This is a genomic window from Gaetbulibacter sp. M235 (assembly GCF_043876835.1).
GTDB lineage: Bacteria > Bacteroidota > Bacteroidia > Flavobacteriales > Flavobacteriaceae > Yeosuana.
In genome coordinates this window covers 57,672-173,014 of record NZ_JBAWJZ010000002.1, presented here as the reverse complement: position 1 = coordinate 173,014, position 115,343 = coordinate 57,672, and the positions used below count along the sequence as shown (strand labels likewise).

118 protein-coding genes, 1 tRNA gene and 1 pseudogene (1 of these 120 only partly in view) are annotated in these 115,343 nt (G+C 31.1%); 62 read left to right on the top strand and 58 right to left on the bottom strand.

The genetic code is table 11. The annotated features are described in order from the left end of the window. Positions 1-252: 252 nt before the first annotated feature. From V8G69_RS03460 to V8G69_RS03400, 13 genes and pseudogenes are all read right to left on the bottom strand, one after another. The gene (locus V8G69_RS03460) at positions 253-645 is read right to left on the bottom strand and encodes a hypothetical protein (protein ID WP_394880413.1); all 393 of its coding nucleotides are present in this window, start codon (positions 643-645) and stop codon (positions 253-255) included. A gap of 59 nt (positions 646-704) precedes the next feature. Beyond that, positions 705-1,043 carry a hypothetical protein gene (locus tag V8G69_RS03455; RefSeq protein ID WP_394880412.1) on the bottom strand — a complete coding sequence of 113 codons (339 nt, stop codon included), beginning with the start codon at positions 1,041-1,043 and terminating at the stop codon, positions 705-707. A 65-nt stretch (positions 1,044-1,108) separates the two neighbouring features. Next, a complete protein-coding gene (locus V8G69_RS03450) occupies positions 1,109-1,426 on the bottom strand; it encodes a putative peptidoglycan-binding domain-containing protein (protein WP_394880776.1) in 318 nt (105 codons plus the stop codon). 27 nt (positions 1,427-1,453) lie between these two features. Further along, positions 1,454-1,723: pseudogene (locus V8G69_RS03445) on the bottom strand (glycosyl hydrolase 108 family protein); the annotation flags it as partial. Between the two features lie 621 nt (positions 1,724-2,344). Next, positions 2,345-2,806: a hypothetical protein gene (locus V8G69_RS03440; protein WP_394880411.1), complete on the bottom strand. Its 462-nt coding sequence runs from the start codon at positions 2,804-2,806 to the stop codon at positions 2,345-2,347. Between the two features lie 71 nt (positions 2,807-2,877). Continuing rightward, positions 2,878-3,405 carry an Hsp20/alpha crystallin family protein gene (locus V8G69_RS03435; protein WP_394880410.1) on the bottom strand — a complete coding sequence of 176 codons (528 nt, stop codon included), beginning with the start codon at positions 3,403-3,405 and terminating at the stop codon, positions 2,878-2,880. A 122-nt stretch (positions 3,406-3,527) separates the two neighbouring features. Then, on the bottom strand, positions 3,528-3,944 hold the full coding sequence (locus tag V8G69_RS03430) for a hypothetical protein (protein WP_394880409.1): 417 nt from the start codon (positions 3,942-3,944) through the stop codon (positions 3,528-3,530). A gap of 52 nt (positions 3,945-3,996) precedes the next feature. Continuing rightward, entirely contained in the window at positions 3,997-4,419 is a 423-nt protein-coding gene (locus tag V8G69_RS03425) for a hypothetical protein (RefSeq protein ID WP_394880408.1), read from the bottom strand. 68 nt (positions 4,420-4,487) lie between these two features. Continuing rightward, a complete protein-coding gene (locus tag V8G69_RS03420; protein WP_394880407.1) occupies positions 4,488-5,342 on the bottom strand; it encodes a universal stress protein in 855 nt (284 codons plus the stop codon). A 64-nt stretch (positions 5,343-5,406) separates the two neighbouring features. Then, positions 5,407-6,237 (bottom strand): universal stress protein, encoded by an 831-nt coding sequence (locus V8G69_RS03415; protein ID WP_394880406.1) that lies wholly within the window; start codon positions 6,235-6,237, stop codon positions 5,407-5,409. After that, entirely contained in the window at positions 6,237-7,091 is an 855-nt protein-coding gene (locus V8G69_RS03410; RefSeq protein WP_394880405.1) for a universal stress protein, read from the bottom strand. The genes V8G69_RS03415 and V8G69_RS03410 overlap by 1 nt, the downstream gene beginning before the upstream one ends. Before the next feature lie 15 nt (positions 7,092-7,106). Then, positions 7,107-7,961, bottom strand: coding sequence for a universal stress protein (locus tag V8G69_RS03405; protein WP_394880404.1), 855 nt, complete (start codon positions 7,959-7,961; stop codon positions 7,107-7,109). A 70-nt stretch (positions 7,962-8,031) separates the two neighbouring features. Continuing rightward, complete coding sequence (locus V8G69_RS03400; protein WP_394880403.1) at positions 8,032-9,753, bottom strand: adenosylcobalamin-dependent ribonucleoside-diphosphate reductase; 1,722 nt, start codon at positions 9,751-9,753, stop codon at positions 8,032-8,034. Positions 9,754-9,869: 116 nt separating this feature from the next. On the opposite strand from V8G69_RS03400, the gene V8G69_RS03395 reads away from it, so the two are divergent. The 3 genes from V8G69_RS03395 to V8G69_RS03385 are packed head-to-tail and all read left to right on the top strand — an operon-like array spanning position 9,870 to position 11,631. Further along, positions 9,870-10,316, top strand: a complete 447-nt coding sequence (locus tag V8G69_RS03395) for a DUF2267 domain-containing protein (protein WP_394880402.1) — start codon at positions 9,870-9,872, stop codon at positions 10,314-10,316. Between the two features lie 9 nt (positions 10,317-10,325). Then, on the top strand, positions 10,326-10,991 hold the full coding sequence (locus V8G69_RS03390) for a dienelactone hydrolase family protein (protein ID WP_394880401.1): 666 nt from the start codon (positions 10,326-10,328) through the stop codon (positions 10,989-10,991). After that, positions 10,981-11,631: a phosphoribosyltransferase gene (locus V8G69_RS03385; protein WP_394880400.1), complete on the top strand. Its 651-nt coding sequence runs from the start codon at positions 10,981-10,983 to the stop codon at positions 11,629-11,631. Before V8G69_RS03390 ends, V8G69_RS03385 begins: the two co-directional genes overlap by 11 nt. A 775-nt stretch (positions 11,632-12,406) precedes the next feature. On the opposite strand, the gene V8G69_RS03380 is transcribed toward V8G69_RS03385, so the two are convergent. The 4 genes from V8G69_RS03380 to V8G69_RS03365 all read right to left on the bottom strand — a co-directional run bounded on the left by V8G69_RS03380 (position 12,407) and on the right by V8G69_RS03365 (position 16,701). Continuing rightward, the gene (locus V8G69_RS03380) at positions 12,407-12,793 is read right to left on the bottom strand and encodes a hypothetical protein (RefSeq protein WP_394880399.1); all 387 of its coding nucleotides are present in this window, start codon (positions 12,791-12,793) and stop codon (positions 12,407-12,409) included. 12 nt (positions 12,794-12,805) lie between these two features. After that, positions 12,806-13,648 carry a universal stress protein gene (locus tag V8G69_RS03375; RefSeq protein ID WP_394880398.1) on the bottom strand — a complete coding sequence of 281 codons (843 nt, stop codon included), beginning with the start codon at positions 13,646-13,648 and terminating at the stop codon, positions 12,806-12,808. Between the two features lie 120 nt (positions 13,649-13,768). Beyond that, on the bottom strand, positions 13,769-14,824 hold the full coding sequence (locus V8G69_RS03370) for a response regulator (RefSeq protein WP_394880397.1): 1,056 nt from the start codon (positions 14,822-14,824) through the stop codon (positions 13,769-13,771). Then, positions 14,821-16,701 (bottom strand): PAS domain S-box protein, encoded by a 1,881-nt coding sequence (locus V8G69_RS03365; RefSeq protein ID WP_394880396.1) that lies wholly within the window; start codon positions 16,699-16,701, stop codon positions 14,821-14,823. The genes V8G69_RS03370 and V8G69_RS03365 overlap by 4 nt, the downstream gene beginning before the upstream one ends. A 155-nt stretch (positions 16,702-16,856) precedes the next feature. On the opposite strand from V8G69_RS03365, the gene V8G69_RS03360 reads away from it, so the two are divergent. From V8G69_RS03360 to V8G69_RS03345, 4 genes are all read left to right on the top strand, one after another. After that, positions 16,857-17,267, top strand: a complete 411-nt coding sequence (locus tag V8G69_RS03360; RefSeq protein ID WP_394880395.1) for a hypothetical protein — start codon at positions 16,857-16,859, stop codon at positions 17,265-17,267. Between the two features lie 2 nt (positions 17,268-17,269). Beyond that, positions 17,270-17,569 (top strand): thioredoxin, encoded by a 300-nt coding sequence (gene trxA, locus V8G69_RS03355; RefSeq protein WP_394880394.1) that lies wholly within the window; start codon positions 17,270-17,272, stop codon positions 17,567-17,569. Positions 17,570-17,650: 81 nt separating this feature from the next. Beyond that, a complete protein-coding gene (locus tag V8G69_RS03350; protein WP_394880393.1) occupies positions 17,651-18,280 on the top strand; it encodes a WG repeat-containing protein in 630 nt (209 codons plus the stop codon). Next, complete coding sequence (locus V8G69_RS03345; RefSeq protein WP_394880392.1) at positions 18,277-19,362, top strand: M50 family metallopeptidase; 1,086 nt, start codon at positions 18,277-18,279, stop codon at positions 19,360-19,362. Before V8G69_RS03350 ends, V8G69_RS03345 begins: the two co-directional genes overlap by 4 nt. Before the next feature lie 259 nt (positions 19,363-19,621). Here V8G69_RS03345 and V8G69_RS03340 read toward each other — a convergent pair whose 3' ends face one another. Beyond that, positions 19,622-19,687: a prepilin-type N-terminal cleavage/methylation domain-containing protein gene (locus V8G69_RS03340; RefSeq protein ID WP_394880775.1), complete on the bottom strand. Its 66-nt coding sequence runs from the start codon at positions 19,685-19,687 to the stop codon at positions 19,622-19,624. 344 nt (positions 19,688-20,031) lie between these two features. On the opposite strand from V8G69_RS03340, the gene V8G69_RS03335 reads away from it, so the two are divergent. From V8G69_RS03335 to V8G69_RS03310, 6 genes are all read left to right on the top strand, one after another. Next, on the top strand, positions 20,032-20,694 hold the full coding sequence (locus tag V8G69_RS03335; RefSeq protein ID WP_394880391.1) for a DUF6799 domain-containing protein: 663 nt from the start codon (positions 20,032-20,034) through the stop codon (positions 20,692-20,694). Positions 20,695-20,760: 66 nt separating this feature from the next. Continuing rightward, the gene (locus V8G69_RS03330; RefSeq protein ID WP_394880390.1) at positions 20,761-21,708 is read left to right on the top strand and encodes a hypothetical protein; all 948 of its coding nucleotides are present in this window, start codon (positions 20,761-20,763) and stop codon (positions 21,706-21,708) included. Positions 21,709-21,798: 90 nt separating this feature from the next. Continuing rightward, a complete protein-coding gene (locus V8G69_RS03325; protein ID WP_394880388.1) occupies positions 21,799-22,392 on the top strand; it encodes a CDP-alcohol phosphatidyltransferase family protein in 594 nt (197 codons plus the stop codon). Between the two features lie 11 nt (positions 22,393-22,403). Next, positions 22,404-23,618, top strand: a complete 1,215-nt coding sequence (locus tag V8G69_RS03320; protein WP_394880386.1) for a metallophosphoesterase — start codon at positions 22,404-22,406, stop codon at positions 23,616-23,618. Between the two features lie 122 nt (positions 23,619-23,740). After that, positions 23,741-23,938 carry a T9SS type A sorting domain-containing protein gene (locus V8G69_RS03315; protein ID WP_394880774.1) on the top strand — a complete coding sequence of 66 codons (198 nt, stop codon included), beginning with the start codon at positions 23,741-23,743 and terminating at the stop codon, positions 23,936-23,938. Between the two features lie 230 nt (positions 23,939-24,168). After that, positions 24,169-24,837 (top strand): BON domain-containing protein, encoded by a 669-nt coding sequence (locus tag V8G69_RS03310; RefSeq protein ID WP_394880384.1) that lies wholly within the window; start codon positions 24,169-24,171, stop codon positions 24,835-24,837. Positions 24,838-24,892: 55 nt separating this feature from the next. On the opposite strand, the gene V8G69_RS03305 is transcribed toward V8G69_RS03310, so the two are convergent. Genes V8G69_RS03305 through V8G69_RS03295 form a run of 3 tightly spaced genes read right to left on the bottom strand, consistent with a single transcriptional unit; the run spans position 24,893 to position 27,458 of the window. Then, positions 24,893-25,885, bottom strand: a complete 993-nt coding sequence (locus V8G69_RS03305) for an MlaD family protein (protein WP_394880382.1) — start codon at positions 25,883-25,885, stop codon at positions 24,893-24,895. 11 nt (positions 25,886-25,896) lie between these two features. Further along, positions 25,897-26,679, bottom strand: coding sequence for an ABC transporter ATP-binding protein (locus tag V8G69_RS03300; RefSeq protein ID WP_394880380.1), 783 nt, complete (start codon positions 26,677-26,679; stop codon positions 25,897-25,899). Continuing rightward, a complete protein-coding gene (locus V8G69_RS03295) occupies positions 26,676-27,458 on the bottom strand; it encodes an MlaE family ABC transporter permease (protein ID WP_394880378.1) in 783 nt (260 codons plus the stop codon). The genes V8G69_RS03300 and V8G69_RS03295 overlap by 4 nt, the downstream gene beginning before the upstream one ends. 115 nt (positions 27,459-27,573) lie before the next feature. On the opposite strand from V8G69_RS03295, the gene V8G69_RS03290 reads away from it, so the two are divergent. Beyond that, on the top strand, positions 27,574-28,176 hold the full coding sequence (locus V8G69_RS03290; RefSeq protein ID WP_394880376.1) for a hypothetical protein: 603 nt from the start codon (positions 27,574-27,576) through the stop codon (positions 28,174-28,176). Between the two features lie 68 nt (positions 28,177-28,244). Here the strand turns inward: V8G69_RS03290 and V8G69_RS03285 are convergent, their stop codons facing one another. Together V8G69_RS03285 and V8G69_RS03280 are read right to left on the bottom strand one after the other, a co-directional pair. Beyond that, entirely contained in the window at positions 28,245-29,948 is a 1,704-nt protein-coding gene (locus V8G69_RS03285) for an ABC1 kinase family protein (protein ID WP_394880374.1), read from the bottom strand. Between the two features lie 3 nt (positions 29,949-29,951). Further along, entirely contained in the window at positions 29,952-30,320 is a 369-nt protein-coding gene (locus V8G69_RS03280) for a hypothetical protein (RefSeq protein WP_394880372.1), read from the bottom strand. Positions 30,321-30,447: 127 nt separating this feature from the next. Here V8G69_RS03280 and V8G69_RS03275 point away from each other — a divergent pair, with 127 nt between their 5' ends. From V8G69_RS03275 to V8G69_RS03250, 6 genes are all read left to right on the top strand, one after another. Beyond that, positions 30,448-30,855, top strand: coding sequence for an HPP family protein (locus tag V8G69_RS03275; protein ID WP_394880370.1), 408 nt, complete (start codon positions 30,448-30,450; stop codon positions 30,853-30,855). 154 nt (positions 30,856-31,009) lie between these two features. Then, on the top strand, positions 31,010-31,789 hold the full coding sequence (locus tag V8G69_RS03270) for a patatin-like phospholipase family protein (RefSeq protein WP_394880368.1): 780 nt from the start codon (positions 31,010-31,012) through the stop codon (positions 31,787-31,789). Between the two features lie 59 nt (positions 31,790-31,848). Continuing rightward, complete coding sequence (locus V8G69_RS03265) at positions 31,849-32,118, top strand: cation transporter (RefSeq protein WP_394880366.1); 270 nt, start codon at positions 31,849-31,851, stop codon at positions 32,116-32,118. 5 nt (positions 32,119-32,123) lie between these two features. Beyond that, positions 32,124-32,843, top strand: coding sequence for a peroxiredoxin (locus V8G69_RS03260; protein WP_394880364.1), 720 nt, complete (start codon positions 32,124-32,126; stop codon positions 32,841-32,843). A gap of 17 nt (positions 32,844-32,860) precedes the next feature. Then, entirely contained in the window at positions 32,861-33,802 is a 942-nt protein-coding gene (locus V8G69_RS03255; RefSeq protein ID WP_394880362.1) for a L,D-transpeptidase, read from the top strand. 103 nt (positions 33,803-33,905) lie between these two features. Further along, a complete protein-coding gene (locus tag V8G69_RS03250) occupies positions 33,906-34,082 on the top strand; it encodes a helix-turn-helix domain-containing protein (RefSeq protein ID WP_394880360.1) in 177 nt (58 codons plus the stop codon). Between the two features lie 150 nt (positions 34,083-34,232). Here V8G69_RS03250 and V8G69_RS03245 read toward each other — a convergent pair whose 3' ends face one another. From V8G69_RS03245 to V8G69_RS03230, 4 genes are all read right to left on the bottom strand, one after another. Beyond that, on the bottom strand, positions 34,233-34,472 hold the full coding sequence (locus V8G69_RS03245) for a tyrosine-type recombinase/integrase (protein WP_394880358.1): 240 nt from the start codon (positions 34,470-34,472) through the stop codon (positions 34,233-34,235). 193 nt (positions 34,473-34,665) lie between these two features. Continuing rightward, positions 34,666-35,193, bottom strand: coding sequence for a site-specific integrase (locus V8G69_RS03240; RefSeq protein WP_394880356.1), 528 nt, complete (start codon positions 35,191-35,193; stop codon positions 34,666-34,668). 161 nt (positions 35,194-35,354) lie between these two features. After that, positions 35,355-35,492, bottom strand: coding sequence for a hypothetical protein (locus V8G69_RS03235; protein WP_394880354.1), 138 nt, complete (start codon positions 35,490-35,492; stop codon positions 35,355-35,357). Positions 35,493-35,742: 250 nt separating this feature from the next. Then, a tRNA-Pro gene (locus V8G69_RS03230) sits at positions 35,743-35,817 on the bottom strand. A 178-nt stretch (positions 35,818-35,995) separates the two neighbouring features. Between V8G69_RS03230 and udk the strand changes: the two genes are divergently transcribed. The 5 genes from udk to scpA are packed head-to-tail and all read left to right on the top strand — an operon-like array spanning position 35,996 to position 41,058. After that, complete coding sequence (gene udk, locus V8G69_RS03225; protein ID WP_394880353.1) at positions 35,996-36,601, top strand: uridine kinase; 606 nt, start codon at positions 35,996-35,998, stop codon at positions 36,599-36,601. Next, positions 36,602-36,931, top strand: a complete 330-nt coding sequence (locus V8G69_RS03220) for a septum formation initiator family protein (RefSeq protein WP_394880351.1) — start codon at positions 36,602-36,604, stop codon at positions 36,929-36,931. Then, a complete protein-coding gene (locus V8G69_RS03215) occupies positions 36,924-38,297 on the top strand; it encodes a methylmalonyl-CoA mutase subunit beta (protein WP_394880349.1) in 1,374 nt (457 codons plus the stop codon). Before V8G69_RS03220 ends, V8G69_RS03215 begins: the two co-directional genes overlap by 8 nt. Before the next feature lies 1 nt (position 38,298). After that, complete coding sequence (locus tag V8G69_RS03210) at positions 38,299-38,919, top strand: hypothetical protein (RefSeq protein WP_394880347.1); 621 nt, start codon at positions 38,299-38,301, stop codon at positions 38,917-38,919. 15 nt (positions 38,920-38,934) lie between these two features. Further along, a complete protein-coding gene (scpA, locus tag V8G69_RS03205) occupies positions 38,935-41,058 on the top strand; it encodes a methylmalonyl-CoA mutase (protein ID WP_394880345.1) in 2,124 nt (707 codons plus the stop codon). A 64-nt stretch (positions 41,059-41,122) separates the two neighbouring features. Here the strand turns inward: scpA and V8G69_RS03200 are convergent, their stop codons facing one another. Further along, positions 41,123-43,891 (bottom strand): M16 family metallopeptidase, encoded by a 2,769-nt coding sequence (locus V8G69_RS03200; protein WP_394880344.1) that lies wholly within the window; start codon positions 43,889-43,891, stop codon positions 41,123-41,125. Positions 43,892-44,113: 222 nt separating this feature from the next. On the opposite strand from V8G69_RS03200, the gene V8G69_RS03195 reads away from it, so the two are divergent. From V8G69_RS03195 to V8G69_RS03165, 7 genes are read left to right on the top strand one after another with little or no spacing between them, the layout of a single operon-like run. Continuing rightward, positions 44,114-44,878, top strand: a complete 765-nt coding sequence (locus V8G69_RS03195; RefSeq protein ID WP_394880342.1) for a ParA family protein — start codon at positions 44,114-44,116, stop codon at positions 44,876-44,878. 3 nt (positions 44,879-44,881) lie between these two features. Then, positions 44,882-45,793 carry a ParB/RepB/Spo0J family partition protein gene (locus V8G69_RS03190; RefSeq protein ID WP_394880340.1) on the top strand — a complete coding sequence of 304 codons (912 nt, stop codon included), beginning with the start codon at positions 44,882-44,884 and terminating at the stop codon, positions 45,791-45,793. Beyond that, complete coding sequence (locus tag V8G69_RS03185; RefSeq protein WP_394880338.1) at positions 45,783-46,361, top strand: DUF5683 domain-containing protein; 579 nt, start codon at positions 45,783-45,785, stop codon at positions 46,359-46,361. Before V8G69_RS03190 ends, V8G69_RS03185 begins: the two co-directional genes overlap by 11 nt. An 11-nt stretch (positions 46,362-46,372) precedes the next feature. Next, positions 46,373-47,077 (top strand): 4-hydroxy-tetrahydrodipicolinate reductase, encoded by a 705-nt coding sequence (gene dapB / locus V8G69_RS03180; protein ID WP_394880337.1) that lies wholly within the window; start codon positions 46,373-46,375, stop codon positions 47,075-47,077. 60 nt (positions 47,078-47,137) lie between these two features. Further along, positions 47,138-48,688, top strand: a complete 1,551-nt coding sequence (lepB, locus tag V8G69_RS03175) for a signal peptidase I (RefSeq protein ID WP_394880335.1) — start codon at positions 47,138-47,140, stop codon at positions 48,686-48,688. Between the two features lie 43 nt (positions 48,689-48,731). Next, entirely contained in the window at positions 48,732-49,352 is a 621-nt protein-coding gene (locus V8G69_RS03170; protein WP_394880333.1) for a WbqC family protein, read from the top strand. Further along, entirely contained in the window at positions 49,352-49,660 is a 309-nt protein-coding gene (locus V8G69_RS03165) for a DUF6122 family protein (protein WP_394880331.1), read from the top strand. Before V8G69_RS03170 ends, V8G69_RS03165 begins: the two co-directional genes overlap by 1 nt. A gap of 7 nt (positions 49,661-49,667) precedes the next feature. Here the strand turns inward: V8G69_RS03165 and V8G69_RS03160 are convergent, their stop codons facing one another. From V8G69_RS03160 to V8G69_RS03125, 8 genes are all read right to left on the bottom strand, one after another. Beyond that, positions 49,668-50,693 carry an endonuclease/exonuclease/phosphatase family protein gene (locus V8G69_RS03160; RefSeq protein ID WP_394880329.1) on the bottom strand — a complete coding sequence of 342 codons (1,026 nt, stop codon included), beginning with the start codon at positions 50,691-50,693 and terminating at the stop codon, positions 49,668-49,670. 5 nt (positions 50,694-50,698) lie between these two features. Continuing rightward, on the bottom strand, positions 50,699-51,571 hold the full coding sequence (locus V8G69_RS03155; protein WP_394880328.1) for a rhomboid family intramembrane serine protease: 873 nt from the start codon (positions 51,569-51,571) through the stop codon (positions 50,699-50,701). Further along, positions 51,571-52,320 carry a rhomboid family intramembrane serine protease gene (locus tag V8G69_RS03150; RefSeq protein ID WP_394880326.1) on the bottom strand — a complete coding sequence of 250 codons (750 nt, stop codon included), beginning with the start codon at positions 52,318-52,320 and terminating at the stop codon, positions 51,571-51,573. Before V8G69_RS03150 ends, V8G69_RS03155 begins: the two co-directional genes overlap by 1 nt. Positions 52,321-52,322: 2 nt before the next feature. Next, entirely contained in the window at positions 52,323-54,173 is a 1,851-nt protein-coding gene (gene mutL, locus V8G69_RS03145; RefSeq protein ID WP_394880325.1) for a DNA mismatch repair endonuclease MutL, read from the bottom strand. Next, entirely contained in the window at positions 54,174-54,464 is a 291-nt protein-coding gene (locus V8G69_RS03140; RefSeq protein ID WP_394880323.1) for a riboflavin synthase subunit beta, read from the bottom strand. A 16-nt stretch (positions 54,465-54,480) separates the two neighbouring features. After that, entirely contained in the window at positions 54,481-54,717 is a 237-nt protein-coding gene (locus V8G69_RS03135; protein ID WP_394880321.1) for a hypothetical protein, read from the bottom strand. Between the two features lie 129 nt (positions 54,718-54,846). Further along, positions 54,847-55,332: a 6,7-dimethyl-8-ribityllumazine synthase gene (gene ribH / locus V8G69_RS03130; RefSeq protein WP_394880319.1), complete on the bottom strand. Its 486-nt coding sequence runs from the start codon at positions 55,330-55,332 to the stop codon at positions 54,847-54,849. Positions 55,333-55,334: 2 nt separating this feature from the next. Then, entirely contained in the window at positions 55,335-56,108 is a 774-nt protein-coding gene (locus tag V8G69_RS03125; protein WP_394880317.1) for a YfgM family protein, read from the bottom strand. A gap of 134 nt (positions 56,109-56,242) precedes the next feature. Between V8G69_RS03125 and recF the strand changes: the two genes are divergently transcribed. The 4 genes from recF (at position 56,243) to V8G69_RS03105 (ending at position 58,317) form a co-directional block, all read left to right on the top strand. After that, a complete protein-coding gene (gene recF / locus V8G69_RS03120) occupies positions 56,243-57,322 on the top strand; it encodes a DNA replication/repair protein RecF (protein WP_394880315.1) in 1,080 nt (359 codons plus the stop codon). 4 nt (positions 57,323-57,326) lie between these two features. Beyond that, a complete protein-coding gene (locus tag V8G69_RS03115) occupies positions 57,327-57,743 on the top strand; it encodes a hypothetical protein (RefSeq protein ID WP_394880313.1) in 417 nt (138 codons plus the stop codon). Continuing rightward, a complete protein-coding gene (locus V8G69_RS03110) occupies positions 57,743-58,039 on the top strand; it encodes a DUF721 domain-containing protein (protein ID WP_394880312.1) in 297 nt (98 codons plus the stop codon). Before V8G69_RS03115 ends, V8G69_RS03110 begins: the two co-directional genes overlap by 1 nt. A gap of 86 nt (positions 58,040-58,125) precedes the next feature. Further along, positions 58,126-58,317: a cold-shock protein gene (locus tag V8G69_RS03105; RefSeq protein ID WP_394880311.1), complete on the top strand. Its 192-nt coding sequence runs from the start codon at positions 58,126-58,128 to the stop codon at positions 58,315-58,317. A gap of 131 nt (positions 58,318-58,448) precedes the next feature. On the opposite strand, the gene V8G69_RS03100 is transcribed toward V8G69_RS03105, so the two are convergent. Next, the gene (locus tag V8G69_RS03100) at positions 58,449-58,868 is read right to left on the bottom strand and encodes a nucleoside-diphosphate kinase (protein ID WP_394880309.1); all 420 of its coding nucleotides are present in this window, start codon (positions 58,866-58,868) and stop codon (positions 58,449-58,451) included. A gap of 178 nt (positions 58,869-59,046) precedes the next feature. Here V8G69_RS03100 and V8G69_RS03095 point away from each other — a divergent pair, with 178 nt between their 5' ends. From V8G69_RS03095 to V8G69_RS03075, 5 genes are all read left to right on the top strand, one after another. Further along, a complete protein-coding gene (locus tag V8G69_RS03095) occupies positions 59,047-60,066 on the top strand; it encodes a bifunctional oligoribonuclease/PAP phosphatase NrnA (RefSeq protein ID WP_394880307.1) in 1,020 nt (339 codons plus the stop codon). Then, positions 60,059-60,595, top strand: a complete 537-nt coding sequence (gene gldI / locus V8G69_RS03090) for a gliding motility-associated peptidyl-prolyl isomerase GldI (RefSeq protein ID WP_394880305.1) — start codon at positions 60,059-60,061, stop codon at positions 60,593-60,595. The genes V8G69_RS03095 and gldI overlap by 8 nt, the downstream gene beginning before the upstream one ends. 12 nt (positions 60,596-60,607) lie before the next feature. Next, positions 60,608-61,738, top strand: a complete 1,131-nt coding sequence (locus V8G69_RS03085) for a peptidylprolyl isomerase (protein WP_394880304.1) — start codon at positions 60,608-60,610, stop codon at positions 61,736-61,738. A gap of 119 nt (positions 61,739-61,857) precedes the next feature. Then, the gene (gene lgt, locus V8G69_RS03080) at positions 61,858-62,787 is read left to right on the top strand and encodes a prolipoprotein diacylglyceryl transferase (protein ID WP_394880303.1); all 930 of its coding nucleotides are present in this window, start codon (positions 61,858-61,860) and stop codon (positions 62,785-62,787) included. A 1-nt stretch (position 62,788) separates the two neighbouring features. After that, on the top strand, positions 62,789-63,286 hold the full coding sequence (locus V8G69_RS03075) for a DUF192 domain-containing protein (RefSeq protein WP_394880302.1): 498 nt from the start codon (positions 62,789-62,791) through the stop codon (positions 63,284-63,286). Positions 63,287-63,288: 2 nt separating this feature from the next. On the opposite strand, the gene V8G69_RS03070 is transcribed toward V8G69_RS03075, so the two are convergent. The 9 genes from V8G69_RS03070 to V8G69_RS03030 form a co-directional block, all read right to left on the bottom strand. Then, positions 63,289-63,744 (bottom strand): GNAT family N-acetyltransferase, encoded by a 456-nt coding sequence (locus V8G69_RS03070; RefSeq protein WP_394880301.1) that lies wholly within the window; start codon positions 63,742-63,744, stop codon positions 63,289-63,291. Between the two features lie 13 nt (positions 63,745-63,757). Beyond that, a complete protein-coding gene (locus tag V8G69_RS03065; protein WP_394880299.1) occupies positions 63,758-65,053 on the bottom strand; it encodes a phosphoribosylamine--glycine ligase in 1,296 nt (431 codons plus the stop codon). A gap of 172 nt (positions 65,054-65,225) precedes the next feature. Continuing rightward, positions 65,226-68,207: a protein translocase subunit SecDF gene (gene secDF / locus V8G69_RS03060; RefSeq protein ID WP_394880298.1), complete on the bottom strand. Its 2,982-nt coding sequence runs from the start codon at positions 68,205-68,207 to the stop codon at positions 65,226-65,228. A gap of 163 nt (positions 68,208-68,370) precedes the next feature. Then, on the bottom strand, positions 68,371-69,000 hold the full coding sequence (locus tag V8G69_RS03055; RefSeq protein ID WP_394880297.1) for a hypothetical protein: 630 nt from the start codon (positions 68,998-69,000) through the stop codon (positions 68,371-68,373). Positions 69,001-69,070: 70 nt separating this feature from the next. After that, complete coding sequence (mdh, locus tag V8G69_RS03050) at positions 69,071-69,997, bottom strand: malate dehydrogenase (RefSeq protein WP_394880295.1); 927 nt, start codon at positions 69,995-69,997, stop codon at positions 69,071-69,073. Between the two features lie 123 nt (positions 69,998-70,120). Beyond that, on the bottom strand, positions 70,121-71,137 hold the full coding sequence (locus V8G69_RS03045; RefSeq protein ID WP_394880293.1) for a DUF6588 family protein: 1,017 nt from the start codon (positions 71,135-71,137) through the stop codon (positions 70,121-70,123). A gap of 101 nt (positions 71,138-71,238) precedes the next feature. Further along, a complete protein-coding gene (locus tag V8G69_RS03040) occupies positions 71,239-73,830 on the bottom strand; it encodes a carboxypeptidase-like regulatory domain-containing protein (protein WP_394880292.1) in 2,592 nt (863 codons plus the stop codon). Continuing rightward, a complete protein-coding gene (locus V8G69_RS03035) occupies positions 73,811-74,725 on the bottom strand; it encodes a FecR family protein (protein ID WP_394880290.1) in 915 nt (304 codons plus the stop codon). The genes V8G69_RS03040 and V8G69_RS03035 overlap by 20 nt, the downstream gene beginning before the upstream one ends. 58 nt (positions 74,726-74,783) lie before the next feature. Next, positions 74,784-75,305 (bottom strand): RNA polymerase sigma factor, encoded by a 522-nt coding sequence (locus V8G69_RS03030; protein ID WP_394880289.1) that lies wholly within the window; start codon positions 75,303-75,305, stop codon positions 74,784-74,786. Positions 75,306-75,504: 199 nt separating this feature from the next. On the opposite strand from V8G69_RS03030, the gene V8G69_RS03025 reads away from it, so the two are divergent. The 4 genes from V8G69_RS03025 to V8G69_RS03010 all read left to right on the top strand — a co-directional run bounded on the left by V8G69_RS03025 (position 75,505) and on the right by V8G69_RS03010 (position 78,686). Next, complete coding sequence (locus V8G69_RS03025) at positions 75,505-76,557, top strand: hypothetical protein (RefSeq protein ID WP_394880288.1); 1,053 nt, start codon at positions 75,505-75,507, stop codon at positions 76,555-76,557. A gap of 105 nt (positions 76,558-76,662) precedes the next feature. Further along, positions 76,663-77,433 carry a membrane metalloprotease gene (locus tag V8G69_RS03020; RefSeq protein ID WP_394880287.1) on the top strand — a complete coding sequence of 257 codons (771 nt, stop codon included), beginning with the start codon at positions 76,663-76,665 and terminating at the stop codon, positions 77,431-77,433. Positions 77,434-77,490: 57 nt separating this feature from the next. Further along, positions 77,491-78,057, top strand: coding sequence for a porin family protein (locus V8G69_RS03015; RefSeq protein WP_394880285.1), 567 nt, complete (start codon positions 77,491-77,493; stop codon positions 78,055-78,057). 173 nt (positions 78,058-78,230) lie between these two features. Beyond that, on the top strand, positions 78,231-78,686 hold the full coding sequence (locus V8G69_RS03010; protein ID WP_394880283.1) for a hypothetical protein: 456 nt from the start codon (positions 78,231-78,233) through the stop codon (positions 78,684-78,686). Between the two features lie 71 nt (positions 78,687-78,757). On the opposite strand, the gene gyrB is transcribed toward V8G69_RS03010, so the two are convergent. Together gyrB and asnB are read right to left on the bottom strand one after the other, a co-directional pair. Then, positions 78,758-80,707, bottom strand: a complete 1,950-nt coding sequence (gyrB, locus tag V8G69_RS03005; RefSeq protein WP_394880282.1) for a DNA topoisomerase (ATP-hydrolyzing) subunit B — start codon at positions 80,705-80,707, stop codon at positions 78,758-78,760. A 367-nt stretch (positions 80,708-81,074) separates the two neighbouring features. Beyond that, a complete protein-coding gene (gene asnB / locus V8G69_RS03000) occupies positions 81,075-82,748 on the bottom strand; it encodes an asparagine synthase B (RefSeq protein WP_394880280.1) in 1,674 nt (557 codons plus the stop codon). A gap of 170 nt (positions 82,749-82,918) precedes the next feature. Between asnB and V8G69_RS02995 the strand changes: the two genes are divergently transcribed. Continuing rightward, on the top strand, positions 82,919-84,190 hold the full coding sequence (locus tag V8G69_RS02995) for a YCF48-related protein (protein WP_394880279.1): 1,272 nt from the start codon (positions 82,919-82,921) through the stop codon (positions 84,188-84,190). A 55-nt stretch (positions 84,191-84,245) separates the two neighbouring features. On the opposite strand, the gene V8G69_RS02990 is transcribed toward V8G69_RS02995, so the two are convergent. Beyond that, entirely contained in the window at positions 84,246-84,875 is a 630-nt protein-coding gene (locus V8G69_RS02990) for a 7-carboxy-7-deazaguanine synthase QueE (RefSeq protein ID WP_394880277.1), read from the bottom strand. A gap of 104 nt (positions 84,876-84,979) precedes the next feature. Between V8G69_RS02990 and V8G69_RS02985 the strand changes: the two genes are divergently transcribed. Genes V8G69_RS02985 through V8G69_RS02955 form a run of 7 tightly spaced genes read left to right on the top strand, consistent with a single transcriptional unit; the run spans position 84,980 to position 90,530 of the window. After that, positions 84,980-86,527 (top strand): helicase HerA-like domain-containing protein, encoded by a 1,548-nt coding sequence (locus V8G69_RS02985; RefSeq protein WP_394880275.1) that lies wholly within the window; start codon positions 84,980-84,982, stop codon positions 86,525-86,527. A gap of 39 nt (positions 86,528-86,566) precedes the next feature. Then, positions 86,567-87,130, top strand: coding sequence for a hypothetical protein (locus V8G69_RS02980; protein WP_394880274.1), 564 nt, complete (start codon positions 86,567-86,569; stop codon positions 87,128-87,130). Between the two features lie 10 nt (positions 87,131-87,140). After that, a complete protein-coding gene (locus V8G69_RS02975) occupies positions 87,141-88,115 on the top strand; it encodes a YitT family protein (protein ID WP_394880273.1) in 975 nt (324 codons plus the stop codon). Positions 88,116-88,123: 8 nt separating this feature from the next. Further along, the gene (locus tag V8G69_RS02970) at positions 88,124-88,486 is read left to right on the top strand and encodes a cupin domain-containing protein (protein WP_394880272.1); all 363 of its coding nucleotides are present in this window, start codon (positions 88,124-88,126) and stop codon (positions 88,484-88,486) included. Further along, positions 88,486-89,313, top strand: a complete 828-nt coding sequence (locus tag V8G69_RS02965; RefSeq protein WP_394880271.1) for an alpha/beta hydrolase — start codon at positions 88,486-88,488, stop codon at positions 89,311-89,313. Before V8G69_RS02970 ends, V8G69_RS02965 begins: the two co-directional genes overlap by 1 nt. A 21-nt stretch (positions 89,314-89,334) precedes the next feature. Further along, positions 89,335-90,102 carry a 23S rRNA pseudouridine(2604) synthase RluF gene (rluF, locus tag V8G69_RS02960; RefSeq protein ID WP_394880270.1) on the top strand — a complete coding sequence of 256 codons (768 nt, stop codon included), beginning with the start codon at positions 89,335-89,337 and terminating at the stop codon, positions 90,100-90,102. Positions 90,103-90,107: 5 nt separating this feature from the next. Next, on the top strand, positions 90,108-90,530 hold the full coding sequence (locus tag V8G69_RS02955; protein ID WP_394880269.1) for a VOC family protein: 423 nt from the start codon (positions 90,108-90,110) through the stop codon (positions 90,528-90,530). Between the two features lie 8 nt (positions 90,531-90,538). Here the strand turns inward: V8G69_RS02955 and V8G69_RS02950 are convergent, their stop codons facing one another. The 3 genes from V8G69_RS02950 to V8G69_RS02940 form a co-directional block, all read right to left on the bottom strand. After that, positions 90,539-91,420 carry a bifunctional 5,10-methylenetetrahydrofolate dehydrogenase/5,10-methenyltetrahydrofolate cyclohydrolase gene (locus V8G69_RS02950; protein WP_394880268.1) on the bottom strand — a complete coding sequence of 294 codons (882 nt, stop codon included), beginning with the start codon at positions 91,418-91,420 and terminating at the stop codon, positions 90,539-90,541. Between the two features lie 39 nt (positions 91,421-91,459). Then, positions 91,460-92,788 carry a signal recognition particle protein gene (gene ffh / locus V8G69_RS02945; RefSeq protein WP_394880267.1) on the bottom strand — a complete coding sequence of 443 codons (1,329 nt, stop codon included), beginning with the start codon at positions 92,786-92,788 and terminating at the stop codon, positions 91,460-91,462. A gap of 183 nt (positions 92,789-92,971) precedes the next feature. Then, on the bottom strand, positions 92,972-94,708 hold the full coding sequence (locus tag V8G69_RS02940) for a hypothetical protein (protein ID WP_394880266.1): 1,737 nt from the start codon (positions 94,706-94,708) through the stop codon (positions 92,972-92,974). 113 nt (positions 94,709-94,821) lie between these two features. Between V8G69_RS02940 and V8G69_RS02935 the strand changes: the two genes are divergently transcribed. From V8G69_RS02935 to V8G69_RS02910, 6 genes are all read left to right on the top strand, one after another. After that, positions 94,822-95,337: an RNA polymerase sigma factor gene (locus V8G69_RS02935; protein WP_394880265.1), complete on the top strand. Its 516-nt coding sequence runs from the start codon at positions 94,822-94,824 to the stop codon at positions 95,335-95,337. 74 nt (positions 95,338-95,411) lie between these two features. After that, positions 95,412-96,305, top strand: coding sequence for a FecR family protein (locus V8G69_RS02930; RefSeq protein WP_394880263.1), 894 nt, complete (start codon positions 95,412-95,414; stop codon positions 96,303-96,305). Beyond that, the gene (locus tag V8G69_RS02925; RefSeq protein ID WP_394880262.1) at positions 96,298-98,616 is read left to right on the top strand and encodes a TonB-dependent receptor plug domain-containing protein; all 2,319 of its coding nucleotides are present in this window, start codon (positions 96,298-96,300) and stop codon (positions 98,614-98,616) included. The genes V8G69_RS02930 and V8G69_RS02925 overlap by 8 nt, the downstream gene beginning before the upstream one ends. 62 nt (positions 98,617-98,678) lie before the next feature. Continuing rightward, complete coding sequence (locus tag V8G69_RS02920; protein ID WP_394880260.1) at positions 98,679-99,647, top strand: hypothetical protein; 969 nt, start codon at positions 98,679-98,681, stop codon at positions 99,645-99,647. Between the two features lie 15 nt (positions 99,648-99,662). Next, complete coding sequence (locus V8G69_RS02915; RefSeq protein ID WP_394880258.1) at positions 99,663-100,550, top strand: dienelactone hydrolase family protein; 888 nt, start codon at positions 99,663-99,665, stop codon at positions 100,548-100,550. Positions 100,551-100,656: 106 nt separating this feature from the next. Next, the gene (locus V8G69_RS02910; RefSeq protein ID WP_394880256.1) at positions 100,657-101,526 is read left to right on the top strand and encodes a cation diffusion facilitator family transporter; all 870 of its coding nucleotides are present in this window, start codon (positions 100,657-100,659) and stop codon (positions 101,524-101,526) included. A 4-nt stretch (positions 101,527-101,530) separates the two neighbouring features. Here V8G69_RS02910 and murC read toward each other — a convergent pair whose 3' ends face one another. Both murC and V8G69_RS02900 read right to left on the bottom strand, forming a co-directional pair. After that, complete coding sequence (murC, locus tag V8G69_RS02905) at positions 101,531-102,886, bottom strand: UDP-N-acetylmuramate--L-alanine ligase (protein WP_394880255.1); 1,356 nt, start codon at positions 102,884-102,886, stop codon at positions 101,531-101,533. Between the two features lie 64 nt (positions 102,887-102,950). Continuing rightward, complete coding sequence (locus V8G69_RS02900; protein ID WP_394880254.1) at positions 102,951-103,904, bottom strand: tetratricopeptide repeat protein; 954 nt, start codon at positions 103,902-103,904, stop codon at positions 102,951-102,953. Positions 103,905-104,036: 132 nt separating this feature from the next. Between V8G69_RS02900 and V8G69_RS02895 the strand changes: the two genes are divergently transcribed. After that, positions 104,037-110,360 (top strand): carboxypeptidase-like regulatory domain-containing protein, encoded by a 6,324-nt coding sequence (locus V8G69_RS02895; protein WP_394880253.1) that lies wholly within the window; start codon positions 104,037-104,039, stop codon positions 110,358-110,360. Positions 110,361-110,432: 72 nt separating this feature from the next. Here the strand turns inward: V8G69_RS02895 and V8G69_RS02890 are convergent, their stop codons facing one another. From V8G69_RS02890 to V8G69_RS02875, 4 genes are all read right to left on the bottom strand, one after another. After that, positions 110,433-111,158 (bottom strand): SDR family oxidoreductase, encoded by a 726-nt coding sequence (locus tag V8G69_RS02890; protein ID WP_394880252.1) that lies wholly within the window; start codon positions 111,156-111,158, stop codon positions 110,433-110,435. Between the two features lie 86 nt (positions 111,159-111,244). After that, positions 111,245-111,766, bottom strand: coding sequence for a DUF4136 domain-containing protein (locus V8G69_RS02885; protein WP_394880251.1), 522 nt, complete (start codon positions 111,764-111,766; stop codon positions 111,245-111,247). 68 nt (positions 111,767-111,834) lie between these two features. Then, positions 111,835-112,842: a GTPase ObgE gene (gene obgE / locus V8G69_RS02880; protein ID WP_394880250.1), complete on the bottom strand. Its 1,008-nt coding sequence runs from the start codon at positions 112,840-112,842 to the stop codon at positions 111,835-111,837. Between the two features lie 60 nt (positions 112,843-112,902). Further along, entirely contained in the window at positions 112,903-114,015 is a 1,113-nt protein-coding gene (locus V8G69_RS02875; protein ID WP_394880248.1) for an adenylate kinase, read from the bottom strand. Between the two features lie 135 nt (positions 114,016-114,150). Between V8G69_RS02875 and V8G69_RS02870 the strand changes: the two genes are divergently transcribed. Beyond that, the gene (locus V8G69_RS02870) at positions 114,151-115,305 is read left to right on the top strand and encodes a 5-(carboxyamino)imidazole ribonucleotide synthase (protein ID WP_394880247.1); all 1,155 of its coding nucleotides are present in this window, start codon (positions 114,151-114,153) and stop codon (positions 115,303-115,305) included. Positions 115,306-115,315: 10 nt separating this feature from the next. Next, positions 115,316-115,343, top strand: the 5' portion of a protein-coding gene (gene purE, locus V8G69_RS02865; RefSeq protein ID WP_394880246.1) for a 5-(carboxyamino)imidazole ribonucleotide mutase. 455 nt of this gene lie beyond the right edge of the window; the window shows 28 of its 483 coding nt (coding positions 1-28); its start codon is at positions 115,316-115,318; the stop codon falls past the right edge of the window.

Sequence of the window (115,343 nt, the reverse complement as noted above, 5' to 3'; positions counted from 1 at the left end):
GCAATATATCAATCATTTACAAACTAAAAAAACAATCTGTTAGCCGATTTGTTGACAGAACTATAAATGACCTCAAAATAAATTACTTTACTTACTGGTTTTATAAAGATAAATATTATTTAAAACCAAAGCAAGATAAACAACCACGAATTTTATGAAAACAACAATTGAATCTTTACCTTTCTAAATATACTAATAACAGCAAAAAATATTATTTCCTACTGCATATTTGCTCTTTCATTCTAAAAATATTTATTGCTTAGTATAAGTCTCCAATTTTCCTCTTTCAGTTCTAATTGACATTATCTTTACTCCATTTGAATCAGTATATATACCATTAAATATATCACAAGTAATATCACTTGAGTCGGTGTATCTTTCTAAATAAATATCATTTCCCCTACTGGCACTACCACTGCAATCAGTAGTCAATTCAAAGTGATAAACTTCTTGTTGGACTTGGTTATTAATGTATTCTTTTTGAAATCCACTACCTGTAAACTCAATTTTGTATGTGGAGTCGTCATCAGAAACCCAAGAACCTATAATTTCCGCATTGTAAGTGCTTATTTGGGATGATAAAGATTGAGCTTCACAATTATGAAAAACTGCTATTGAAACCAGTATTAATATTGTTTTTTTCATGATTTAATTACAATTCTAATTCAGTAAAAAGCTAATAATTTATAAAAAAATACGAAGTTCTACCTATGAAATATGGCAATTTTCGGTAAATAGAACACCCCTTCACTGCTCAAAATTTCAAATTCTAACTCATTACTTCCGTAAAGATAGATTATCTTTATTGTCCCTGTCCCTCCATGTGAAAAGCTTTGAAATGTTCCCTCATAAACATTAGTTTCCACCAAAGTTAGAGTAATGCAATAAGTAGATTCGCTTTCTTCACAATCAATTTTACTTCCTTCATAAAACACAGAGCAGTAATTACCATTTATTTGGTTGCCATTTACTGAAAAAACAAACTCTGTTGTATGTTTTACATTGTTATTTATTTCATATTTCCAAAACCAGTTTCCGCTCATGTTTTGTGAGGATAAAGAGTTTGTAATTAAAAGTAATCCTAAAAATATAAGTATGTTTTCATTTTCTAACAATTTACGTTAATATCGTTTGCTTTTGTTTTATCTTTAAAACCGTTTATTCTATTTGTCCATCCATTTTTAAAACGTTTTAATGTGTTATTTAATAAATCAGATTCAGTTGCGTTAGCATGGTTGGTTAAATACCTGTTTATTCTTCTTTGTTTTATATTATCATAATAATCTTTCCTTTTGCTTTTAAACGTATTATAAAGCAGCGCTTGATCTTCAAAGCTATTAATGGCTGAAAGGGTTTGAGTTCCCATAACCCCATCAATCGAAACATTTACACCTAATTCAACAAGTGTACTTTGCAAAGTTTGAATTGCATTTCCTCTTGCATTTACAATGAACTATCTCGACCCAAGGGTACGAGGTATCAAATAGGAATTCCTTTTTTTATTTCGACGCAAGCGTCGGGGAATTAAACCCAAAAATTGATTAAAATCAAAAAGAAGCCACCTTAAATCTCCATCGTTAATATCATCTAGCAAAATAGAATCCCAGTACTTTGCTTTGTAAATTTGTTTAGCTTGTTCAATTGTAAGGTTTTGCAAATTTTGCAAAGTAGGTTGTTCTCCGAGTATTGATGTTGCGTTTTCTTGCCAAACTGGCCATGATACTTCTCTATTAGTGTCCCTCCAGAGTCTGTTGGGTCGTTAAGAAAATCTGCTTCTGAACCCAAAACATTGCATACTCTTTCTTCAAAAGTATTACAATCTTCACGACAAACTAATTTTTTACCAGAGTAAGTATGATCACAATATACCCCTAAAGTAGTGTTTACCCATTAATCTTGAGGCTCTATATATCTTGGATAATGAGGTTACACCTTTGGAATAGGGCTTTATCAATTAGTAAAACTAACTATTAAAATAACATTAAGTAAATCAAAAAGGGCAAAATACCCCATAAAACTAACTTGTTATTAATCACATGATTAAAGAAATTAATCTTATATTTTATCACATACCTTATCTCTAAAAAAAGAAAATATATAAAAACCCAAAAAGAGAAAAAGAGAAACAAGTAAATCCCTAAAATAGCAATTGTCCAATAGTCGTTTTTACATCCAAATAAATTAAAATAATAAGGCATAAAAAAAAGAACTGTAAATTTATTCCAATAAGATTAATTATTCTAATTACGTCTCTTTTTTTCATCAATTTGTAATGTATTACACTTCTAAACAACAAAACCCCACAAATAGTGGGGTTTAGATATTGTAATAATTAGTTAATTAATCATTTTAAATTAACTTTCTTTTGTGTCAAGAATTTTTGCTTTCCTTCTTTTATAATTCCTTTAACTAATTTAAAGACTTGTTTTTTTAAATCTCTGTGTCTTTTTTGAAAATTACTTACATCTATAATTAGCCTTAAATGATCTTTTCTATAGGCTTCCTCTTCTTTTATTTGGTCAATATCATCTACTAATATTTCCAAGGCTCTCTCATGCATAGTAACGACTTCAAAGATATTATTAGTTTCCTTTTTAAATGCTTTCAATTCATCTATAACTACTTTGCTTTCATTAAAATGTTTTGAGTCTATAAGTTGAAGCGTATAAGATTTAATCAAATCATCTAAGAATGAATTTTCATCTTTAATAAACTTAATTTCTGATAGCCAATCTAGAGATGCTTTATGAATAATTTCTGGGGTAAGCCATTCTTGATATTTGGCTTTTGTTTGATTTGTTTTCATCTTACTAGTTTTAAAAATTAAAAAGCAGAAAGTAACATCCCCTAAAATTTTACTTTCTGCTTTTGAAGAAATTAAATAACTTCAATAACTTTTTTAGGGTGTTCTTTTTCAATCAAAGCTTCTTTTTTAAGAAGTCTAACTTTCAAAATTCCATTTTTATAAGAAGCTTTAACATCTTGATCTAAATCTACAGAAGGTGGAAGCATCATAGATCTTTTAAAGGATTTGTAACTAAATTCTTTACGAGAAAAATCATCTTCTTTTTCTTCTTGTTCTATTTCTTTTTTTCCAGAAACATGAAGTATGTCTTCTTCTAAAGATACTTCAAAATCTTTTTTGTTAAATCCAGGAATAGCTAATTCAATTTCAAAATCTTCTTTATGTTCTTTTACATTCATAGCTGGCATAAGACTGTCGTCTTCAAAGAAATCTTCTTTAAAAACATCATCAAATCTTAACAAGCTATTAATATCATCAAAATTATTTCTAAACAATCTGCTGCTCCAAGGTCTCAAAAAGCTATTGCTCCAAGGAGTCAATAAATTAGATTCGAAAGGTAATAATTCATTCCTTTTTCTGCGTTTCATAAGTGTTGTCATATCCTTAATATTTTAATTAAACATTAAATTAAAGTTTAGCACTAAAGTATTAAGGTAAGTTACTTTTCGCAATGATTATTATCAATGTGAAAAGATTAATTCTGGTATTTTTTGTTGATAAATTAGTTTAAACTTACATTTTGGATGTATTCAAAAAAGCCAAACTTGAAGTCTGATACTTTAACATGAAAGTTGAAAATTTCATGCTCTAAATCATCATAATTATTAATAAAATAATCATCAAATGTTGTTATCTCATTTTCTATTTTATTGTTAATTTGATTTATATACTCGTTTACATGACTCTGTAATTTTACACGCCTTTCTTGTAAGATTCCAATATCGTATTTATATCTGGCGAGTATTTCATATAAATTAGCAGTGCGTGTTTTAAAGATTGGCTTGTATAATAATGTTATATAAAATTGAAGCTCAAATTTTAAATCGTTAAGTCTTAATGCTTCTGCTTTCATCTTATATAGCAATTCATTCAATGATTTATTGCTGCTAAAACTTTTATATATTTCTTGTGTTTCCATATATGATTAATAAAAACTAAAGTGAAAAGATAATTATTTTTGTTTTTTCAATTTAAAATGACCTGATCTTTTTAGGATCATAAAACTCCTTAACCCATGCTTTAATTTGATTTTTGGTCATACTATCTGTCTTTGCAACCTCTTTTACTTTAAAACTTAGATCGAAATGTTTTTCGATCAAATTTTTGTAAAACTTCTCGCCTGTTTCTGCCGGACCAAAAATGACAATCTCGTCCGCATTTTTTATTTCATCAATAATAGCATCAAAGTACATTTTTAATTGGTGCTTTTCACGTTCCAAATACCTGCTATCCTGAACGACGTCTTGCGGACCACCTTTTAATCTGGTGCCAGAACCTCCATGGATATGAAAGTCTTCAACATCAGATAAAATTGTATTAAGGCTTTCTTTACCATTATAAATACTTACAATATGAGCTTTCTTTTTATCTAACCAAATTCCTATATTTCTCATTTTTTTTATTTTTTAATTGTTAAGAAAATTATTCTTTCAGTTTAAAACTATCTTTATTTTAACAATGCTTAATTTCTTAAGTCATGCATTACTAATATTGGAACCCTCGAAGTATATCCAATATTTTTCACCAATGGATTTGTTATCATACTTCCAAAAAAAACATGTTTTCTGTTTATAAAAGCTACCATATCACTTTCTCTGCTTTCAATAAAACAATTAATTGCTGTTGGTAATTCAATATTACTAAGCGAGTGAAATGAATAATCTATTCCTTCAAAATATTCTTCCAAAAGTTTTTTATTACTAAGCTGAATTTCACTTAACTTATCTTCATTATTTATATGTAAAACCTTAACAGAAGCGTTACAGTTTCTAGCCAAATCTATCAAATGATTTAATTCGCGCCTTTTAAAGTAGGTTTTATAGCTGGTAGGGAACACAATTTCTTTTGGCAAAATGTGTTTTGCCTTTTCTGGTACAACTATAACAGGACAATTACGAACCTTTTCCATAACATCTATGGCAACACCACCAAATACCTTGGATCTAGAATCGGTTTCACCTTTTGTACCCATAACAATCATATCAATATCCTTTTCCTCAACAACATTTTTTATGGCATCCACCGGATTATTAAATTTTGAAATTATCTCAAAGTGATGCTTTGTGTTTTTATAATCCAATAAGCTTATCATATCCCAAACTTTTGCCAGTCCGTTTTCAGAATTAAGTTTGGCTGTTTCGTAGAGTTCACTACCCGGTTCCATATTTAGCAAACTATCGATAACATTGCTGGTAGCTGAAAATACATTTAAAATATAAAAATTGCAGAAACTGTTTTTATACAATTCCAATGCATAAGTAATAGCATACCAGGCATTTTTAGAAAAATCTGTTGGTAATAAAATCTTTAGCTTCATCTTTCTATAAATTATATTTTAAATTTAAATGAAGACATTGATTTTTTCAATGATAAGCATCAACTCATTCTGGAATGACTAAAAATGGAACTTGAGGTTGAATTCCAATTTTTTTAATCACAGGCTCTTTAATTAGTTTTTCAATAAAACTGTGCTTATAATTAACCATCGCAAGAACATCGATATCTAAATCTGTAATAAAATCGTTTATTTCAGTGGTTATTTTTGCGTAATCTGGCATCCAATGGAAACTATGTTCGTAGTTGTGCAAATAGCTTTTTAAAACTATTAAATTATACTTTTGAAGCTCATCTAAAGATTCTTCAATATTAATATGAACAACTCTAATTTTAGCATTATATAAATCGGCCAATTTTAATAATGGCTCTATTTCTTTCTCACTGTAAAAATGATTAAAATCTGTTGGAAAAGCTATTTGCTTTGGCTCCACAAAATCAAATTCTTCTGGTAAAATTAAAACAGGGCATGCTCTTACGTTGTTAACCAAATGAACGGTATTTGTTCCAAAGAAAAATTCTCCAATGTTGGTTGCTCCCAGAGTTCCCATAATTATCAAATCGATATCATATTTATTTACAGCATTCTCTATTGATTCGTTCAAATCCTCTGAACTAATAATAATATCAAATTTGTGGTTTGAATTAATATTTGAATTTTCGGCCATATCTTTCAGTTCCAACATTTCTTTTAGTGCATTTTCACGCATTGTTTTTAACAATCGATTGGAAGTATAAGTCATGGTGGGAGCTTCTATGCCAATAGAATTTAAAAAATAAAATGTGCAAACTTCATCTTTGTAAAGTTTTAAAGCATATACAATGGCGCTCCAGGAATTATCTGAAAAATCTGTTGGTAATAAAATTCTCTTTTCCATTATTTAGATTTTATAGTTTTGGTAGGAATTAGTAAAAAAGGAATGTTTAAATGAAATCCTATTTGATTTATGGTTGATTTAAAAAAGAGGTTCTCAAAAAATGAATGTTTATTGTTAATCATAACCAACAGATTAATTCGTGCTCTTTGTTGGAAAGTTGTGATAGCTTCTTGAACTGTTTCATTTGAAACACTATGAAAAAGATTAGCTGTTTTATCTAAAAATGTTTCTAATGCTTTTTTGTTTTTCTCTTGTTCTTCGGTCAACTCATAACCAAATGAAACATTAAGAACATTGACTCTAGAGATATATAAAGACGTTAAATAAATTAAAGGCTTTAACAGTTTTTTGGTATAATTAATTTCGTAGTCGGTTGGAAACAATATTTCATGTAGTGGTTCGAACTTAAAATTCTCTGGAATTGCAATGACTGGACATTTTATTTTATTAAAGACATGCACGGTATTAGAACCAAACAACACCTCTTTTGCCCCTGTTGCACCTTGAGTGCCCATAACAACATAATCTATAGCTTGATCTTCAACAATTTCTTCCATTTCAGAAATTAGTGTATTAAATTGCAACATTGTTTTGAAGCTATGTTTTGGGTTGCTATATTCTCTCTTAATTCTTTCTTCTAAGTCTTTTAAATGTTTTAATGCTGTTTCTTTAATAGCATCCACCATTCCAAATTGAGCAGGTGAAACCAAAACAAACTCAACATCGTAAACTACTGGTGTATAAGTATTTAATATATAAAACTTACAGGTTTCATTTTTAAATAATTGAAGTGCATACTTTATGGCATTCCAAGAATTTTCAGAAAAATCGGTAGGTAAAAGAATCTTTTTCATGATGTTATTTTTAATTTATAATTCGTCACGTTTCATGTTTTGCAACGCTAAAAACGGAATGTTCAGATTTAATCCCAACTCATCTATAGTCGATTGAAAAATTATATTTTCTAAAAATGAATGTCTTGTGTTTACCATTACTAACATATCAATACCATTTTCTTCAATATATTTATAGATAGAACCAGTTATATCGGTGCTTTTAACAACTTTAAAATTAACCTCTCCTTTACATAATGTCTCTTTTATAAAGATTTGATTGTCTTCTTGTCGCATAGAGAGTTTTTTAGCTTTTGAAATATACAGCATATCAATAATGGCTCTATATGGAGATGCCATTTCACACAGCAATTTTAACTCTCTGCGCTTAAATGGAATCATGTAATTTGTTGGAAAAAGAATATGCTTAGGCTGAGTATATTTATAATTATTTGGTATCGCTAAAACTGGGCATTGTACATATTTTAAAACCTGAAGAGTATGGCTACCAAAAGTCAGTTTTTTATCGTTGGTTTTTCCACGAGTACCCATAACTACAATATCTATGTTTTCTTCATCAACAATTTTATCGGTTTCATCTAAAAGAAGACTGTTTGAAGATATTATATGATATGTATGCTTGGGATTTGGTGAAAACTCTTTAATTTTATTTAATATTATTTGAAGCTGCTCATAAGATTTTTTGCTTACTACATCCTCAACATTCTCAAGGGTTTCCCGGGTCAATGAAGCTTCATCTGCATAAATTTCATCCTGATAGGCATGCATAAAGTAAAACTCACTTAATTCATATTTAAACAGATCTACACCATATTGAATAGCATTCATTGCATTTTCAGAAAAATCGGTAGGAATCAAAATTTTTCTCATGGCTATTAATCATTTTAACTAAAATTAATTTCTATACCCATCAATTGCAATGATATATATCAAGCCTAAATTATGAACAAGCCTCACTATTGTTTAAACTACATTTTTGAATTACCTGATTCATTTTACTACCATTTCTGTAAATTGTAATTCCTTTAAGTTTATATTCCCAAGCAGTCATAAATATTTTTGAAATATCTTTAACTGTGGCATTTTCAGGTAGGTTAATAGTTTTAGAAACTGCGTTGTCTGTATTTTTTTGAAAGGCTTTCTGGTGCAACAAATGATATTTCCATGGAATTTCCAAACTGCTTCTAAAAATTGATTTTACTGACTCCGGAATTGATTTTATACTAGCCACACTTCCAGTTTCTAAAATCGTTTTCTTAACAGCAGAATTCCATAAATTCAATTGTTTCATTTTATCAATAAAAATTTTATTGATCTTCGTTTGCTTTTTATTTCCTAAAATTCCCACACGGTTATAGGCTAAAGCAAATAAAGGTTCAATGGAATAAGATGCATTGGCAATTACAGATATTGTTCCTGTTGGAGCAATACTATTACATGTTGCATTTCTCAATTTTTGATGATTTAGAAAATGAATACTATTTTTCCATTCCGGAAAAACTCCTTTTTCGATGGCTAATTCCTCAGAGGCTTTATAACTTTCTTTTTTAATGAACCTCATGACCTTTTCAGCTAATTTTATGGCTCTTTCTGAAGCATATGGCACATTTAAAAGCACAAGCAATTCTGCCCAACCCATAACTCCCAAACCAATTTTTCTATTGGCTGTTGTAATACTCTTAATCGTTGGTAACAGATAATAATTTAGCGTAATAATATTATCTAAAAAACGAACACCTAATTTTATGGTTGTTGCGAATGCATCCCAATCAATAATGACTTCTTTCTCTTTTGATATAATCATTTTTGAAAGATTGATGGAACCCAAATTGCAGCTTTCATAATTTAATAATGGAACTTCGCCACAAGGATTTGTACTTTCAATATAACCCAATTTTGGGGTTGGATTTAAATCATTTATAGTATTTAAAAAAATCAAACCAGGATCACCAGTTTTCCAAGCTTCATTAACAATTAATTGCCATATTTTTTTTGCTTTCAATATTTTTATGGCCCTTTTTGTACGCGGGTTTATTAGCTCCCAATCAGAATTGTTTTGAACGGCTTTCATAAAATCGTCGGTAATACCAACTGAAATATTAAAATTCTGAATAGCATTTTTGCTGGATTTTGAAGTGATGAATTCTTCAATATCCGGATGATTGACATTCAATATGCCCATATTTGCTCCTCTTCGCTTTCCTCCTTGTTTAACATATTCTGTAGCTGCATCAAATATCTTCATAAAAGCTACTGGCCCTGAAGATGTTCCGCTTGAAGAACTTACCAAATCATTTTTAGGTCGAAGTTTTGAAAAATTAAACCCGGTTCCTCCTCCACTTTGATGAATAAGTGCTGCGTGTTTTAAAGTATTGAATATTTCTTCTAAACTATCTTCAACCGGTAACACAAAACAGGCACTTAATTGTCCGTTATGACATCCTGCGTTCATTAAAGTAGGCGAATTAGGCAAAAAATAAAGATTTGAAAGAATTTCATAAAACTTTTCTTCATAAACCTCTCGTTGCTTTTCACAACTTGCAACAAAAATTGCAACACGCCTGAAAAGTTGTTCGGGTGCTTCATTAATATTACCATCTCTATCCTTTAAAAGATAACGTTCTTCAAGAATTTGCAAAGCATTTTGAGATAAACCACACATGATTTAACAATCTATAAATCAAATATATAAACAGAAGTTTTTTATTGCATTGATTTATATCATTTGTTAAATCGTAAGTAGTTAGCATATTTATAAATAACTAAAATTAAACTATCATGGCACTTAATTTCATACAATTTGCAGCTGAAGCAAATACCTTTTTAAAGAAATATGCTAAAGAAATGAATTTAGCAGACGATACCGATAAAGCAGGACGAATACTATCTGCTACTTTACATGCATTAAGAGATGTTATAACTACTGAAGAATCCTTACAGTTAATATCACAATTCCCTATGTTTTTAAAGGCTGTTTATGTAAATGGCTGGACCATTCAAAAAAGGCAAAAAATAAAAACTATGCCAGAATTTATTGATTTGGTTAGAAAATATGATGGAGTGACATCTATACATGACTTTGAATCAGATCAATTAGCAGAAAACTATTTAGACACAACTTTCATCGTATTACGTCAATATATTTCTTTAGGTGAATTGGAAGACTTAAGAACTGTGCTTCCAAAAAATCTAAAATCAATGATATACCAAAACATTATGTTTTAAACTGATTTTATGGAAACTAAAGTGGATTTCAAAGACGTTAAAATTCCTATTGGAACAACTCATTTAAACGGGTTTCTACGTTTGAAAAAAAACAGTAAAGGCATTATTCTGTTTTCTCATGGCAGTGGAAGTAGCAGGTATAGTATCAGAAATAATTATGTTGCTGATATCTTATACGAAGAAGGTTTTTCTAGTTTACTTTTTGATCTTCTTACCGCACAAGAAGATATGATTTATGAAAACCGTTTTAACATAGATCTTCTTTCAGAACGATTACAAAAAGCAACCCTTTGGATTGCCTCTAATAAAGAAACAAAGCATTTACCTATAGCTTATTTTGGCGCTAGTACCGGTGCTGCCTCAGCATTAAAAGCGGCATCATTATTAAACAGCAAAATTAAGGCAATTGTATCAAGAGGAGGCAGACCAGATTTAGCGATGTCTGTTTTAAATAAAATTACGACTCCGACCCTTTTAATTGTTGGTGGAAATGATGATGCTGTTATTGAACTAAATGAAAAAGCAAAAAGAAACATACATGGGACTTGTGAAATGAAAATTGTTGCAGGTGCATCACATTTATTTGAAGAGCCCGGAACATTAGATATTGTAGCAGAACTATCTGCCGATTGGTTTAACCTTTATCTAAACAAAAAACAACAACATGAAGTTTAAAAACAGAACTGAAGCAGGTTTGTTACTTGCCGAAAAACTAAAAAGCTACGATAAAAACAAAGATGCCATTGTAGCAACCATTCCAAGGGGCGGGCTTCCCATTGGCAACATCATAGCTAAACAATTACATGTTCCTTTAGTTATTGTGCTTTCAAAAAAAATTGGCCACCCATATAACAAAGAATATGCTATTGGAGCTGTAACCCTTAATGAAAGAGTTTTAAGTGATGAAGCCCATACAGTTTCTCAAGAATATTTAAATGAGGAAACAAATAGAATTAGAGCCTTATTAAAAGAACGTCATGAAAAATATTATGGCAATATTAAAACACCAAGCTTAAAGAATAAAATAGTTATACTAGTTGATGACGGTGTTGCAACTGGTCATACTTTAATATCATGCATAAAACTCATTGAAAAGCAAAGGCCATCACAAATTATAGTGGCATTGCCTGTTGGTCCGCCTTCTGTAATTAAAAAAATAAATGAGATGCCTTCTGTAAATAAAACAATTTGTTTGTTAACACCTATTGATTTTTTTGCCGTTGGACAATTTTATGAAGAGTTCAACCAGGTTAATGACAATGAAGTTATCAGACTATTAAAAGATGCCAATAGTTTTTTAGAAATACATACTTAAATTAAACGTATTCTTTCAGTTGAATTAAACCTGTGCCAGAACTTTATAATTATTGATGAGAAAACAAAAAGGGAAAAGATAACTTTTCCCTTTTTAAATTGCATATGTTTTTCAATAATTGCAATTGATTAATAGCCAACATAAAAAAGAAACAGGAAGCCTAACTTCCTGTTTCCCCTCAAAACATTTGATTTTATTCATTAACCTTTTCTAATCATTAATTTGGCCTTACTTCTAAAGTTGCATTAAATCTTCAGTTAAAAAATAGCTTCAAACGCCTCTAAACTAGATTATGCATTTTACAATGAAATCTCTAGTTATATTTTTAAGAAACAGGAAGCCTAAACTTCCTGTTTCACCAAAGCGCTTAATTTCATCAATATAACTTTTGGTTTTCTACAACATACTCTCATTTCTAAGAAATACATCTGGGTTTTCAGGTTACACAATAGCTTTAAACACTTTGTTTCGGTCCCATCATCTTGCAACAACAGAACCTATTCTTTTAAGAAACAGGAAGCCTAAACTTCCTGTTTCCTTTTAGAGATCAATTATATTATTCAGTTTCTTATTTAAGAAATTAATATTCATTCAATAACATTGAAACCTGTCAATTTAATTATTCCAGAAATTAATTCAATTCCATCTAACTAAATAATAGCATTAAACTCTATTGTAATTTTAACCAACTAAGCGAAAGAACGTATAATTTATTAGTTGCTAAGATAAACCATGAACCGTGGTTTCACACTGATATTTATCAATTTGATAAATTTTATATTGGGATAATTTCATAAACGTTGTTTAATAAAAATACTCCTATAAAGAACAAAAGCATATAGATAACCTGAACAAATTTTATGTTAATAAGTTCTAGATTTGGAATAGCACGATTAGGAAATATAAATAATGCCAATCCTAAAAAAAGTGATATCCAACCAATCATGGTAATAATAAGTTTCCAGCTAGGTTCCCAGATATTATGAAACAATATATTAATCAACCCTACAATTATTGCTATAAATGCAGTAATTATTAGAAATTTTTCATCATGTAAATCTGAAAAAATCTGCTTTATTCTTTTTGGGTTAAAGCTTAGTATTAAAAAGAAAATAATAAGATACCATCCCCAAAGCTTAGCTAAAAAAATTGAATTGTCCATAACGCTCTCTTTTTATTCATGTAAAACAAAAAATGGTATTTCTAAATGATAACTTAAATCTTCAACTTTTGAATGAAAAAGTATGTGTTGAAAATAGTTTAAGTTTTTAGCCACTAAAAAAAGCATGTTTATATTTCTGCTCTCAATAAAACATTGTATTCCATCTTCTATGTTTTTATTTGTTAAAAAATGAAATTCGTGATCGACATTGTTGAAATAATCTGCTAATGATTTTTTGTTTTTATTTTGTTCTTCTGTTAATTCGGTTTCTTTTTTTCCTATATGGAGAATTTTTAATGATACATTGAACTTTTTTAAGACTCCTTTTATAAACTGAAGTATCTTTTCGTCATAATGCATTAAAAAGTCTGTTGGAAAAGCTATTTCTTTAGGCTTAATAAATTTAGCATTTTCGGGAATTGCCAATGTGGTACAATTAATTCTGGTAATAACATCACTAGCGCTGGAACCTATAATGTATTTATTTAATCCGGAAGCTCCTTTGGTTCCCATTACAATACAATCAATATTTTTTTCGTCTACCATTTTTTTTACAGAATCTGTAAAAAAGTTATAATCTGTATATGTGTAAAATCGATGCTTTCCATGATGCGGAAACTGCTCAGAAATATGCTTTAAAGTTTGTCTTAATTTAATTTTAGCAGGTTTGGTATAAACCTCTTCAACTACGCTATCAGTTGCTGCGTATGGTATATCGCCAGTTACTAAATAACTTAACCTATCAACATGTAATATATGAAAGTTACATGCTTTTGTATCAAAAAAATGAATGGCATATTGTATGGCATTCCAAGAATTTTCTGAAAAATCTGTTGGTAATAATATATTTTTCATGGTAAAACATCTTTATTGTTATAAATTTAAATGTATGATGTCGAGTTCGAAATGATATTACTCATTTCAATGATCTTCACTTTGCTCTAAAATGAAAGTCGTTAAGTAGAATGAATAGATTTACTTGATTTTTCTTAGCTTTTCTAAATCTATGACTTTAAAATTTTTGCCATCTGCCTGAACAATACCTTCATTTTTAAGTAATGTAAGAGCCCTCACAAATGTTTCTGATGCAATACCTGCAACACTTGCTAAATCACTTCTAGAAACCTTTATTGAATCTCCTGGTCTATGATTAATTTTTTCAGCAAATTTTAAAATGGTGGCAGCAGTTTTTTTATTTACAGAACTGTAGGCCATTTCTAATAATTGTTCTTTTAGATTGGATAAATTATCGGCCAAAAGTTCAATGAGCTCTAAAACTAATTTATGATTGTTTTCAAGTATGTTTTTAAACTCTATAATTGATATACCATATAACTTAATGTCTTCAATAGCTGCCGCTGTTTCTTTATGTGGTATATTATTAGTAAATGACGTATAGCCAAACAGATCGTCTTCTCTGTATAATGCGGTAACCAATTCTTTACCTTGCTCATCAATTTGATAACATTTTACAGCACCTTCACCAATTAAATAAATATAATTAGAGTGATCGCCTTCCCTATAAATAATTTCGTCCTTATCAAATTCAAACAGAACTCCATTGTCATCAAAAAAGTTTTTTAAATCATTAAGTGTTTTTATTTCATTCTCATTATTTACTTCAGTTAAGTCATTCTTTTTCATTTCAAAATTGTGCAACCTTGACACTTTATTTAAACGACTTTCAATAACGCTTAAAATATCTTCATCAGTAAATGGCTTGGTTACATAATCATCTGCACCCAAATTCATGCCTTTTCTTATATCAGCATTTTCGCCTTTTACAGATAGGAAAATAAAAGGGATATATTTCTTTATTTTTTTTTCAGAAAAATTTTTAAACACTCCATAACCGTCTAGTTCGGGCATCACAATATCACAAACAATAATATCTGGCAAGAATTTTTCTGCCATTTTAAGGCCTTTTATTCCGTTTGAAGCGGTTATAACCTTATAATTAGATAGTTCTAAAATCTCGGCCGTATTTTCCCTTAAAGCTTTATCATCTTCTATGACTAAAACGGTTTTCATGATTTAGCTGTATTTGGTATAGAAACTGTAAAGGTTGTTCCAAGGTGCTCTTTACTTTCAAAACTTATAGATCCGTTTAACGAGTCTAAATGGTTCTTTACAATGTTAAGGCCAATCCCCGTTCCTTCTGTATTAATAACATTTTCAGCTCTAAAATAGAGGTCGAAAATATTTCTTTGATCTTTCTCTGGAATACCAATTCCAGTATCGGTAATCTTTATTATTGTTTGCTCTTCATTCTGTTCTATATCAACATAAATAGATGAATTCTCAGGAGAATATTTAATGGCATTATGTATTAAATTAGTGAGTATCAATTCAACAATTTTTTCATCTTGATATAATGACAAATCATCAATATTCTCTCTGTATTTTATTTGTTGGCCATCTTTTAAGAGCATTTTAGCATTATAAATAACATTATTAACAATTCCACTAATTTTAAAATTACTGAATTGATAACTTATATTTCCTGCTTCAAATCTTTCAATAGATAAAAAACCAGTTAAGATATTATTCAATAATTTAGCTTTATCTATTATGGTTCTTATATGCTTATTTCTGTTTTCTTGTTGTTCGGTTAATTGGTATCTGCTTAGCAATAATGCAGAAGTTAAAATAGCACTTAAAGGGGTTTTAAATTCATGAGACAATAGTGACAAAAACTTTGTTTTTAATTCATTAAGTTCTATTTCTTTTCGTAGAGCGACTTTTAATTGTTTTGTTCTTTCATCAACTTTATTTTCAAGTTTTTTAGTATAATTTTTTCGTTCGGTGATGTCTAATATAATAGCAACAAAAACTTCTCTATCTCCTATTTTTGATAATTGCAAATGGGTTTCTACAGGATATGTTGAACCATCTTTTCTTCTATGAACAGATTCAATTTCAATTTTTTCTACATTCCTTTCAAATAATACATTAACAATTTCATTAAACCCTGCTTCATCTAAATATGGCAAAATATCTAGAGGCGTCATATTGGATAACTCATCCATTGTGTATCCAATATTTTTTTGGCCACCATAATTAACATTTATAAACTTTAAGGTTTTTGCGTCAAAAACATGAATTTCATTTAAAGATTCATCAAATATCGTTGCAAAATGTTGAAGCGTTTGTTCTTCATTAATCCTATCAGTAATATCTTGATGAATTCCTATAAAATTTGTTAGCAGGCCTTCATTATCCTTAATAGGCATAACAAATAAATTATTCCAAAATAGTGTGCCATCCTTTTTGTAATTGCGCAACAGAGCTCTACAGCTTTCCCCTTCTTTTATGGCTTCTTTAAGTTTGTTAAGCGGTTCTTGATCTAAGTCATTATCATACAAAAACCTGCAATTATGATTTAGAATTTCTTCGCTACTGTAGCCTGTTATATTTTGAAATGCGGCATTAAAATAAATTATTGGGTTATCGAGTTTTAAAGCATCGGTAATTACAATACCATTAGTTGCAGATTCTAAAGCCCGGCTTTTAATCATTAAATTTCTTTCAATCTCAATTTGACTTGAAATATCTTTAATTAATGCCATCACATAGGTTCTGCTATATATAGAAAATGGTATTAGTTCAATATCTAATTCAATAATATCCCCGTCTTTTTTTAAACCATAAATATCTTTTGATTCACTCATTCTTTTCCTGGTTGAATCTTTTAAAAATTCGTTGAAGAAATCAGTGTGATCTTTATGATAATTTGAAGGAAGTAAAATATTGAAATCTCTGCCTATTATGTCATCCTTTGAATGTCCAAACATATCCACGGCAGAGTTGTTCACTTCCATTATTTTTTGATGATTATCAACAATAATAACCGCCTCTGTAATGGCTTCTAATAAAATACTGGATATCTGGTCTATCTGCCTAAACATTAATTTTTCTATTAAAAAAAGGACTATTAATGTTATTATTGGATGGTATCCTACAATTTACGAAAAAAATCGCAAAAAAATTGGATTATTTTATTTTATTCATTTTGATATTTATCATAATACCTTACTAAGCAATTGATTAAATTTATTTTGTTATGAGAAACGGAAAAACATTAACACTTAAATTTTACCAAAACCTTGGTAAACTTTTTTATGCCATTGCTGCATCAGACAATGAGGTTAGAAAAGTTGAATTTGATAAACTAAAAGAATTAGTAAAAAAACAATGGTTAGGATTGGATTCTATTGAAGATGGTTTTGGGTCTGATGCAGCATATCAAATAGAAATTGTTTTTGACTTATTAAATATTCAGGAAAGACTGAATGCAAAATCGTGTTTTGAAGATTTTGTGAGTTATAAAAACGCACAAAAGCACTTGTTTACAGAAAACGTTAGGCAATTAATATTAAAAACGGCTGGAGCCATAGCAAATGCATTTTCTGGAATTAACAAATCAGAATTAATCATGCTTGCCAATTTAGACAGGGAATTAAAAAACATTTAAAAATGAAAAATAATTTTAGCACTATTATTAATACAAATAAGCCCGTTTTGATTGATTTTCATGCAGAATGGTGCGGACCTTGTAAAATGCTTGCCCCTATTTTAAAACAAGTAAAACACGACCTTAATGATTCCATAAAAATTGTAAAAATTGACGTTGATAAAAACCAAGAACTGGCTGGGAAATACCAAGTGAGAGGAGTCCCTACCATGATTCTTTTTAAAAACGGAAATCTGCTTTGGCGTCAATCAGGTGTACTACAAAAAAATGACATTATTTCAATTATTAAACAGTATCTATAATACTGTGATGTAATGATGAATATCATTTTGAAAAACTAGAAAACCTAATACTTTTAAATGAGTAATTTAAAATATTTTATCATGAAAAAAGAAATAATTCTAGTTACAATATTGTTTTTAATGTCAGCTTTTGCCTTTGCACAAACCATTGAAAACATAAATTACATTTCTTCTTATAACGATGGTCTTGCAGCTATTAAAAAAGACCATCAATGGGCATTTATAAATACCAATGGTGATATTGTAATAAATTTTAGAAATGATTTAGTTGCCACTAATCATGATGACGGCGAATATCCAATATTCAAAAATGATAGGTGTTTAATTTCGAAAGAAAAAGACGGCATTTCATATTTTGGCTATATAGACATTTTTGGAAAAACTGTAATTGAGCCTCAATATTTAAATGCTTTAAATTTTGTTGACAATGAAGCCATTGTTTTAGTCTTAATCAAAGAAGAGCTTGGAGGAAATGATGTTTTAGGGAAAAATATTGTAAACTATAAATATTATGATGCAGTTATTGACAACAACGGGCACGTTATTCAATACTTAACACCTAAAGGTTTTAATGTTAATCTTGATAAAAAGTATTTACGAACACCTCCAAAAATTACATCCAAACGCATTTCAGACAACCTTTACGCTGTTATGGATGAAAACAAAAAATGGACAATTCAAAAAATTAATAAAGAAAGTGATTTTCAATGAAAGCCAACATTAACTTAGGAAGTGTTTCTGGAATTAAAATAAAAGTCCATTGGACTTTTATTTTTTTAATTCTATGGATAATATTAAGTGAAATAAAACAAGGTGGAAACACAAAGAGTATTCTGTTCAATATTTCATTGGTTTTAGCTGTTTTTATATGTGTAATATTGCACGAATTGGGTCATGCATTAACCGCTAAGCATTTTGGAATCAATACTAAAAAAATTACCTTATTACCCATTGGTGGAATGGCTACCATGGAAAAAATTCCGGAATCACCAAAACAAGAACTGTTAGTAACATTAGCTGGTCCCTTGGTTAACGTTATTATCGCGCTACTACTCTATTTTATAATTCCGGTTAAGGAATTTATGCATTTAAATTTCACGGAAGCCCTTGAAACATTAAGTAGTTTTACCGTACAGAATTTCTTGTTTTATTTATATATAGTAAATATTGCACTTGTAGTATTTAATACAATTCCAGCTTTTCCAATGGATGGAGGACGAATTTTGAGAGCGATATTAGCTATTAAAATAAACCGTGCTAAAGCAACGCAAATTGCTTCAACCATTGGGCAATTTATAGCTGTCATATTTTTACTTATTGGCCTAATCTATAATCCGTTTCTCATTTTTATAGCGCTTGTCATATTTTTAGGTGCTTATGGAGAAAACCAGATGGTACATCATTTGGCACTTCTTAAAGGACATACTGTGAAAGAAGCCTTAATTACAAAATTTACAACTTTTCATCCGGAAAACACAATTAAAGACGTTATGGACAGTATTATTTCGGGCACAGAGAATAATTTTGTTGTTACTGAAAATGATACTGTTATTGGATTACTATATTACCAAGATATCGTGGAAAACGTAAAAAACGAAAACTCTTTGGTAAGGGATGTTATGAATACTTCATTTAAAACTTTCAATAGTGATGATGATCTTAACAAGGTATATCAATTAATTCATAGTCAAAAAAACTCGTTTTTTCCAGTTTTAGAAAATGGCAAACTCATTGGAGTCATTGATGCCATTAATCTAAATGAGTTCATTTTATTTCAACCAAAACTTTATTAATTTCTGAGTCTGTTCATTATGGGTTCATCATCATTTGATGTTCTTCTACCTTTAACATTAGTATTTGTATTTCTATGGTATTCCCTAATATTATCACCATAGTAATTATTAACCCTAATACGTCTTTCATGTTTAAAATTTATGCCATTAAATCTTGGTGGCAAAACTTTTACTGTTAGCCATACACCATTTTCAAAATAAATATAGTTACTCAAGCTTAAATCATAATAAACCATATAATCTGGAAAATACACATACCTTAAATTAACAACTCTATTAGGGTAAAACCACGATGGTGTTGAATAACTTGGACCAGATGAAACAATTACTGGTCCACAACTTTCAAAGTTTAGAAATAACCCAAATAACAGTACTGCTAAAATTAACCTTATTGTTTTCATGATAAGAATTTTAAGTTCATAAAATACCTAAACAAATCATTGTTTTACAATGATTTGCATCAATACAAAAACTATTTTGAACGTAATTAAAATTTTATTTTTTGAAGTTTTCACATCCTCATAAACAATACTTCTGAAGAAATAAAAAAAGGAGATTCTTCTTATTTAAAAGTGTCTGTTATAAACACAATTCAATTGATAGAAATCATTTTGAAAAAAACACCTTCACATTACTTTTAGCTAGTATTAATAAAAAAATAATAATATCATGAAAAGATTAACCCTATTACTAGTGTTGGCAATTATAGTAATTACAACAGTACACGCACAAGACAAAATACAAGATAGAGATAAAGATCAAGACAGAGTCATGTTGGTTGATGGAGATCTTTTACAAATTAGAGATCGAGACCAAGTTATGTTAAAAGACAAAATAGTATTAGATGATGGAACTATAGTTAATCCTGACGGAACTTACGTAACTAAAGATCAAGAAAGATTACGCTTAAGAGATGGTGAATGTTTAGATAATGATGGCATAAAATATCGCAATGAGTACCAATATCGTTATAAAATTGAACAAGAAAACAAAGGATTAGCACAAAACCAAATTCAAGAACGTAACTTAAACAGATATCAAATAATGGTTATTGATGGCAATGCTTATCAAATAAAAAACCAATCACAAAACCGTGTTACTGAACAAGTAAGACTAAACAATGGAACTGTTGTGAATCCAGACGGAACTTATCAAACAAGAGATCGTGCTCAATTACGTCTTCAAGATGGAGAATGCATTAACATGGATGGAGAAATGTATAAAAACATGATTCAACATAGAAAAATGATAAATGAAAAAGTTTTGAATAAAAACATGAATAAAAATAATTTACAAATTAAGAAGCAAAATAAGAAAAAAGCAACTTCTTAATTAAAATAGGAAAAAGAGGATTTTAAGAAGTTAAAATCCTCTTTTTTTAATTTAAAACCAATAATCATGACTTCCACTATAAAACTTATTCTCTTGTCATTTGTTATTTTAAGCAGCAACATTCTGTATTGTCAAAACAAATCAGATGCAGTAAAACACACAAAAGGAACAGATTTATCATATGTTTCTATAGGAATTAACTACATAAATGACGCTGTTTATTTAGGGCGAAAAGACTCTATTACTGCTCCATATTTATACCCTTCTATTACCTATTATAACAAATCTGGTTTTTATGCAACAGGCTCGCTTTCATATCTAACTAAATCAGATGAAAACAGAGTTGATTTATTTTTAGGCACTATTGGATATGATTTTACTTCTAAAAAATTTAGTGGAGACATTTCATTTACCAAATATTTCTTTAATTCAGATAGTTACAATGTTATTTCTGAAGTGGAGGCCGATTTAACTGCTACTTTAAGATATGATTTTGATATTATAGAAACCAGCATATCATTAACTAGTTTCTTTAATAAAAACAGTGGTTCAGATATGTTTCTTTCTTCCGAAATAAGTCATGATTTCATTACTATAAACAAAGATTTCCAAATATCCCCAAGCATCGGAGTATATTTTGGATCTCAAAATTTTTATGAACAATACTATATCTACAATCGCTTTGGAAGTGAAAGAACTACTGGCTCAGGTTCTGGTCAGGGATCTGGTGGATCTGGATCTGGTCAAGGTACCGGACAAGGTACTGGAGGAAGTACTACCACTACCACAACAACCACTACTACTTTAGTTCTTGAAGAAAGTGAAAAATTTGGGCTTATGGCCATAGAATTTAGTTTGCCTGTTTGGTATATTAATAAACCTTTTATTATATCATTATCACCAACTTTTGTAATTCCACAAAATCCAGCTACATTAACAGTAGATTCCGAGGTGTATAAAGAAGATCTTGAAACTACGTTTTATTGGATAGCAGGTATTAGTTATAGATTTTAAAAATTTGATTGATATGATTTATTTATAGACTTGTAAACTGGTCAATCAAGATTTAAATGAAGCTAAATCTTAATATTTTTCAACAAAAGCATGCTTACATTTAAAAATTATAATATTGCCGATTGGTTTTCATTTTACCGAATATTTGCAGCGCCATTTTTATTAATTATAATCTGGTTAGATATTCGTTCAACTTTCACTTGGTTATTGTTAATAAGTTATTGTACCGATGCTATTGACGGTTATTTAGCCAGAAGACTAAAAATTACTAGTGCAAGAGGTTCTCAGCTCGATTCCTTTGGAGACCAAATTACACTTTTTGTAGGTTTAATTGGCTTATTTTATTTTGAAAGCGAATTTATAAAAACCAACATAATTTTAATTCTTGTTGTATTTATACCTTATATCATCCAAATGTTTTTGGCTTACTTCAAGTATGGAAAGGCAACAGCATTTCACACCTATTTAGCTAAACTTTCAGCAATTCTTCAAAGCATTTTTATCTTATGGTCGTTATTCTTTTCACCAGAATACGCTTTGTTTTATACCATGATCATTATAGGCTTATTAGAAACTTTTGAAGAAATAGCGCTTATTTTTATGTATGACAATTGGGCTGCAGACGTAAAAAGTATTTTATGGGCTTTACGCGATAAACGAAGGTTAAAAAAAAGTAGCAATTAATCCATAACGATATGCGTAGCTTTTCTCTTTTCACCATTATACTGTTATGCATAGCCATATTAATTGTTGATATTACTGCATTTTACTGGTTGAGGTCTATTACAACGCTTCTAAATTCCAACTTTTTAAAAATAACCATAACTATATTATTTTGGGTTTTTACTATTGGCTTAATTACAGCTATTATCATTCTTAAAATCACCTTGGATGATATCAATCCTAGAAGAAAACAATTACTAATTTCTTCATTATATGGTCTTACTATATCTTCCTTCTTACCCAAAATTATTTTTATAATCATTATATCAATACTATACTTAACTAGGACTTTGGTTCCAGAAAACGTGTCTCTTTTAGTCCTTTCTCTAGCAGGCCTATTTTCTGGATTTTTACCTTTTTTTGTAATTGTATATGGTATTTTTATAGCTGTTTATAAATTTAAAGTTCATCATATTAAAATACATTTTAAACATTTACCAATACAGTTTCATAACTTAAAAATTGTTCATATTTCAGATTTACATCTAGGAGGTTTTAACTATCGGTACAAAATACTCGAAAGAGTAGTGAAATTAATTAATAACTTAAATCCTGACCTTATTTTTTTTACAGGAGATTTAGTAAATAATTATGCATGGGAACTTCGCGGATGGGACGATGTTTTAGATAAATTGGAGGCCAAAAAAGGAAAATATGCAGTTTTAGGAAATCATGATTATGGAGACTATAGCCAATGGAAAAACATTCAAGAAAAAGAAAAAAACTTCAATGCGATAAAACAGTTTTACAAAAGAATCAACTTTAAATTGCTCTGTAATGAATCTCATATAATTGAGCTAGATAAAAACAAAATAGCTGTTATTGGGGTCGAAAATTGGGGAAATCCACCATTTAAGAAATATGGAGATTTAAAATTACCTCTAAAAAATGTGGAAACTATTCCATTCAAAATACTGCTCTCACATGATCCAACTCATTGGAGCGAAGAAGTCATTGATAAAACAGATATTACTCTTACTTTATCCGGACATACACACGGAATGCAAATGGGGTTTCAATATAAAAAAATGAACTGGAGTCCAATAAAATACAAATACAAACATTGGGGTGGACTGTATAAACATAACAACCAATATTTATATGTTAACAGAGGTTTAGGTTGGTTAGGTTTTCCTGGAAGAATAGGCATGCGTCCAGAAATTTCAAATATTGAATTATTGTCATAATCTTGCTACATTTCCCCTTTGTGAATTGATATTTATCAATTTATAATTATAAACATTTTATAACATCTATTGAGCAATTAATACAGATGTTTATCCTTATCTCATAACAAAAAGGTTCTAAAATTGAAACTTTTGTTATATACCCAAACCCAACAAAAAAAAGTATTGTTAATATAAAAAGTTCAGCTGGAAATTTGATAAACATTTATAACATACTTGAACAAGAGGTACTTTCAACTAAAATAAATACCTCATCTAATGTTCAAACACTTAATTTAAGCGGATTACAACTTGGTTTGTATTTTTGTGAAAATAAGTGATGGCATTAATGTTTCAGTGAAAAAATCAATTCTAAAAAAAATCTTAAAACATTAATTTAAAATTCAGCAAAAGATCCTGATAGGTTTTAAATCTGTCAGGAGCTTTAATTTCCGTGAATAAATAAACAAAAAAATCTTATCAATTTAGAGTGGATTGATACCCATCATTTCAAATTCTTGGTTAGTAACATACTTTTAGACATTGTTAAATTCATATAAATATAATTATCATGAAAACAGATTTAAAACTTAAGGAAGATATTCTTTCTGAATTGGAATGGCTACCTAATATTGATGAGACCCAAATAGGTGTTATTGTTAAAGACGGAATTGTTACCCTTGAAGGAACTGTTGATTCATACGCAAAAAAAATAGCAGCTGAAAAAGCAGTTAAAAATGTTTATGGTGTAAAAGCTGTAGTTGAAGACATTAAAATTGTATATAATGCAGGAGATAACAAATCAGATACTGAAATAGCAAAAGCAGCCGTTGATGCCATAAAATGGAATTCTTCTGTGCCAAATGACTCTGTTAAAATTAAAGTTGAAGATGCTTGGGTTTATTTATCAGGCGAACTTCCTTGGGAATATCAAAAAAGATCTGCCTATAATTCTATAAAAACTTTATATGGTGTTAAAGGTGTTGTTAATAACATTTCCATAAAACAAGCACTAACTCCTTTTGAAGTTGAAAGCAGAATTACCAAAGCTTTTGAAAGATCAGCACGACTTGAGTCAAAAAAAATAAAAGTTGAAGTAGATGGACATACCGTTAAATTAAGTGGTACAGTTCATTCTGTTCCTGAAAAAGATGACGCCAGAAAGGCTGCTTTTTTTGCTCCAGGAGTTACAAAAGTTGTTAACAATCTAGTAGTGGATTATTATCCTGAATATGCCTAAACATTCAGTAAAAACTTAATTTTAATGACTAAAAACATCTCATAGTGAGATGTTTTTAGTCATTATTTTTTCTTGCCTCATTTTTTTGTTCACGCTCTAATTTTCTAAAATAACCACGTGTTAAAAAATTATATTTTAATGCTTCCATATTTTGGTTAAACTTATCTGTGCCTTCATTAATGTTTATAAGTGCAGATTTCAAACTGTTTACCAGACTCGTATCTTTTACTACATAGTTATAAGCCCCTTGACTAGAATTAAAGTCATCCACAACCGTATTAATGTTCAACAATATATTTTCAATCTCTTGGCTAGATGTCTCAAGGTTGCTGACTACAGATTTAATTTTTTCACCTGAAATAGAATCATTTAAAAGCATTCCTAAAACAGTATCGTCATTGGTTTTTAATGATGATACAATTTGATTAATTTCTCCTATAGTATTTGAAGCATCTTTACTTGCTGCTTTCAAATTTGTAACGGCATATCTTAAGTCTTTTGCCATGATTGTATCATTTAATAATACGGCCAGAGTTCCTTTACCTTCTATCATGGCTCTCGTGATTTTCAGCAAATCTGAGGTAAGTATTGCCGCATTCTCTGAACTAACGCTTAGTGTACTCAGAATATCATCTGCCCCTATTTTACTATAAGTTGCAATGATATCTCCATTACTAATTACATAATCAATACCATTACCCGGAAGAATATTAACAATCATATTTCCCACCAACCCATCTGAACCAATAGTGGCTATGGCATTTTTTTTAATATGTGAGGTAATTTTTTCTTCAATGGTCATATCCACTTTTATAGTAGAATCGTTTACCATATTAATATCGCTTACTATGCCTATATTAATTCCGGAATACCTAACATTATTTCCCTTTTGTAACCCGTTAACATTTTGAAAATAGGCTCCAATAGTAAATGTTTTTTTAAACATATTTTGCTTTTGCCCAATAAGATAGATTGCCACTACAAACACAATTGTACTTATAATAACAAACAGACCTAATCTTATTGTTTGTGAATTAGTGTTTTTCATATGCTTTCTTTTTACTGTTTGAAAAATGCCTTTATTTTTGGGTCATCAGATAATGATAGTTCTTTGAAAGTTCCTTCGGCATAATTAGTTCCTTCAATTAATAGTATCATTCTGTCTGCAATTACTCTGGCACAATCAACATCATGGGTGATGATGAGAGACGATGTATTGTATTTTTTTTGTACATCTTGCATTAGTATAATAATTTCTTTAGCTGTAATTGGGTCTAATCCACTGGTTGGTTCATCGTATAAAATTATTTTAGGCCTAAGAATTAAAGTTCTTGCCAAAGCAATTCTTCGCTTCATACCTCCAGACAATTCTGCTGGCATTAAATCAATTGTATGAGCCAAACCTACATTTTCTAAAGCTTCGATAACCAACGATTCCCTGTCGAGTTTTTTACTCAATTTTTCTGAATGTCGCCTTAAAGGAAATTCCAAATTTTCTCTAACAGTCATAGAATCATACAGTGCACTTCCTTGGAACAAAAAGCCAATATCGGCACGTAACACATCTAATGCTGCTTGATCTAACTTAGTAATATCCTTGTGCATTACAGTTATTTGACCGCTATCTGCTTCCATCAATCCCACAAGACATTTAATCATTACTGATTTTCCCGATCCTGATTTTCCCATAATTACCAAATTCTCTCCTTTATACAATTTCATATTGAAGTGTTTGAGAACATGATTATTCTCAAAACTTTTATTCAAGTCTTTTAATTCTAAAACCGCTTCACGAGTTCCTATATTCTTATCTTCTTTTAATATGTCTAATTGTGCTTTCATAATTCATAAAAAATATCAGCAGCCAAAACAGCAATAAAGTCAATGATAAATAGTAACAAAGAAGTAAATACAACCGCAGAATTTGCAGCTTTACCAACTCCTGCAGTTCCTTTGTCACAGAAATAGCCTTTAAAGCAACCTACAAGCCCTATAGCGAATCCAAAAAAGAATGATTTTATAGTTGCTGGAACTATATCGCCAAATTCTAACGTATCAAAAACCTGATTAAAATAGAGCTGAAACGATACAGCACCTTTAATGTTTTCTACCAAATAAGACCCGTATAATGCAATTGCATCACCAAAGATTACCAATAGCGGAATCATTAATGTTGTAGCCATAATACGTGTAACCACCAAGTATTTAAAAGGATTGGTTCCAGAAACTTCCATGGCATCAATTTGTTCTGTAACCCGCATAGAACCAATTTCTGCGCCAATTCCAGAACCTATTCTTCCTGCACAAACTAATGCAGTAATCATTGGTCCAATTTCTCGAACTATTGAGATTCCAACCATAGAAGGCATCCAAGAAACCGCTCCAAATTCCATAAGTGTAGGTCGGGTTTGTAATGTTAATACCAAACCTATGATAAACCCAGTGATAGCTACCAATAGCAAGGAACGATTTCCCATATTATAAGATTGCCTCAACAATTCCTTAAATTCAAAAGGTAATCTAACGGCTTCTTTAAAAAAACGTGAAGTAAAATGAGTTAACTCTCCAATTTCCCTTAAGAAGTCTTTCAAATGTTTTAGTATCTGATTGAATTTTAACATAATATCTCATACTTAACTTAAAATTATACTAATAGCATGAGAATCGAAATGATGAAAATCATTGTGGTATTAAGCTATAGTTATGACATTTAATATCATCATAATACATATAGCCATGAAAAATAAGAAGGATATTCAGTTTGTAGACAACATTATTGGCGCACTTAGAAAAACAGCCATTGAGTTAGAGGAATTTCAAGTAACAACTGCCTTAGGAAAAGCAGAAGCACAGGACAAATATGAAGAGATTAAAAAGAAATTCAATCTCTTTATTCATGACAGCCAATTTAAAATTAAGGGTATTAAACATAAAATTGAAGAAATCAATGCCAAGTTTGAAGAACTACGTGTACAATTAGCTTTGGGCAAAGCAGAAACAAAAGAAATTTTTAAAAAGCAAAAAAAACAATGGCTTTCATTACTTCATGAAATTGAAGTGAAAATCAAATCCAATGAAACCCTAAATAGCATGTATGCTTTGGCGCTCATTGAAATGGAACAATTTAAAATTCAGTTGGAGATATTAGAACAAAAATTCAATAAAGAACCAAAAACTTCTAAAGATTCGTTTGAGAAAGGAAAAAACGAATTCAACTCCTTCATCGATAAGTTTAAAAGCAAATACGGAAAGAAAAAAGAAGAATCAAAACTTGAACATTTTCAAAATGAAATTTCTGAAGCTTTTGATCATTTCAAAAAAGCGTTTAGTAAAGCATAAGTTTTTAAAATTTGGTAAAAAGGCACAATTCTAATTGTGCCTTTTTTTATGGTTTAATTGCTGAATAATTAATAGTCATAATCTCCCCTTTTTATGTTTAATAGCATACCAAAGCCCAAAAATACAGCCAAAATAAAACTTGCAATACCAAGGAATGAAATACCATTTAAAAGTGGGTGAATTTCAAATATTATAAATAATGAAGCGGATATGATTAATGCAACCATTATAAATGCTGTGATTAATTGTTTGGTTATTCTTTGAAGCGTGTGTACCATTGGGTCTATGCCCTTATGGGTTAAATCTACCTTTATTTGCCCTGAATTGATTTTATGTATTGCATTTTTTAAATCTGACGGAAAATCTTCCATATAGTTGGTTAATTCTACCACAGAATTCACTATTTTCTTTCCTATTTTTAATGGGTTATATTTTTGTGCTGCACTGTTTTTTAAATAAGGTCTCACAATTTCAAATTGCTCAAATTTAGGATCTAGTTTGGCTATTACACCTTCAATAGTCACTAAAGATCTGGCAAAAAGGAAAAAATAAGTAGGCACCTTCAAGCCATGAGCAATTATAATATCTTTGAGTTCTAATAAAATGGTACTCATTTCATTTTCATGAATGTCTCTTACATAATACTTCTCTACAAACTCGTTGATATCAAACTCTAAGTCTCTCATATTTGATATGGCAGCATTATTAGAAAGCCGTTGTAATTCCTTAATAATTTTTTTAATATCCTTATTTGTAATGGCTATAAACAACTTTCCAAATATTGAAATATCTCTTGGCAACATGCTTCCCATCATGCCAAAATCTAAATAGCAAATATGGCCATTTGGTAGAACTAATAAATTTCCTGGATGAGGATCGGCATGGAAAAAGCCATATTCGAATATTTGTTTGAAGTAACTAATTGCAAGTCTTCTAGCAATTACATTTGTTTCAAATCCATTTGATTTTAATTCGTCTATCCTATCTATTTTAATTCCAGAAACGAACTCTAATGCCAAAACTTTTGAAGTTGTATATTCTTGATATGTTCTTGGAGCATTTGCAAATTGCTCAATTGTATCATCATTTGTAAGATTTATATAAAATCGTTGTGCGTTAATAGATTCATGAATAAAATCAAGTTCTTTTAAAATAGATGCTTCAAAATTTTTAACCAAACCAATAGGATCAAAACTTCTTAAAGAAGGTAATCTTCTTTCTAAAACATGGGCTATTCTATACATTACTTTTATATCCTCTATAATGACATCATATATTCCTGCTCGCTGTATTTTTAAAGCAACACGTTTTCCTGAATGCAATATTACTTTGTGCACTTGTGCCATGGATGCCGATGCAAAAGGAATAGGTTCAAACCATGCAAATAAGTTCTCAACTGTATCTTTCAATTCTGTTTCAACAACGTCCTTTGCAACATTTTCTGGCATTGGAGGCACATTGTCTTGAAGTTTTTCTAGCTCAAGTGTTAGTTCTAATGGCACCAAATCTGGTCTATTACTTAAAATTTGACCAAATTTGACAAATGTTGGGCCTAATTCTTCGCATACCAGTCTCATTTTAGCCCATTTACTGTATTTTTTAATATAAATTCTGGTGGAATTTGGAATGAACTTTTGAAGGAAAGTGTATTGTTTACTTTCATCTAAATAATAAACAAAATCTTCAAGGCCATATTTTATTAAGACCCTAAGAATTTGATTGTACCTAGAAATCGAATTAATTTTTTTTCTAATATCTGTAATGACTCCCATATTTTATGCTTCAAATCTATTGAGTCTTGCTTCTAATAAAGCAACCATTTGATCCAGTTTATCAATTCGTTCATTTAATGCCTTAATTTCATCTAAATGGGCCACATTTATTTTTTTGTAAAATTTGGCAACTAGTTCTTCTATTTTCTCGTTAAGTTCTTCTTGTAATTCATGGGTTTTTAAAATAATTTTATCTACAAACTCCATTTCATTACCGTTTTCATCTAACTGAGACTCAGAAACCACTCTATTTATGTTTTCCTTTCCCTTTTCTGTCAGCTTATTTATTTTATCCAAAAAATTAGTGTCTTTTGCTAAAAAATAAATACTTGAACTTAAAGTAAGCAGCTCCAAAATTGTTTTAGTTTTCATAACCTTTCATTTAACTTTTCTATATTAAATATATCGCTTATTAACCAAGTCCTAAATGATTAAAATCATTTAGGAACTCATCATTATAATATAATTTTAGAAGTGTTAGATAACTAAAATTAATCTTATGAAAACTGATTTTATATCAACAGTCATGACAAAAAATGTAGTGAGTGTAACTCCAGAACAATCACTATTAGATGTCAAGCATATTTATGAGAAAAAAAAATTCCATCATCATATTCCGGTTGTGGAAAACGAAAAATTAGTTGGAATGGTTAGCTTAATAGATTTTATGTATAATATATCTGGAAGTGGAATTAGTGATGATAACAAAATTTATAAAGAATTAAAGGTTAAAGATATCATGACTCAAAAGCCATTTTTTTTAACTGCTTCATCAACAATTGAAGATGTCTCAAAGGTTTTAGCAGAAGGATATTATCATGCCATTCCTATTCTTGATAATGATAAACTGGCAGGCATTGTGTCTACTGCAGATATCATAAAGTTTTTCCTAAACGAAGTCAAGTAATATTAAATATTCAAATTTGACTATCGAAATATCAGTGACACAATGAAACATCAATAGTAAAAAAATCTAATGGTGATTCGTTACTATTGTTGATATTTATCAATTCCTAAACCTTTAATTATAAGTACTTTCAACTAATATTAATTCTTGAAAAATGAATATTGGTTTAGCCTTATCTGGTGGAGGCATGCGTGGAGCAGCACATATTGGAGCTATAAAAGCGCTTGAAGAAAATAATATTTTTCCAACACATATAGCAGGAACAAGTGCTGGCGCTATTGTAGGAGCACTCTACGCCTATGGTTATTCTTATGAAGATATGTTTAAGTTTTTCAAAGGAATAAATATACTTGATATTAAAAAATATGCATTGAACAAACCTGGTTTTATTGATGCTGAAAAATTCTATCCAGAGTTTAAAGCCTACTTGAAAAATGATGATTTTTCATTTTTGAAAAAAGACCTTAGTATTACCACAACAAATATTTTAAACGGTGAATTAAAAGTCTTTAATAAGGGTGAACTTATCAAACCCATTTTAGCATCAGCTGCAATTCCTGGTGTATTTACACCAGTGGAAATTGATCATAAATACTATATAGATGGAGGCTCACTGAATAACTTTCCTGTAGAATTATTAAAGCCTAAATGCGATAAAATAATTGGAATTTATGTAAATAGTTTTGACGCAATAAACATTAAAGATTTAAAACACTCACACAATGTTATAGAACGAGCTTTTACAATAAAATCGGTAAGAGAAGATCAGAAAAAATTTAAATTTTGTGATTTAATGGTTTATCCAAAAGAGTTAAACAAATATGGTGTTTTTGATAAAAACCATCTTACAGATATCTTCAATATTGGCTACAATGCTACTGTTAAAGCTTTAACAGGCTATAATATCTTTTCAAAAAAGACAGTTTCAAATTGATTTTAATCATTTCTATTTATTGTTTCTAAACATACTTTTAAGTATTAAAAAATCACCGTATGAAAACTACTTTATACATACAAAACTTAAAATGTGAATATTGTGAAGAAACCATTTTAAAAAAGCTTTCAAAGCTAAAACACATATCTAATATATCTATTAAAAGGCAATTTGCCACCTTAACTTTTGAATATCAAACTCTAGAGGATTTAATTCTGGTAAAAAAAACACTTTCAAAAATTGGCTATCCACCCTTTGGAGAAAGAAATAATTTCCTGACAAAAACCAAATCTTTTCTACATAGATTAAAAGTTCATAATAAAAATTAAAATAAATGGAAACACTTCAAGAACAAGAAAAAGTATTTTCAATTCCTAGAATTGGAGATAAAGCACCAGAATTTAAAGCAGTAACAACTCAAGGTCCTGTAAATTTCCCTTCAGATTATAAAGGTAAATGGGTTATCTTGTTTAGTCATCCTGCAGATTTCACTCCTGTTTGCACCTCTGAATTTATTACGTTCGCAAGTTTAGAAACCAAATTTGAAAAAGCCAATTGTAAATTAATCGGACTTTCAATTGATGGTTTATACAGTCATATTGCTTGGTTAAGAACTATCAAGGAAAAAATTAAATTCAACGGCATGAACCATGTTGAGGTTAAATTTCCATTAATTGAAGACATTACCATGGAAATTGCTAAAAAATATGGTATGATCCAACCTGGAGAAAGTAAAACCCAAGCAGTGAGGGCCGTATTCTTTATTGACCCTGAAGGTGTAGTAAGAGCATTAATTTATTATCCTTTAAGTTTGGGAAGGAATTTTGATGAAATATATAGAGCTTTAATTGCTATGCAAACGTTTGACAAATTTAATGTTGCAACGCCAGCTGATTGGAACCCAGGAGATGATGTAATAATTTCTCCAGCTGGATCTTGTGGTGTAGCAGAAGAACGTATGACATCAAAAAATGGCATCACTTGTGAAGACTGGTTTTTCTGTACAAAAAAATTAGACAAGGACATCATTTTAAATGAGTTAATAAAAAATTAATCAACAAAACTAACAAGATGTTATCAAAATTATTTACCTCGCTATTTTTGATAATTGTCTTGTTAGTTTTTATAATATTTCACAACCCAAATCATAAGTATTCTCTAATTTCATCCTCTAACATTATTGTTAAAAAGGATACAGGGAAATTATCGAAATCAGTTTTAATTGACAAGTCGGTAACCGTTGGAAGCTACTTTCAGTTTTTAGATTCAGTAATTAAAAAATATGATTCAGTTACGCCTTATGTGTTAACAGAACATCTTTTGGTAAGAGCAAACCCTTGGATTATTGATAGACTAAAAAACACAGATTATTATATAATGAAAACAAAAGGCTCATTTGTATATAATCAAAAAGACATGTTGGTTTTCAATAAAAATGATATACTGGTTCTACCAGATTTGGCTTTAACAAAAAAATTGCTTCAATCATTTGAAAAAACATATATTGATGTTAATATCCCTGAATTTAAACTTCGGATTTTTGAAGATTCAAGTTTGCTTTACGAATTTCCAATACGAGTTGGGCAACTGAAAAAGAAATATCTTAAAATGGCCAATAGAGAGATAGATTTAAAAACCAAAACTGGGAGTGGTTTCATTGTAAATTATGTACGTTATCCAGACTATTACAATCCTGTTGATGGGCATAAGTATTTTGTAACAAAAAGAGACGATGGCAACGTAACCAAAATGCCTCAAATTCCTTTTATAGAAACCGAAATAAATGGAATAAGAAACGGTCAATTAATTCATGCCACAACAAACCCAAATACGCTTGGAAAAGCATATTCTAACGGCTGTATTGGTGCAAAAGAAGCTGATACATGGGTTATTTATTATTATGCAGCAATTGGCACTAAAATAAATATACGGTATGATTTAAATGTGGTTGATTCTTTGGGCAAAAAAATTGTTTTAAAAGATATTTATAAAAATTATAAATTAAACAATTAACTGTTTGACAAACGTTTAAACAATTTCATTTTTATGTTTCAATTTAGGAAAATGAATTTCGCTTTCTGTTTTCTTATTATTACTCCAACAATCTAAATTATAAATGGTTGTGCTTAGAACTATAAAAGGGTTGAACCAATCCGATTTAGCACGTGCATGCGGAAAAGACCGTCAAGCCATTGAAAAAATTGAGAATGGTAAAGTAAACTCAACTGCCTATTCATTATATTCTATTTCCAAAGCTTTAGAAGTTAATTTATTTGAACTTTTGAAGTTTTAAAGAATTGATTAAAAATAATACCATACCGAAGAAAGTAATTGCCAATTTATTAAAATCTCAAAAAATCCCTTCAAACATATTTAGAGTGTTCAAAGGGATTTTAATTTAATAGGAATCAATCGAAAGATATTTCTAAATATTTTGTCAGTTTTATGAATTTTGATATGCCGTCTGTGGTTCATTCTTTTCGTTCAAAAACTGTTCCCTCAATTTTTTCATATCATCGCTTACCTTACGCTCTATGACCTTGGCATAAATCTGGGTGATCGATTTTCTGGAATGTCCCAACAATTTGGAGACCGTCTCAATCGGTATGCCATTGCTCAATGTTACCGTGGTGGCTAAAGTATGTCTGGCTATGTGGAATGTAAAGTTCTTTTTGATTTGCACAGGTCAGCTATTTCCTTTAGGTAGGCATTCAGTTTCTGGTTTGAGATTGTTGGAAACAGGTTCTCAAGAATCTTTGATTTCCTATTTGTTTTATATTTTTCAATAATATCCAATGCTTGTGGCAACAATGGTATCCTGATTGACTTGGTCGTTTTCTCTCGCTTATAGTGAATCCATAGTTCTTCGTCGATTCCTATGTTAATGTTATATCTTCCGTCAAGTTAATGACATCTATATAGCTTAGATTGGTATAGCAACTGAAAACAAAAAAATCTTTGACCAGTTGTAATCGTTCTATCGTAAATTGCTTCTCCTCTATTGCCCTTAGTTCTTGAAGGCTTAAAAATCCTCGTTCCGTTTTTATGAACTGTGATTTGAAATTAACAAAAGGATCTCTGTCCAACCACCCCAATTTAAATGCTAGGTTTATTAGTTTTCTGAACTGTTCGATATGTTTCATCACCGTGTTGTTACCCATCGGTTTTTGATGGTCATCGGGCAAGTGTCCCCTTAGGTATTTCTCAAACTTGATAATAAAGTTATAATCCAGTTCCTCTAGATATCTATCCGATGTTCTATAGGCTTTTAATAAAAAAGCTGTAATATACTTTTGTGTGGTATAATAGTTCTTTTGAGTTCCCCACTTTAGCCTGCCCTGCATATCCTCGTTATGGTACTTGATGATATCTATTACGGAATGGTTCTCTTCATCTTCCCCCAAATATCTTGCCTTTATGGCTTGCGAGGTTACGAGCTTCTGTTCCAGTTTTAAATCTTGGTAGCATTTGAAAAGGCTGCTGTTTACCTCTTCTAAATAGTTGTTAAGGATTCTTGTGTTCTGGTTAGTACCTCTTGACTTTCCCTTGTGGGCATCCCAATCCGTTACGGGAACTTTCGCTTTAAACTGATGGTTGCCCTTTTACCATTGACCGTGATTCGTGCGTAAATAGAGGCTTGGTTTTCTTTTGTCCTGGAAAGATCTGCCCAGAACAGAATACTGAAAGTTGTTGTCGTTTTCATGATTTCATCGTTTCGTTAATAATTGTTTTATTACCAGATGAAAGTCAAATCATTTAAAGATACATTTAATATCCCAACAAATTGCTCGATTTTAACAATTCGGTCAACACTTTTTTTAAACTGTGTTTGTTATACGATTTGTTGACCTTTTTAACAGTATTTTTTGTTCTCCTATGATATTTTTAAAAATGCAAAAACCTGTAAATCATACGATTAACAGGTTTTTGATGTAGATTGATATACAACTTTGTCGGGGTGGCAGGATTCGAACCTGCGACCTCCTGCTCCCAAAGCAGGCGCGATAACCGGGCTACGCTACACCCCGAAACAATTTTCTTGTTACGAGGCGCAAATATATAATTTTCTTTTCTAACAAGTTAATTATTTTTCTTTTTTTGACTTTAAAAAAACTCAAGCTACATTAAGTATAAAATAATATCAAGGTTAAAAATATTTACAAAGAAATAATTTTAAATTTGTAGAAATCTTATAATTAAACTTTCATGCTTATTATTGGAATTGCTGGTGGAACTGGTTGCGGAAAAACAACTGTAGTTAATAAAATTATCAATGAACTTCCTGAAGGCGAAGTTGGTGTTATTTCTCAAGATTCATATTACAAGGATACCTCAAATTTAAGTTACGATGAACGTATAAAAATTAATTTTGATCACCCAAGATCCATTGATTTTGATTTACTTGTTGAACATTTAAAATTTCTAAAAAACAACATTCCGGTACACCAACCTGTATATTCGTTCGTTAAACATAATAGAACCGGAGATACCATTCATACACATCCAAGAAAAGTGATGATTGTTGAAGGCATTTTAATTTTTACAAATTCTGAGCTCAGGGAAATGTTTGATATCAAATTATTTGTTCATGCAGATACAGACGAACGATTAATAAGACGTTTAAAACGTGATATATCAGAACGTGGAAGAGATTTAGATGAAGTTTTATCGCGTTACCAAAACACTTTAAAACCTATGCACGATCAGTTTATTGAGCCCACAAAAGAATATGCCGATATGATTATTCCAAACAATAAGCACAATAATGTGGCAATCGATATCGTAAGATCTATTATAACCCAAAAACTATAAATGTCAGTTTTCAAAAATAAATCTAAATATTTAAAGCCTTTCAAAAATGTATTTATACTTATCTTGACTGTGTTTATTATTTGGATGCTTTTTTTTGACGCAAACTCCTATTTAATTCATCATGAACTAAATTCTGATATTGATGATTTAGAAACAGAAAAGGATTACTATCAAAAAGAAATTGAAAAGGACAAAAAAGCTATTAAAAAATTAAGTACAGAAGAAGGTCTTGAAAAATTTGCACGTGAAGAATATTACATGAAACGTGACAGTGAAGAAATATTTATTATTGAGTACGAAGACAGTTTAAAAACAAAAGATAATGAGTAAATTATTGTTCAATGAATTTGATGCCGTAACCTCAAAACAATGGAAACAAAAAATACAATTTGATCTTAAAGGTGCAGATTATAACGACACACTTATTTGGAAAACCAATGAAGATATTGATGTAAAGCCATTTTATCATATTGATGAATTTAAAGATTCATTTAAAGTTTCAAAAACCAAAGCTACACAATGGAATATCTGTCAATCCATTTTTGTAGCTGATGTAAAAAAATCGAACAAAAAGGCATTAAATGCTATTGAAAGAGGTGCAGAAAGTATCAAATTTATAATTCCAAATGAGACTGTTTCTATTCAAGACCTCATTGAAAATATTGACACTTCTTCTAATTCACTTTACTTTGAATTTCAATTTTTATCAGAAAAATATATCAACCAGTTTTTCGGTATTTTAAATAAAGAAAATATTTATATTCAAACAGATATTATTGGTAACCTTGCAAAAAGTGGCAATTGGTTTAGTACGTTACAGAATGACCATGTTGAGTTTGAATCCATAGTAAATAAAACAAACACCATTAGTGTTGACATGGCATTATATCAAAATGCCGGTGCAAATATGGTTCAGCAATTAGCTTATGGATTATCACAAGCTAATGAATATTTAAATCATTTTGATGCTATTTTAAGTAAAGAAAAAAAGGAATCAACTAGAGTTATTTTTAATGTTGCTGTAGGTACAAATTATTTTTTTGAAATAGCAAAACTTAAAGCGCTTAGAATTCTTTGGGAAACACTTGCCACAGAATATGGCTTTAATACAGAATGCCTTATTATAGCAATTCCAACAAAACGAAACAAAACGCTTTACGATTACAATACCAATTTGTTAAGAACCACAACAGAATGCATGAGTGCCATTTTAGGTGGCGCCAATACAATTTGTAATTTACCTTATGATGCTATTTATCATAAAGACAATGAGTTTGGTGAACGTATAGCGCGTAATCAATTATTGGTTTTAAAACACGAAAGTTATTTTGATAAGGTAAACAATCCTTCAGATGGAGCTTATTATATTGAAACTTTAACAAAACAGCTGGCCGAAAAATCGTTGGAACTTTTTAAAAACATTGAAGCTAATTCTGGGTTTCTTAAGCAACTTAAAGAAGGAACTATCCAAAGAAAAATTAAAGAAAGTGCTGAAAAAGGACAGAAACAATTCGATGAAGGCAAGCATATTTTATTAGGAAGTAATAAATACCCAAACCCTAATGATAAAATGAAACATGAACTTGAACTTTATCCTTTTGTAAAAACAAATCAAAGAAAAACACTAATTGAACCTATAATTGAAAAACGATTAGCTGAAAAACTAGAACAAGAACGATTAAAAAATGAAGATTAAAATGAAAACAAAATTTTACCTTATTGTTTTATTTTTTGCACTTAATATTACAAGTTGTAAAAAAGAAAACACATTTACAGAATTTGAATTTGCCGATAAACCAATAGCTTTAGCTTGTGAAAATGGAAATTCAAAATTATACAACGAAGCTCTCTATAGTTTTGAAAATGATATCTTAAACTTTTACAGTAAAGAAAACAAAAGTTTGTTAACAGCCTATTCTCAGTTTGTTAGATTAGCTGTTTTTAATAGGGCAAACTACAGAGAAATCGTTTCCGATCATACACTAAAAGTATTTGAAGCCTTAAAAGAAGATTCTGAATTATGGGATTTAAATAGCCCAAAAAGTCACTTAAATTATAATAGCGATTTGGTGCATTGTATTTCACAAAACATCATTAATCCAGATTTAAAAACCACATTTAATGCTTTATTGTCAACCAACAGTATGAGTCCAAAATTATTTGGAACTCCTTTAGCAACGAGTTACAGTTTAACGCTAACTGATAAATATTTAGCAGCTTATGTAGCTTTTGATTTGTTTTACGCAAAACTTTTTGATGTAGATTTTACTCAACCTGTAAAAGAAAAAGCTAAAGTAGATTTTAATATTACCAAGTAATTTAATCTTTTAAAAATGGCAAGGAAAAATCTTCAGCATATAAAAATAGACACACAAACTGTAAATGAAAAAGCAATTTCTAAAAATACTTTTTTAACTGCAGAAACAATTGAAGTAAAATCAACTTATAGTGCTGACGATTTAAAAAATATTGACCATTTAAATTTTGGTGCGGGTATTGCTCCTTTTCTTCGAGGTCCTTATGCAACCATGTATGTTCAAAGACCTTGGACAATACGACAGTATGCAGGTTTCTCAACTGCTGAAGACAGTAATGCCTTTTACAGAAGAAACTTAGCTGCAGGACAAAAAGGTTTATCTGTAGCTTTCGATTTAGCAACTCACAGAGGTTATGACAGTGATCATGAAAGAGTTGTTGGAGATGTTGGAAAAGCCGGAGTTGCAATAGATTCTGTTGAAGATATGAAAATACTTTTCGACCAGATTCCGTTAGACAAGATGTCGGTTTCCATGACCATGAATGGCGCCGTATTACCAATTCTAGCTTTTTATATTGTAGCTGCAGAAGAACAAGGTGTAAAACAATCCGAATTATCAGGAACTATTCAAAATGATATTCTTAAGGAGTTTATGGTGAGAAATACATACATCTACCCACCAATTCCATCCATGAAAATCATTTCAGATATTTTTGAATATACCAGTAAAAACATGCCCAAGTTTAATAGCATAAGTATTTCGGGATATCATATGCAAGAAGCCGGTGCCACTTGCGATATTGAATTGGCTTACACACTTGCTGATGGTTTAGAGTATATTAAAAAAGGCCTTGATGCTGGTATGGATATTGACACTTTTGCTCCTCGCCTTTCTTTCTTTTGGGCAATTGGGATGAATCATTTTATGGAAATTGCTAAAATGCGTGCAGCAAGAATGCTTTGGGCTAAAATAGTAAAGCAATTCAATCCGAAAGATGAAAAATCACTAATTCTAAGAACGCATTGCCAAACAAGTGGCTGGAGTTTAACCGAGCAAGACCCTTTTAATAATGTTTCCAGAACTTGTATAGAAGCTGCCGCAGCTGCGTTTGGTGGCACTCAAAGCTTGCATACCAATGCTTTAGACGAAGCCATTGCATTACCAACAGATTTTTCTGCTAGAATTGCCAGAAACACACAAATTTATTTACAGGAAGAAACCAAAATAACTAAAACCGTGGATCCTTGGGCTGGAAGTTTTTATGTTGAATCTTTAACCCATGATATAGCTCAAAAAGCTTGGTCACTTTTGGAAGAAGTAGAAGATTTAGGAGGCATGACAAAAGCTATTGAAGCCGGAATACCAAAAATGCGAATTGAAGAAGCTGCTGCAAGAAAACAAGCTCGTATTGATTCCGGACAAGATGTTATTGTTGGCGTTAATAAATATAGGTTAGATGAAGAAGACCCTATACAAACTCTTGAAGTAGACAATCAAACTGTTAGAGCACAACAAATAGAGCGTTTAAACAGAATTAAAACTGAGCGCAATTCTGCTAAAGTAAATTCGGCATTAACAAAATTAACCGAAGCTGCACGTTTAGGAAACCAAAATTTATTAGCTTTAGCTATTGAAGCAGCCAGAGAACGAGCAACACTTGGTGAAATAAGCGATGCTCTTGAAGTTGTTTTTGGAAGATATAAAGCTCAAATTAAATCATTTAGCGGCGTGTACAGTAAAGAAATTAAAGACGATGAATCCTTTAAAAAAGCAAGAGAACTTGCTGATATTTTTGCTGAACAAGATGGCAGAAGACCACGAATAATGATTGCCAAAATGGGGCAAGATGGTCATGACAGAGGTGCTAAAGTAGTGGCCACTGGTTATGCAGATGTTGGTTTTGATGTTGATATTGGGCCATTATTCCAAACACCTCAAGAAGTTGCCAAACAAGCCATTGAAAATGACGTACATATATTAGGGGTTTCCTCTTTAGCTGCCGGACATAAAACTTTAGTCCCTCAAGTTATTGCAGAACTTAAAAAGTATGGCAGGGATGATATTATGGTTATTGTAGGTGGTGTAATTCCTAAACAAGACTATCAGTATCTTTTTGATGCAGGAGCTGTAGCTGTTTTTGGACCAGGAACCAAAATCAGTGAAGCTGCCATAAAAATTTTAGAAATTTTAATTGATTAAAGGAAATAAAAAAAATCCAGTCAGAAATAATCTAACTGGATTTTTTATTTTTAAAAGGCTTATACTAATCCACCTTTTTATCACCATTTTTAATTTCAAAATTCTCAAAATCACCTGCATTTACAACAGTCCAATTATCTAAGGTTTTAAAATATTTTTTGATAGCTGCATTAACATCTGCCACAGTTAAAGCAGTAACTTTATCTTCAATGCTTTTTTGAAACATCATGTCTCTGTCATAATACATATTATTATTCAATAATCTTAAAAGTTCATTGTCCTTTGCTCTAGATACATTTTGTTCTTGCACCCAACCATTAACGGCACTTTTTAATTCTTCTTCAGTAATACCGCCATCAATAAAACGGGCTATTTCTTCTTTAAAACCTGTTTGAACTTTAGCTGCATTTTCTGGAGCATAGATAGCATAAATTAAAGCCATTGAATTTTTATCTGATTTATTATCATCAACTCTTACCATTCCACCGGCTCCATAACTTACTCCATCTTGCTGACGCAAACGAGTGGCAATTCTTGAATTTAAAAATCCTCCACCAAAAATTTCTCCAGCTATCTGTAAAGCTGCATAATCATCATTATCTTGACTACATTCAAAAGATAGAGTTCCTAATGTAAATGCATTCTTTTTATCTGGAGTTAGTATTTTTTCATTCGCAGGAGTATTTTCACTATACTCATTTTTAACTGGAGTAAATGGCAAACTTGAACTATAATCACCAAATTCTTTATCAAAATAGTCTTTTAAACCTTTCTCATCAATATTTCCAATGGCAGTTAATGTTGCACTATTTGAAATTCCATAGAAATTCTTGTGATAATCTTTTAAATCGGCTACAGAAACATTCTTAATAGCTTCAATTTCTTCATCAATAGTCATATTATAAAGTGGATGTCCTTTTTTATATTTCTGATTTATTAACCCTAATTTTCTAGACGCCAAAAACTGAGGATCTGTTTTGTTTTCTTCAATTGAAGCCAAAGCTTGAGTTTTCATTTTTTCTAATTCTTCAGCATCAAAAACAGGGTTTTTTATCATGTCTGTCATCAAATTCAAAGCTTCCGTTAGGTTTTCTTTGGTACTTATTATATTAGCTGTTAAACGTCCGTTTGAACCACTAAAATATACAGATGATTTTATAGCGCTTAGTTTGTCTTCAATATCTTGACGAGATTTTGTTGTGGTTCCTTTATTCAACATTCTTGCGGTATAACTAGCTACTACTCCTTTATTCATAAGGTTTTCCAAACTACCATTTCTTATTGCAAAAGATAAGGTAACTGTTTCTCCACGGTTATCTTTTTTAATAAATCCGTACTCAATTGGTTTCTTTTGAAGAACGCCAGTATCTAATCTTTTTTGAATGTTTTCGTATGAAACATCAAAAGCTTCACCTGTTCCTAAACCTTCTTTTCCTTTATAATTTGTAACTAAATCATTTAAACCTTCTGTATGTTCAATCTCTACTCTAATCGGGGTTTTTGTAGGTAAAAACTCTCCAACAGTTCTGTTTGTATTAATTAAATATCTTTGAATAGCTGCATTTACTTTATCAACAGTCATTTTTTCAACTCTATCACGTTGAATAAAAGATAATCTCCAATCTCCAGCTCCAATAAATTCACTCATATAAGTTCCTAAATAAGCTGAATTTCTAGAAATTTGATCATATTGTTTTAATATGTTCGATTTTGCTCGATTTACTTCTTCTTCAGTAACAGGATTTTTTGATAAATCATCTAAAAGATTTAAAGTTGTTGATTCAGCTTCGGCCAAAGACTTATCTGAAGGGACATCAACATTCATATACAAAAACGATGGTTCTTTTGTGAAAGGTGAATATGACCAAATTCCTGACGCCTTTTTTTCGTTAACCAAAGCCTTATAAAGTCTTCCGGAAGGTTCATCTGTTAAAATTTGTTCTGCAACCTGAAGCGCTGCATAATCTTCATGAGAGCCTGCTGGTAAATGGTAAAGCACTGATACTATTTGTAAATCTCCCACTCTACTAACTGTAACACGTTTTTCACCATCTTGTGCTGGTTCAATTGTTGGAACATCTCTTAAAGGAGTTTCTGGATTTTTAATACCTCCGAATTTTTTTTGAACAAGTGCAAGTGTTTTTTCTGGTTCAAATTTTCCTGTAATCATAAGTACAGCATTATCTGGACGATAATATTTTTTATAAAAAGCTTGTAAATTTTCTATAGGAACACGTTCAATATCAGACTTATTACCAATAGTTGCTTGTCCATAATTATGCCATAAATAAGCTGAATTTATAACTTTTAACCTTAATACATTGGATGGAGAATTTTCACCGCTTTCAAACTCGTTTCTAACTACTGAAAATTCAGATTCTAAATCTTTTTTGGCTATATAAGAATTAACCATTCTATCTGCTTCTAAATCCAAAGCCCAATCTAAATTTTCATCAGTAGCATTAAAAGTTTCAAAATAATTTGTTCTATCATAATAGGTGGACCCGTTCGGCCTAGCTCCATGAGAAGATAATTCTTCTGGAATATTTGGATGATTTGGAGTGCCTTTAAATACCATGTGTTCTAACAAGTGGGCCATTCCTTTTTCACCATAACCCTCATGACGAGAGCCTACTTGGTACGTAATGTTTACTGTAATTGTTTGAGATGAATTATCCTGAAACAATAAAACCTTCAAACCATTATCTAAAGTATATTCATTTATGCCTTCAACACTTGCAGTTTTTTTAACTTGAGCAAATGTTACAAAAGACATTAAACAAAATAATGTGAGGGACAAAGAAATTTTTAAAAAGTGATTGATGTTTTTCATAATATGATTTTAAATTATCCATAAATATAACCTAAACAATCTTAAATAATTGTTAAATATCGAAATTTCCTACTTTGCTAAACAAGAAAATCAAAATATTAAGGGAATTAGCCTTTTAAAAGGCAAGTGTATGTTGCAAAAATTCTGATTTAATGTTAACAAATTGGATTTTTATTCCTCATAAATAATTGTATTTTTACCGTTCATAAAACCAAATCATTAATGGGTAAAATCATTGCAATTGCTAACCAAAAAGGCGGTGTAGGAAAAACAACAACGTCTATTAATTTAGCAGCTTCACTAGGAGTTCTTGAAAAAAAAGTGTTACTAATAGATGCTGACCCTCAAGCAAATGCAACATCTGGATTAGGAATTAATGTTGAAACTGTTGAAATAGGAACCTACCAACTTTTAGAACATTCAAACTCAGCCAAAGAAGCTGTGATTTCAACTGACACTCCAAATTTAGATGTTATTCCTTCGCATATTGACCTTGTTGCTATTGAAATAGAACTTGTTGACAAGGATGAAAGAGAATATATGCTAAAAAAAGCTTTAGTAGATATAAAAAACGATTACGACTATATTTTAATTGATTGCGCTCCTTCATTAGGGCTGCTTACATTAAATGCATTAACTGCTGCTGATGCTGTAATTATTCCAATTCAATGTGAATACTTTGCTTTAGAAGGCTTGGGAAAACTGTTAAACACCATAAAAAGTGTTCAAAAAATCCACAATCCAGAATTGGATATTGAAGGATTACTTTTAACGATGTACGATTCCAGATTAAGATTATCAAATCAAGTTGTTGAAGAGGTTCAAAAGCATTTTAACAACATGGTTTTTCAAACCATTATACAACGAAATGTGCGCTTAAGTGAAGCTCCTAGTTATGGTGAGAACATAATTAAATACGACGCAAGTAGTAAAGGTGCAACAAATTACTTAAGTTTGGCAAAAGAAATTATCAATAAAAACTCTTAAAGTATGGCTAAAGCAACCAAAAAACAGGCTTTAGGTAGAGGCTTATCAGCACTTTTAAAAGACCCAAGTAACGATATTCAATCTGTTCAAGATAAAAATGCAGATAAAGTTATTGGCAATATTGTTGAGTTAGATATTGATTCTATAGATGTAAACCCTTTTCAGCCAAGAACCAATTTTAATGAAGAAACGCTTCGCGAGTTGGCTTCTTCGATAAAAGAATTGGGTGTTATTCAACCCATAACTGTTAGAAAGTTAGGATTTAATAGTTACCAGTTAGTTTCTGGTGAACGACGTTTTAGAGCTTCAAAACTTATAGGTTTAGAAACTATTCCTTCATACATAAGAATAGCTAATGACCAAGAGTCATTAGAAATGGCTTTAGTTGAAAATATTCAACGACAAGATTTAGATCCTATTGAAATTGCACTTTCTTACCAACGATTAATTGATGAAATTAACCTTACTCAAGAGCAAATGAGCGACCGAGTAGGTAAAAAACGTTCAACGATAGCAAACTATTTGCGTTTATTAAAACTCGATCCAATCATTCAAACAGGAATGCGTGATGGATTTATTTCCATGGGTCATGGTCGTGCCATTATTACTATTGAAGATCAAACGGTTCAACTTGATATTTATGAAAATATTTTATCAAATAAACTTTCAGTAAGAGAAACCGAAGATTTGGTAAGAAACTATAATAATTCTGAAGAATCTAAAGTATTTCCTAAAACTGAAAAAGGCACCGAAGTTCCTGATTTCATCAAAAATGGAATAAAAGAGTTTTCTGAATACTTTGGGCATAAAATTGATGTTAAAGTTTCTAAAAATGGAAAAGGAAAAATCACAATTCCTTTTCACTCAGAAGAAGATTTTAATCGCCTTAAAAAATTAGTGGAACGTGCTAAATAAATTTTTAATAGTCAATGTATTCTTCCTTTTGTTTTGCATTTCTCTTTTTGGACAAAACAAAAAGAATAAAAAAACAAGAGATACATTAACTGTTGAAAATGTTACTAAAATTCAAGAGCCAATTAACCCATTATCCCCAGCGAAAGCAGCATTTTATTCGGCTGTATTACCTGGCTTAGGACAAGCCTATAATAAAAAATACTGGAAAATACCTATTGTTTATGGGGCTTTAGGAACCGGAATTTATTTTTATACTACAAACAATAAAGAGTATAAAAGATATAGAGATGCCTACAAAAGTAGGTTAGCCGGCTTTGACGATGATGAATTTTATGATAGAATCACTTTAGATGGATTACAAAGAGCGCAAAAATTTTATAGAAAAAACAAAGAAGTATCACTTTTAGTTACCATCGGAATTTATGCTCTTAACATTATAGATGCTAATGTTGATGCGCATCTTTTACAATATAATGTCAATGAAAATTTAACTTTATTTCCACATTTTAAAGTAAATGAATTAGATGCGAAAAGTGATGTTGGCTTAACTTTAAATTTTAAATTTTAATTTTTCAAACAATGAAAATAGCTTTACTTGGTTACGGAAGAATGGGAAAAACCATTGAGCAAATAGCTATTCAGCGAGGGCATACTATTGTTCTTACAGTTGATAAAGAAGACCATGATTATGATATCACAAAAGCTGATGTTGCTATAGATTTCAGCATTCCAACTGTAGCTTTTAACAATATTTCAAACTGTATAAATCATAAAGTACCGGTAATTTCTGGGACAACAGGTTGGCTACAAGATTATGATAAAGCAGTTGCTCTTTGCAATGAAAAACAAAGTGCCTTTATTTATGCGTCAAATTTCAGTTTAGGTGTAAACATCTTTTTTGAGCTCAATAAAATATTAGCTAGAATGATGAGTAACCTTAAACAATACGATGTAAGTTTAGAAGAAATTCATCATACTCAAAAATTGGATGCTCCAAGTGGAACAGCTATTTCATTAGCAAATGGTATCATTGCGGAACATTCTGGTTACGAAAGTTGGAAACTTGATGAAATTAAAGAAAAAACAATTCCAATTGTAGCTAAGCGTATTGAAGATGTTCCTGGTACACATACTATTACCTACAAAAGTGAAGTTGACACTATCACTATAGAACATATTGCACATAACAGACAAGGTTTTGCTCTTGGCGCTGTTATTGCAGCAGAATGGATTGAAGGAAGAACAGGCGTTTTCACAATGAATGATGTGTTAAATATTGGTTAAGGTTTTTAAATCAAGTAACATTTAAAAGCTTGTAGCCACTAACAATAAAAATTTATAATTATGACATTAATGCAATGGTTTATATTTTTCTTGGTAATTCAAGGGATTCATGGTTTAGGAACATGGAAATTATATATAAAAGCAGGTAGACAAGCATGGGAAGCATTTATTCCTGTTTACAATGCTGTTATTTTAATGAAAATTATAAACAGACCTTGGTGGTGGACTATTTTATTATTTCTTCCAATTGTAAACCTCATAATGTTTGCAGTTGTTTGGGTAGAAACTGCGAAAAGTTTTGGTAAAAACTCAAATATTGATACCATTTTAGCGGTTGCTACTTTAGGATTTTACAACTTTTATTTAACCTATGTAGCTGATATAAAATATGTTGAAGACAGAAGTTTGCATCCAAGAACTGGCTTGGGAGATTGGGTTAGCTCAATTCTGTTTGCCATTGTTGCCGCCACAATTGTTCATACCTATTTCATTCAGCCATTTACCATTCCAACATCTTCCTTGGAAAAAACATTATTGGTTGGAGATTTCTTGTTTGTAAGCAAATTTCATTATGGTGCCAGAATACCTATGACAACTATTGCTGCTCCAATGGTTCATGACACCATTCCTGGTTTAAAAATTAAATCATACCTATCAGATTACGAATTGCCTTATATGAGAATACCAGGTTTTCAAAAAATAAAACATAATGATATTGTTGTTTTTAACTGGCCTGTTGATACCATGCTGGATATGAGACATACTGATAAATTTTATTATAAACCAATTGACAAAAAAACCAACTACGTAAAGCGTTGTGTTGGTCTTCCAGGAGATTCGTTAGAAGTAAGAAATGGCTATGTTTATATTAACGGAAAACAAAATGTGTTACCTGAACGTGCAAAACTTCAGTTTTCATATATGGTTGAAACAAATAGTGGGGCATTTAACAATTATCAATTAGCAAGCAGATATAATATCACAGATTTTCCTCAGTACAATCAAGACAGATCCGTTAGTTATTTTCCAGCCATTACAGATGAAGATTTGAGTAAATTCAAAAATCATCCAAATGTAAAAAGTATCACACCTTTAAAAGAAGAAAAAGGAAAAAGAGACCCTGGAATTTTTCCTCATAATCCAGATTACAACTGGAATAACGATTTTTTTGGGCCACTTTATATCCCACAAGCAGGAAAGACCATAGATATCAATTTAAATGTCTTACCACTTTATAAACGTGTTATAACTGCTTATGAAGGAAATACTTTAGATGTTCAAGGAAACCAAATTTTAATAAACGGAAAAGTTGCTACCACATACACTTTTAAACAAGATTACTATTGGATGATGGGTGACAACCGCCATAACTCTCAAGATGCGAGAGCTTGGGGATTTGTACCTTTTGATCACGTTGTTGGTAAACCTGTATTTGTCTGGATGAGTTGGAATACCAATGGCAAAGGATTTGACAAAATACGTTGGGACAGATTATTTACAACTGTTGGAGGAAGCGGACAACCAGTTTCATATTTAATTCCGTTTTTAGTAGTTGTTTTAGGCTGGACAGGTTTTAACAAATGGAGAAGACGAAAAAAAGCTAACGCATAAAAAGTCCACTCCTACTAAAGTAAGACGATCTATTAATCAATAAATGAACATTTTAATACATCCTACATGCTTTCCAAACATTGCACATTTTGTAGCTATCTCAAAAGCAGAATCAATAACTTTTGAAACTGATGATAATTTCTTAAAGCAAACTTATAGAAACAGAACTTACATTTATGCTGCTAACGGGAAATTATTATTGAATATTCCTGTGATTCATACACAAAAGAATCGCCAAAAATATCGTGATGTAAAAATTTCTCAAGAAACCAATTGGCAAGATTTACATTGGAAATCATTATTATCTGCATACAGAACATCTCCGTTTTTTGAATATTATGAAGATGAACTTCAACCTTTATTTAAAACAAAAACCGATTATATTTTAGATTTTAATTTAAAGTGTTTTGAAACAATTTGTGAATGCCTACAATTAGAAATTAATTATTTAAAAACAGAGAATTATCAAAAAAATGTTGAAGACAAGTTTGACTATCGCTTTTTAGTAAATGCTAAAACTGAAGAACCAATATTTGAACCTTATACTCAGGTTTTTGACACAAAACATGGCTTTTTAAATAACTTAAGCATTTTAGATTTGTTGTTTAACGAAGGGCCTAATGCCCTTAATTATTTAGAATCGCAAACTATAGAAATACAGTAATGCTTCAAACATATATACATTATGGTTGCCATATATTAATCCCTTTATTAGTTGCTTTTGTTGCATACAGAAACATGTGGATAAAGGCTTTTTTAATTATGCTATCTGGTTTATGGATTGATATAGATCATCTTCTAGCTAACCCCATTTTTGACCCAAACAGATGCAGCATTAATTTCCATCCATTACATTCCTATTATGCCATTGGAATTTATATCATTCTTTTATTTCCTAAGAAAACCCGTTTAGTGGCCTTAGGCTTGGCAATCCATATCATTTCCGATATGGTTGATTGCTCTTTAATGTAAAAGGGGTTTATTCGTCTAAACCAAGGGAAGTCATTATTGGATAATGGTCTGATAAATGCTCATCAAAAGTTTTAAACTTATTTACGATAAAGGCATCATCTGCGAAAATAAAATCAATTCTTACAGGGAAAAACTTAAAATCATAGGTTCTACCAAAACCATTGCCTGCTTCTTTAAATGTGTCATTTAAATCACCTTTAATTTTTCTGTATACATACGAATAGGCTGTATTATTGAAATCGCCGCAAATAATTATTTTGTACTTACATTGGCTTTTATGAAGCAAAAATAATTCGGATTGAAATTGCTGTCTTTTAAAAGTACTTCCTGCTAATTTAAAAAGACGCTCAGAACCTTCTTCTTTAAGTTTCTCAACATCGGTATCAATTTTTAAAGATTCTAAATGAATATTATACACTCTTAGTGTGTCTTTATCTTTTACTATATCAACAAAAATGGCATTGTTTGCAGTATTTGGAAACTCAATGGAACCAGAATTTATAATTGGATATTTAGAAAATATGACTTGTCCATGTCTAGTTCTGCTTCCTGAAAGCTCTTCAAACTTATACTTAAAAAAAGAAAAATCAATGGTTGAATCTGGGTGATATTCTTGAATGCATAAAATATCAGGTGCTTCAGATTTAATAAAATTCACGATTTTAACATCAACATCCTTTTCTTTAATCCATTCATAAAGATTAAACAGCCTCACATTAAAGTTCATTACTTTAATATCATTCTCATTATCAATATTTTTTGAAGAAGAAAACTTGTATAAAGACCCGTAAAACAGATATCCAATAAAAAGTATAGAAAACGATAAAAATAATTGCCTTTTTAGTTTTAACAACCAATAGAAAAGAAACAACACATTGAGTATGATAAGTAATGGTACACTTAAACTAAGTACCGAAAGATATGAAAATGCCTTTGGTGGTACATAGGGCAAAATAAATGACAAAAGTAATAGCGTTGCAGCAATTGCATTAAAAACAAATACAATTTTATCAAAAAGTTGCAACTTCTTCATACCATTTATTTACCAGACCTAAAAAGAAATTCTTTCTCTTCTGAAGTTAAACTATCATAACCGCTTTTACTTATTTTATCTAAAATAACATCAATCTTTTTCTGGTTATTAAACTGATCAAAATCTGTTTTAGTATAACCGCCTACTTTTGATTTGTTTTTGTGAACCGTTTTTAATGGTGATTTTTTTGTTGATTTAAAAACACTAACTATCCAATCCATAAAACGTTCAAAACCTTTACCAATATCGTTCCCTTTTTTTAATTGAATTGCATAAATGTATCCTAAAAACGCACCTCCAACATGAGCCAGATTTCCACCAGCATTTGTTCCAAAAAGTCCTAAAACATCAATAATAACAATCGCTAAACCAAAATACCAAAGTTTTAAATTAAAGGTAAAAAAACGTATTTCTTTATTTGGCAAATAGGCACATAAAAAAATCAATAATGCTCTTACAGATGCTGATGCTCCGACCAATCTATTTCCAGTCATAAAAATTTGCGGAAAGAACGTATAACATAGCATAAATAAAAGTCCTCCAGAAATAGCACCTAAAAAATAAACATTCAATGCTAGTTTTGGATTGAATAAATTTAGAAATAATTCGCCAATAACATACAACCAAAGCATATTAAAGAGAATATGCAAAAAATCGTAATGAACGAATGCATAGGTTATTATAGACCATGGCTTTACAATAAAATCTGAAAAGTCACTAGGAAGCTCTAACCATGACAAACTTGACTGATGAAAAGTTCCTTGTGCTAACTGCAGCAATAATCCTAAAAGAAAAATAACCACATTAACAACAATGATTTTTTCTAAAACATTGAGTCGAGATAATTTTGATTTTATGTCTTGAGAAAGTGAAGTCATTAATACCAACGGTTTTTATTAAACTGGTTCTTCTTCCAATACCACATAATGATAAATCCTGTTAAAGCACCTCCAACGTGTGCCATATATGCCGTATTGCTTGGGCTAAAAAATGATTGACCAGTAACACCAGAAATTAAATCTAATATAATAATACCTGGAATAAAATATTTAGCCTTAATAGGAATTGGTAAAAATATCATCATTAATTTTGCTTCAGGATTCATCATTCCAAAGGCCACTAAAATTCCCATAATACATCCAGATGCACCAACCATGGTTGCATTAAAAATTGGGAAAATATTTTGAAGATTTGCAAACTGAGCTTGAGTAATTCCTTTAATCACCTCATTATTACTAAGCATGTGGGTTATTTCATCTGCACTAATACCAGATTCAATTAAGTTAGTATATGATGGCAAAAAGTTAAAATAATAATAACCTACTTGTAAAGCAACCGCTCCTAATCCTGCCGATAAGTATATAAATAAAAACTTTTTACTTCCTAAATATTGTTCTACAGGAGTTCCAAACATCCACAAAGCAAACATATTAAATAAAATATGTGTTACTCCACCATGCATAAACATATGGGTTATAATTTGCCAATACTCAAATGTTGGATTTTTGGGAAAATGTAATGCAAATAAATCATAAAATAATGTACCGTTTCCTATGCTTAATGTTCCAATAAACATAAGCACATTAATAATTATTAAATGCTTTACGGTTTCTGATATTCTCATCATATTTAAATAAATTTTTTATCCAATTCGTCTACACTCATAGTCACAAACGTTGTTCTGTTAGTAGGAGACACATTGGGTTCTTTACAAGCAAACAAACTATTTACTAAATGTTCTTGTTCACTTTTTTTAAGAGGTTGTCCATTTTTAATAGCTAAACTTTTAGCCAATGATTTTGCCAGTAAATCAGTAACACTAAAATTACTGTCTGGCACTTCGTTTTCAACATCACTAATTAATTGCTCTAAAATAATTGACACTTCACTTTCAGGAATACTTATGGGCACGCCTGTAATTTCAATGGTTTCATTAGTAACGTTTGAAAATATAAAACCTGTATGTTCAAGATCTTCTTTTAATTGTTTGATGATTTCAATTTCCTGTTTTGAAAAATGAAGTAGCAAAGGAAATAATAGCTGCTGGCTAGATGCTCCTTTAACCGTTAAATTTTCTAAAAAGTCTTCATACAAAATTCGTTGATGCGCTCTATGCTGATCCATAATCATCATACCAGACTTTATGGTACTTACAATGTACTTATTATGAAGCTGATATGTTGTTTGAACCGTATCTAGTTTATTATCATCAAATAAAGATTCTGAATTATTATTACTTTCAAAATGTACTTCACTAAAATCTTGTTCTGTTTTTGTGCCTTTCGATTCTAAACCAACATATAAACTGTCCCAATTATTTATGGTCTGCTTCTTAAAAGCCGTTATTTGCTTGCCAGATTTATAATCTTCTATAAACGGATTAAAAGTTCTATCAACTTCAATAGCTGGCGGAATATTAATCTCTTTTTGATTATAACTGTAAGGTGTATCAAGATTTGGATCTCGTTCAAAATCTAAAACAGGAGCAATATTGAATTGCCCTAAACTGTGTTTTACTGCCGAACGTAATAAGGCATACATTGTATGTTCATCATCAAACTTAATCTCAGTTTTTGTAGGATGAATGTTAATGTCAATACTTTGTGTATTAACAGTTAAGTATAAAAAATAACTAGGATGCAAGCCATTTTTAAGCAATCCATCAAATGCCGAACCTATGGCATGATTTAAATAAGCACTTTTAATAAATCTGTCATTCACAAAAAAATACTGCTCACCTCGTGTTTTTTTTGCAAATTCTGGCTTACCAACAAAACCAGCAATTTTAAGCACTTCTGTATCTTCGGAAACAGGAACCAGTTTTTCATTGGTTTTACCTCCAAAAATATTAACAATACGTTGTCGATAATTACTTACCGGCAAATTAAATATTTCACTGCCGTTATTATAAAACAAAAATGAAATGTTGGGATGCGCTAAAGCTACTCTATGAAATTCGTCAATAATATGGCGTAATTCTACCGCATTCGACTTTAAAAAATTTCGTCTGGCAGGGATATTAAAAAATAAGTTTTTAACAGATATTGAAGTGCCCTTTGGTGTTACTACAACATCTTGAGAAGTGATATTACTTCCTTCAATCACTATAGACGTTCCAACTTCGTCCTGAAGTTGTTTGGTTTTCAATTCAACATGTGCAATGGCGGCAATGCTAGCAAGAGCTTCACCTCTAAATCCTTTTGTTTGCAACTGAAATAAATCATCTGCAGTTCTTATTTTTGAGGTTGCATGGCGCTCAAAACTCAATCTGGCATCGGTAACACTCATGCCCTTACCATCATCAATTACCTGAACCAAAGTTTTACCTGCGTCTTTAACTATAAGTTTTATAATGCTTGCTTCGGCATCGATAGCATTTTCAATCAGTTCTTTTACTACAGAAGATGGACGTTGAACAACCTCTCCAGCTGCAATTTGATTTGCTACATGATCAGGTAATAATTGTATAATGTCTGCCATTTATTTTTTAGGAAAGAATATTGACAAATCAAAATCTATGATAAACAGAAACAATAAAATAAGTATACAGATTATTATTATAATCCTTCTGTTAGCTGTTTTATCTGGGTTAGTTTTTAAATCGTCAAGTGCATTATTAATTTTAGTCTTCAATCCAGTATTATTACCTACGGTTTTTCTAAAATCATCAAATTTGTGTTTTATTTCAAAGGGGTTTCCTTCTCCTTTATCATCAAAATGACGAGGTGTATAACTAAACTTTTTATTTTTTCTTAATTTGAATATTCCCATATTAATTAATATTAAGCTATTTAGCTTTAATATCTAACAAGTACATGCAGATTAATATAACAACTAAAACAAGTAATAACAAAGGCAGTGACAACCCTTTTTTTAGTTTATGATTACTTAACCCTTGATTATTTCTCCATTTAGAACTAAAATCTCCGTATTTAGGAACTTCCTTTTTATCAGAATTAGATTCTACATCTTTAGAAAATCTAGGTGTATAACTAAATGATTTATTCTTTCTTGGTTTTAACAAAATACATCTTTTGCATATCCTTCAAAAATACTTAAAAATAGATAGAAACCGTAAAAGGAAATGCCAAAAATTGTTAACAAAAGAAAACAATGTTTGAGAGTTTAACTGAATTTTAAAAGTGAAATTAATTTAACTTCTTCTACGTAAGTCTGCCATTTTAATAGCAGCAACAGCAGCTTCTGTTCCTTTATTCCCATGTTTTCCTCCAGAACGATCAATAGCTTGTTGCATATTGTTGTCTGTGAGCACACAAAAAATTACCGGAGTTTCATTCATCACATTTAGGTCTTTTATCCCTTGAGAAACTGCTTCGCAAACAAAATCGAAATGTTTAGTTTCTCCCTGAATTACACTGCCAATGGCTATAACGGCATTAACAAGTTGCTCCTGCATTTTTTTGCACCCATAAATAAGTTCGAAACTTCCAGGAACATTCCAACGAATAATGTTGTTTGGTAAAACCCCATTCTCAATCAGGGTTTCATAAGCACCTTTATACAACCCTTCTGTTATAGTTGCATTCCATTCTGAAACAACAATCCCAAACCGAAATTTATTCGCGTTTGGGATTGTTGTTTTATCATAAACTGATAAATTATTATTTGCCGTAGCCATAATTAATACTTATTAGCCAACACTTTTGCTTTGCCAATTAATACTTCAACCATTGCCATTTCAGAAGCTTTTGGGTATTTTTCTTTTATGGTTTCAAAGTAGGTTAAAGCTTTATCTGGTTTACCCAAATCTAAAGATATCGTTCCTGCTTTGTATAAATACATTGGTGTAGTATAATCATTATCACGCATTTTGGCCGCTTGCTCATAATAATCTAAAGCATCATCCAGTTGATTTAATTGAACAAAGGCGTCGCCTATATTTCCTTTTGCCAATGGCGCTAATATCTCGTCATCACTTGAAAAATTATTCAGATGCTCAATAGCTTTTTTATAATCTTTCAATCTCAAATATGCAGTACCAGCGTAATAGTTAGCTAAATTTGCTGCAGGTGTACCACTATACTCTTCAATGATGTCTAACATACCAAATTTGCCTTCTCCACCATTTAAAGCTAAATTGAATAATGAATCTTTTTCAACAGCATTTACAGCTTGATCAAAATATTTTTGAGCTTGAAACATGTCATTCATAGCTGTTGCCTGTTTTGGTTTAGCAATAAATTCGGTGTATCCTAAATATCCTAAAACAACTGCTGCAACCAAACCAATGATTACAAAAATATATTTTTGATTCTTTTCAACAAATGCTTCTGTTTTTGAAGCTGTTTGGTCAAGGGTATTAAAAACTTCAGCCGTAGTTGAACCAGTTTCAATATTCTGCGTTTTCTCTTCCTTATTTTTTGGTTTGTATCCTCTCTTATTATAAGTGGCCATAAATTCTTTTTTAATGCGTCGCAAAAATATAATTTTTCTTCATAATTAAAAGGTTATTTATTTGTTATTTTTGAATAATTTATATTGTCTTTTATCATAAATGCAATTATAAAAGACTTTAAGTTACTTTTTGTATGATTTTAAAATCACTTTCGTTACTCAACTATAAAAATTTTGACAGTAAAACGTTTTCATTCAATGAAAAAATAAACTGCATTGTTGGAAATAATGGTATTGGAAAAACCAACGTACTTGATGCTATTTACCACTTATCATTTGGGAAAAGTTATTTTAATCCGGTAGCAACTCAAAATATTAAGCATGAAGCTGATTTTTTTGTTGTAAATGGAGATTACATAAAACACGATAAGCCGGAAAAAGTTATTGTAAGCCTAAAACGTGGGCAAAAAAAAATAATTAAACGCAATGGCAAAGAATATGAAAAATTTAGTGAGCATATTGGGTTTTTACCATTGGTAATTATATCGCCAGCAGACAGGGATTTAATTATTGAAGGTAGTGATACAAGGAGAAAATTTATAGATAGCGTTATTTTTCAAAGTGATAAAACATATTTAACAGACCTGATTAATTACAATAAAATTCTTGCCCAACGTAATGCTCTACTCAAGTATTTTGCCTTAAATCATACATTTAACGCCGATACTTTAGAAATATATAATAATCAACTTACAGATTATGGCTCTAAAATTTTTAAAAAGAGGGAAGCATTTCTAAAAGAATTCATTCCAATATTCCAATTGCGTTATAAAGCAATAAGCAACGATAATGAAATTGTAAATTTAGTGTACCAAAGTGATTTATTTGAAAACCGTTTAGACCTGCTTTTAAAAAACTGCATAAATAAAGACAAGGCTTTACAATTTACGAGTATGGGTATTCATAAAGATGACTTGCATTTTAATATTGAAGAACATCCTATAAAAAAGTTTGGAAGCCAGGGACAACAAAAATCATTTTTAATAGCACTTAAATTAGCTCAATTTGATTTTATTAAAAACCAAAGTGGAGACAATCCTATTTTATTATTAGATGATATTTTTGACAAATTAGATGAGCAACGTGTTTCGCAAATTATAAAACTGGTTGACAACGAAAATTTTGGTCAGATTTTTATCAGTGACACCCATGCAGATAGAACTGAAAACGCTATAAAACAAGTGCATCAATCCTATGAAATATTTAAACTTTAGTATTATGAAACGAATTTTTATAACCCTAATTATCCTAACAAGTTTAAGTTGCAAAAAAAATCCTGAGACATATATAGAACACCTAAATGGCTATTGGGAAATTGAAAAAGTTATATTAGCTTCTGGTGAAGAACATAGTTATAATTACAATGAATTTATTGATTATTTTAGTGTTTCAGATAGTTTAGAAGGATTTAGAAAAAAATTAAGACCCTTATTAAATGGTACTTTTGAAGCTTCTAAAGATGCAGAACAATTTAATCTTAAAATTGAACACGACAGTTTAAATATTTATTATAAAACTGATTTTTCAAATTGGAAAGAAACCATTTTACAAGCTTCTGAAAATGATTTAAAAATAATTAACAAGGATAAAAATATTTATATATATAAACCTTACAAGCCTATAAAAACAAACTAATGGCAAAAAGAAATAATGACCATATATCTATATCAGATGCATTAAAGGAATTTGTTGAGACCAATAAATTAGAAACCGGTTTAAATAAAGTTAATGTTGCCGAGGCATGGGAAAAACTTATGGGCAACGGTGTAAACCACTACACCACTGCTGTTCAGTTAGAAAGAAATACACTTTATGTACAACTTAGTTCAAGTGTTTTGAGGGAAGAACTAAGTTATGGTAAAGAAAAAATAATTAATATGCTAAACGAAGAAATTGGAAAGGATTTAATTAAAAAACTGATTCTGCGCTAATTACAATTAAAAATAAAAATCTAATTATTTCATTTATCTTAATAATTAGTTTATCTTTGTAGCTTAATTTTTATAATATTTAAACAATGAGTAAAGGTACAGTAAAATTCTTCAATGATTCTAAAGGTTTTGGATTCATCATTGAAGATGGCAACAACAAAGAACATTTTGTACACATTTCTGGATTAATCGATGAAGTTCGTGAAGGTGATGCAGTAGAATTCGATTTACAAGAAGGTAAAAAAGGACTGAACGCAGTAAACGTAAAAGTAATCTAATATATACTTTAACATTTTACAAGTTAAAGCCTATCAAATATGATAGGCTTTTTTGTTGTTTTTAAATTTAAAAGCAATAAAAAAGCCTTCAGGAAATTGAAGGCCTTTTTTATTATTATACTATACAATACTTAAAACATGTCTCTTCCTGAAAAATGAAACGCACCTTCAATAGCAGCATTCTCATCGCTATCACTACCGTGAACAGCATTTTCACTTATAGAATTTGCAAATAATTTACGTATAGTTCCTTCAGCTGCATCAGCAGGATTTGTTGCTCCAATTAAGGCTCTAAAATCTTCAACTGCATTATCTTTTTCTAAAATAGCTGCTACAATTGGACCACGTGTCATGTATTCAACTAATTCTCCAAAAAAAGGACGTTCATTATGAATTGCATAAAATGTTTCAGCGTCATTTTTGGTCATTTGAGTTAATTTCATTGCTACAATTCTAAATCCTGAAGCCGAAATTTTTTCTAGTATAGCGCCAATGTGTCCTTTTTCAACAGCGTCTGGCTTTAGCATTGTAAATGTTCTATTTGTTGCCATTTTATAATTTTAAATTTATTCTGTTTTTAAAGATTTATTAAAAATATTCTCCTGAAATTGCAATTTCACCCAAAGAAACCAGATTAATTATCTTCTTTTTAATTTTCGTGCAAAAGTAATGCATTTCTTATTATAAACAAATCAATCCAATTTTAAAAAAATTGTATATTCGCCTTCTATGATACAGCAAGACATTGAAAAAATAAAGCTTTTATTAGCAACCCCTAAGCACATTGTGATTGTTCCCCATAAAAATCCTGATGGAGATGCCATGGGTTCTACATTAGGTTTGTATCATTATCTTAAAAAATACAATCATTATGTTACAGTTATTTCACCAAACGACTACCCTGGTTTTTTAAAATGGGTTCCTGGTGACAATACTGTTTTAATTCATGATTATCAGACTGATACCTGTAATAATTTAATTAATAAAGCTGATATCATTTTTACATTAGATTTTAATGCCATACATAGAACTGGTAATATGGAAACCGTTTTAGAACAAAGTAAAGGCATTAAGATATTAATTGACCACCATCAAGAACCTGATGATTATGCAGAATTTATATTTTCTGATGTTACCATGAGTTCTACCTGCGAAATGATTTATCATTTTATTGATATGTTAGGCGATTCTGATCTAATTGATACAAATATTGCAACTTGTTTGTATCTAGGAATTATGACCGATACAGGTTCTTTCAGATTCCCTTGTACAACAAGTACCACACATAGAATTATTGCAAATCTTATTGAAAAAGGTGCCGATAGTGCATATATTCATAATCAAGTATATGACACAAACAGTTATGAAAAACTCCAACTTTTAGGTTGTGCCCTTAAAAACTTAAAAGTGATTCCAGAATTAAGAACGGCTTATATTTCGCTTTCACAAGAAGAATTAAACACCTATAATTTTAAGAAAGGAGATACTGAAGGTATTGTAAATTATGGCCTATCATTAGATAACATAATTTTTGCAGCGATATTTATTGAAGACAAGCAAGAAGGTATCATAAAAATCTCATTACGTTCTAAAGGGAATTTTTCAGTTAATGATTTTTCAAGAGTGCACTTTAACGGTGGAGGACATATAAATGCTGCTGGCGGAAGGAGTGATTTATCATTAAATGATACAATTAAAAATTTTATTAGTATATTACCAAGCTATTCTAAAGCCCTAAATGATGAATAAGATTTTTTGTTTAGCTGTTGTGCTACTTATTTTTGTTGGCTGTAAGTCACCTGAAGCACGAAAACCAATTTCGATAAAAACAGGTTCATTTATTGATGCTTCTGTTGAAAGAAATAAAAAATTAAATGCCAAAGAACAAGCCAGTATTCAAAAATTTTTATCAGAAAAAAAAATTGAATATAATGCATCTCAAAGCGGATTTTGGTATTACTATAATGTAAAAACAGAAGTTGATTCTTTAAAAACACCTTCTTTTGGCAACATAGTAAGTTTCAATTACAATGTCAAAGCATTAAATGGAGCGTTAATATATTCAAAAGATGATATTAAAACTCAATCGTATGTAATGGATCAAGAAGAATTGTTTACTGGCATGCGCGAAGGTTTAAAACTTATGAAAACAGGTGAAACCGTTACATTCCTTTTTCCGTCACAAAAAGCATACGGTTACTATGGTGACCAAAATAAAATTGGCACCAACATGCCTCTTATTTGTGAAGTAACAGTAAATTCTATCTCTGAAAAGTAAATCTTATATACCATGCGCTATATAAGTAATTTTATAAAGTTTTTTTTGTTTAGCTTTTTGCTTTTAGTAATAGCTTGCCAAAATAAATATCCAAATCTTGAAGATGGTATTTATGCAGAAATGATTACTTCAAAAGGAATCATGTTAGCCAAACTATATTACAAAAAAGCGCCAAATACAGTTGCCAATTTTGTGTCATTAGCAGAAGGAACCAATACATTGGTTGATAGTATATATAAAGAAAAAAAGTTTTATAACGGTACCATTTTTTATCGAGTAATAGATAGTTTTCTCATACAAGGTGGCGACCCTTTAGGAACTGGTTTTGGAAACCCTGGTTACAGATTTGATGATGAGTTTAATCCAGATTTAATGCATGACAAACCTGGTGTTTTAGGAATGGCGAATTCTGGTCCAAACACAAATGGAAGTCAATTTTATATTACTGAAATACCCAATCCAAATCTAGATAATGTTCATAGTATTTTTGGTGAATTGATTTCAGGTTTTGATGTTTTAGATTCCATTTCGAATGTTAAAACTTCTGAAACTAATGACAAACCATTGAAAGATGTTGTTTTAAAAGAAATTAATATTATTCGAATAGGTGTTAAAGCAAAAGCTTTTGATGCTCCCAATATTTTTATAAATCATTTTGCAGAATTGGAACGCATCGAAAAAAAACGTATTGAAAAGGAAGAAGCAATTAAAAATGCTAGCAAAGCAAAATTTAGCAAACAACTAGAAAAGGCAACCTTATTGCCATCTGGCTTACAATTTTTTGTTTCAGAAAAAGGAACTGGAAAAAAATTAAAGGAAAATTCAAAAGTATTGACAGATTATACTGTTTATTTCGAGGATGGTACTTTACTTCAAACCAGTAAATTAGAAACTGCTAAAGCTCAAAATGCTGTAGAAGAAGACAGAGCTGCAAATAATGATTATCAGCCAATAAAAGCAGATTTAAGCCCAAATGCTAAAATGATTGCAGGGTTGAAAGAAGGACTTCAACAATTACATGTTGGAGACAAAGCAACTATTTTCATTCCTTTTTATTTGGCTTATGGTGAAACGGGTAATGTTATTATTCCGCCTAAATCAAATTTAATTTTTGAAGTTGAAGTTTTAGAACTCACTAAATAAATTCCGTTGTAGCATTTCAATAATGTCCCTCTTTTTGGTGTCATTATATTCAATTTAACATTGGAAACATTATAAAAGTTATACCAATCCATTATCTTTACATAGTAAAAACAAACCTTATGCATTTATTAAAGTTCGACTGGAATCCATTAACGGGAATAGAAATTATAGGCAATTTTAAACTTCACTTTTACAGCGTTATGTGGATTGTAGCTTTTATACTTGGCTGGTATATTATGAAGCGTATTTTCACCAAAGAAAAAGTTTCATTAGAATATTTAGATCCATTATTTATATACACCGTTTTAGCAACCATGATTGGTGCTCGATTGGGTCATGTATTGTTTTATCAGTCAGAATTAATATCACAAGATTTTTTTAGCATTTTCCTCCCCTTTCGTTTTCATCCAAGATTCGAGTTTACAGGTTTTCAAGGTTTAGCAAGCCATGGAGCAGCTATCGGAATTATAATAGGCATGTATTTATACAGAAAAAAATACAACTACAAATCATTACTTTGGATTTTAGACAGAGTAGTTATTTCTGTAGCTTCGGGAGCTGTTTTTATTAGAATTGGAAATTTCATTAATTCTGAAATAATTGGTAAAGTAACCGAATCTGGTTTTGGAGTTCGATTTATCCAAGACTATTATTACAAAAGTGAAATTGTTAAACTTACAGGAATAAAAAATGTTCAAAAAGCCTATGATGCAGTGACTGAAAATCCTCAATTTCAGAGTCTATTAGAAGCTGTTCCTTACAGACATCCAGCACAATTATATGAATCTTTCTGTTACATTTTTGTGTTTTTAATTTTGTGGTTTTTCTACTCTAAAACTAAAAAAAGAGAGCAAACCGGTTTCTTATTTGGTTTATTTTTAGTGTTACTTTGGACCATTAGATTCTTTGTGGAATTTGTAAAAGAACCTCAAGGTGATGAATATATTAACTGGTTTGGTTTTAATACCGGGCAATGGTTAAGTATTCCTTTTATTATTATTGGTTTATATTTTATGTTTGTTTACAAACCAAAAACACCTGTTAAATAAGATGCTTTTTAAAAACCCAAGTTTTTACGCCCTTTTGGTTTTTGCAACCTTTTCTGTTTGCCTGTCATCTTGCAAAAACGAAAGCAATAAAACCATAAAACAGGCTGAAATAGCTTTTAAAAAAGAAGGAAATCTTGAGATTTTTAAAACTACTTCTGACTCAACAAAAGTAAATTTGGATATTGAAATAGCTGATAATGATTATGAAATTCAAACAGGCTTGATGTACAGAAATTCAATGAAATCAAATCAAGGCATGCTATTTATTTTTGATGATACAAGAGAACGGTTTTTCTATATGAAAAACACTAAAATCCCATTGGATTTAATCTTCATTAATGATGACAAAAAAATAGTGAGTTTTCAAAAAAACGCCAAACCTTTTGATGAGACCTCTTTGCCTTCTAATTTTCCTGCGAAATACGTTTTAGAAATCAATGCAGGCTTGGTTGATTCTTGGTCGATTGCTGTAGGTGATGAGATAGATTTTCAGAACTAAAATCAGGAAATAGACTTTGGTTCATAAACATAAAGCCATTCTTCTTGGTCAACATTAAATAAAGTTTTTATCTTTTTAAATTCATTTTTTTTATAGAATGTATCTAATTTTAAATCTTCAATAGTTAACCAATACTTTTGATTAGGAAACATTTGTTTTAGGTTACTTAACCAAACTGAACCTAAATTTTGATGTCTTCTTTCTTCAATAACATAAATAAAGCCTAAATATAAATAACCTTTTTTTATCCATTTATTTGCCTCGTCAACAGCATATAGCATATCTGGTGGACATTTATAAAACACTAACCCTCCAGCAATTATTTCTTGGTTTTCGACTAAAAGATATCCTTTTGTAGTTTCTTTAATTGTTTCCCAATGAGGCAAAATACTTTCTTGCCAATCAAATGGAAGGATTTTAAAAAATTCATTGCAATTATTACAAACCTCAAAAGTCATCTTAATTCAGGTATTATAACAAACCCCAAGACCAAAGTTTATCAGAATCTTCAGCCCACCTGTCGCCAATATCAGTTCTATAGTAAGCGTTATTAATTATGACATTGCTTATTCTATTGTACATCATTTTTTGAGCGTCCTTCATAGTTTGTCCTACACCAGTAACCAATACAGCAATTCCCATGTTTCCTGTAATAAGCCATTCATCATTCACCTTTTTTAAATGCATAGGATGCACACCTTCTTTTCCATTTTTTTTAAACACCACCACGGCATCTTTTGAAAAAAGTTTAAATGTTTTTTTGTCATCATATGGAAATGGTGGCACTACAATAAAAGCTCCAACTTGAAATCCTTTTTTAACATTTATCTTAAAACTTTTCCCTGATGCAATTTTTAAAAACATCTCGCCTATTGGCTCATTAATTCCCGCACGTTGTATAAATATCTGAGGGTATCCAAACCTTGAAGTGAATTCTAAAGGATAAATACCGTTACCGTTAACTATACAGTTGATATCGATATGACCAATAAAATTATTTTTCGCTAATGTATTTTGAAATTTTAAAAGAGTGGCATCAAATATTGGTGAATCTTTAGTCCAAAACATGCTCGTTCCCATCTCACCAGTAGATACACCCAGTTCTTTAGGAAACAACTTTTTATGCTCAAAGGTGATATTAATTGGGTAAACAAATTCTTTTCCATTAAAGAATGCCGCAATAGAAATTTCTACACCTTTAACTTTTCTTTGTAATTGAAAATTCCCAAAATCGTTTCCCCATGATTTTTCATAGGCTTTTAAAACACGAATCACATCTAAACCTTCATCATCACTTCCTACAAACAATAACTGCTTAAGTTCCTGTGTTTCCCCACAAGGTTTAATTACGTATGTATTTGGATTGCTTTCAACATAGTTTATGGCTTCATTAAATGATATAAATTCTTTAGATGGTAGTACTTTAATTTTGTGCTTTTTCAATTCAGATTGCCCAAAATTTCTATCTAATTCCAGTTTATCTGTATACTCGGTTCCACCAATTACCAATTTACCAGAAGCCCTTAATTCGCTGGCAATTTTACCATAACCTGTGTAATCAAAAATAATAATATCGGCCCAGTCAATATGCTTTTCCCACTTTGTAACTTTATCTAAAAAACCATACCCGATTTCTTTGGATTCTCTGTCTTCAATAAAGAGTTTGACTTCGTGTCCTTCAGTTTTAATTGTATTTGCAATATCTAATGATTCGCCCCATCGCGATACAAAAAGAAATTTTTTGCCCAAGGCTTGTTGTGCTTTCAACTGGAAAGTATTAGTGATTTAAATATGATTTGATGCTTCTTAATTTTAAGCAAATGTATATAAATTAAACTCTCATTGTATGTGCTGTTGACTTTATATTTTTTAATAAAATAAACAAAAAAAGCCTATCATCATTTTGATGATAGGCCCTTCTTATAAAAGAAAATTTGAGTTAGTTAATTTTCTTCTTTTTTTCTGCTTTATCTATTGTATCGTACATTAAAGGTGTTGCAATAAATAGTGATGAGTATGTTCCAACTACAATACCAACTATTAATGCAAACATAAATCCTCTGATAGAATCACCGCCAAAAATAAAGATGGCTAATAATACTACCAACGTTGTTGATGAAGTGTTTAATGTTCTTCCTAAAGTACTGCTTAATGATACGTCTACAACTTTTTCAAAATTCCAAGAAGTATGTTCATTAAGGTATTCCCTAACACGGTCGAAAACAATTACCGTATCGTTCAATGAATAACCAATTACCGTTAATATAGCTGCAATAAAGGCTTGGTCGATTTCCATACTGAAAGGTAAAAACTTATAAGTTAAAGAGAATACTCCAAGAACTATTAATACATCATGGAATACCGCCAAAACAGCACCTAATGAGAATTGCCATTTTTTGAAACGCAATAGGATATATAAGAATACCACAATTAATGATCCTAAAATTGCCCAGAATGATGCTTTTTGTATATCATCGGCAATAGTTGGACTTACCTTGTAATATTTCATTAATCCAACTGTTTTAGTATCGGCATCACTAATAAAATCTTCATAAGTTAACCCATCTAAATGTGGTTGTAATGCTTTGTATAAATCAACTCTTAATTGCTCATCTACCTCAGCACCTGTTTCATTAACTTTATATTTTGTTGTGATTTTTAACTGATTGGCTTCACCAAAAGTTTTTGCATCAGCACTTCCAAAAACTTTAGATAAAGTAGCTGTAATTTCTGAAGCATTAACATCTTGAGCAAAACGTACTTGATACGTTCTTCCTCCAACAAAATCAACACCTTGGTCCAAGCCTTCTGTTAACAATGATCCTAAACTTATTAAAATAAATGTTCCAGATACTATATAAGCAACTTTACGCTTTTTAAGGAATTCGATATTAAGATTTCTAAAAAGATTTTTTGTTAAAGCTGTTGAGAAATCTAATTTTCTACCTCTATTAACATACCAATCAATTAACAATCTTGTGATAAAAATGGCAGTAAATAATGATGTACCAATACCAATTAATAACGTGGTAGCAAATCCTTTAATAGGTCCTGTACCAAAAACAAACAGTATTAATGCTGTTAAACCAGTAGTAATGTTAGCATCTAAAATTGATGATAAAGCATTACTAAAACCATCTTGAATAGCTTCTTTTTGTCCTTTTCCTTTTGCTATCTCTTCCCTAATACGTTCGTAAATAATTACGTTGGCATCAACAGACATACCAATAGTAAGCACGATACCGGCAATACCAGGAAGAGTTAATACCGCACCTAACCCTGAAAGAATACCAAAAATCAACACGATATTCAAAACCATAGCAATATCTGCAAAACCACCAGCTTTACCATAATAAATTATCATCCAAACAAGTACTAAAGCTAAAGCTATCATAAATGACAACTTACCATTATCAATAGCTTCCTGACCTAATGATGGCCCTACAACTTCACTTTGAATGATATCTGCACGAGCTGGTAATTTACCTGCACGTAAAACGTTTGCTAAATCGACCGCTTCATTTAATGTAAAACTCCCTGAAATTTCAGAATTTCCTCCAGAAATTGGTCCAGTTGTTACGCCTGGAGCAGAATATACTATATTATCTAAAACAATGGCTATTTGAGTTCCTTGAGTAAAAGCTCTACCGGTCATTTCTTCCCAAATTTTAGCTCCTTTAGCATTCATTTGCATTGAAACTGTTGGTTTTCCTGTTGGTCCAAAAGCGTTTCTTGCATCTGTAACCACAGCACCACTTAATTCTGGAACATTATCTCTATTTCCAATTAATGCATATAAATCGATTAATTCGCTATCCTTTTCTGGTTTACCAAAGGCAAATTTAACATAACGTTGCTCCACTGGAAGTAATGCTCTTACTTGTGGCATGTTTAAATATTCAGCAACCTTGTCTTTGTCTTTAATCTCAAATTTTGCAATCACTGGTCCTCCAGAATATCCTTGCCCTTTTATTAAATCAAATAAAGGATTTGCAGCAACTGCTGTAGAATCTGTACTAGTATCTCCTAAAAGTTCATCAATTTTAGAGTCTGTAGCATTTTCCTCATCATTCCCTTCAACCACTTGAGCTTCTGGTTTGACATTTACAATACCTTTTAAAACTTCATTGGCTTGAGATAAAAATGGAAAGAATTGTTCTCCTTTATAAGCATCCCAAAATTCTAATTGTGCAGTACTTTGTAATAATCCAGTAGCACGTTCTACATCTTTAACACCTGGTAATTCAACTAGAATTCTTCCTGATGTTCCTAAACGTTGAATGTTTGGTGAAGTAACACCAAATTCATCGATACGTTTACGTAGTACTTCAAATGCTGAAACTATAGATTCGTCAATTTTTGTTTGAATAACTTGTTTTACTTCATCGTCAGACATACTTCCATCAATCTCACCATCAAGTGCCTTAGTATAAAATATATCTGGAGAAGCTAGTTTCGTATCACCTTTAATAGCATCGAAAGCTTTAAAGAAATCTTCTAAATATGTGTTTTGGCTATTTTTTTGAAGCTCGGAAGCATCATCTAAAGCTTTATTAAAAATTGGGTTTTTACTATTATTTGCCAATCCTTTTAAAATGTCTTTTACAGATACTTGCAGAATTACATTGATACCACCTTTAAGGTCAAGACCAAGATTCATTGCTTTTTCTTTCACATCATTATATGTGAATTTTGCAATACCGATATTAAAAACAGTATCAGTAGCAATTGATTCTAAATAATTTGCTTCTTCATTACTTCTTTTAACTCTGTAATCTGCTTCTGTGTCTGGAACTTTACTAACAGCAATTTCCTTTGCCTTTCTTTCTATTTGATTCGCTTTAAACGTAAAAGAGAGTTGGTAAATACTCACTAAACCGAATAAAACTGCAAATAATTTTACTAATCCTTTATTTTGCATTTTTGTTTTGTTTTTGGTCAAATTTGTTGGCTAATTAATTTAAAGGCCATTTTAATATTTGACAATTTGTTTTATAATTAAATTGAACTATTGTTTTTATTGGAAAGCTTCTTGAGTGGTATAGCTTAAAAGTAAATATTTGTTTTTAAAAATTTAACTAAAACTAAGCAATTCCAATAGTGGTTGGGCCTGCTCTAACTTCTGGAATATTACGTGAAGTATTATCTATTGCTATTGCAATATTTTTAAGTATTTTTAATGCTTCATTTGCAATTTCGTTACCATGTCTAGCATCAATCTCATTATTAAAAACGTAGACATTTTGCTTATAAAATCTATCGAAATCTTGTTTTAGATTTAAAACAAACTTTCCATTCAAGCCTGAATCTAAATCATTGCCTTTATGGATTTCAAATACATCAAGTTTATAATTTTTTGTTTTTTTTTCTGAAGGAAATTTTGGAGTATTTTCATATTGATTATTAGAAGCATATTCAATATCGATATGATTTCCATCTGAAAGTGCTTTTTTAACACTTTCGATATTAACAGAACTATAATAGGTTATTTTAAGTTGCCCATCTTTTAGCTCTTGTACCTGGATTGTGTTAACACCTATGGCTTGTAATTGCTCTTTTACAATCACTACTGCATTTTGAGCCTCATCAGATGTTATGTCAATATCTGAAAATTTTAATACGATTTCCTGATTAGGTTCAGAAATACGATTCTGATAAATACCTAACGAGATAAATAGAATTAATAAAGCACCAAAGTACCATGTTGTTTTCATGCGCCAAATATAAAAATAAAGACTGTATTTCTACAGTCTTTACATAAATATCTATTTTAAATTATTGATTTTATAATTCTAATAAATCATTCACACTTTTAACGGCTTCAGCACTTGATATCATATTGTCTTTCTCAGCTTGATTAAGCTCAATATTTACAATTTTTTCAATTCCATTCTTACCTAAAATTACTGGAACACCAAGGCAAATATCATTTAATCCATATTCACCTTCTAACATGACAGAACATGGGAACATTTTCTTTTGATCACAAGCAATTGCTTGAACCATTGATGATACAGCTGCTCCTGGAGCATACCATGCTGAAGTACCTAAAAGTTTTGTAAGTGTTGCACCTCCAACTTTAGTGTCTTCTTTTACTAAATTTAATCTGTCTTCTGATAAAAATTGAGAAACTGGAACTCCATTTCTTGTTGCCAAACGTGTTAGAGGAATCATTCCTGTATCACTGTGCCCACCAATTACCATACCATCCACATCGCTTATTGGCCCATCTAAAGCTTCTGCCAATCTGTATTTAAAACGAGCTGAGTCTAAAGCTCCACCCATTCCAATAATTTTATGCTTTGGCAAACTTGTAGATTTATGCACTAAATAAGCCATGGTATCCATTGGATTACTTACTACAATCATAATTGTATTTGGTGAATGTGCAATTAAACTAGATGACACATTTTTAACAATACCAGCATTAATGCCAATTAATTCTTCACGAGTCATTCCTGGTTTACGAGGAATTCCTGATGTAATTATACAAACATCACTATTGGCTGTTTTACTATAGTCATTTGTAATCCCTGTTATTTTTGTATCAAATCCGTTTAATGAAGCTGTTTGCATTAAATCCATTGCTTTTCCTTCAGCATATCCTTCTTTAATGTCTAATAAAACCACTTCTGAAGCGAAATTTTTAATGGCAATGTATTCAGCACAACTTGCACCAACTGCCCCAGCTCCAACTACTGTTACTTTCATAATGTATTTTGTTTAATATATGTTATTTTAAAGAATGTGAAATTACAAATAATAATGGTTTAAATAAAAAAACTAACTAAAACTAAACTCAATATTTTTACAAAAACCTAAGTTTTTTGTTCATTATCTAAATCCAAAATTGATACCAACTGAAAAAGCATTAAATTTGGCCAAATGGTACTCTGCATTCAGTCTGAAAAAGCCTAATTTCAACTTGGTTCCAACAGTTCCTCTTGCCCCTGATACTTTACTAGATACTGAAAATGGATCAACAATATCCTCTGTTGTTAAAAATCCATTTGAAACCCTGTAAGTTCCAAGTAAATCTGAATCTGATTTTCCATTAATATACCCAAGACCTCCATAAAAATTAATAATTGGTAATTTGGTTGAAGCTATTAATTGAAACAGCCAAGTATTAATAGATGACTCTAATCGTTGACTTTCTCCACTTATTCCAGAAGACTCTGATAAATCATAAGTACCATCTAAATGTGAATAAGCCACTAAACCAGAAATAGCCACTGGTAATAATTTATCTGCAGGTAACCATTTTGTAAACTCAACTTGTAAGCCAGCTCCGTACATACTTATATCAACATCATTAGTATTTATTTTTGGTACAAAACGCGCTTTTACTTCGATGCCTTTACTTAAACCTAAAGCACCTTGTATGAAAGCTGTAGGCAATAAATTAGCACTAGAATTTCCAATACCATTTGGTAGTGTTATTTGTTCTGTTTGTTGACCAAAAATAGGATCATCGTAGGTTACTTCAACAACAACATCCGGATTGTTTTCTCCTAAAACACTAGAAACCATTTGCTGACTTCCACCTTGAGCAAAAGCAACATTATTATATAAATCAGTATTCATCAAAAACGATTTATCTGCATTACTTACCGTTGCTGCATTTGCTATAACAGAAATTTCAAACCCACCTAAGGGTTTTGCATCAGCTGTATTAAACCAGTTGGCATTCATGCTGTACATCAAACCATTTGTTCCTGATGCTAAATAGTCATTTGCAAAGTGTTGGGCATCATCTATCCCAGCCGCAAGTAATACGTCTAAATCATTTTGTGCTTTCGCAGAAATTGTTGCTATACATAGCAACACAAATAAGGTTGTCTTTTTCATTTCAAAGTAAATTTGGTTTAACAAATATATAAAAATAATTTAATAAATTACTTTTTATCGATAAAATATTGCATTTTAACCGATTTTTTATGCTTTAACAATTAGAATTTTAATCTAAAACTTACATTAGGTGTTAATTCTAGAGAGTGGTTATCTATCTCAATAGTTGTATTTGAATCATTTGGATTTACTTTATAATACCTGTTAATCGCATTCTTTCTATCCAAAATGTTTAAAACGCCTGCACGCAATGATGCCTTGATAGTTTCTGATATTTTGAAAAAATAACTAAAAGAGGCATCCAATCGAATAAATTCATCTAAATTTTCGCTATTTGGCGTATCATAATTAACTGTAGTAGTAGTTCCATCACGTACAGTTTCATTTCCTTCAACTGGTTTTGTATAAGGCTTTCCCGTTCTCCAAATACCTCCAACCGATATTTTTAAATTTTCTAAAATATCATAATTAAAAGCCATGGACACCGAGTGCCTAACATCAACATTGTTTGGAAAAACCGATGGCGTAAAGGTTTTAAATTCATAGTTATTAACACTATAGGTATAACTTAACCAATTACTAAACCTATTGGTTGTTTTGTTAATTAAAAATTCCACACCTTTTGCCGTATAATTTCCAGAAGCATCTCTGTATTGAAAATCATTGTAAAACCCTTGATTGGAAGCGGTAATTCCTTCAACAAATTTATAAAATCCTTGAACATCCAAAACCAAATTATTATGGTTAAAGTCAAACCCAAAAGATACTTGTTTGCTTATTGAAATTGGGATGTTTTGTGCATAGGGCTGCGTACTTTCTGAATTGGGCTTATTTTGCTCATTAGCCAAAATCCAACGTCTATTTTCAACACCTAGAAAATTATCTTGAAAATCAACAATCTGCGTCGCCGATTGATTTTTGAATTCTCCTTGCAACTTCACTGCAAACTGATTAGTAAGCTTTTGCCTTAAATTCAATCTAGGTTCAATAATTATTTTATTGAATTTTTGAAAATAGTTAGACCTAACGCCTAGTCTCAAATATGTACTGTTTTTTTTAAATTCTACCTCAGTAAAAAAAGCATGATTAAGCAAGACATCTTTTTTTTCACGTTCATAGGATGGTGAGCTTACCGTGGTTCCGTTTAAAATACCAATTTCATCAAACTGATAGCCATTTAACAAATTTAGATTGTTATTAATTTTGTAATTGGTCTTTAACTTAACGCTGGTTTCTAAAACCTCATTGGTCTGGGTTAATTTTTGATCTGTTTCAATTCTATAATCAATAGCATCAACATTGTATTTTGAATAAAACGCACTGAGTTCTGAGCTAAAATCTGACGTCCATATACCACCCCAATTTACACCTGCTCCAATATTTTGTTGTTTTAAACTACTTGTTTTAGATTCTTTATTATTGGCATTATCTATAAAACTTTCCTCATAATCTAGGGTATTATTAATACCAATAATGTTAGCTCTAAACTTATGCTTTTCATTAAGATCAAATAATAATTTGGCCGTATAATCATAAAAAAAGAACTTAGAAGACCTATTGCTTTCGCTTATATTGCCATTATTGGTTGTTAATTTACTGTCTTGAAAACTACGTTCAAAGTATTTATCATATACTGGAGATTTATAAAAATCGGTAAAAGACCGCCTACCTGAAACATGTATTGCCCATTTTTTGCTTAATGGTATTTCAAAAAAAGCATCTCCACTAAGTAAATTAGCGCCAATCCCCCCTGAAACCTCTTTTCCTATTTTGTCTTTTGTAAACATACTTATAGTACTTGACACACCATCACTAAATTCACTAGATGTACCGTTTTTAGTAACGATGACCTTATTTGTTAAATTAGGGTTGTACGCAGAAATGAGTCCAAAAAAATGCCCCGCATGGTACATTTTAATATGATCCCAAAGCATTAAGTTTTGGTCGTTTGTTCCACCTCTAACATTAATATTAGCTATGCTCTCATTAACACTTTCTACACCTGGCAATGCTTGAATGGACTGCAAGATATCTGGTTCTGTAAGTCCTGGTAAAATACCAAATTTTTCGGTATTTAAAACGGTACTACCATCAATGAGTTTTTGCAAACCCGTGGTTAAAAATTTAGAAATCAATACCTCATTAAGTGCTTCACTCTTTTCACTTAAAATAATTGTTTTACAATTACTATTACTATTACTATCCCATAGTTCTTTAGCTGCAAACGTTTGTGTCTCATAACCTAAAAATGAGATAGCAATAATTTCATTTAACGCAACATTATCAAGTTGAAAACTGCCTTCTTCATTGGTAATAGTACCTTTTGTTGAATTATTGATTACAATCGAAGCACCAAATAATGGTACAGTATTAGTGCTTGAAACTAGCTTACCACAAATGGAAATTGTTTTATCTAGTGGAGAAATAGTAATGTAGCGCTCGTTAAGAAATTTAAAATTTAATAATGTATTAGCATTAAGATTTTCAATAATTTGATTTAGCGTATCCGATTCATTAGGCATATTAACCACAACATTTTCAACCTCATTAACCGAATATGAAAATTTTACTTCAAAGCGTGCTTCCAAAGCCGATATAACATTAATTAATGATTTCTTTTCTTGAGCTTGAAGAGAAAAATAATAACAAATGAAAAATAAAGCGAAAAAATAATTAGTGCGTGGCATAGTCATATAATTCAACTTTATTACCATTTATTTTATAACTTAGTTTTAGAGGAATGGTTACTGATTGTAATGCTATGTTTATATCATTATGTGTAAAACTTCCAGAGAACATAACTGATTCGTCTATATTTTTAGCATCAACAACAATATCATACTGAATTTCCAATTCGTTAATAACTTGCCATAACGGGACATCTTCAAAGGTTGTTTCCTTAGTCAACCACGAGGGATTTTCTGCTATAAAATCTTTGACCTTGCTTATCTTGTCATTTATAACCCTAAATGTTTTCCCCGGTTTTAATATAGTTCTATCACTTCCGTGAGTAACTCTTACAGAGCCTTCATAGCATTGTACCTCAAAATAATTGGTGCGTTCTTTCACATTAAAATGCGTACCCAAAACTTGAATGGTCCCTGCATTTGTTTTTACAGTAAATTTTTTGCCTTTGGTTACTTTAAAAAAAGCTTCACCTTCTAAATCAAGAGTTCGTTCCTTTTTCCAAAGTTTTTTGTTATAGGTTAATTTTGATTGGGCATTTAAAATAACTTCAGAGTTGTCAGGAAGATTAAAAGTTTCTATTTGTGCGATTTCTGTTGAATAAGACTTCATATTATTAAAGAACAAAAAATATGAAGACGTTAACATTAACAGCAAAATAGCAGCAACTTTCATAAATGTTTTAAAATTTAAAGAAATGACTTTGGGTTCATGCTTAACTAAGCTTTTTGCATTAAAATCTGCCAAGGCTTTTTGTGCATTAACTTTAGGTATATCTAACTGTTTAGCATAAAAACCCGCTTTTTCAAGTGTAGAAAAATCTTCATCTGGATATAGTTTCTTAATTTCCTCAGTAGATATTTCTCCTTCAAACCATTTTAATATGTCATGTTCTTTATTCATTATTATATCGCTTTGTATTATTAAGACACCAAAATATTTGTTTTCCCTACCGTAAAAGTTAAATTTTAATTTCTTCTACTTTCTCACGTAATATTTTTAATGCGGCAGACATTCTTTTTTCAACTGTTTTTTGTGAAATATTTAGTAATTCTGCAATCTCCCTATATTTCTTATCTTCCATTCTATTCAATAAAAACACCTCGCGTTGCTCTTCTTTCAAACTTGAAATAGCTAAAAGTAATTTCTTCTTAAACTCATCTTCTTCCATTAAATACTCAGGACTCAGATTTGTTTTATCCATATAAGGCACTTCTTTTGCATAGCTCATAACAACCTTTTCATGTCGCACTGTATTTAAAAACATATTATTAACGGTAGTAAATAAATAGGTTTTTGCTTTGGTAAAGTCAATTTTGGAACAGTTCTCCCAAATTTTAACAAAAGCATCCTGAACAAAGTCTAAAGAAATAGCTTTATCTCCACATTTATAAAATGCAAAATTATTGGCAGACTGAATATGTTCTAAATAAAACGAGTTAAAATAAGATTCTTCACAAAGTTTATGCTTTGGGCTATCCATAAGTTTTTAATAAAGTAGATTAGCACAAAAATATAAAATAAAAACATAATAATTATTTGACTAAAAATCAATGCTTTATATATTTATATCAAAAAAAATAACAAAAATTATAGGGTAAATTTAAGCATAGGGGTCTTAAATACAGAAAGCGAAAAAATCGCTGTGAAAAAGAATTAAATAAACCCAAAAAATTATTATCATGAAAAATTTAAAATTTATTACCGCAATCTTATTAATGTCTTTTATAGGATTAACCTCGTGTCAAAATGAAATGGACACAGAAAACGGTCAAAACCCAAACACTAACAATGCAAATTCTCAAACCGCTAGTAACCTAGAACGCTCATCTATGTACGATGGTAGTTTTGACGATTTTTTAGACGGCATGTCTTGTTCTTCTATTTTATTCCCTGTTACTGCAACGGTTAATGGCACAAAAGTAACCTTAATTAGTGAAGCCAATTACAGTTTAGTTTTAAACCTACTTAGCCAGTTCAACAATGATGAAATTGTTTTTCAATTCCCATTATCTGTAAGGTTAAGCAACTATACAGAAGTGGAAATCGCAAATCAAGCAGAATACGATGCATTGGCTAATGCCTGTTCAGAAGCTGAGAACGCAGGAGACTTTGCCATTAATTGTTTGGATATAGATTTTCCTATCACTGTTTTAACCTATAATTTAAATTTAGATCAAACAGGCAGTGTTGTAATTGGTTCTAATGAAGATCTATACACCTTTATGAAAGACTTTGGCAATGATGAGTTGTTTTCTATAAACTACCCAATAACAGCGACCCTAAAAGGTGAAAACAATACTGTTATTGAAATAACAAGTGATATGGATTTACAATCTAGAATTACTGAGTGTTTATCTAATGACGCCGCTAAAGATGATGCTAAAAATAATGCCAACTCGTTGGGAACCATACTGGTTGATGGGGCATTTAAAGTAAAGTCATTTGTTTCTGCCGGTGTTGATACGGCTAACGATTATGCAAATTACAGCGTAGATTTTGCAAACGATTTATCATGTACAGCACATAATATCTTAAACACAACCATTAATGACGTAGAAGGAACATACGAAGTGACATCAGATCTTGAAGTGTTTTTAAAATTGACTTTTTCTGGAAATGCCTCTTTTGAGTTATTGAATGAAACCTGGAAAGTAACTAGCTATTCTGAAAGTTCAATCTCTCTACAAAGCACTACAAATGCTACTATAACATTGGTTTTATCTCAAATTTAAAAAATCAATAGTACATTTGCTACATTTGTTATGTGTAGAACAGCTGTCAGTTTTGGCAGCTGTTCTTAAAACAAGTTTAAAATTCAGGTCATAAAATACATTACAATGAAATTTAAAGTCTCAATAGCCATTTTTTTCTTTTTATTTTTAATACAATCTTGTAGCACAAATGAAATAAGTGACAAAAATACCGATATTACCATAGCCAATAAAAAAACAACTGGAACATCGGCTCATGATCTTTTATCGGATGACACGTTCACTTCCATGGTTATTGAAGTTGTCTATGTTGAGGGTTATGCTCCTACACAAACCGCCATTAACAATTTTGTAAATTTCATTAAGGCAAGAACCTATAAACCTAATGGTGTAAGTGTACAAACTAGATCAATAGTATCGCCCGGTGAATCACAATACTCTATAGAAGATATCCGCGATATTGAAGATGCTAACAGAACTGCATATAATACAGATTCTCAAATTGCAGTTTGGGCTTTTTTCACTGATGGCGAATCAGACCAAAATACAGATACTAGTTCTATAATAGGAACTGCCTATAGAAATACGTCGTTTGTTATTTTTGAAAATACCGTTCATGATTTTAGCAATAACAATTTTGAGCCTCCAAGAGATCTATTGGAAACCACTGTTATTGAACATGAATTTTGCCATATTTTGGGGTTGACAAATTTTGGGTCGCCCATGCAAAGTTCTCACGAAGACCTGGATCATGAAAAGCATTGCAATGTTGACACTTGTTTGATGTATTGGGCATCAGAATTTGGGTCAGGAATTGGTAACATGCTTGGATCAAGCAGTATTCCTCAGCTAGATTCACAATGCCTTGCTGATTTACAAGCAAATGGTGGGAAATAAAAAATTCTTTAAACCCTAAATCATAATACAACGAAAACTACAGCTTTAATATTTATAATGTTTTCTTGTGCCTTTTTTTCTGTAAAAGCACAAGAAAACATTAAACCAAACACATCCCATGCTGGTCTTAAATTTGGCTACAACATGGCATCGGTTAGTTTTGATGGAGATACCGAAACAGGAAAAAGACATGGATTTCATGTTGGCTTTTATGGTGAATCCTTTATATCTGAAATCACTACCATTCAAGTTGAAATTTCATACTCACAACAAGGATATGAGTTAAAAGACAATAGTGGTACTTTTACACAAAAACTAAATTATATAAATGTACCTGTATTGTTAAAAGTATATCCAGACAAAAACTTCTTTTTAGAAGCCGGCCCCCAAGTTAGTTTAGCTATTTCACATAGAGAGGAGTATGATAGTAGCTTCAATTTATTTAATTCAACTAAAGAATACGATCCAGACAATTTTGACTGGGGTATTAATTTTGGTGGCGGATTTAAAACCAACTCTGGCTTATCACTTGGGGTTAGATATCTTTTAGGACTGGGAAATGTATACAACCAAGAAAGTCCTAAAAACAGACTTTTGCAATTCTCATTAGGGTTTGATTTATAAGACGAAAAAGGGTTACCCAAAATTGCGTTCTGGTAGGCACACTTCCAAAATTTATTTCCAAATCATTTTCTAATTTAAAATCTAAAACTTCCATAGGGTAAAAAACTTTTCAAGTGTCTTATTACTGAACGCTCATCTAGAGTAAATCATTAATAATATTAAAATTAAAAGTTATGAAATCATTTAAAACATTAACGTTCATTTTAGCTTTTGGGGTATCATTTATAACAAATGCACAAAAACCTGAAGCCTCTAACGAAAAAAAAGCCAGTAAAGAATCATATTACAGAAAAAGAGCCTTAGAAGATGCTAAATATGAACAACAGTTCAGTGCCGAAACTAAAGCTGAAGAAGAAACATTTTGGAAGGATCAACAAAACTACGAAAACAATTTAAAAAAGAAAGATAGAAAAGCTTACAAAGCTTATATGAAAGGTAAAGAGGATGCTTACGCTAGTCATTATGCACATTGTGATCATCATTGCCATCACAGTGATTATTATTATCATCAAGCCACATTTTATTATTACGGATATGACAGATATTATTATGAGAGATATCCACGAAGAAATACAATTAGCACAAGTGTACGGGTCAGTACTCCAAGTGTAAGTTTAGGTTTGTTTTAATTGAAAAAGCTATTTAAACAAAAAAAAGGTTGTCTAATGAAGACAACCTTTTTTTTTAATAATGATGACTACTAAGCATCAATTTTTGCATAAACAGCATTTTTCTCGATAAACTCTCTACGAGGCGGTACATCATCTCCCATAAGCATAGAGAAAATTCTATCAGCTTCAGAGCCATTATCAATTTGAACTTGTCTTAAAATTCTAAATTCTGGGTTCATGGTGGTATCCCATAATTGTTCTGCATTCATCTCTCCAAGACCTTTGTATCTTTGTATCCCAGCACTTCCACCCATACTTTCAACTACCTCATCGCGTTCTTTTTCAGACCATGCATATTGCTTTTTTGCACCTTTTTTCACTAAATATAAAGGAGGAGTTGCAATATATATATGACCGTTTTCAATAAGTTCTTTCATATATCTAAAGAAGAACGTTAAAATAAGCGTTGCAATGTGACTACCATCAATATCGGCATCACACATAATAACAACTTTATGATAACGCAACTTTGAAAGATTCAATGCCTTACTATCTTCTTCAGTACCAATAGTTACTCCTAATGCCGTAAAAATATTTTTTATCTCCTCGTTTTCAAATACTTTATGAACCATTGCTTTCTCAACATTAAGAATTTTACCTCTTAACGGAAGGATTGCTTGAAACGCTCTATCTCTACCTTGTTTTGCAGTTCCACCCGCTGAATCTCCCTCTACAAGAAATACTTCGCATTTTGATGGATCCTCTTCAGAACAGTCACTTAGTTTACCAGGTAAACCACCCATACTCATAACGCTCTTTCTCTGAACCATTTCACGAGCTTTTTGAGCCGCATGTCTTGCTTGAGCTGCAAGAATAACCTTTTGAACTATAATTTTAGCATCATCAGGATGTTCTTCAAGATAATCACTTAACATTTCAGAAACCGCTTGACTAACAGAAGCAGAAACCTCTCTATTCCCAAGTTTTGTTTTTGTTTGACCTTCAAATTGAGGTTCTTGAACTTTTACTGAAATAATTGCCGTTAGGCCTTCACGAAAATCGTCTCCTGCAATATCAAACTTTAGTTTATCGGTTAAACCAGAAGTATCAGCATATTTCTTTAAGGTCATTGTTAATCCACGACGAAACCCTGCTAAATGTGTACCACCTTCATGAGTATTTATATTATTTACATAAGAATGTAAGTTTTCAGCATAAGATGTATTATAAATCATGGCAACCTCAACCGGAACGCCATTTTTTTCACCTTCAAAAGAAATAACTTCTCTCATTAAAGGTTCTCTATTACCATCTAAAAAACGAATAAATTCTGGCAAACCTTCTGTTGAATGAAACGTTTCCCCTTCAAAATCACCATTATCTTTTTTAGATCGTTTATCTGTTAAGTGAATAATAATTCCTTTGTTCAAAAAAGATAATTCGCGCATTCTACTTGCAAGCGTATCATAACTATATTCAACAGTTTGAGTAAATATAGTAGGATCTGGAGTAAAAGTAACTGTAGTACCACGTTTATCGGAAGTGCCTATTTGCTTTACTGGATATAAGGCTTTACCACGCTCGTACTCTTGCTCGTAAATTTTCCCATCTCTATATACTGTTGCTCTTAAATGTTGAGATAAAGCATTTACACAACTCACCCCAACTCCGTGCAATCCTCCAGATACTTTATAAGAATCTTTATCAAACTTACCTCCTGCTCCAATTTTGGTCATTACAACCTCAAGTGCAGAAACACCTTCTTTTTTATGTAAATCTACCGGAATACCACGTCCATCATCTTCGGTAGTTATTGAATTATCTTCATTAATTATTACTGTAATATTATTACAATGTCCTGCAAGCGCTTCATCAATAGAGTTATCAACCACTTCATATACTAAATGGTGTAAACCTCTTGTACCAACATCACCTATATACATCGATGGACGCATACGTACGTGCTCCATACCTTCTAATGCCTGAATACTATCTGCCGAATAATTGTGTTTATTAAACTCTTCCTTAGGTTCGCTCATATTATGATTAAATATTGTTTATTTAAATTTTTTACTTCATAAAAAAAGATGCTTTTTGCATCCTTCTGAATACGAACAAATATACGAAATAATCAGCCTTTTAAAAAGCATTTTATCGACTCATTTGTATAATTATCAACATTTGTTAATTACTTAAAAGTTGCTTAAATCGCCTAAAAAGCGCCTTAATTTAAGTTTTGATGTTGTTTTTAAATTTTAAAATTAGGAAAAATTAAAAAATGTCTTAGAAGCGATATTTCAAACAAATTAAATAGGTGATTTTCTGAAATAGATCCTATAAAACACTTAAAAAAATAAAAAAGACCAATTAAAAATTGATCTTCTTTATTCTAAAATGTATTAAAATTTAAGCTTTCACATAAGCATCATCATGTACTTTTGCAACTGCTCTACCACTCGGGTCGTTCATATTTTTAAAAGCTTCATCCCACTCTAAAGCAATTTTTGTACTACAAGCAACACTTGGCTCTTGAGGTACACTTAATGCCGCTGCGTCACTTGGGAAATGTTCTTCAAAAATAGAACGGTAATAAAACTCTTCCTTGTTTTGAGGTGTTTGAATTGGGAATCGGAAATGGGCATTTTTCATTTGATCATCACTAATTTCCTTACCAACCATTTCTTTTAAAGTATCAATCCAGCTGTAACCAACACCATCACTAAACTGTTCTTTTTGTCTCCAAGCCACACTTGCAGGAATCATATCTTCAAACGCTTTTCTAACAACCCATTTCTCCATGCGTTCTCCGTTAATCATTTTATCTTGAGGGTTGATTCTCATAGCTACATCCATAAATTCCTTATCTAAAAAAGGAACACGTCCTTCTATTCCCCAAGCAGCTAAACTTTTATTAGCTCGCAAACAATCATACATATGAAGTTTACTTAATTTACGAACAGTTTCTTCATGAAATTCTTTAGCGTTTGGTGCTTTATGAAAATATAAATAGCCTCCAAATAATTCATCTGCTCCTTCTCCAGAAAGTACCATTTTTATTCCCATAGATTTAATAACACGCGCCATTAAGTACATAGGAGTGCTGGCACGAATTGTTGTTATGTCATAGGTTTCAAGATTGTATATTACATCTCTGATAGCATCTAAGCCTTCTTGAATTGTAAATTTAATTTCATGATGAACAGTTCCGATATGGTCGGCAACTTTTCGAGCAGCAGCTAAATCTGGTGAACCTTCTAAACCAACAGAAAACGAGTGTAATTGTGGCCACCATGCTGCTTGTGTATCATCAGACTCTATTCTCTTTTCAGCATATTTTTTCGCAATAGCTGAAGTTACTGACGAATCTAATCCTCCAGACAACAAAACCCCGTAAGGCACATCACTCATTAATTGTCTGTGAACAGCAGCTTCTAAAGCTTCTTTTATTGCCCGAATACTAGTTTCATTATCCTTTACTGCATCAAACTCTGTCCATTCCCTGTTATACCATTTAACAAATTCACCATCTCTACTTGACATATAATGCCCTGGAGGAAATAATTGAATTTTTGTACAAACACCTTCCAAGGCTTTTAATTCTGAAGCCACATAGAATGTTCCGTTTTGGTCCCATCCAATGTAAAGTGGAATAATTCCCATGTGATCTCGAGCGATAAAATACTCATCTTTTTCAACATCGTAAATAGCAAATCCGAAAATACCATTCATTTCATCAACAAAATGAACACCTTTCTCTTTATATAAGGCTAATATAACCTCACAATCGCTTTCTGTTTGAAACTCATATTTACCAACAAATTGTTTACGCAATTCGCGATGGTTATAAATTTCTCCATTTGCGGCCAATATAAGCTTTCTATCATCACTAAATAGAGGTTGTTTTCCTGAGGCTGGATCAACAATAGCTAAGCGCTCATGAGCCATAATTGCTTTATCATCACTGTAAATCCCACTCCAATCTGGACCACGATGACGAATTCTTTTAGACATTTCCAATAACTGTGGTCTTAAATCTTCAGACTTCTGTTTTAAATCAAATGCACATACAATTCCACACATATCTTTTATTTTTATATTTTTTATTGTTTTAATTGAGAAGGCAAATATGTATAATAAATTTATATTTATACATATAAATTTAATTAATGCTTATATATTAATATATAAAACTATATTTTAATATCATATTGTAACTTTAAAATATGTTTTTTCTTATTTATATTTACAATATGAAATATTTAATTTTTTTACTATTTGCATTTAGTATAACTAGTTTTTCACAAACTTGGCAAAAAACAAGCATTAAAAGTAATATTAATGGACAACGCTATGATGATGTCTATTTTTTAGATGAAAACATTGGATGGGCCGCAAATGGATATTACGCTTCTGTTTACAAAACTATTGATGGAGGCAAAACTTGGGTTGATCAATTAAATGAATCTACATTAGGAAGCAATTATTATTTCAGAAATATAGAGTTTTTGAATAGTGATATTGGCTTTTTAGGAACTTTAAACAACAAATTTTTTAAAACTATTGACGGTGGTGAAACTTGGAATCCTGTAACCAATATTTCCCCATATCCTTTTGCTATTTGTGGACTTTGCACTGTTGGTAGCTCAACCGTTTATGGTTGTGGTGCTTACTTTACTCCTGCTTACATTATAAAATCTACAGATAGTGGTACAACATGGAATTATATTGATATGTCTACTTACGCAAATGCTCTGGTTGAAATATATTTTTTAGATGAAAATATTGGGTTTGTCTCTGGAAGAAATGATAATGGAGGTACAATTTTAAAAACTACAGATGGAGGGCTTACTTGGACTGAAATATTCAATTCTAATATTGTTGGTGAATATGTTTGGAAATTACAGATTTTAGAAGCCAACAATGATGTGATTTTTGGTTCGATTGAATCGGTATCACCCAATCTTGGAAAACTTATAAAATCAACAGATGCCGGATTAACCTGGAATAGCTATAATGCTCCTGAAACCAACATTCAAGCTGTTGGGTTTTTAGATGAAAACCGTGGATGGATGGGTGGACATACCACAGGTTTTTATGAAACCTTAAATGGTGGTCTAACATGGACAAACCTTAATATAGGAGGAAATTTAAATAGGATTTTCTTCATCAATAACTCGTTAGCATATGCATCTGGAACTTCAATTTATAAATTTACAACCGAAACATTATCTGCAAATACCGATTTAAACCTCAAAGGATCTTCTTTAAAAATTTCGATGAAAACCAACCCAGTTAAATCTTTTTTAGAATTCAATATCCTTTTTGAAAAGGCCGACAACATTCTTATTGAACTTTATAACATCAACGGTAAGTTTATCAAACAATTATCAAGAGAATCTATACAAACCTCAAATACAGAAAAAGAGTATTCGATTTTTGTGGGTGATTTGGCTTCAGGCACTTATTTTGTTAATTTTCATAATAATTATATGAGGGAATCTTTGAAATTCATTAAAGAATAAATTCAAAAAATTAAACTTAAAACGAAAAAGCCTTGAAAATTTCAAGGCTTTTTAATTACGGAATATTTAAATATTTATGTGTTTGCAACGATACTTTCCACTTTGGATTTTTCATCACATAATCTACAATTTCAGGAATCACTTTATCTCGCTTACTCCATTCAGGTTGTAAATACAAAATACAGTTTTTGTTTACTCTTTGCGCTTGTTCTTCTGCAAAGCGAAAATCGTCTTTATTATAAACTATCACCTTAAGTTCATCTGCCCTATTACAAATTTCATCAGTTGGCAACTTTAATTTTTTAGGGGATAAGCAAATCCAGTCCCAAAAGCCGGTCAATTTATAAGCCCCAGAAGTTTCTATATGAACTTTCATGCCTTCTGCCTTTAACTTAGTTGTTAAAGAAGTCATGTCCCATGTCAAAGGTTCTCCACCAGTAATCACAATGGTATTACTGTGCTTTTTTGCATTAGCAACAATTTTAGAAACATCAGTCGGCGGATGCAAATCTGCATTCCAACTCTCTTTAACATCGCACCAATGACAACCTACATCACAACCTCCAACCCTAATAAAATAAGCAGCTGTTCCTTTATGATAGCCTTCTCCCTGAATGGTATAAAACTCTTCCATTAACGGAAGCATTTCACCTTTATCAACTAATTCTTTAATCTCTTTATTCATAAGTTTGCAAAGATACTATTTTGCTTACTAAATGTTGATAGTTTTATATATCTTGTTTGTAAGAATTAAATTTGAATAGTTATTTTTATACAAAATTATTTAGAATGGATATTAAGGAAACTTTTTTTAATTATATAACCGAAGGCAATGTTTGCAAAGGAGACTTTATCCCAGTTGGTGCTGCCATGTTAGATGGTGAAACAATTACTAATGCATTAGTAAAAATTCCATTAAAAACTTTAAACAGACATGGTTTAATTGCCGGAGCAACTGGAACAGGTAAAACAAAATCCCTACAGGTTCTTGCTGAAAATTTAAGTGACAAAGGGATTCCTGTATTGCTAATGGATATTAAAGGAGATTTAAGTGGTTTGGCTCAACCAAGTCCTGGTCACCCAAAAATTGATGAACGCCATGCGAAAATTGGAATTCCATTTGAACCAAAAAAATTTCCTGTTGAAGTTTTAACTTTATCCGAACAAGACGGTGTTAGATTACGTGCTACTGTTAGCGAATTTGGCCCGGTTTTATTATCTAGAATTCTTGATCTATCAGAAGCTCAATCTGGTGTTGTTGCTGTTATTTTTAAATATTGTGACGACAATAAAATGCCTCTTCTTGATTTAAAAGATTTCAAAAAAATATTACAATATACTACTCAGGAAGGTAAAGAAGAGTTTGGAGAAGCTTACGGACATATTTCAACAGCTTCTACAGGTTCTATTTTGCGTAAAGTTGTAGAGTTAGAGCAACAAGGTGCTGATTTGTTTTTTGGTGAAACTTCATTTGAAGTCAATGATTTATTACGAATTGATGAAGATGGCCGAGGCTACATAAATATTATTAGATTAACTGATATTCAAGACAGACCAAAACTATTTTCAACTTTTATGTTAAGCCTTTTGGCTGAAATTTATTCAACTTTTCCAGAGCAAGGTGATAGCGATCGACCTGAGTTAATTATATTTATAGACGAAGCACATTTAATATTTAATGAAGCATCAAAAGCATTACTTAATCAAATTGAAAGCATTGTAAAACTAATTAGAAGTAAAGGTGTAGGTTTATATTTTGTAACCCAAAACCCAACAGATGTTCCTGAAGCAGTCTTAAGTCAGTTAGGTTTAAAAATACAACATGCATTACGAGCTTTTACAGCAAATGACAGAAAAGCTATTAAACTTGCAGCACAAAACTATCCTGATTCAGAATATTATGATACTGCTCAAGTTTTAACCTCATTAGGAACAGGAGAAGCCTTGGTTTCAGCTCTTGATGAAAAAGGAAGGCCAACACCTCTTGCCGCAACTATGATGCGAGCTCCTATGAGCAGAATGGATATTTTAACAGATTCTGAATTAAACGAACTGCATTCTAAATCAAAAATGGTAAAAAAATACAACCAAACCATTGATAGAGAAAGTGCCTATGAAATGCTTAATGAAAAAATAGACCGCGCTGAAGCTGAAGAAGCTAAAGAAAAAGCCAGACAAGAGAAAGAAGCGCTTAAAAAAGCAGAATCAAAAGAAAGAAATACCACATCAAGTTCAAGACGACGAAGTTCTGCAATGAATCCAGTTGTTAAAGTACTCACAAGCGCTACTTTTATTAGAAGTGTTTTTGGTATTTTAACCAAAGTCATGAAAAAGTAAGCAATTCATTTTTAAACATTTAAACACACTTAATTTTATATGAATAAATCATTTTTATATCTCATCATCTTGTTTTTATTATTTGCAAGTTGCAACAAAGAACAAGACCCTTTTCAAATAGGAAAACAACATATTGGCTTATTAACAGATTCTACACAAGTAAAGGATCTTGAAGCTATTTTTTCTAAAGATTCAATAGTTAAAAGCCTTAACGATACCGAGTTTACCAGAAATATTAACGATATAGAAGTTTTTGAAAAAGGAGGAAAAAAATTATTAAGTATTAGCCCAAGAAAACCATTAGATTCTACTTCATACATTCAAAGTGTACGTGTGTTTGACCCAAGATTTAAAACAGACAAAAAACTTTCTACAGAAAGTACGTTTAAAGATATTGCAAGCAATTACAAAATTACAAGAATTGATAATTTAATCAATACCATCGTTGTAACTGTAAACGAAATTAATGCTTCTTTTACTATTGACAAAAAAGAGTTACCTGCCAACATGAGATTTGACATGAGTTTAAAAATGGAAGCAGTACATATTCCAGATAATGCTAAAATCAAGTTCTTTTTCTTGAATTGGAATAAAACAGATTAGTTTTTAAAGTATGAATCCTTTCATTTCAAAAATATTAATAGATGTTGCCCGCAAAAAAATAAAAAAAAAGCAGGGCTCAAGTCCTGCATCCAACGAACAGATTGCTCCTTTAGTAAGAAACTTACAGGTAGAATTATCCCATACAATTAAGGATTCTATTTTTATAATCATTGGGGTTTTTGCGGCAGGATTTGGCTTAAAAGGATTTTTATTTCCAAACCAATTTATTGATGGCGGAGCAACTGGTATTTCATTATTATTAGAAAATATTACTAAAATAGATTTAAGTTATTTATTGATTTTAGTAAACATCCCGTTTATAATTCTTGCGTCAAAAACCTTTAATTTAAAGTTTGCTATCAGAAGTATTCTTGCTATCACTTTATTAGCATTTGTGGTACATTATATAGATTACCCTATAATTACTCAAGATAAATTACTTATTGCTGTTTTCGGTGGTTTCTTTTTAGGATTAGGAATTGGAATGTCCATGAGAGGTGGTAGTGTGATTGATGGCACAGAAGTTTTGGCTATTTTTTTAAGTAGAAAACTATCACTAACCATTGGTGATGTGTTACTTATCATCAATATCATTATTTTCTCTTTTGGAGCTTATATTTTATCCATAGAAACGGCTCTATATGCTATTTTAACCTATTTAGCTGCAGCAAAAACAGTTGATTTTGTAGTTGATGGTGTAGAAGAATATGTAGGCGTTACCATTATTTCAAATCATCATGAAACCATAAGAATCATGCTTATTGAAAAACTAAGAAGAGCTTGCACTATTTATGCAGGTAAAGGTGGATACGGAACACAAGGCAAAAGCTATGATAAAGATATTATTTACACTATTGTAACCCGATTAGAACTTGCCAAATTACAGACAGAAATTGATAAAATAGATAAAAATGCTTTTGTAGTTATGGGCACAGTTAAAGACTTAAAAGGCGGAATGATTAAGCGCAAACCAATGAAAAGCTAAAAATCGAAATGAAAAAATACACCATTCAAAACAACCCATTTATAGTACCTACCAACGATGGAAAAATAATTAAAGAACATTTTGGTTTGGCTACTGATGGCAATTCTAAAATAAGCATTGCTCATATGATTGCTCCTGCAGGTTGGAGTGAACCATTTCAAACGCCAGAATTTGATGAATTCACATTTATCATAAAAGGAAAAAAACAGTTTATCATAGAAGGTGAACAAATTGTTTTAGAAGCTGGCCAATCAATAAAAATTGAGAAAAACACCAGAGTTCAATATTCAAATCCTTTTACAGAACCTTGTGAGTATATAGCAATCTGTACTCCTGCCTTTTCAATAAATAGTGTTAACAGAGAAGATTAATGGCATCTTTTTTAATAAAAATTGTTGGCTCGTCTATTAATGGTTTAAGTTATTTCTCAAAATCTTACGCCGCAAACAAAGCTTTATCATTATTTTCAAAACCCAGAAAAGGGCAAATCAATAAAGCACAGTCTGCTTTTTTAGATACAGCCATTAAGGGAATTTTGTATTATGATTCCCATAAAATAATGACTTACAAATGGAGTGGCACAAAACAAACCATACTATTGGTTCATGGTTGGGAAAGTAATTCAGGCAGATGGAAACCACTTATAAATCATTTAAAAGAAAAAGATTATAACATCATCGCTTTAGATGCACCTGCTCATGGAAACTCTGGCAGTGAATATTTTAACGCCCTTCTTTATGCAGAATTTATAAATGTAGTAGCCAAAAAGTATAATCCAAATATTATTATTGGACATTCTGTTGGAGCTATGGCAACCGTTTTTTTTCAGAACAAATATCAATTAAATAGCATTCAAAAACTGGTACTTTTAGGCTCGCCCTCAGATTTTAAAGATGTTTTAAAAAGATATACAGATATGTTAAATTACAATCAACGTGTTACAGAACACCTCGATATTGTAATCTTAGAACAATTCGGATCTTCTCCAGAATCCTTTTCAACAGCTAAATATATTGAAACCATTGAATCTGAAGGATTGATCATTCATGATGAAGATGATAAAATCATTCCTTATAACGATGCGCTTCGTATTAAAAAGAATTATAAAAACAGCAAACTCATCACAACTAAAGGTTTAGGTCATTCGCTTAACCACAAATCTGTAACCTTGCAGATTTCAGAATTTATTGAGAGCTAAAGTTCTTATCTTTGCAAAACTATGGAAGAACAGTTAAAAAGAATCAATAAATATTTAAGTGAAGTAGGCTATTGTTCACGAAGAGAAGCGGACAAACTTATTGAAGCTGGTCGTGTTACCATTAACGGTGTAATACCTGAAATGGGCTCAAAAATAAGCCTTAATGATGTTGTTGAAGTAGATGGAAAACCGGTTATAGACTCAAAAGAATCATTTGTTTACTTAGCGTTTAATAAACCTGTTGGTATTGTTTGCACTACAGATACAAGTGTTGAAAAAGATAATATTATTGATTTTATTAAATATCCTAAACGCATTTTCCCAATAGGAAGATTAGATAAACCTAGTGAAGGCTTAATTTTACTTACCGACGATGGAGACATCGTTAATAAAATACTTAGAGCCAGCAATAATCACGAAAAAGAATACATTGTAAAAGTTGACAAACCCATCTCACAAACTTTTATTGAACGCATGTCTGGTGGAGTTCCATTGGCAGAATTAGATCGTGTTACAAAAAAATGTAAGGTAGAAAAATTAAGTACTTACGAATTCCGAATCATTTTAACACAAGGCTTAAACAGACAAATTCGTCGCATGTGTGAGTATTTGAATTACGAAGTAGAAACACTTAAACGTGTTAGAATAATGAATATTAAACTTGATATGCCTGTAGGCAAATATAGAGAGTTAACTGAAGAAGAACTTAGTGAGCTTAACATATTAATTCAAGATTCAACCAAAACATATAGTGAATCAATTAACAGACAAAGAAATCAAAGAAGCTAATAAATATGTCGACAATTTCTCCTTTTCATTTAGCAATTCCTGTTCATAATTTAAATGAATGCAGAGTATTTTATAGAGATGTATTAAACTGTGAAGAAGGTAGAAGCAGTGACCATTGGGTAGATTTTAATTTCTTTGGACACCAATTGGTTATTCATTACAAACCAAAATCCGATGAAGCTTTACACACAAATCCTGTTGATGGAAAAGATGTGCCCGTGCCACATTTTGGGGTTGTTTTACCCTGGAATGATTTTCAAACTTTTGCAAATCATTTAAAAGCAAAAAACATTCCATTTGTAATTGAACCATATATAAGGTTTGCAGGTCAAGTTGGGGAACAAGCAACCATGTTTTTTTACGACCCTTCAGGAAATGCTCTGGAGTTTAAAGCTTTTAAAGATTTAGGGCAATTATTTGCTAAATAGCCTAAAAACTATTGCATCCTATGGCGCTCTCTTGCCAATAATGTGTTTTTAAGTAACATGGCAATAGTCATTGGCCCTACACCTCCCGGAACCGGAGTTATAAAACTGGCTTTTTTACTCACATTATCAAAGTCAACATCTCCAGTTATTTTATATCCTCTTGGTGAAGATTCATCTGCAACTCTTGTGATACCAACATCAATAACAACAGCATCATCTTTAACCATTTCTGCTTTTAAGAAGTTTGGTACACCTAAGGCTGAGATAATAATATCTGCTTGAGACGTAATTTGTGTAATATTCTTTGTATGGCTATGGGTTAATGTTACTGTTGAATTTCCTGGAAATCCTTTTCTTCCCATTAAAATACTCATAGGGCGACCCACAATATGCGAACGACCAATTACAACAGTATGTTTTCCTTTGGTTTCAACGCCATAACGTTCCAATAATTCCAATATTCCGAATGGAGTAGCTGGAATAAAGGTTGACATATCTAAAGCCATTTTACCAAAATTTGTTGGATGAAATCCATCAACATCTTTATCAGGATTAACTGCTAATAACACTTTTTGAGTATCTATTTGTGGAGGCAATGGTAATTGAACTATAAACCCATCAATCTCAGGATTATTATTTAACTCATTAATTTTATCAAGCAATTCAATTTCACTTGTTGTATTTGACATTTGAATCAATGTAGATTCAAAACCTACACGCTCACAAGCTTTTACTTTGCTACCAACATATGTTAAACTAGCACCATCATTACCAACTATAATAGCTGCCAAATGAGGTACTTTTTCACCTTTATCCTTCATTTTTTTTACCTCAGCAGCGATTTCATTTTTAATATCGTCGCTGATTTTTTTTCCGTCTAAAATTGTCATATGTGGTGTATTTTATTTAATCTCTTTTAGTAAAATTAATTAACGCATGTTTTTCATCATTTGCATCATTTTCTTGCCGCCGCCACCTTGCATCATTTTCATCATTTTACTCATTTGGTCAAATTGCTTTAACAACTGATTAACTTGTTGCACTGATGTACCCGAACCTTTTCCTATTCTAACCTTTCTGCTAGCGTTGATAATGGCCGGATTTGTTCTTTCTTTTGGTGTCATGGAGTGGATAATAGCTTCAATACCTTTAAAAGCATCGTCATCAATATCAACATCTTTCAGCATTTTTCCTGCTCCTGGAATCATCCCCATAAGGTCTTTCATGTTCCCCATTTTCTTGATTTGCTGAATTTGTTTTAAGAAATCATCAAACCCAAATTGGTTTTTGGCAATTTTCTTCTGAAGTTTTCTAGCTTCTTCCTCATCAAATTGCTCTTGTGCACGTTCAACTAACGAAACAACGTCACCCATACCAAGAATACGGTCTGCCATACGTGCTGGGTAAAACACATCAATAGCTTCCATTTTCTCACCAGTACCAATAAACTTGATAGGTTTGTTTACAACCGATTTAATTGAAATAGCAGCTCCACCACGAGTATCACCGTCTAATTTGGTAAGGATAACACCATCAAAATTCAAAACATCGTTAAATGCTTTTGCCGTATTTACTGCATCCTGACCTGTCATAGAATCTACCACAAATAAGGTTTCTTGTGGTTGGATGGCTTTATGAATATTAGATATTTCTGTCATCATAACCTCATCAACAGCCAATCGACCAGCAGTATCTATAATAACTACGTTATAACCATTTGCTTTAGCGTGTGCAATACCTGCTTTTGCAATGGCAACCGGATCATTGTTTCCTTTATCACTAAAAACTTCAACGTTAATTTGTTCCCCTACAATATGTAATTGATCAATAGCCGCAGGACGATACACATCACAAGCAACTAATAATGGTTTTTTGGATTTTTTATTTTTAAGATAATTAGCAAGCTTTCCAGAAAAAGTTGTTTTACCAGAACCTTGTAAACCTGACATTAAAATAATACTTGGAGTACCAGATAAATTGATTCCCTCGGCATCGCCTCCCATAAGTTCGGTCAATTCGTCTTTAACGATTTTAACCATTAACTGACCTGGTTGTAACGTGGTTAATACGTTTTGTCCTAATGCTTTATCTTTTACTTTGGTTGTGAAATCTTTTGCAATTTTAAAGTTAACATCGGCATCTAAAAGCGCACGTCTAACTTCTTTTAAAGTTTCTGCAACATTAACTTCTGTAATACTTCCATGTCCTTTTAAAACATGTAATGCTTTATCTAACTTATCGCTTAAATTATTAAACATAGTTCTTCATCAATTTTTAAGATGCGCAAATTTAAGGATTTGAAGTTTATTATAGAAGTATCAAACTATAAAAAAGCAGGAATAAAAAAAAGCTGCCAAATCGATAGATTTGACAGCCTGTATAAAGGAAATTTAAATAATTAACCTAACCAACCGAATTTATGAAAATCCTCCTTTATTTTTTCATTGTCTTTCTAAAACTAAAATGCTTTCAACAGTTCCGCTTGAACTAAAATCTTTTAATTCGATTCTTGTTTCTGAAACGGATGTTATTCTCCATCTGTAATTAAATTCTTGGAAAGATGCTTCAATTCCAAAATTTAAAGCAAGACGTAAACCATCATTTCTATAAGATAACCAAGAACCATCTATGATACCATTATTGGGGTCTGTTACTTTCACCAAACCGTTTTCCATGAAATCAATACTGTACATGAAATAGTTTTCGGTCTTATCAACATTTTCATCTTGATAAAGGGCCACACTCCAAACACCAGCATTAAGCACATTTTCAATAAAAGTTACATCTGCATCACCGCCAAAACAATGCCTTTCTAATTCCATTTTATTATTCAAGTTTTCAAGCTTAATAAAATCCGGCTCTAAAGATGTAATTAACCATACCAGTTCTAAATCGGCTCTGCTTTCTAAATGGATTTGCAATGCAAAACCAAGGTTTAGTTGCAAGATATCCCATGTTCCGGCTATAAGTTCACCGTTTACACGAATTTTAACAGTGTCATCTGCAAAGAATTTTAAAGGTGTTCCTATATAATTATCTTCATTGTCGTTTCCATCAACACTTAATCGATCAACTCTCCAATAGCATTCTGTTAAGTAATTTTTTATCCTCTCTACTGTTTGTTCAAAAACAATATCACAGTTTTTTTGTAAAATTATTTTATTTCCTCCTTCTGTAAATAGTTTTATTCTATCATATTCAATATCATAAACAAACCATTCTAAGGTAAAATCAACTAAAGTATCAAATTCAAGTTTTATTAAAGCACCATTGTCTGTTATGCGTGTGCTCCAAGTGCCTGTTAGCATATCTCCGTTTCTTGCGTGCACCTTAACAATTCCACCATCTTCAAATAGCATTGCAAAATCACGATATTGATCATTTAAGTTCTGTCCGTTTCTATCCATATCATGGACAACCCATGGGCAAGTAGCCAAAAGTGTATCTAGGCGTTCTTTAGTAAAATCATTGTCATGAAAATCATTATCATCATCTTCATCGCAGGCATCTTTGGCATCTTGAATGGTAGCTTGCAATTCTTGATTATTGTTAACCACTACAGTTGACCCATCGCTTAACACCATGGTTACAGGAAAATCAATACTGGCAAAAACCTCTCCTTCTTTAACACGTTCAATAAAATGATGCAATTGTCTGTCGCTTTCAACAGTCACAACATCAATCACCTGGAACTGTGTGTTATAGATTGAAAACGAAATAGGGTATTGGAAGTCTATACACTCAATATCGTCGTCCGGTTCACCCTCACCAATACATTGCTGTACCAATTCTTGTAGTTCTGCACTATTGTTAATAGTTACTTCTGTATGGTCTGATAAAATAATGGTGATAGGGAACATTATTTCCAAATTATCATCATCGTCATCAAACTCATCAAAAACAGCTTTAATAGCTGCATAATCTTCTTTAGAATCAATAATGATTTCAATACCATTTACAATAACCGTAACGGGTAAATCAACTGACAGACAATTTGCTTTGTCAATGATATTGTCTTCAGACCCGTCTTTGATCGATGTATTGGCCATCAAACTTGTTAACGTTGACGACGCAACAAGCGCTTCTCCTTCTGTAGGAGGAGTTACCTCAACAACTTCTTGTTGGCAAGACATAAACATTAAAAGGGCAAAAAAAGGTAGTAATAGTAATTTTTTCATGATTTAAAATTTAGTTTGACATAGGGCAATTTTTATATAAAACATTTTAGGTTTAAAAATCCCTACCCTTTGTTTCCTTTTTTTTATTTTAGTACAATAAAGAACCAATAATAATGGGTAAACAATTACATGATCATATTTGCGAAGAACATATTTTTTCATCAATATTTAATAAGTATTCGAAAGATTTACACAACTTTTTATATTACAAATTTGGTGATTTATTAAATCCAAAAGACAAGGTTCAGGAAGCATTTATTAAATTATGGGAAAATTGCTCAAAAATTTCTCCCGACAAAGCAAAAAGTTTTCTGTTTACAACCGGTAACAATTTAATGCTGAATGAAGTTGCCCATCAAAAAGTTGTTTTAAAACATCAGCAAACCAAACCTAAATCATACACCAATGAAAATCCTGAATTTTTAATGCAGGAAAACCAGTATATGGAGAAATTACAAAAAGCGCTTTCAAATTTATCAGAAGCGCAACGAGTGGCATTTTTAATGAACCGAGTTGAAGGAAAACGGTTCAAAGAAATTGCAGAAATTTTAGATATTTCAACAAAAGCTGTTGAAAAAAGAATCTATGGAGCTCTGGAAAAATTAAGACAAGAAATAAAAGAACTATAACTTATGAAAAGAAATTTATAAACCTAGGTAGGAAAAAATAAGTATTAATTGTTATATAGTTGTATTAAGAAAACATGGAAAAAGAATATTTAATATCGAAGTGGCTGGATAATGATCTAAACGATCAGGAACTTGAAGCGTTTAAAAAGCTTGAAGACTATGATGATTTGATTAAATTATCAAATAGTACAAAAGGTTTTAAGGCGGAAGATTTTGATACATCAAAAGAACTTGACCGTGTTTTAAAAACTATCCACACAACAAAAAAACAAAACAACTGGGTTAAACCATTTATTAAAGTTGCTGCAATTTTAGCAATTTGTTTTAGTTTATATTATTACACAACAACTATTGATACAACCATATCTACATCGTTAGCTGAAAAGACCACTATTGAATTACCAGATGCCTCAAGTGTATCTCTTAATGCAAAAACGTTTTTGGCCTACAACAAAAAGTCATGGAAAAATGAACGCAATGTAGAACTTGATGGAGAAGCCTTTTTTAAAGTTGCCAAAGGCTCTAAATTTAATGTTATTACCAAAGCTGGAACAGTTACAGTCTTTGGAACCGAATTTAATATAAAACAAAGAGACAACTATTTTGAAGTTATTTGCTATGAAGGCATTGTTGGCGTTACTTTTAATTCACAACTCACTAAATTAAAAGCTGGTGATAGTTTTTTAATTATTGATGGGAAAAAAATTGCTAAAGAAAAAGAAAGTAGCCCAATGCCTTCATGGATAAATAACGAAAGTCAATTTAAAAGCTTGCCATATAGAGAGGTTTTATCTGAATTTGAAAGACAGTACAACGTAACCATTGAAGCTAAAAATATTGATACAAACCAATTGTTTACAGGTGGTTTTACTCATAAAAATATAAGCACAGCTTTAAAATCAATTACTTTACCTTTACATTTAACTTATAGTAAAAACAACAATACTATAATTCTAAAACGTGACTAGAAAAGGTATCCTTTCTATTTATATTATTTTATTTTTTTTGAATATTACAAGTTTTAAGGCTCAAACTATTCAAAAAGAAAAGCAACCGCTTATTTCTGTTTTAAAAATCCTTGAAAAAAAATACAATGTTAGTTTTTCCTATGCCGATGAAACCATTAAAGGCAAAATATTAAGCGCTCCAGATGAAAACTTAACATTAGTAGAAGCTATTGATTTTCTTAAAGCCGGAACCAATTTAGATTTCGAAATTTTAGACAACCGTTTTATTGTTGTTAGAGTATTTGATGATATTACAGAACCGATAAAAACCCAAAGGCTACAAGAAGTTATTGTATCTAATTATCTTACCAAAGGTATTACCCAATTAAATGATGGAACCACCACGATAAAACCAGAAACCTTTGGCATTTTACCAGGACTTATAGAACCTGATATTCTGCAAACCATACAAGCCTTACCAGGTATTTTAAGTGTTGATGAAACCGTATCAAATATCAATGTAAGAGGTGGGACGCATGATCAGAACCTTTTCCTTTGGGACGGCATTAAAATGTATCAGTCTGGTCACTTTTTCGGACTGATTTCTGCATTCAATCCTTATACCACAAAACAGGTTAATGTTGCAAAAAATGGAACAAGAGCAAAATATGGCGATGGCATTTCCAGTGTTATAGACATGCAACTTTCAAATAATATTGATAACATTTTTAAAGCAGGTGCAGGATTTAACCTGATAAACGCTGATGCATACGCAAAAATTCCTTTATCAAATAAAACTGAATTACAGTTATCTACCAGACGTTCAATAACAGATTTGATTGTAACTCCAACTTACGACCAGTATTTTAAACGCATTTTTCAGGATTCAGATTTAACAAACACCAAAGATGACAGTTACTCAATATCTCAAAATGAGGATTTTTATTTTTATGATATAACAGCAAAATTCTTATATGACATAACCAAAACAGATAGGATTAGAGTTCATTTTTTAAATGTAAATAACAACCTGAATTATGATGAACAATCTACTATCAACGATAACAATGAATCTTTAAACAGTAAATTGTCTCAACAAAATCTTGCTACTGGAATTACCTACACTAGAGATTGGAACGAACGCTTATCAACTACAGCACAAGTGTATATGTCAAATTACAATCTCGATGCTACAAACTATGATATCCTTAACAATCAAAGATTAATACAAGAGAATGAAGTAAATGACCGTTCTGTAAAGTTTGATGTAAATTATAACCTCAATCATCATTTAAAATTTAATGGTGGCTATCAGTTTTCTGAAATTGGAGTAAGCAATCTTGAAGACGTTAACAATCCGGTTTTTAGAAGTTATATCAAAGAAGTTATTCGCAGTCATGCCATTTATGCCGAAAGCTCTTTACTATCAAATAATGCCAAAACCAATTTAAAATTTGGGACTCGTTTTAATTATCACCAAAAATTTGATTTGTTTTTAATTGAGCCAAGATTGAGTTTTAGCCAGCGCTTTTTTAATGATTTCAGATTTGAGATTTTAGGCGAATTTAAAAGTCAAACCACTTCACAGATCATTGATTTGCAAAACGATTTTTTAGGTATTGAAAAACGCCGTTGGATACTTTCAAACAATAACAACATCCCTATTATTAAAAGTAAGCAAATATCAACCGGAATCCATTATAATAAAAACAACCTTTTAATTAGTGCTGAAAGCTATATTAAAAAAGTTGATGGCATTACTACCAGAAGCCAAGGTTTTCAAAACCAGTATCAGTTTACAAATGCCATTGGAAGTTACCAAATCAAGGGTATTGACGTATTAATAAACAAGCAATTTAATGATCTTATAAGCACTTGGATTGGTTACACTTACAGTAAAAACGATTACACATTTGATTCCTTAAACAATGGAGAATCGTTTCCAAACAATGCCGATATTCGTCATGCAGTTACTCTAGCAAGCACATATACTTATGAAAAAATTAAATTTGCATTAGGACTTAACTGGCACTCAGGAAAACCCACAACAACAACAGTTGCAAATAACGAGGTTGTTGATGGTTCTATAAATTATGAAGCTCCAAACAGTAGTAATTTAAAAGATTACCTGCGCGCAGATTGCTCTGCGACCTACGAATTTGATATTTCAAATAATACGCATGCAACCATTGGTGCTTCCGTTTGGAATGTTACAAACAAGAAAAATATTATTAATACTTACTACACTTTAGACAACCAAGAAACGGTTAGTAAAGTGGAAAATCAATCTCTTGGCATTACCCCAAATGTTAGCTTTAGATTGCGATTTTAATATAAGTTACTTATATTTATAGAGTTACATAAATACAATTATCAACCAAACAACCATTTTTTATGAAAACTCAATCGTATCTTAAGTCATTTAAGACAATTTTTATTTTCCCCTTATTTCTAGCAATTATAATAAACGTACAATCTTGTAAATCTGACAAAAAACAACCAAAAACAAAAGAAAGTACTATCGAAAAAGTGAATGTAATTAACATTCTTACCCAGAACATGGATTTTCAAATGCCAGATACAATTACTTCTGGATGGAACACATTTCGTTACAAAAATGCCTCACCTCAAACACATTTTTTTCTAATAGATAAATACCCAGACAGTATTACAATGCAGAACGTTATTGAAGAAGTTGGACCACCTTTCGATAATGGCATGAAACTAATCAATGAAGGAAAAACCAAAGAAGGCTTTGCTGAATTTGCAAAACTTCCCTCATGGTTTATGGACATGAAAAATTTGGGAGGCTCTGGTTTAATATCTCCCAATCAGGTTAGTGAAACAACAGTAAAGCTCGACCCAGGTTTTTACATCATTGAATGTTATGTTAAAATGGCTAACGGTGTTTTTCATACATCAATGGGAATGGCTAAAGGCATTACTGTTTCTGAAACCAATTCAGGAAATACTGAACCAAGAGCAGACGAGAAGATTGAAATTTCAAGTACAGATGGAATTGTTTTCAATGACAATATAAGTAAAGGCAAACACTGTTTCTCTGTGTATTACAAAGATCAAATTGCACATGAAAATTTTATAGGCCATGATATAAATTTAGCTAAATTAAGTGATGATGTCGATTTAGATAATTTAAATAATTGGATGGATTGGTCTAACCCAAAAGGACTTATAGAACCTGCTCCAAAAGGAGTTACTTTTTTAGGTGGCGTAAACAATATGAGAGCCGGAGATACAGGATATTTCACGGTTAATCTAGATCCAGGTCGTTACGTTTTAATATCAGAAGTACCAAATCCAGCGAGTAAGAACATGCTTAAAACATTTGTAGTTTCAGAGTAACTAAATCTATATTTTATGAGACCTTTAAAAAAAGAAGATATTAATCAGGAAATTTTTGATTTGTATGATGATTACGCTCATAATAAAATAGACAGACGTCAGTTTTTAGAAAAACTATCAATATACGCTATTGGTGGGTTAACTGTTTCCTCTCTTTTAAGTTTTATCTCACCAAATTATGTGGATAGTATTTTAGTAAAACCAGATGATGAGCGTTTAGAATCTAAATATATAACATATGAGTCTCCTAAAGGTGGAGGCTCTATTAAAGGCTTATTGTCTCAACCAGATAACAACACTAAAAAATTACCAGGGATTGTTGTTGTTCATGAAAACCGAGGTTTAAACCCTTACATTGAAGATGTTGGTCGGCGTGCTGCTCTTGAAGGTTTTATAACCTTGGCACCAGACGCCTTGACACCTTTTGGAGGCTATCCTGGGAATGATGATGATGGAAGAGAACTCCAAAAAAAACGTGATCGTTTTGAGATGTTAGAAGATTTCATAGCAGCTTTTAACTATTTAAAATCCCATAATAATTGTGATGGCAACATTGGTGTTGTTGGTTTTTGTTTTGGCGGATGGATTGCTAATATGATGGCTGTAAGAATTCCAGAACTTAAAGCTTCTGTCCCTTTTTATGGTGGACAACCATCTGATGAAGAAGCTGTTCAAATTAAAGCTCCTTTATTATTACAATATGCAGGTTTAGATACCAGAGTGAATGCTGGTTGGCCAGCTTATGAAACAACGCTTAAAGAGCACAATATTGAATATACTGTTTATTTTTATCCTGATGTAAATCACGGGTTTCATAACAATACTACACCTCGTTTTGATAAAGAAGCTGCCGATTTAGCTTGGAATAGAACCATTGCTTTTTTTAAAGAAAAATTAAAATAAGAAGTTAAACATTCTTCACCTTATAAGACTTTAGACTAATTTTGCTTAATGCATGATATTAAAATATTTTAATATCACACCAATAGTTTTCAACCTAAAGAAAGCAATGAGTAACGAACAAACTGCTATAAAAACAACATATTTCAGTATCATTGGGAACACCAGTTTGGCTTTAATTAAAGGAATCGCAGGAGTTTTTGGTAATTCTTATGCTCTAATTGCAGATGCGATTGAATCAACAACGGATATTTTTTCTTCGTTACTGGTTCTTTTTGGGTTAAAATATGCTAACCGTCCAGCAGATGAAAATCATCCATATGGACACGGAAAAATCGAGCCTTTGATTACCTTTTTAGTTGTAGCCTTTCTGGTTACATCTGCGACAGTAATTGCTTACGAGAGCATCCAAAACATACAAACACCTCATAAAACACCTAAACCTTGGACTTTGATTATTCTTGGATGCATTATTTTGTGGAAAGAAATCTCATTCAGAATAGTCATAAAAAAAAGTAAAGAAACAAATAGCTCATCCCTAAAGGCTGATGCTTGGCATCATAGAAGTGATGCAATAACTTCTGTAATGGCATTTATCGGAATTTCAATCGCATTAATTTTTGGAAAAGGATATGAAACGGCTGATGACTGGGCAGCCTTATTCGCTTCTGCTTTTATATTATACAATAGCTATTTGATTTTCAGACCAGCATTGGGAGAAATAATGGATGAACACTTATATGACGACCTTTTAGAAGAAATTCGAGAAGAATCTATCAAAGTAGAAGGTGTTTTAGGAACTGAAAAGTGTTTTATTAGGAAAGCAGGAATGAAACACCACGTAGATTTACATGCCATAGTTGACGGAGATATTTCAGTAAAAGAAGGACATGATATCTCCCATAAACTAAAAGACCACCTAAGGAAAGAAATACAGAATTTAGGACATGTTCTGATTCATATTGAACCAAATAAGTGAAAACTTACTTAATTAAGCCTTTAACATCATTAAAATCCAATCCTCCATAATTACCAGAGCTCATAAGCAGTAAGGTTTTATTTTTAAAATCTTGAGAAAATAGAAAGGTTCTAAAATCTTCTGGATTGGTATAAATTATCAAATCATCACGTCCAAAAGCATTGGCAATTTGTTCTTTAGTAACCTCTTTGAGTTTTTTAATTTCAACAGCATGAGGTGAATAAAATACAACAGCAACATCGGCAGCATCCAAAGTACCTTTGTACTCTTTTAAAAATTCCGCATTTAAACTACTATAAGTGTGCAGTTCTAAACATGCCACTACGGTTCTATCTTGATATTGTTCTTTTACAGCCTTTGTAGTGGCTTCTACCTTGCTTGGCGAATGTGCAAAATCTTTATAAGCTACACTGGTTTTACTTTCTGCAATTTTTTCCAAACGTTTGCTGGCACCTTTAAAACTTGCAATGGCCTCATAAAAATCATCTTCATCAACTCCCATATGTTGACAAATCCATTTGGCTCCAGATAAATTATTTAGATTATGCTTTCCAAAAACTTCAATAGGCAATGGACCTTCAGGAGTTTCCAAAAGTGTTTGTCCGTTTTCAACTGTATAATCTGCCGTATGATATGGTAATTTTCTAATAGTGTTTTCTGAAGCTTCAACAACACGTTTTACTTCTAAATCTTCTTCATTATAAGTAATACTTCCACCCTTAACAATTGAGTCTACAAAAATGCGGAACTGCTCAACATAATTATCATATGTTGGAAATACGTTTATATGATCCCAGGCAATACCGCTTAACAAAGCTATATTGGGTTTATATAAATGAAATTTTGGCCGTCTATCAATTGGTGAACTTAAATATTCATCACCTTCAAGCACGATAAAATCATTGTCTTCAGTTAGCTTAACCATGACATCAAAACCTTCTAACTGTGCACCAACCATATAATCTACATCAATATCATGATAATGCATTACGTGCAAAATCATAGATGTTATGGTAGTTTTACCATGACTTCCACCAATAACTACACGTGTTTTATGTTTGGATTGTTCATATAAAAATTCTGGATAGCTATAAATTTTAACACCTATTTCTTGAGCTTTTAAAAGTTCTGGGTTATCTGCTTTAGCATGCATACCCAAAACAATAGCATCAATTTTTGTGGTTATTTTTTCAGGAAACCAACCAAATGATTCCGGCAAAATACCTTTTGCTGATAAACGAGATTTTGATGGTTCGAAAATCTCATCATCACTGCCTGTTACTTGATATCCTTTGTTGTGTAAAGCTATTGCTAAATTGTGCATGGCACTGCCGCCAATAGCTATAAAATGTACATTCATGTTATGGTTTTGAATGTCTCAAAGATACTTTTTTAGTCTCTAATACGCGAATGTTTTATACATTTTAAAGCTTTAAAATTTTTTGTTTTTCCAACTTAAAAGACTTCATTTCTGGAGACTCGGCAAGTGCTAAATCAATATACTTTAAAGCTGCTGCTTTATTTTTTTTGTGTGCATAAATTTGCGACAATCTGTAATGGGCCCATGCTTTTGGAACGCCATCATTTGGAGAATAATTTTTAAGATAGGTTTGCAAACATTGCACCCCTTTTTGCAATTCTATATTATATTCTGCAGCTAACTTTCCTATTTTATAATGAAGTTCGTTACGCTGGTGTTTTTCGTTTGCAATTTCTAAGTTTGCCAAAGCTTTTTCTGGTTGTTTTTGTTTTTCGTAAAAAGTTGTAAGCTTATCATAACACCATAAAGAACCACCTTCATTTATAGCCATTTTATAAAACTTTTCGGCAAGTTCTGGTTCATCATCATATTCATAGATATACCCTTTTGCTAAATAACCATCTACTTTAGAAAGATTTTCTAATTCCTGTGCATACTTTAATGCTTTACTTTTGCTTCCTCCTAAAATTCCGGGCAATTTCATATAAAATTCTACCAAAGCCCATCGTGTATTAATATGTTTGGGATCTAACTTGGCTGCCTTAAGAAATGAGTTTTCAATATCTCCTATCATTCCTAACGCCGTTATTTTACTAACTGTTAATGCCTTCATCCCCATGGCTCCACCATATTTATAATTATAATTAGCATTATTTGGATTGGCATTTACCAAAATTTTATAATTTTCTATGGCATTGTCCCACTTTTCTTGATAGCCATAAGTATCTCCCAATAACTCAATAGCCTTTAAATCATTAGGGTTTTGTATTAAATAAACAGACAGTTTAATTTCAGCTTTATCAAATTGTTTGTGTTTAAACAGATTATCAATGCTGTCTAACTGATTTTGACTAATTGATAATAACGGAAAAAGCAGTAGGTAAATAAATTTTCTCATAACAATTTTAATAACAAAATTCATATTTCTTTTTCAACTAAAAATTAAATTTACTCAACTAACGAAGCTTTTTACCTAAATAGTATTTTTTGGAACAGCTTTTGAGAGTAATTTAGTTCCAAATTAAGACAAATGAAACGAACTGTATTTTTTTTAACAATTTTTTTACTAAACTCTATCAGTTATAGCCAAAATTCTGCTTATAATAATCTTTGGAAAAAGGTTGAACAACAAGAAGTTGAAGGTTTACCAAAATCTGCTTTAAATATTGTTGAGCAAATTTCGGTGCTTGCCAAAAAAGAAAAAAACGAACCTCAGCTTATAAAAACCATGTTTTTTAAAAGCAAGTTTGCTCTTATTTTAGAAGAAGATGCTCAACTTAATATTATAAATAATTTTAAAAATGAAATTGAAAAAAGTGAGTTTCCAACAAAAAATATTCTTGAAAGTATTTTAGCCAATTTATACTGGCAGTATTTTAATCAAAACAGATGGCAGTTTTATAGAAGAACACAAACCGAAGAAAAAGTAAACACTGAAGATTTTAGAACCTGGGACTTACAAACTCTCTTCAATGAAATTGATATTCATTATAAAAAGTCGTTACAAAACGCTACAATGCTTCAGTTAGAACCTTTAAGCAAGTATGACGATATATTAAATATTCAAAAGGATTCTAAAATTTACAGACCTACTTTATTTGATTTCTTAAACCATGAAGCCTTAGATTTTTATACAACTAATGAAACCCACATTACCAAACCCAGTTATAAATTTGAAATTAATAATCATGAACTACTAGGAGATGCTGAAACTTTTTCAAAAATTAAGTTAGAATCAAAAGATTCTACGTCTTTACAGTTAAATGCTCTGAAAATTTATCAGGATTTAATAAAATTCCACATAAACGATAAAGAGCCTTTTGCTTTAGCAACTATAAATATTGAGCGTTTACAGTTTGTAAACCAACATGCTACTTTTAGTGATAAAGAATATTTGCTTTTAAATACATTTATGACTGAAAGTGAATCTCTAAAAGCGGAAGAAATTTGTGGTTTATACGATTTTGAAATTGCATCAATTTACTATCAGCAAAGTCAACAATACCAACCAATCACCAAAGAAGACAATCGTTGGAAAGCCAAAGAAGCCTATGATCTTTGCAATAAAATTTTAAATGAATTTCCAAAAAGCAAAGGAGCCGAAAAGTGTGCCATTTTAAAACAACAAATTGAAAAACAATCAATACAAATTACCACAGAAAGTTTTCTGCCTATTCAGCAAAATGCTCGATTATTAATTAGTTATAAAAATTTAGATTCACTTCAATTCAAAATCTTCAAACTAAATAGAAACCAATTAGAAAAATTTAATAAAACCTACAAACAAGAAGAACAACTAGCATTCATTAAAAAACTGGATAGTAACAATGAATGGGAAAGTGCATTACGAAACGAAAATGACTATCAAAACCATAATACAGAAGTACTCATACCAAAATTAAACAATGGAACCTATTTAATTTTTGCTTCCCCAAAAAATGATAATGAAACTTTTGCTTTTAGCATTGTACAAGCAACCAATTTAGCTTTGGTTGAAAGGGAAAGTGACCATTTTGATATCTTTCAAATTATTGATAGAAATAACGGAAAACCTGTTAACAACATCAATGTTGAACTTAGTTATAATGAAAATAATGACAGAAGCACAATAACAGAAACATTTTTAACTAATGCTTATGGCGAAATAAAAATTGAGAAAACCAAAGACAGATTCAGAAACATTTCAATCAAAGTAAAATATGATGATGACAGTGCTTATTTTGGAAATTATTATGTGAATCCATATTATAAAAACGAAAAAGAAGAAACTGAATACAAAGGTTTTGTTTTCACAGACAGAAGTATTTACAGACCAGGACAAACCGTATATTTCAAAGCTATTGCCATAAAAACCAAAAATGGCAAATCTGAAGTTGCTGCCAATGAATCTGTTTATGCTACTTTATATGATTCTAATGAAGAAGAAATTAAAGAGCTTGAGTTTAAAACCAATGAATTTGGTTCCGTTTCTGGCGAATTTATTTTACCTAACTCTGGTTTAAATGGCGAATATCATATTGAATTTGATGGTGATGAAAATGATTTCTTTATAGAGCATTATTTTTCTGTAGAAGAATACAAGCGGCCAAAGTTTGAAACTAAATTCAATCCTGTAACAGAAACCTTTAAAGTTAATGATTCTGTAACCATAAAAGGAACCGCATTGGCATATGCAGGCAGCAATATTACAGATGCAAAAGTGGTTTATCGTGTACAACGAAAAGTTGAATATCCTCGCTGGTATTTTTGGTATCGACCTTGGTTTTATAGTGAACCACAAGAAATAACACATGGCGAAACCACAACCAATGATAAAGGTGAATTTGAAATAACTTTTAAAGCACAACCCGATAATAGCATTGATAAATCAAACCTACCTGTTTTTAATTTTGAGATTATAGCTGATGTTACCGATTTAAACGGAGAGACCAGAAGTGCAACAAACATTGTTAATGTTGGTTATCACGCTTTAGTTGCCAACATGAGTATTAGTGACAAGCTTGACAAAACAAAGAAAGACAACAGTATTAAAATTGATACTAAAAATTTAAATGGGGAATTTGTTGCAGCAAAAGGAACTATGAAAATTTATAAGCTTGAATCTCCAAAAGCAGTATTAAGAAAACGTCCTTGGGCAGCACCAGATTATCAAGAGTTTTCTGAAGAAGCGTTTAAAAATCTGTTTCCTCATGATGCTTACACTAATGAATACAATCCAAATAATTGGGAAAAAGGCACCTTAGTTTTTGATAAAAATTTTGACACAGAAACATCAAAAGAACTTCCTTTAGGCAACATCAAAAAATGGGAGTCTGGCCAATACATAATCATCTTAGAAAGTACCGATAAGTTTGGCCAATTAGTAAAAGACGAAATTAAAACCACACTATTCAGTAATGAGGATAGTACTTTAGCGGACAATCAATTATTTAGTATTACAGCTGACAAAACCACTTATAAAACTGGCGATAATGTTTTAATAACTTTAAGTTCTGCTTCAAAAAATCTTGATGTAACAGTTACCATTGAAAAGAATCATAAAATTGTAAACACCTACATAGTTCAACTAAACAATAACAAAAAAAATCTCATGATTCCTGTTACTAAAGATGATGTGGGTGGATTTGCTATTCATTATAGTTTTGCTGCATACAATAGTTTTCAAACTAGCACAGAACTGATTTCCGTTCCTTATCCTAAAACTGATTTAGATATTGAAACAACCACCTTTAGAGATAAATTGCAACCGGGAACCGATGAAACTTGGAGCTTTAAAATAAAAGGCCCGCAAGGAGATAAAGTGTCTGCCGAATTATTAGTAAGCATGTACGATGCTTCCTTAGACCAGTTTAAAACACATACTTGGGATTTCAACCCAATTAACAAACCTATTTATTATTCTTACAACCAAAGCAATGCTAACCAGAGTTTTGGCACACAATATTTTAGGGTATTTAACAACCCTTTTACAGACTTAAATTACCCAAAACAATATTTTGATGAATTGAATTGGTTTGGATTTAGCCTTAATTTTAACAAATGGCAATATGATAATTATATTAGATCTTTAAGATTAAAAAATGAATCTAAATATGATGAGTCCATTAAAAAAGGTTTTGTTTCTGGAACAGTATTTGACGAAAGTGGAATACCATTACCTGGAGTAAACATTACTATAAAAGGAACTTCAATAGGAACAACTACAGATTTTGACGGGAATTTCTCTATTAAAGCAAATAAAAATGATAAATTAATATTTAGTTACCTTGGTTTTACTTCTAGAGAAATTATTATAAGCAACAATAATAGCTTAAGCATTTCTTTAGTTGAAGATAGCTCGCATTTAGATGAAGTTGTTGTTTCTGCTTATGGAGTTTCTAAAGAAAAGAAAAGTTTAGGTTATATGGTTACTGAAGAAGCAGAAGATGTTTCATTTGCTCTATCAGGAAAAGTTGCAGGCGTTGAAATCATCAAAGATTCTACAGATGGTAAAAATTCAATTAAAAAAACAGGCTTCGACAACGTTCAAATTCGTAAAAACCTTCAAGAAACTGCCTTTTTCTTTCCTCAATTACAAACCGATAAAGATGGCAACGTTAGTTTTAGTTTTACAACTCCAGAAGCTTTAACCCAATGGAAACTGCAATTATTAGCATACACCAAAACTTTGGAAAGTGCCACTAAAACCTTAACAACTGTTACCCAAAAGGAATTAATGGTTATTCCAAATGCACCACGATTTTTACGTCAAGGAGACCAAATCACTATCAGCTCAAAAATTGCCAATCTTACAGACAAACAACTTTCTGGGCAAGCCATTTTATTGCTGACAGATGCTGTTTCAGGAAATGCTATTGATAGCAGACTTGGTAATTCTGAAAACAATAAATCGTTTACAGTTGATGCAAAAGGCAATACACAAGTATCTTGGAACTTAACAATTCCTGATGATGTAGATGCTGTTCAATATAAAATTATTGCGAAATCTGATGCTTTTAGTGATGGTGAACAAAATGCCTTACCAGTTTTAAGCAATAGAATACTAGTAACAGAAACATTACCTATGTGGATTAGAAGTAACGAAACCAAAACATTTAGCTTAGATAAGTTAAAAAACAATACGTCTACAACGCTTAAAAACCATAAGTTAACATTGGAAATGACAAACAATCCAGCTTGGTATGCCGTTCAAGCGTTGCCATATTTAATGGAATACCCATATGAATGCAATGAGCAAACGTTTTCTCGTTTTTATGCAAATGCATTGGCAAGTCATATTGCAAATTCAAACCCTAGAATTCAAGAAATATTCAATCAATGGAAATCTCAAGATGTGTTAATTTCCAATCTTGAAAAAAATGAAGAATTAAAATCAATTTTGATTCAGGAAACACCTTGGTTACGAGATGCACAAAGTGAAACCGAACAGAAAAAACGTATTGCTTTACTATTCGATTTAAACAAAATGAATAATGAATTACAATCTGCAAAACGTAAACTGGAAAGCAATCAACTAAGCAATGGTGCTTGGTCTTGGTTTAATGGTGGGCGTGAAAACAGATACATTACACAACATATTATTACGGGATTTGGTCATTTAAAGCACCTTAATGTTGAAACAGATGAAGCATCTAAAATGATAGAAAAAGCCATCAAATATTTAGATAACGAATTTGTTCAAGAATATAAAGACATTAGAAAATATGACGCAAAAGTAGATTTAGGCAAAGATCATTTAAGCTATACGCAACTACATTATTTGTATATGAGAAGCTTTTATCCTGAAATAAAAAAGTCAAAAGAAGTTGAAGATGTCACCAAGTATTACCAAACTCAAATTCAAAAATATTGGTTAAGTCGTTCTCTATACGCAAAAGGATTAATGGCTTTGGTAGTTGAAAGAATGGGAGATAAATCAACATCAACAAAAATTTTAAAGTCATTAAAAGAAAATAGTATTACTTCAGAAGAATTAGGCATGTACTGGAAAGAAAATACCAGTTCATGGTATTGGTACCAAGCACCAATTGAAACCCAAGCTTTATTAATTGAAGTATTTTCTGAAATTGAAAACGATACCAAAACCATTGATAACTTAAAAATCTGGTTGCTTAAAAACAAGCAAACCAATCAATGGAAAACAACCAAGGCAACTACCGAAGCTGTTTATGCGTTACTCCTTCAAGGAAGCGATTGGTTAAGTGTAACCGATATGGTAGATGTTGTAATTGGAAATGAAAAAATAGAGCCTTCAAAACTAGAAAATGTTAAAGTAGAAGCAGGAACAGGTTATTACAAAACATCTTGGACTTCTTCAGAAATTAAACCAGAAATGGCAGATGTTACTTTAACCAAAAAAGGTGATGGTATTGCTTGGGGAAGTTTGTATTGGCAATATTTTGAAGATTTAGATAACATTACATCTTCGGAAACTCCACTTAAACTGAAGAAAAAATTGTTCTTAAAAACCAATACAGATACTGGTGAAAAAATCTCTGAAATAAATTCTAACACTCATTTAAAAGTTGGAGATTTGGTTAGAGTTCGTATTGAATTACAAAGTGATAGAACCATGGAATTTGTACACATGAAAGATATGCGAGCTTCAGGATTAGAACCTGTAAATGTGCTTTCTGAATACAAATGGCAAGACGGTTTAGGTTATTACGAAAGCACAAAAGATGCCTCGACTAATTTCTTCTTTGATTATTTACCAAAAGGGGTCTTTGTTTTTGAATATGATTTACGCGTAAATAATGCAGGAAACATGAGCAATGGTATAACAACCATTCAAAGTATGTACGCTCCAGAATTTAGCAGTCATAGTGAAGGAACCCGCATAACAATACAATAAGCATAATTTTAAAACTATAAGCAATAAAAAAAGAGGTTTCATGTATTTGAAACCTCTTTTTTTATTTATTCTTTATTTACTTGGCGGCATCGTTGGCCTCACTTCTATTTTGCTTGGCAAGGTTCTAGGATTCATTTTAATCAAATCGACTACCAACTCACCAATGTCTTCACTTTGAATTTTCCAAGCATCACTTTCATTAGGAATATGGCCATTAAAATAGGTGGCTACAGATCCTGGCATAATTGTACTCACTTTAATATTATATTTACGCAAGTCGAGCATTACGGCTTGTGTAAACCCAGTAACACCAAATTTACTAGCATTATATGCAGAAGCACTTGCAAAAAAGTTGGTTCCTGCTAAACTTGAAATTGTAATGAAATACCCTTCTGATTTCTTTAAAGCTTCAATACTTGATTTGATGGAATAAAAAGCTCCCGAAAGATTGGTGTCTAAAGTTTCGTTCCATTGTTCAACAGACAAGTCTTCAATACTCGCAAAATGACCCACGCCAGCATTTGCAACAACAATATCTAATTGGTCAAAATGATCTAAAACCGATTGAACAGCTTGCTGTTGGCTTTCATAATCTCTCACATCTGCTTCAAGACCAATGGCTTTTGCTCCTAATATTGAATTAGAATTAAGTGTATCGGCTGCTTTTTTTGCTGAAACTTTATTCCGACTTGTAACAGCCACATGAATCCCTTCATTAAGCAGTGCTTGTGCTATTCCATAACCAATTCCTTTTGTTCCTCCTGTAATAAGAGCAACTTTATTTTTTAATGAATTCATTGTTTTTATCTTTTATATGTAAAATTACAAAATCAAAGTTCAACGAACCATTTTAAAATGTTATGATAATTATAAAGTTTATAGTGTTATTGCTTTGGTGGATATTTTGAAAATATCTTTTCTACTATAGCTGATAATTGGTCCTCTCTTACTTGTGGAGATGCATTAGGTGTATAACTAGACTCACTAACGGCTTGCCAAAAAAGTTGCTTCAAATTTTCATCAACAAAATCTATTGAAATTTGTCTGCTGGCATTTGGCTGTCCAATAGGTAATCCAATAGAAATACCTCCACCCATGTTTCTTCCGCCGCCACCTAAACCAACACCAACGGTGTTTCTTTGAGCCTCTTGAAATGTATTGCTTTTTATATCAATAAAAAAATCTGGGGTTTCTGAAAATGCAATTCCCAAAGTTTCCAATTTGGCATCAAGGGACTCTAAAAACCGCTTGGTATCCAATTCGCTTAAGCCTGTTTTCATATCACTGTAATAGTTATAAGTTTTGTATTTGGAAAAGTCTTTTCCTTTTTCAAAATCGTAACTTACACGAATTGGAGCACAGGAGATAATACCAAGAGCTAAAACTATAATCAATACTTTTTTCATGGTTTTATTTTTAATTAAAGTTAATCAAAAATTATTCCACGTGTTTGGTTTTATATGAAGATTTTATGTTAAATGGTTTGAGTGTTTAGCATTTTCCAAAGCATATCTTTCAACTCTGTCAATCCTTGTTGTGCAACAGAAGAAATGAACACATACGGAATTGGCAACTCATTATCGAGTTCTTTTTTTAACTCAGCTTTTAACTCATCATCAAGCATATCGCATTTGGAAATGGCTATGATGCGTTCTTTATCAAGCATTTCTGGATTATATCTTCGCAACTCATCTAAAAGAATATCGTATTGTTTTTTAATATCATTAGCATCAGCAGGTATTAAAAATAATAAGATAGAATTACGCTCAATATGTCGCAAAAAGTAGTGACCTAAACCTTTACCTTCAGCAGCACCCTCAATAATTCCAGGAATGTCTGCCATAACAAATGTTTGAAAATCACGATACTCAACAATTCCTAAATTGGGCTTAAGTGTTGTAAACTCATAATCCGCAATTTTTGGCTTTGCAGAAGTAACTACAGAAAGTAACGTAGACTTTCCAGCATTTGGAAATCCTACCAAACCAACATCGGCCAACACTTTTAGCTCTAAAGTTATATGCTTTTCTTCAAGTGGAATTCCTGGTTGTGAATAACGTGGAGTTTGGTTGGTCGCTGTTCTAAAATGCCAGTTACCAAGTCCACCTTTTCCGCCTTTTGCAATAATTTTTTCTTCATTATGTTCAGTGATTTCAAAAACAATTTCATCACTTTCAGTATCACGAACAACGGTTCCTAAAGGCACATCTACATAAACATCTTCTCCGTCAGCCCCAAAACTTCTACTGCTTCCACCATGTTCTCCATGACCAGCTTTAATATGTTTTTTGAATTTTAAATGAAGAAGCGTCCATAAATTTGAATTACCACGAATAATAACATGACCACCACGACCACCATCACCTCCATCGGGTCCTCCTTTTTCAATAAATTTTTCTCTATGTAAATGTGAAGATCCTTTACCTCCATTACCAGAGGTAACAAACATTTTTACATAATCAACAAAATTTCCTTCTGTCATAAGAGTTGAGTTTAAATTTTTAAAGTTTAAAAGATAAAGTTTAAACTCTTTGAAGTATTACTATAGTTTATCAATTACATTACTTAAACGAACAGTGATGTCTTTAATACTACCTACTCCATCAACACCAAAATATTTATTCTGTGCAGAATAATAGTCTTTTAAAATGGCTGTTTTATTGTAATACTCTTTAATTCTATTTCTAATAATAGATTCATTTCCATCATCTGGTCTGCCACTTGTTTTTCCTCTTTCCAACAACCGATTTACCAACACATCATCCTCAACTTCTAAGGCAATCATAGCACTTATTTCAGAATCTTTGCTTTCCATTAATTTCCCTAAAGCATCTGCCTGTGCATGTGTTCTTGGGAATCCATCAAAAATAAAACCGTTGGAATTTGCGTTCTTTTCCACTTCTGCATTCAACATATCTATGGTTACTTGATCTGGAACCAATTCGCCTTTGTCCATATAAGACTTGGCCAACATACCTAATGCGGTCTCATTTTTTATATTAAATCTAAACACATCGCCAGTTGAAATGTGTATTAAATTATACTTTTCCTTTAAAAAATTAGCTTGTGTTCCTTTTCCAGCTCCTGGAGGACCAAATAGCACTAAATTTGTCATGTGTTGTGTTTCTTTTATTTGATAAATTTCTGGTAAATTTCTTCCTAATCCATCATAGTCTAACCCGAAACCAACAATGAATTTATTTGGAATTTCCATACCAACATAATGTAATTTAAAGTCTTTTTTATAAGCATCAGGTTTATAAAACAAAGTAGCAATTTTAAGCGACTTAACTTCTTCGTTTTTAAAAATCCTATGAATTTCAGCTAATGTATTACCAGTATCAATAATATCTTCCAAAACAACAACCGTTCTCCCTTTCAAATCTTGGGTCAAACCTATTAACCTCTGTATATCTTCAGTAGATTTTACACCTTCATAAGAGGCCAATTTAATAAAGGTAACCTCACAAGGCTTTGGATACTTTTTAACGAAATCACTTACCAACATAAATGATCCATTTAAAACCCCTACAAAAACAGGAATTTCATCACCTATATCTGTATAAATTTCGTTGACCAAACGCTCTATTGCAAACTCTATTTCTTGAGCAGAAATAAATGGTTTAAAATACTTGTCGTGTAGTTTTATTTCCATTATTGTTTTTTTGAAAGTTGCAAAGTTAAGGAATTGATTGACTAATACCGATTTTTTGATTTAGGAATTAGGAAGTAATTTCATATTTAAGTGTATTTTTGCATATCCTTAATTTTTTTCATTAAAAAATAATACATGAATTACTTTTCTTCAAATTTTAAACTTGGTATCCTTGGAGGTGGGCAATTAGGCAAAATGATGCTGTATGATACAAGAAAATTTGATATCTATACCTGTGTTTTAGATGCCAGCAATGAAGCGCCTTGCAAAATAGCAAGCAATGAATTCTATCAAGGTGATTTAATGGATTACGATGCAGTTTACAACTTTGGAAAAAAGGTTGATGTACTAACTTTTGAAATTGAAAATGTAAATGTTGATGCACTAGAAGACCTTGAAAAGGAAGGTGTAAAAGTATATCCAAGCTCAAAAACATTACGCACCATTCAAAACAAAGCAACACAAAAGCTGTTTTATGTAGACCATAATTTACCAACCGCTCCTTTTTCGCGTTTTGCATATACGTCTGAAATAAAAGAAGCCATAGAACATGGAAGTTTAAAACTTCCTTTTGTTTGGAAAAGTGCTCAGTTTGGATATGATGGTATGGGAGTGAAAATTATAAAATCAGTTCAAGATTTAGATGACTTACCTAATGTTGAGTGTATTACCGAAACTTTAGTGCCTTTTAAAAACGAATTAGCTGTGATTGTTGCGAGAAATGTTTCTGGCGAAACAAAAACATATCCTGTTGTTGAAATGGAATTCCATCCAGAAGCCAATCAAGTAGAATATGTTATATGTCCTGCCAGAGTTCCTGAAGCTGTAGCTAAAAAAGCTGAAGAAATCGCATTAAAAACATCGACTGCTTTTAACCATGTTGGTCTTTTAGCGGTAGAAATGTTTCAAACCTATGAAGGTGATATCTTAATAAATGAAGTAGCGCCAAGACCTCATAATTCTGGCCACCAAACCATTGAGGCCAGTTACACATCTCAATTTGAACAGCATTTAAGAGCCATTTTAAACTTACCTTTGGGAAGAACCGATAGTAAAGTTGGTGGTGTTATGGTAAATCTTGTGGGAGTTGAAGGATATAGCGGAGATGTTGTTTACCAAAACATAGAGGCTATTATGCATATGGATGGGGTTACACCTCACATTTATGGAAAAAAACAAACACGCCCTTTTAGGAAAATGGGACACGTTACCATTGTACATCAAGATTTAAGTGAAGCAAGAAAGATTGCTGAAAACGTAAAAAACACTATAAAAGTTATTTCTAAATAATAATTAAGTTATGAGTAAAGTTGGAGTTATCATGGGAA

Excerpts from the sequence above, each read along its gene's own strand:
- V8G69_RS03030 (WP_394880289.1), bottom strand. The coding sequence starts at position 75,305 with ATGGATAGCCCAAAGCATAAACTTTGTGAAGAATCTTATTTTAACTCG.
- V8G69_RS03115 (WP_394880313.1), top strand. The coding sequence starts at position 57,327 with ATGAAACGAATTTTTATAACCCTAATTATCCTAACAAGTTTAAGTTGC.
- V8G69_RS03400 (WP_394880403.1), bottom strand. The coding sequence starts at position 9,753 with ATGTGTGGTTTATCTCAAAATGCTTTGCAAATTCTTGAAGAACGTTAT.
- V8G69_RS03105 (WP_394880311.1), top strand. The coding sequence starts at position 58,126 with ATGAGTAAAGGTACAGTAAAATTCTTCAATGATTCTAAAGGTTTTGGA.
- gyrB (WP_394880282.1), bottom strand. The coding sequence starts at position 80,707 with ATGAGCGAACCTAAGGAAGAGTTTAATAAACACAATTATTCGGCAGAT.
- V8G69_RS02930 (WP_394880263.1), top strand. The coding sequence starts at position 95,412 with ATGGAAAAAGAATATTTAATATCGAAGTGGCTGGATAATGATCTAAAC.
- V8G69_RS03085 (WP_394880304.1), top strand. The coding sequence starts at position 60,608 with ATGCGCTATATAAGTAATTTTATAAAGTTTTTTTTGTTTAGCTTTTTG.
- V8G69_RS03035 (WP_394880290.1), bottom strand. The coding sequence starts at position 74,725 with ATGAATAAAGAACATGACATATTAAAATGGTTTGAAGGAGAAATATCT.
- V8G69_RS03435 (WP_394880410.1), bottom strand. The coding sequence starts at position 3,405 with ATGACAACACTTATGAAACGCAGAAAAAGGAATGAATTATTACCTTTC.
- V8G69_RS03210 (WP_394880347.1), top strand. The coding sequence starts at position 38,299 with ATGAAAACAAAATTTTACCTTATTGTTTTATTTTTTGCACTTAATATT.
- V8G69_RS03260 (WP_394880364.1), top strand. The coding sequence starts at position 32,124 with ATGGAAACACTTCAAGAACAAGAAAAAGTATTTTCAATTCCTAGAATT.
- lgt (WP_394880303.1), top strand. The coding sequence starts at position 61,858 with ATGCATTTATTAAAGTTCGACTGGAATCCATTAACGGGAATAGAAATT.
- V8G69_RS03070 (WP_394880301.1), bottom strand. The coding sequence starts at position 63,744 with ATGACTTTTGAGGTTTGTAATAATTGCAATGAATTTTTTAAAATCCTT.
- trxA (WP_394880394.1), top strand. The coding sequence starts at position 17,270 with ATGAAAAATAATTTTAGCACTATTATTAATACAAATAAGCCCGTTTTG.
- V8G69_RS03455 (WP_394880412.1), bottom strand. The coding sequence starts at position 1,043 with ATGAGCGGAAACTGGTTTTGGAAATATGAAATAAATAACAATGTAAAA.
- V8G69_RS03170 (WP_394880333.1), top strand. The coding sequence starts at position 48,732 with ATGAACATTTTAATACATCCTACATGCTTTCCAAACATTGCACATTTT.
- V8G69_RS03410 (WP_394880405.1), bottom strand. The coding sequence starts at position 7,091 with ATGAAAAAGATTCTTTTACCTACCGATTTTTCTGAAAATTCTTGGAAT.
- V8G69_RS02965 (WP_394880271.1), top strand. The coding sequence starts at position 88,486 with ATGGCATCTTTTTTAATAAAAATTGTTGGCTCGTCTATTAATGGTTTA.
- V8G69_RS02995 (WP_394880279.1), top strand. The coding sequence starts at position 82,919 with ATGAAATATTTAATTTTTTTACTATTTGCATTTAGTATAACTAGTTTT.
- V8G69_RS03430 (WP_394880409.1), bottom strand. The coding sequence starts at position 3,944 with ATGGAAACACAAGAAATATATAAAAGTTTTAGCAGCAATAAATCATTG.
- V8G69_RS03305 (WP_394880382.1), bottom strand. The coding sequence starts at position 25,885 with ATGAAAAACACTAATTCACAAACAATAAGATTAGGTCTGTTTGTTATT.
- recF (WP_394880315.1), top strand. The coding sequence starts at position 56,243 with ATGATTTTAAAATCACTTTCGTTACTCAACTATAAAAATTTTGACAGT.
- V8G69_RS03375 (WP_394880398.1), bottom strand. The coding sequence starts at position 13,648 with ATGAAAAATATATTATTACCAACAGATTTTTCAGAAAATTCTTGGAAT.
- V8G69_RS03125 (WP_394880317.1), bottom strand. The coding sequence starts at position 56,108 with ATGGCCACTTATAATAAGAGAGGATACAAACCAAAAAATAAGGAAGAG.
- lepB (WP_394880335.1), top strand. The coding sequence starts at position 47,138 with ATGACATTAATGCAATGGTTTATATTTTTCTTGGTAATTCAAGGGATT.
- scpA (WP_394880345.1), top strand. The coding sequence starts at position 38,935 with ATGGCAAGGAAAAATCTTCAGCATATAAAAATAGACACACAAACTGTA.
- V8G69_RS03270 (WP_394880368.1), top strand. The coding sequence starts at position 31,010 with ATGAATATTGGTTTAGCCTTATCTGGTGGAGGCATGCGTGGAGCAGCA.
- V8G69_RS03350 (WP_394880393.1), top strand. The coding sequence starts at position 17,651 with ATGAAAAAAGAAATAATTCTAGTTACAATATTGTTTTTAATGTCAGCT.
- V8G69_RS03330 (WP_394880390.1), top strand. The coding sequence starts at position 20,761 with ATGACTTCCACTATAAAACTTATTCTCTTGTCATTTGTTATTTTAAGC.
- V8G69_RS02915 (WP_394880258.1), top strand. The coding sequence starts at position 99,663 with ATGAGACCTTTAAAAAAAGAAGATATTAATCAGGAAATTTTTGATTTG.
- V8G69_RS03370 (WP_394880397.1), bottom strand. The coding sequence starts at position 14,824 with ATGAAAACCGTTTTAGTCATAGAAGATGATAAAGCTTTAAGGGAAAAT.
- ribH (WP_394880319.1), bottom strand. The coding sequence starts at position 55,332 with ATGGCTACGGCAAATAATAATTTATCAGTTTATGATAAAACAACAATC.
- V8G69_RS03045 (WP_394880293.1), bottom strand. The coding sequence starts at position 71,137 with ATGAAAAAGACAACCTTATTTGTGTTGCTATGTATAGCAACAATTTCT.
- V8G69_RS02890 (WP_394880252.1), bottom strand. The coding sequence starts at position 111,158 with ATGAATTCATTAAAAAATAAAGTTGCTCTTATTACAGGAGGAACAAAA.
- V8G69_RS03220 (WP_394880351.1), top strand. The coding sequence starts at position 36,602 with ATGTCAGTTTTCAAAAATAAATCTAAATATTTAAAGCCTTTCAAAAAT.
- V8G69_RS03290 (WP_394880376.1), top strand. The coding sequence starts at position 27,574 with ATGAAAAATAAGAAGGATATTCAGTTTGTAGACAACATTATTGGCGCA.
- V8G69_RS03190 (WP_394880340.1), top strand. The coding sequence starts at position 44,882 with ATGGCTAAAGCAACCAAAAAACAGGCTTTAGGTAGAGGCTTATCAGCA.
- V8G69_RS03325 (WP_394880388.1), top strand. The coding sequence starts at position 21,799 with ATGCTTACATTTAAAAATTATAATATTGCCGATTGGTTTTCATTTTAC.
- V8G69_RS03285 (WP_394880374.1), bottom strand. The coding sequence starts at position 29,948 with ATGGGAGTCATTACAGATATTAGAAAAAAAATTAATTCGATTTCTAGG.
- obgE (WP_394880250.1), bottom strand. The coding sequence starts at position 112,842 with ATGACAGAAGGAAATTTTGTTGATTATGTAAAAATGTTTGTTACCTCT.
- V8G69_RS03140 (WP_394880323.1), bottom strand. The coding sequence starts at position 54,464 with ATGGGAATATTCAAATTAAGAAAAAATAAAAAGTTTAGTTATACACCT.
- V8G69_RS02970 (WP_394880272.1), top strand. The coding sequence starts at position 88,124 with ATGAAAAAATACACCATTCAAAACAACCCATTTATAGTACCTACCAAC.
- V8G69_RS03215 (WP_394880349.1), top strand. The coding sequence starts at position 36,924 with ATGAGTAAATTATTGTTCAATGAATTTGATGCCGTAACCTCAAAACAA.
- murC (WP_394880255.1), bottom strand. The coding sequence starts at position 102,886 with ATGAATGTACATTTTATAGCTATTGGCGGCAGTGCCATGCACAATTTA.
- V8G69_RS03020 (WP_394880287.1), top strand. The coding sequence starts at position 76,663 with ATGAAATTTAAAGTCTCAATAGCCATTTTTTTCTTTTTATTTTTAATA.
- V8G69_RS03150 (WP_394880326.1), bottom strand. The coding sequence starts at position 52,320 with ATGATGAGAATATCAGAAACCGTAAAGCATTTAATAATTATTAATGTG.
- V8G69_RS03335 (WP_394880391.1), top strand. The coding sequence starts at position 20,032 with ATGAAAAGATTAACCCTATTACTAGTGTTGGCAATTATAGTAATTACA.
- V8G69_RS02895 (WP_394880253.1), top strand. The coding sequence starts at position 104,037 with ATGAAACGAACTGTATTTTTTTTAACAATTTTTTTACTAAACTCTATC.
- V8G69_RS03360 (WP_394880395.1), top strand. The coding sequence starts at position 16,857 with ATGAGAAACGGAAAAACATTAACACTTAAATTTTACCAAAACCTTGGT.
- V8G69_RS03040 (WP_394880292.1), bottom strand. The coding sequence starts at position 73,830 with ATGACTATGCCACGCACTAATTATTTTTTCGCTTTATTTTTCATTTGT.
- V8G69_RS03320 (WP_394880386.1), top strand. The coding sequence starts at position 22,404 with ATGCGTAGCTTTTCTCTTTTCACCATTATACTGTTATGCATAGCCATA.
- V8G69_RS03110 (WP_394880312.1), top strand. The coding sequence starts at position 57,743 with ATGGCAAAAAGAAATAATGACCATATATCTATATCAGATGCATTAAAG.
- V8G69_RS03165 (WP_394880331.1), top strand. The coding sequence starts at position 49,352 with ATGCTTCAAACATATATACATTATGGTTGCCATATATTAATCCCTTTA.
- V8G69_RS02940 (WP_394880266.1), bottom strand. The coding sequence starts at position 94,708 with ATGAAAAAATTACTATTACTACCTTTTTTTGCCCTTTTAATGTTTATG.
- V8G69_RS03345 (WP_394880392.1), top strand. The coding sequence starts at position 18,277 with ATGAAAGCCAACATTAACTTAGGAAGTGTTTCTGGAATTAAAATAAAA.
- V8G69_RS02885 (WP_394880251.1), bottom strand. The coding sequence starts at position 111,766 with ATGAAAAAAGTATTGATTATAGTTTTAGCTCTTGGTATTATCTCCTGT.
- V8G69_RS02935 (WP_394880265.1), top strand. The coding sequence starts at position 94,822 with ATGGGTAAACAATTACATGATCATATTTGCGAAGAACATATTTTTTCA.
- V8G69_RS03195 (WP_394880342.1), top strand. The coding sequence starts at position 44,114 with ATGGGTAAAATCATTGCAATTGCTAACCAAAAAGGCGGTGTAGGAAAA.
- V8G69_RS03440 (WP_394880411.1), bottom strand. The coding sequence starts at position 2,806 with ATGAAAACAAATCAAACAAAAGCCAAATATCAAGAATGGCTTACCCCA.
- V8G69_RS03155 (WP_394880328.1), bottom strand. The coding sequence starts at position 51,571 with ATGACTTCACTTTCTCAAGACATAAAATCAAAATTATCTCGACTCAAT.
- V8G69_RS02990 (WP_394880277.1), bottom strand. The coding sequence starts at position 84,875 with ATGAATAAAGAGATTAAAGAATTAGTTGATAAAGGTGAAATGCTTCCG.
- V8G69_RS03405 (WP_394880404.1), bottom strand. The coding sequence starts at position 7,961 with ATGAGAAAAATTTTGATTCCTACCGATTTTTCTGAAAATGCAATGAAT.
- V8G69_RS03385 (WP_394880400.1), top strand. The coding sequence starts at position 10,981 with ATGAAGTTTAAAAACAGAACTGAAGCAGGTTTGTTACTTGCCGAAAAA.
- V8G69_RS02900 (WP_394880254.1), bottom strand. The coding sequence starts at position 103,904 with ATGAGAAAATTTATTTACCTACTGCTTTTTCCGTTATTATCAATTAGT.
- V8G69_RS02975 (WP_394880273.1), top strand. The coding sequence starts at position 87,141 with ATGAATCCTTTCATTTCAAAAATATTAATAGATGTTGCCCGCAAAAAA.
- V8G69_RS02985 (WP_394880275.1), top strand. The coding sequence starts at position 84,980 with ATGGATATTAAGGAAACTTTTTTTAATTATATAACCGAAGGCAATGTT.
- asnB (WP_394880280.1), bottom strand. The coding sequence starts at position 82,748 with ATGTGTGGAATTGTATGTGCATTTGATTTAAAACAGAAGTCTGAAGAT.
- V8G69_RS03460 (WP_394880413.1), bottom strand. The coding sequence starts at position 645 with ATGAAAAAAACAATATTAATACTGGTTTCAATAGCAGTTTTTCATAAT.
- V8G69_RS03425 (WP_394880408.1), bottom strand. The coding sequence starts at position 4,419 with ATGAGAAATATAGGAATTTGGTTAGATAAAAAGAAAGCTCATATTGTA.
- V8G69_RS03200 (WP_394880344.1), bottom strand. The coding sequence starts at position 43,891 with ATGAAAAACATCAATCACTTTTTAAAAATTTCTTTGTCCCTCACATTA.
- V8G69_RS02910 (WP_394880256.1), top strand. The coding sequence starts at position 100,657 with ATGAGTAACGAACAAACTGCTATAAAAACAACATATTTCAGTATCATT.
- ffh (WP_394880267.1), bottom strand. The coding sequence starts at position 92,788 with ATGTTTAATAATTTAAGCGATAAGTTAGATAAAGCATTACATGTTTTA.
- V8G69_RS03075 (WP_394880302.1), top strand. The coding sequence starts at position 62,789 with ATGCTTTTTAAAAACCCAAGTTTTTACGCCCTTTTGGTTTTTGCAACC.
- V8G69_RS03160 (WP_394880329.1), bottom strand. The coding sequence starts at position 50,693 with ATGAAGAAGTTGCAACTTTTTGATAAAATTGTATTTGTTTTTAATGCA.
- V8G69_RS03380 (WP_394880399.1), bottom strand. The coding sequence starts at position 12,793 with ATGGACAATTCAATTTTTTTAGCTAAGCTTTGGGGATGGTATCTTATT.
- V8G69_RS02920 (WP_394880260.1), top strand. The coding sequence starts at position 98,679 with ATGAAAACTCAATCGTATCTTAAGTCATTTAAGACAATTTTTATTTTC.
- V8G69_RS03365 (WP_394880396.1), bottom strand. The coding sequence starts at position 16,701 with ATGTTTAGGCAGATAGACCAGATATCCAGTATTTTATTAGAAGCCATT.
- V8G69_RS03055 (WP_394880297.1), bottom strand. The coding sequence starts at position 69,000 with ATGAAAACAACATGGTACTTTGGTGCTTTATTAATTCTATTTATCTCG.
- V8G69_RS03390 (WP_394880401.1), top strand. The coding sequence starts at position 10,326 with ATGGAAACTAAAGTGGATTTCAAAGACGTTAAAATTCCTATTGGAACA.
- V8G69_RS03310 (WP_394880384.1), top strand. The coding sequence starts at position 24,169 with ATGAAAACAGATTTAAAACTTAAGGAAGATATTCTTTCTGAATTGGAA.
- V8G69_RS02955 (WP_394880269.1), top strand. The coding sequence starts at position 90,108 with ATGTCGACAATTTCTCCTTTTCATTTAGCAATTCCTGTTCATAATTTA.
- V8G69_RS03025 (WP_394880288.1), top strand. The coding sequence starts at position 75,505 with ATGAAAAATTTAAAATTTATTACCGCAATCTTATTAATGTCTTTTATA.
- V8G69_RS03100 (WP_394880309.1), bottom strand. The coding sequence starts at position 58,868 with ATGGCAACAAATAGAACATTTACAATGCTAAAGCCAGACGCTGTTGAA.
- V8G69_RS03265 (WP_394880366.1), top strand. The coding sequence starts at position 31,849 with ATGAAAACTACTTTATACATACAAAACTTAAAATGTGAATATTGTGAA.
- V8G69_RS03420 (WP_394880407.1), bottom strand. The coding sequence starts at position 5,342 with ATGAAGCTAAAGATTTTATTACCAACAGATTTTTCTAAAAATGCCTGG.
- V8G69_RS03250 (WP_394880360.1), top strand. The coding sequence starts at position 33,906 with ATGGTTGTGCTTAGAACTATAAAAGGGTTGAACCAATCCGATTTAGCA.
- udk (WP_394880353.1), top strand. The coding sequence starts at position 35,996 with ATGCTTATTATTGGAATTGCTGGTGGAACTGGTTGCGGAAAAACAACT.
- secDF (WP_394880298.1), bottom strand. The coding sequence starts at position 68,207 with ATGCAAAATAAAGGATTAGTAAAATTATTTGCAGTTTTATTCGGTTTA.
- rluF (WP_394880270.1), top strand. The coding sequence starts at position 89,335 with ATGGAAGAACAGTTAAAAAGAATCAATAAATATTTAAGTGAAGTAGGC.
- V8G69_RS03300 (WP_394880380.1), bottom strand. The coding sequence starts at position 26,679 with ATGAAAGCACAATTAGACATATTAAAAGAAGATAAGAATATAGGAACT.
- V8G69_RS02950 (WP_394880268.1), bottom strand. The coding sequence starts at position 91,420 with ATGACAATTTTAGACGGAAAAAAAATCAGCGACGATATTAAAAATGAA.
- dapB (WP_394880337.1), top strand. The coding sequence starts at position 46,373 with ATGAAAATAGCTTTACTTGGTTACGGAAGAATGGGAAAAACCATTGAG.
- V8G69_RS03015 (WP_394880285.1), top strand. The coding sequence starts at position 77,491 with ATGTTTTCTTGTGCCTTTTTTTCTGTAAAAGCACAAGAAAACATTAAA.
- V8G69_RS03235 (WP_394880354.1), bottom strand. The coding sequence starts at position 35,492 with ATGAAAACGACAACAACTTTCAGTATTCTGTTCTGGGCAGATCTTTCC.
- V8G69_RS03280 (WP_394880372.1), bottom strand. The coding sequence starts at position 30,320 with ATGAAAACTAAAACAATTTTGGAGCTGCTTACTTTAAGTTCAAGTATT.
- V8G69_RS02875 (WP_394880248.1), bottom strand. The coding sequence starts at position 114,015 with ATGGAAATAAAACTACACGACAAGTATTTTAAACCATTTATTTCTGCT.
- V8G69_RS02870 (WP_394880247.1), top strand. The coding sequence starts at position 114,151 with ATGAATTACTTTTCTTCAAATTTTAAACTTGGTATCCTTGGAGGTGGG.
- mdh (WP_394880295.1), bottom strand. The coding sequence starts at position 69,997 with ATGAAAGTAACAGTAGTTGGAGCTGGGGCAGTTGGTGCAAGTTGTGCT.
- gldI (WP_394880305.1), top strand. The coding sequence starts at position 60,059 with ATGAATAAGATTTTTTGTTTAGCTGTTGTGCTACTTATTTTTGTTGGC.
- V8G69_RS03395 (WP_394880402.1), top strand. The coding sequence starts at position 9,870 with ATGGCACTTAATTTCATACAATTTGCAGCTGAAGCAAATACCTTTTTA.
- V8G69_RS03295 (WP_394880378.1), bottom strand. The coding sequence starts at position 27,458 with ATGTTAAAATTCAATCAGATACTAAAACATTTGAAAGACTTCTTAAGG.
- V8G69_RS03415 (WP_394880406.1), bottom strand. The coding sequence starts at position 6,237 with ATGGAAAAGAGAATTTTATTACCAACAGATTTTTCAGATAATTCCTGG.
- V8G69_RS03010 (WP_394880283.1), top strand. The coding sequence starts at position 78,231 with ATGAAATCATTTAAAACATTAACGTTCATTTTAGCTTTTGGGGTATCA.
- mutL (WP_394880325.1), bottom strand. The coding sequence starts at position 54,173 with ATGGCAGACATTATACAATTATTACCTGATCATGTAGCAAATCAAATT.
- V8G69_RS03275 (WP_394880370.1), top strand. The coding sequence starts at position 30,448 with ATGAAAACTGATTTTATATCAACAGTCATGACAAAAAATGTAGTGAGT.
- V8G69_RS03255 (WP_394880362.1), top strand. The coding sequence starts at position 32,861 with ATGTTATCAAAATTATTTACCTCGCTATTTTTGATAATTGTCTTGTTA.
- V8G69_RS03095 (WP_394880307.1), top strand. The coding sequence starts at position 59,047 with ATGATACAGCAAGACATTGAAAAAATAAAGCTTTTATTAGCAACCCCT.
- V8G69_RS02980 (WP_394880274.1), top strand. The coding sequence starts at position 86,567 with ATGAATAAATCATTTTTATATCTCATCATCTTGTTTTTATTATTTGCA.